This window comes from Ligilactobacillus sp. WC1T17 (assembly GCA_900110005.1).
Taxonomy (GTDB): domain Bacteria; phylum Bacillota; class Bacilli; order Lactobacillales; family Lactobacillaceae; genus Ligilactobacillus; species Ligilactobacillus ruminis_A.
On the sequence record FOCC01000008.1, the window covers coordinates 16,503 to 110,039 of the forward strand.

The following is a 93,537-nucleotide window of genomic DNA, read 5'->3' on the forward strand; positions in this document are numbered from 1 at the left end:
ATAGCTCAGTTTGGTAGAGCACCTGGTTTGGGACCAGGGGGTCGCAGGTTCGAATCCTGTTTTCCCGATTAAAAATAATTTTTAGTTATAAATTTTGGAAGTTTGCTGGTCAAACTTCTTTTTTTGTTTTATAATAGACTTGTTAGCAAAAGTGATTATGTAAAGTCAGTTTGTAACCTGCCGGGGTGGCGGAACTGGCAGACGCACAGGACTTAAAATCCTGCGGTAAGTGATTACCGTACCGGTTCGATTCCGGTCCTCGGCATTATAACTAAAAATTATATATATTATGCACCCATAGCGCAACTGGATAGAGTGTCTGACTACGAATCAGAAGGTTGTAGGTTCGACTCCTACTGGGTGCATTTTTTGTTGAGTTAAAACTTAACATTTCGGGAAATAGCTCAGTTTGGTAGAGCACTACGTTCGGGACGTAGGGGTCGCAAGTTCAAATCTTGTTTTCCCGATTCAGTAAAAAAAGGGCTGCTTTAAAGTAGCCCTTTTTTTGTTGCGATAATCATATTTTATTCAAGCTATTGTAGAAATATATTGGCAAAAGAAGCTTATAATATTTATGTAAAGGCTTTAATAAGTGCTGTTTAGGCTTTTTAATTGCGATAATGCAGGGACGCGTTTATAATATTAGTCAAAGAAAGTCAAAACGCAAGAAGGTGGTGGCTCGATGCAAGGTCGAAATATTTCCGATATTATTGAGCAATACCTCAAGAGTATTTTAGCTGAAGCTCCTTATGTGGAGATTAAGCGATCTGAGGTTGCGCAGCATTTTGATTGTGTTCCTTCACAGATTAATTATGTGATTAAAACGCGTTTTACACTTCAAAATGGATATGTTGTGGAAAGTAAGCGTGGCGGTGGCGGATATATTCGGATTGAAAAGGTCAACTTAGTCGATAATGCTGATTTTTTGACCGATTTGATTGAATATGTCGGTGATGCTATTACGTATGCTGATGCTTTTAAAATTATCCAAACACTATATGATAATGAACTTTTAACCCGCAAAGAAGCCAATTTAATTCTTAGTGCTATCAGCAAAGATACCTTGGCTTTTACTGATAGCCAGTTAGAAAATATGGTCAGAGCGCGCATTATGATTAGTGTCATTAATCGGCTTAGGTATGCTGACTAAAGCCAAAGAAAGAAGGTATTTATATGGACGAATCTTATACACCTAGTGCTAATCGTGTTTTAGTACTTGCTCAAGAACAGGCGAATTACTTTAAACACCAAGCTATTGGCACTGAGCATTTACTTTTGGCCTTGACTATGGAAGAAAATGGGATAGCGGGCCAGGTTTTGCGTCAATCATTAGTTAGACCCACTGACGTTCGAGAAGAAATTGAACGCTTAGCAGGTTATGGCAGTTTAATGCGGCAGTCGCCCAACAATTATTTACCATATTCGCCTAAAGCCAAGGAAATTTTAGATGAGGCAGCACGGCAGGCTTATTATACTGGCTCAAGTAAAATCGGGACAGAGCATCTTTTATTAGCTTTACTTGGCAATGATGAAATTATTTCATCGCGTATTTTGCTGAGTCTGCATGTTGATATCAAGAATTTACGCCAAGTCTTATTGCGCAAGCTTGGTATAAACCAAGCACAATTGCGTCGTGCTATCAAGAAATCCGAAGAGCAAAAGGGTAAGTCAAAGACACCAACGCTGGATGAATTAGGACGCGATATGACTGAAATGGCTGCTGAAAAGATGATTGATCCTGTCATCGGCCGTGAAAAAGAAGTTAAGCGTGTCATCCAAGTATTAAGCCGTCGTACGAAAAATAATCCGGTTTTGTTAGGCGAACCCGGGGTTGGTAAAACCGCCGTGGCGGAAGGCTTAGCCCAAGCTATTGTAGCTGGCAAAGTACCGGAAAATCTCATCAATAACCGCTTAATGATGCTTGATATGGGCTCTTTAGTTGCCGGAACGAAGTATCGTGGTGAATTTGAAGATCGCTTAAAGAAGATTTTGGAAGAAGTTTATCGTGATGGCCATGTTATTTTATTTATTGATGAAATGCATACTTTGATTGGTGCTGGTGGAGCTGAAGGCGCAATTGATGCTTCCAACATTTTGAAACCAGCTTTAGCACGTGGTGAAGTTCAAATTATCGGGGCGACAACACTGGACGAATATCAAAAGTATGTTGAGTCTGATCCGGCTTTGGAACGCCGTTTTGCGACGGTTGTGGTTGATGAACCAACCCCCGAAGCTACCGTTGAAATCTTAAAGGGCATCCGGCCACGGTATGAACAGCATCACAAGGTCAATATTTCAGATGAAGCTTTGGAAGCAGCCGTCAAGTTGAGTAGCCGTTACATTACTAAGCGCTTCTTGCCTGATAAGGCGATTGATTTGATGGATGAAGCTGCTGCTCGTTTGCGGATTGTGAAAGTAGAAAATGGCAATAGTCGTGAAGTTGAACTTAATAACCAATTAAACGACTTGTCTAAGCGGCAAGAAGAAGCTTTGTTGGATGAAAAATTCGAAGAAGCTGCTAAATTGCGCAATCAAGCGATTTCTTTGCGCGATGAATTAGCTAAATTACAAGAAGTTAAGCACCAAAAAGCTGTTAACCGCGATTATGATGCCACGGTGAGCGCTGAAGATGTGGCTGAAGTTGTCGCTGAATGGACAGGTGTACCAGTAACGCAATTAACTAAGACGGAAAGCGAACGCTTGGTTAACTTGGAGAAGATTTTGCACAGACGGGTTGTAGGCCAAGAAGAAGCCATTAGTGCTGTTGCTAAGGCCATTCGCCGTGCCCGCAGCGGATTATCTGATCCTACGCGTCCAATCGGCTCATTTATGTTCTTAGGTCCAACTGGTGTTGGTAAGACCGAATTGGCCAAAGCTTTAGCTGAGGCAATGTTTGGATCTGAAGATGCGATGATTCGTATTGATATGAGTGAGTACATGGAGAAATATTCAACCAGTCGGTTAATCGGAGCTCCTCCTGGATATGTCGGTTATGATGAAGGTGGTCAGTTGACTGAAAAAGTGCGCAATAAGCCTTATTCAGTGGTATTGCTGGACGAAGTTGAAAAAGCCCACCCTGATGTCTTTAACTTATTGCTGCAAGTGCTTGATGACGGTTATTTATCCGACTCTAAAGGGCGCAAGGTCAACTTCAGAAATACCATTATCATTATGACTTCCAACTTGGGCGCTACTGCTTTGCAGGATGAAAAATCAGTGGGCTTTGGTGCTACAAAGATTACCAATGATTATGCAGCTATGTCAGCTAAAATTCGTGAGATTTTAAAGAAACATTTCCGTCCCGAATTTTTGAACCGGATTGATGAAATTGTTATCTTCCACTCCCTTGAAAAAGAAGAATTGCATCAAATTGTGAAGTTGATGGCTCAAGGCGTAATTGCTCGAATTACTGAGCAAGGGATTAACCTCAAAATCACGCCAGCTGCGATTGATGTTGTCTCTAAAGCCGGCTTTGATCCCGAATATGGGGCCCGTCCAATTCGCAGAGCATTGCAAAATGAAGTGGAAGACCGCTTAAGTGAAGCTTTGCTGGAAGGCCAGATGAAGCAGGGAGATACGGTTACCATTGGTGCTAAAGGCGGCAAAATTACTTTAAACGTTAAAAAGAAGGTAAAAAAGGCAGCTACGCGCAAGAAACAGGCTGTTAAATAAAACACAAAAAACCGAAGAGTTTTTCTCTTCGGTTTTTTGTATAATTGAGTTATGGAATTTAAAAGGATGACGTCAATGAATGATAAATTAGATGCTAAAACAGGCATAACAGATACTTTGCCGACGGTATTCGGCTATATTGGAATTGGACTAGCTTTTGGGATTGTCAGTAAGACTGCTGGGTTAAAAGCCTGGGAAGTTTTACTAATGTCTTTGATTGCTTATGGCTGATCAGTACAGTTTATTGCCGTTAGTATGCTAAGGCAGGCAGTCTGATTCTATCCATTGTCTTTTCGGCTTTCTTGGTTAATGCCCGCATGTTTTTACTGGGGATGAATGTGGCACCTTATTTTGTCAAAGAAAATATCTTCAAAAACATCGCTATCGGGACTCTGCTGACGGATGAAATTTTTGCGTTGAGTATGAATTAAGAAGAATTTCACCAATAACCGCTTAACTTTTGAATGGTTTAACGCCAGCAATATTGTTGCGTATCTTGCTTGGAGTTTGTCAACTTATGTTGGTGCACTCTTGGGCAGTTTTATCTTCAATCCGAATAAGTTGGGCCCTGATTTTGCATTAGTTGCCATGTTTATCGGACTTTTATATCTGCAAATCATTTAGATAAAAAATTGCAGGTAATAATGTGTCTTTTGACCTTTGTGATGGTTTTTGTGGGAATGATTTTTATTCCTGTGAATATTTTAGTTCTCGTTGTAACTTTAATTGGATGCGGAATCTGGGTGGCTTTGAAACATGCTTTCAGTTAATTTTGTAGTTTTGACGATTTTTGGTTGTGGTCTGGTGATGTGGCTGACCAAAATTATTCCTTTTATTTTATTGAAATATTTGAAGTTAAGTAAGGTGTCATTGAATATTTAAACTTTGTGCCGGTAGTTATTATGTCGGCCTTATGGTTTGAAAATTTATTTGACCAGCATTTAGGCCACTTGCCGACCTTAAATGTAGAAAATTGCCTCGTAACATTGCCAACACTTTTGACGGCTATCATTACCAAAAGTTTGGTGTGGGTCGTTGTGGTCGGCATTGTTTCAATGGCTTTCATAAGGATGTTTATTTGACTTGACATAGTTAACATTTATTGCTAAAATTAATGAATACATAAAACTGTGAATTTAGATGCTTGATGTGATCTATTGTCCATATCAAGCAAAAGAAGAAGCAAAAATAGTGAGGTTTAGATGGTTAAACAGAACTGTTTTTGGTTTTTTTTTGCCAAAATTCGCTGAAAATGTCGTTGAAAATGCATTTGTAACAAAAATGTAATATTTCATGGGGTTTTTAAGTATGATGCTTTCACAGAAATTTTTGGAGAGGTGAACAACTTGGCAGGACATTTAGTAAAATACGGCAAACACCGTGTGCGCAGAAGTTATTCTCGAATTAAAGAAGTTCTTGATTTGCCAAATTTAATCGAGATTCAAACAGATTCTTACAAATGGTTCTTAGATGAAGGTTTGCGAGAAATATTTGAAGACATTATGCCAATTGACGATTTTGCCGGCAAATTGTCGCTTGAATTTGTAAACTATCAATTATTAGAACCTAAGTATACAGTTGATGAAGCACGTAATCACGATGCTAACTATTCAGCTCCTTTGCACGTCACATTGCGCTTGCTTAACAAGGAAACAGGCGAAATCAAGTCACAAGATGTCTTCTTTGGCGATTTCCCATTGATGACTAAGCAAGGGACTTTCATTATTAACGGGGCCGAACGTGTTATCGTTTCCCAACTTGTTCGTTCACCAGGTGTTTATTTCAACTCCGAAACTGACAAGAATGACCGCCGCACATATGGTACAACTGTTATCCCTAACCGTGGTGCTTGGCTTGAATATGAAACTGATGCTAAAAACATCGCTTATGTCCGCATTGATCGGACCCGTAAAATTCCTTTGACTGAATTAGTTCGGGCTTTGGGTTATGCTAGCGATGATGAAATTATCAACATTTTGGGTAAAAACGAATCTTTACTTAAGACCATCCAAAAAGATGTTCATAAGAATGAAGAAGATTCCCGCGTTGAAGAAGCCTTAAAAGACATCTATGAACGTTTACGCCCAGGTGAACCAAAGACAGCAGATTCATCTAGAAGTCTTTTGACAGCACGTTTCTTTGATCCAAAGCGTTATGATTTAGCACCGGTTGGTCGTTATAAGATTAATAAGAAACTTGACCTCAAGACCCGCCTTTTAGGGACCCGCTTAGCAGAAACGCTGGCTGACCCTGAAACAGGGGAAATCATTGCTGAAGCAGGTACAACCATTACTAAAGATGTAATGAAGAACTTGTCTGCATACTTGAAGCGCGATGATTTCAAGATGTATACTTTCACACCATCTGATGAAGGCGTTGTGCAAGAACCAATGACTTTACAAATCATCAAGGTTTACTCTGAAACAAATCCGGAAGAAGTTATCAATATGATTGGTAATGGTAATGTTCCTTTGGAATATAAGCACATTACCCCAGCCGATATCTTGGCTTCAATGAACTACTTCTTCAACTTGCAAGAAGGTTTAGGTTCAGTTGATGATATTGACCACTTGGGTAACCGTCGGATTCGTTCAGTTGGTGAACTTTTGCAAAACCAATTCCGTATCGGTTTGACACGGATGGAACGTGTTGTTCGTGAACGGATGTCAATTCAAGACACTGCCACGGTTACACCACAACAATTGATTAATATTCGTCCAGTTGTTGCGTCCATTAAAGAATTCTTTGGTTCATCCCAATTGTCCCAATTCATGGATCAAACGAACCCATTGGGCGAACTTACTCACAAACGTCGTCTTTCAGCTTTAGGGCCTGGTGGTTTGACGCGTGACCGTGCCGGCTATGAAGTTCGTGACGTTCACTATACGCACTATGGCCGGATGTGTCCTATTGAAACACCTGAAGGTCCTAACATCGGTTTGATCAACTCCTTGTCAACATATGCCCATGTTAACCGCTATGGTTTTATTGAAACACCATATCGTCGTGTATCTTGGGATACGCACAAAGTTACCGACAAGATTGACTATTTGACAGCTGATGAAGAAGATAATTACGTTGTTGCCCAAGCCAACACACCACTTAATGAAGATGGATCATTTGTTGATGATACTATCATGGCACGCAGCAAGGATGAAAATATTGAAACTACACCAGACAAAATTGACTACATGGACGTTTCACCTAAGCAAGTTGTTGCGGTTGCGACGGCATGTATTCCTTTCTTGGAAAACGATGACTCCAACCGTGCTTTGATGGGTGCCAACATGCAACGTCAGGCTGTGCCTTTGATTAAGCCACATGCTCCACTTGTTGGGACTGGTATTGAATATAAAGCTGCTCATGACTCTGGGGATGCTTTAATTGCTGACCATGCCGGTACAGTTGAATACGTTGATGCCCGTGAAGTTCGCGTTCGTCGCGAAGACAGCTCACTTGATACTTACAAGTTAATGAAGTTCCGTCGTTCCAACGGTGGTAAAAACTACAACCAAACACCAATTGTCCGCGTGGGAGACCATGTTGATGCTGATGATGTTTTGGCTGATGGTCCATCAATGGAACAAGGTGAACTTGCTTTGGGTCAAAACCCACTTATCGCCTTCATGACTTGGGATGGTTACAACTTCGAAGATGCCATTGCTATCAACGAACGTTTAGTTAAAGAAGATGTTTATACTTCAATCCACATCGAAGAACACGAATCAGAAGCACGTGATACGAAGCTTGGACCTGAAGAAATCACCCGTGAAATTCCTAACGTCGGCGACGATGCCTTGAAGAACCTTGATGAATTTGGGGTTGTTCGTGTTGGTGCTGAAGTTAAAGACGGTGATATCTTGGTTGGTAAAGTTACGCCAAAGGGTGTAACGGAACTTTCCGCTGAAGAACGTCTCTTGCATGCTATCTTCGGTGAAAAAGCTCGTGAAGTTCGTGATACTTCCTTGCGTGTACCTCACGGTGGTGGCGGTATTGTGCAAGACGTCAGGACCTTTACCCGTGAAAATGGCGATGAACTTGCACCAGGTGTTAACACAATGGTTCGTGTTTACATTGTGCAAAAACGTAAGCTTCAAGTTGGTGATAAGATGGCCGGCCGTCACGGTAACAAAGGTACGGTTTCCGTTGTTATCCCTGAAGAAGATATGCCATTTATGCCAGATGGTACACCAATCGATATCATGCTTTCACCAATGGGTGTGCCTTCCCGTATGAACATTGGACAGGTACTTGATCTTCACTTAGGTATGGCTGCTCGTGAACTTGGTATTCACGTAACTTCACCTGTTTTTGATGGTGCGCGTGATGAAGATATCTGGGATGCTTTGAAAGAAGCAGGTCTTCCAGCTGACGGTAAGACAGTTCTTTATGATGGCCGGACTGGTGAAGCCTTTGATAACCGGATTTCTGTTGGTGTCATGTACTACATGAAGTTAGCTCACATGGTTGACGATAAGATGCATGCTCGTTCCATCGGACCATACTCACTTGTTACGCAACAACCACTTGGTGGTAAAGCACAATTTGGTGGTCAGCGTTTCGGTGAAATGGAAGTTTGGGCCCTCGAAGCTTATGGTGCAGCTTACACCTTGCAAGAAATCTTGACTTATAAGTCTGATGACGTTGTGGGTCGTGTGAAGACTTACGAAGCTATCGTTAAGGGCGAACAAATTCCACAACCTGGTGTTCCTGAATCATTCCGTGTGTTGGTTAAAGAACTCCAAGCATTGGGCCTTGATATGAAAGTGCTTGATAGCGACAAAAATGAAATTGAATTGCGCGATATGGACGATGATGAAGACGGTGTTAAGAACATCGATGCCTTAGCTAAGTTCAAGCAACAAGAAGATGAAAAGCGCGCTTTAGAAGAACAAAAAACACAAGAAGCAGAAGAAACAAAAGCTGAATAATTAAGAAAAGGGAGGTCGGTCCTTTGATCGATGTCAATAAATTCGATAGTATGCAAATCGGTTTAGCTTCATCTGATAAGATCCGCAGCTGGTCTTATGGTGAAGTTAAGAAGCCTGAAACAATCAACTATCGTACGTTGAAGCCAGAAAAAGACGGTCTGTTCGATGAACGCATCTTCGGGCCAACAAAAGACTGGGAATGTGCTTGTGGTAAGTACAAGAAGGTCAGCTACAAAGGTACTGTTTGTGACCGTTGTGGTGTTGAAGTTACTCGTTCAAAAGTTCGTCGTGAACGTATGGGTCACATTGAACTTGCCGCACCTGTAACACATATTTGGTATTTCAAAGGTATTCCAAGTCGTATGGGACTTGTGCTTGATATGAGCCCACGTGCCCTTGAAGAAGTTATTTATTTTGCTTCTTATGTAGTTACTGATCCAGGTGATTCCCCACTTGAAAAGAAGCAACTTTTGACTGAAGGCGAATATCGTGAAAAACGCCAAGAATATGGGCAAAGCTTTAAGGCAGCTATGGGTGCTGAAGCTGTGCGGACTTTATTGCGTGACGTTGATTTAGAAGCTGAATGTGCTGAACTTAAAGAAGAATTAAAAGAAGCTACAGGCCAAAAGCGGACCCGTGCCGTACGTCGCTTGGACATTTTGGAAGCTTTCCTTAAGTCAGGCAACCGTCCTGAATGGATGGTTATGGATGCTATTCCAGTTATTCCACCTGATTTGCGTCCAATGGTTCAACTTGAAGGTGGCCGGTTTGCAACTTCTGATTTGAACGATTTATACCGTCGTGTTATCAACCGTAACAACCGTTTAAAGAAATTGCTTGAACTTCATGCTCCTGGCATCATCGTGCAAAACGAAAAGCGGATGTTGCAAGAAGCTGTTGATGCCTTGATTGACAACGGTCGTCGTGGACGTCCTGTTGCCGGTCCTGGTAACCGTCCATTGAAGTCACTTTCACACATGCTTAAAGGTAAGCAAGGACGTTTCCGCCAAAACTTGCTTGGTAAGCGTGTTGACTATTCTGGCCGTTCTGTTATCGATGTTGGTCCTAAGTTAAAACTTAACCAAATGGGTATTCCGCATGAAATGGCTTTGGAATTGTTCAAACCATTCATGATGCACGAATTGGTTAAGCGCGATATAGCTTCTAACATTAAGAATGCTAAGCGTAAGATTGATAACCGTGATGATGATATTTGGGACGTTTTGGAAGACGTTATCAAAGAACACCCTGTTTTGCTTAACCGCGCCCCTACCTTGCACCGTTTAGGTATTCAGGCCTTTGAACCAACTTTGGTTGATGGTAAAGCGATGCGCTTGCACCCACTTGCCTGTGAAGCCTACAATGCCGATTTTGACGGTGACCAAATGGCCATCCACGTACCATTATCTGATGAAGCACAAGCCGAAGCACGTTTGCTGATGCTCGCTGCTCACCACATTTTGGCTCCTAAAGATGGTAAGCCAATCATCTCACCATCTCAGGATATGACGATTGGTAACTACTACATCACCATCGAAGAAAAAGATCGTGAAGGCGAAGGCATGATCTTTAAAGATGTCAATGAAGTACGGACTGCATACCAAAACAACTATGTTCACTTGCATACACGGATTGGTTTGCAAACTTCATCTTTGGCTAAAGCTGGCAAGCCATTTACTGACTTCCAAAAGAGCCGTATTTTGGTAACAACTGCTGGTAAGGCCATTTTTAACGAAATCTTGCCAAAAGATTTCCCATATTTAAATGAACCAACTGAAGAAAACTTGACTGAAGGTACTCCTGATAAGTACTTCTTGGAACCAGGTGAAGATATTCATGCTTACCTTAAGGAACATGAATTAGTTGGACCATTCAAGTCAGGATTCTTGTCTGATATCATTGCCCAAGTCTACAAGGATTACAAGGTTACAGCTACAGCTGAACTTTTGGACCGGATGAAAGACCTTGGTTACTATGAATCAACTAAATCTGGTTTGACCGTGGGTATGATTGATGTTACTGAACTTAAAGAAAAGCCAGCTATCATTGAAAAAGCTCACAAGGATGTTGCTGTAGTTGCAAAGCAATTCCGTCGTGGTTTGATTACGGAAAAGGAACGCTATGATCGCGTTATTGCTATTTGGAACAAGGCTAAAGACGATATCCAAGCTAAATTGGTTGAAAACATGGATCCTTCCAACCCTATCCAAATGATGTCTGATTCTGGTGCGCGTGGTAACATTTCTAACTTTACTCAGCTTGCCGGTATGCGTGGTTTGATGGCCGCTCCTAACGGTAAGACTATGGAAATTCCTGTTATTGCGAACTTCCGTGAAGGTTTGTCTGTGCAAGAAATGTTCATGTCAACGCACGGTGCTCGTAAAGGTATGACTGATACAGCCTTGAAGACAGCCGATTCAGGTTACTTGACTCGTCGTTTGGTTGATGTGGCGCAAGATGTTATCATTCGTGAAACTGACTGTGGCACTGACCGTGGGCTTGATGTTTCAGCTATCACTGAAGGCAATGAAATGATTGAACCATTGTATGACCGTATTTTGGGCCGTTACACAATGAAGTCAGTCTTAGATCCTAAGACCGGTGAAGTAATCGTGCCTGCTAACGTCATGATGGATGAAGATTTAGCTCAAAAGGTTGTCGATGCCGGAGTTGAAACAGTAACCATTCGTTCAGCCTTCACATGCAACACCCGTCATGGTGTTTGTGAACACTGCTACGGCCGAAACATGGCTACTGGTGATGAAGTTGAAGTTGGTGAAGCTGTTGGTACTGTGGCTGCTCAATCTATCGGTGAACCAGGTACTCAGCTTACGATGCGTACTTTCCACACCGGTGGTGTTGCCGGAGACGATATCACTCAAGGGCTTCCTCGTGTTCAAGAAATCTTTGAAGCACGGAACCCTAAAGGTCGTGCTACCATCAGTGAAGTTACAGGTATTGTTGAATCTATCGAAGAAAATGCCGGGGAACACAAGAAGGTTGTCACTGTTAAAGGTGAAACTGATACACGTTCCTATGATTTGCCACTCAGTGCGGCTTTGAAGGTTGCTGAAGGTGACAGCATTCATCGTGGTGATCCATTGACGGTCGGTTCAATTGATCCTAAGGAATTAATCAAGGTTCGTGATGTCTTATCTACTGAAAACTACATTTTACGTGAAATTCAAAAAGTTTACCGTATGCAAGGTGTAGGTATTTCCGATAAGCACATCGAAGTTATGTCTCGCCAAATGTTACGCAAGGTTCGTATCATGGATCCAGGCGATACTGATATGCTTCCAGGTACTTTGCTTGATGTTAATGACTTCAAGGATAACAACGTTAAGACATTGATTAGCGGGGGTGTTCCTGCAACTGCCCGTCCAGTCTTGCTTGGTATCACTAAGGCTTCCTTGGAAACAAACAGTTTCTTATCTGCTGCTTCCTTCCAGGAAACAACGCGTGTCTTGACGGATGCTGCTATTCGCGGTAAGAACGATCCATTAGTTGGTTTGAAGGAAAATGTTATCATTGGTAAGATTATCCCTGCTGGTACTGGTATGAGAAAGTATCGTGATATCGTTCCTGAAGAAGAAGCACCTGAAGAAGGCGTTTATGAATCAATTGCTTCTGTTTCAGACCTTGCTAATACGACTGAAACTGCTAATAATTAAAAAATAAAAAAGCACCTTGAAAGGACTCACAGATAAAGTCCAACGAGTAGCTTTGGGAAGTCTTTGAAATTTCTAATAACTAAAAAAACTGAGACTTTAATCTCAGTTTTTTTTACATATTATTTTTGACCTCATTAAGAAGCCAATCATTAAAAGCTTCTTGATCTACACCTAAACAAACGGTAGCGTTGGTCTTATTATGGTAAGCATGCCTAATATCAGCAACTGTGGCTCCCTTAGCTGGACCTTCGCAGACAACATCTACCCAAAAAGCTTCCGTTGCTGACTTACAGCCGGTAGAAGAATAAAATGAAAAGGCCCGTTTCATTTGAAGCGGGCCTTTTCTTATGCACTTTTTTTCTTTTGGTAAAACAGGTATGCCGGAATACTCAGCCAAGAGATGAGAGCAGCGATAAGTCCCGTGTAATAGAGCAGATTGGGCCTGTAACTGACAGTAATTGTGCTATGTCCTTTTGGAACAGGCAAACTGACTGTTCCTCGAGCGCTGGATGAGACAACAGCGGACTTTCCATTGATGGTTGCCACAGTTCGTCTATAGCGGATAGTCGGCAGGTCTAATGTTTGCTTCTTTTTGCTTACCAGCTTATACGTAATGGAATTAGCAGCATAAGAAATTGTCGTAACACCGGTAAAAGGTTTGTTTTTGCTGTAAACAGTCTGCTTAACAATGCTTTGAGTGTTCTTGTTTGAAGAAATATCATTATGGTCAAAAGATTGTTTTGGATAGTAGTCTGTTTCTCCATACATGATCAAATAGGTAAAAATATTTTTATAATTTCCTTTATCTAAGAGTACGTCAGACGGGATTGTAACAGGAGATGCGGTATTTTTTGACAAACTGCTGTCTTTAGCAGCAATGATGCTTGCATGCTGCGGAGCTACAATGCTTGCATAACAGCATAATAAGGCAAGCGATGCAATAACTGTCAGAATATTAGCGGTATATTGCGATTTTCCCAACCGTACAATACTTTCAAAAATTAACGAAGCAGTAACCGCTAAGAAGAGGCAGGCATATGAATTAAAGCGGTACGGGAATTGAATAGTTCCTAAAAGCGGATAAAGCGGTGTCTTTTGAATTAAGTCCCAAGGAATAAGGCTGGTGGTTAGACAAAGCATAAAAACTCCCAACGCATAAATAGCAAGTTCGCGGGAGGACTTGTTGGCAATTATCCAACCTAAAAATGCTGTTAAGATTAGAATCAGTCCAATTGCATGATTTGTTGCGGCCGTATTTTCCAAAGAAAGCTGGAAAGTTGTAAATATTGTGCTGACCCATAAAAAGCAGCGTCTGGGGGTAGCAAGTCCGCCGCCAATCAAATCTGTAACAATAGGTACAAAAATAAAGGAGCTTAAGAAAAAAGTGAGGATACCTGCTTTGATGAGGGCTTTGATTCTTAAGAATTCAACTTTTTTATAAAAAATGAATTTGGCTAAAAAGAGGCCCACACAAATCATGGCAGACATATAAACACTGAGCAGGTGGCTGTATAAAAGCAGTGCCATACCGATAGCAAGGATGTACCAGTATTTGGTATCGTCCCATAAAATATTGTAAATTCCTAAGAAAATCAAAGGTAAAAATGTATAGGCAATAAATTCGCCCCAGACAGTATTGTACAACCCGAGATAAAGATGGTAGCTGGCAAAAGTATAAATTAAAGCAAAAAGAAAGCTGCGGGTTGTATTACCTTTTGTAAATCGGTACATACAGTAATAGGCAGTAGCCATAGTTAAAAAGTTGAAGAAACCGACCCAAAGATAAAATGCAGTAACCGGGTTAAAGATGAAGCGTAAAAATGCCATCGGGTATAAGAAAACGGTCGGATAAAAGAGAAAATTACCTACACCGCTGTGGCTGAAAGTGCGGCTGGCAATGAAGGTAAAGAAATGTCCGTCTCTTAGGTTTTGATAGATTTCTTCAACTCGTGAAAGGTGAAAGCTCCCGTCAGATCTTAAAATAATTTTTCCTTCGTGCATAAAAAGTGCAATCGAGATATAGCTCAGCAATAAAAAGATTCCAAAAACAGCAAGGTTGATGGAGATTTTTTTGTTAAGCCTAAAGTTCTTCCCAAACATAATAAGCTCCTTTGTGTGTTTAATTGTGACTTAAAAATACGAATAAATTTTACCCCCCAAAAAAACAGACTGTCAAGCGGCTCTAACTACTAAAATATATTTGCTAAAAGTCAAAATAAAATCATGCTGAGACAGGCTCCCAGAAACAGCGGAGGTAAAAAAGGCAGGGGGCGATTGGTCATTTTTAGAAAATAGTAAGCCAAAACAAAAATGACACAGGCAATGGCGACTGTTAATTAGGCGAGATGCATCCCAAAGGCGATAATAAAGAAGGTAAGAAAAACAGCATCTGCCAAGCAATGTCATTAATCTCAGTTTTTTTTTACATATTATTTTTGACCTCATTAAGAAGCCAATCATTAAAAGCTTCTTGATCTACACCTAAACAAACGGTAGCGTTGGTCTTATTATGGTAAGCATGCCTAATATCAGCAACCGTGGCTCCCTTAGCTGGACCTTCGCAGACAACATCTACCCAAAAAGCTTCCGTCTTGAAAGCTTCTGGATGCAAAAGGTAAAAAATAGTCTGCAGATCATGGATAGCTGTACCTTGTTCATTACGGTCAAAATCATTATTAATCAAAGCGGATAACATTTTACCGGCAGCATTAGTTTGTTGTAGCAACGATTGTGTTTTTTGAGTAATACGGCCGGTAAGGGTTGAATCAAGTCCAATCATGGTTAACTTGAGGCCTGATTCAAAGAGAATTTTAGCGGCATGTGGATCAGTGAAAACATTGAATTCAGCTGTGCTAGTCATATTGCCGCGACCAAGGCTTCCTCCCATAATAATAATTTCCTGGATTTTTTCTTTAACTTCAGGATAAAGCGTCAAAAGGACACCAAGGTTGGTAAAAGCACCGGTAGCGATAATCGTTAATTTAGCTTCACTATGAAGTAGTTGCTCTTTTAAGGCAGTCACAGCATCAATGGCTAAAACTTTTGTTTGGGGAGCTCCAAAATCGTACCCTTTAATACCTTTTTCACCGTGGACACGGCTAGCATCTTCTAAAGGCTGCATTAAAGGTTTTTTAGCCCCTTTTGCAACAGGTACATGACGGCCGAAAAATTCAACAATATTTAAAGCATTGTGGCTCGTTTTCTCAACGTCAACATTGCCGGCGACTGTGGTAATCAGCTGCAAGTCAATGTCAGGATCAGTTAATGCGCAGGCTAAAGCACAGGTATCATCAATACCAGGATCACAATCCATCATAATTTTGTGCATAATTTTTCTCCTTTAACAGTGAGTGATAGAAGTATTATACACCAAATAAAGGCGGAAAAACATAGGCAAGTCCAAGGTAAGTAAGGGTGAGAAAAGGAATAAATGGTAATTTTGCAACTTTAGCGAATATATTGAAAACTAGACAGCCTAAGGTAGCCAAAAATAAAATCAGGCAGGTACAATACCAGCCAAAGGCCAGCATTAATCCCAAAAGCACTAAAGTATCACCAGCTCCCAGCCAATGGCGCCAATTAAAAATGACTAAGATAAGGCACAGACAAAGCATGATGACCAAATCAAAAGGCGTTAGGGTTGGCTTTAAAAAACGAAGACTAAGACAGAAAATAAGGCCCAACAATAGCAAAATATTAGGGACACTTAAGGTTAGTAGATCAAACCAAGCTAAGGCAGCCAGCCATAATCCCAAACTAAAAAGGAGGCCGGCATAAAGATTAAGTGTTAAATAACGGCTGGCAAAAAAGCCGCCAAACAGTTCAAATAACGGCGGAGCTAAGGATAATTTATGCTGACAGAAATGACAGCGGCCTTTTTGAAGGGCAACGCCGATAATAGGAATCAGCTGCCAAAAAGCTAGTGAATGGTGGCAGGTATCACAAAAAGAGCGGGCAATAAATTGTGATACATGATTAACTTGGCGCCAAACCAAACATTGAATGAAGGAAGCTATAATTGTTCCCAAAATAAATTTGCCGGCTAAAAGCATCTCAAATCACCTCAGTTAATAAAGACGAAAAAAGAGGACAATTTTTTTGTTAAAAAAAAGAAAATTGTTTGACACTGCCCGGTGAAGCGTGGTAACCTATAAAAGGTGCTTTATGCGAACAGTTCTCTTGGAAAACCAAGATCGTGCTGGCTGTGAGCAAGTTAGCACAGAGGCGTACATCGGGACGTTCTTTTTTTAAAAACAAAAAAGAAACTCCTGGATGTGTGTACTTAGAAAATTAATCTGAAATCAGGAAGGAGGAAGCTTTAGATGCCTACAATTAACCAATTAGTTCGTAAAGGTCGTCAATCTAAAGGTTCAAAATCTAATTCCCCAGCTTTAAACTTTGGGTACAATAGTTACAAGAAAGTACAAACAAACAATCCTGCTCCACAAAAACGTGGGGTTGCTACTCGTGTCGGCACAATGACACCAAAGAAGCCTAACTCAGCTTTGCGTAAGTACGCTCGTGTTCGTTTGTCAAACTTGATTGAAGTTACAGCCTACATTCCAGGTATCGGCCACAACTTGCAAGAACACTCTGTTGTTTTGATTCGTGGCGGCCGTGTAAAGGATTTACCTGGGGTTCGTTACCACATCATCCGTGGTGCGCTTGATACTGCCGGTGTTGATGGTCGTATGCAATCACGCTCCAAGTATGGTGCTAAGAGACCAAAGCAAAAGAAGTAATCTGATACTTCAAAATTAAATTTAATTAACGAAAACACTTACGAGAATTTGAGGAGGTCATTGTAATGCCAAGAAAAGGTGGCGTTTCAAAACGCGAAGTGCTCCCAGATCCAATTTATAACTCAAAATTGGTTACACGCTTGATCAACCGTTTGATGTTAGACGGTAAGCGCGGGACAGCATCAAAGATTTTATACGAAGCATTTGATATTGTTAAGGATAAGACAGGTAACGAACCACTTGATGTCTTTGAAGAAGCAATGAAGAATATTATGCCTGTGATGGAAGTTAAAGCTCGTCGTGTCGGCGGTTCTAACTACCAAGTTCCTATTGAAGTTCGTCCAGATCGTCGTACAACATTAGGTCTTCGCTGGTTGGTAAACTACTCACGTTTACGTGGCGAACACACAATGTCAGAACGTTTGGCAAACGAAATCATGGATGCTGCAAACAACACAGGTGCATCAGTTAAGAAACGCGAAGATACACACAAGATGGCAGAAGCCAACCGCGCATTCGCACATTATCGTTGGTAATTTGAAATGGCTATTATATGATTTTCATAATCCTATGATAGTCATTTTTTTAAGAGTAATGTCACATTATTAACTATTGGAAGGAGAGAAATCTCAAATGGCAAACAAGCGTGAATTCCCATTGGAAAAAACACGTAACATCGGTATTGTTGCCCACATCGATGCTGGTAAGACAACAACTACTGAACGTATCTTGTACTACACAGGTAAGATTCACAAAATTGGTGAAACACACGATGGTGCTTCACAAATGGACTGGATGGAACAAGAACAAGAACGTGGTATCACAATCACATCAGCTGCTACAACAGCTCAATGGAAAGACCACCGTATCAACATCATCGACACCCCAGGGCACGTTGACTTCACTGTCGAAGTTGAACGTTCTCTCCGTGTTCTTGATGGTGCGGTTGTTGTTTTGGATGCTCAATCTGGTGTTGAACCACAAACTGAAAATGTTTGGCGTCAAGCTACAACATACGGCGTTCCACGTATCGTCTTTGTTAACAAGATGGATAAGATTGGTGCCGACTTCGATTACTCTGTAAGCACAATCAAGGATCGTTTGCAAGCAAACCCATTGCCTGTTCAAATGCCTATCGGTGCTGAAGATCAATTCGAAGGTGTTATCGACTTGATCGAAATGAAGGCTGACCTTTATGATGAAGATGAACTTGGTTCAAAATGGGATACAGTTGATGTTCCTGAAGAATATCGTGAAGAAGCTGAAAACCGTCGTGATGCTATGATTGAAGCTTTGGCTGATGTTGATGACGAAATCATGGAAAAATACCTTGGCGGTGAAGAAATTTCTAAAGAAGAAATCAAGGCTGCTATCCGTAAAGCAACTTTGAACTTGGAAGTATATCCTGTCTTTGCAGGTTCTGCCTTCAAGAACAAGGGTGTTCAAATGATGCTTGATGGTGTTAACGACTACTTGCCATCACCACTTGATGTTAAAGCATACAAGGCAACAAATCCTGATACTGATGAAGAAGAAGATTTGATTGCTGACGATGACAAGCCATTTGCAGGTTTGGCATTCAAGATTGCTACTGACCCATTCGTTGGTCGTTTGACATTCTTCCGTGTTTACACAGGTACTTTGGAAGCTGGTTCATATGTTTTGAACGCTACTAAAGGCAAGCGTGAACGTGTTGGTCGTTTGCTCCAAATGCACTCTAACCACCGTAAAGAAATCCCAGAAGTATTCTCTGGTGATATCGCTGCTGCTATCGGCCTTAAGGACACTACAACTGGTGACTCCTTGACAGATCCAAAGCATCCACTTATTTTGGAATCAATGGAATTCCCTGATCCAGTTATCCAAGTTTCTGTTGAACCAAAATCCAAGGCTGACCAAGACAAGATGGATATTGCTTTGCAAAAACTTGCTGAAGAAGATCCTACTTTCAAGGCTGAAACAAACCCTGAAACAGGTGAAACACTTATCGCCGGCATGGGTGAACTTCACTTGGATATCATCGTTGACCGTATGAAGCGTGAATTCCACGTTGAAGCTAAGGTCGGCGAACCACAAGTTGCTTACCGTGAAACATTTACTAAGCAAGTTTCCGCACAAGGTAAATTTGTTCGCCAATCTGGTGGTAAAGGTCAATACGGTGATGTTTGGGTTGAATTTACACCAAATGAAGAAGGTAAAGGTTTCGAATTCGAAAACGCCATTGTCGGTGGTGTTGTTCCTCGTGAATACATTCCTTCTGTTGAACAAGGCTTGCGTGAAGCTATGGCAAATGGTGTCTTGGCAGGCTACCCACTTATCGATGTTAAGGCAAAACTTTATGATGGTTCTTACCACGAAGTCGATTCTTCCGAAGCTGCTTTCAAGGTTGCTGCATCCTTGGCATTGCGTAACGCTGCTCCAAAGGCTGGCGCCGTAATCCTTGAACCAATCATGAAGGTTGAAATCGTTGCTCCAGAAGATAACTTGGGTGATGTTATGGGTCACGTTACAGCTCGTCGTGGCCGTGTTGAAGGTATGGAAGCTCGTGGTAACGCACAAGTTGTTAATGCCTTTGTTCCATTGGCAGAAATGTTCGGTTACGCAACAACATTGCGTTCTGCAACACAAGGTCGTGGTACATTTACTATGACAATGGATCACTATGAACCAGTTCCAAAGTCAATCCAAGAAGAAATCATCAAGAAAAATGGTGCTAAAGCCTAATTCTTAGTGAATTAAAAAAGCACGTTTCGCAGAAATGCGGGACGTGTTTTTTTGTGCGGAAAATTATAAATAGCACTTACCTATTATTTTTCCAAATTTATCTACCTTAGGAACCCAGAAACTATTTTTAGTGTCACAAATGGAAATTTGCAATGAAGTAAGTAAATTTTTAGCTAATATAGAAACAGCTGTTGCTGTGAAATGTCTTCCGTCAAGCTGTAATCCATCTTTGATCTTTCCGACTACGTACTGTGATAATTCATACTCTGGATAGTAACTATCGGGAAATGAGTTACTGATGGCTTTATATATAGCAACAGTACTTTTGAACGTAGTTATATTTAAATTTTCTCGTATAGCACTCGCTTTATGCTCTAAAAAAGGTATTGAAAACAATATATTAATTTCTGGATTAATCAATGTTAAATATCTTACAATACTATGCAATATATCTTCAATTTCTTGTGTGCTAAGAAATTGACTGGTAATATTCATATTTTTAATATTATGAAGAGGTATCTTATTGAAAACATGATCATCTATCTTACATATTTCTGCAGATCCTAAATTACAATACAAAATATTTGTTTCTGATATTATTTTTCTGAGCGCTGTATTGTATTTGTTATTAAGTGAAATGCATGTTTCAATGTCGTTAGATTTTATCCATGGTCGCAATTCATCGGTATAACTTTCACCATCGAAGTATAAGTACTCCTTATCAGAAGAGTTTAAACAAATCCTCTTCAACTCGTTTAATATTACAGGAGGATTGAAGAGATTTCCCATGGGTCTCTAGATAATATTTTGGACTTATCTGCATACATGGATATATATCTGTGCGTGTTGCGGGTTGTACATGCGCCTATGAAAGTGATATTAATTTTTCCTAATTTAGACAATTTATTGTTTGACCAAAAAGATTGTAAATCATTGTCTGTATAGAAAAATATCCCATTATCTCTATATGCATTTTTCAAATTTAACACCTACCTTGTTTAACATTGTTAAAACATTACCGTATCCTCTAAGGATTTGTTCAAAATTTTCAATGATAATTTCTTTATAACTGCTATTTAACATAAATGATAAAATTATAGCCATACCTGCACGTATGTCAGGAGCTTGTATTTTATTTCAATACAATTCTTATTATTAGTATGGCCCACTATACCTTTATTTAGTATATCAAGACTTATACCCATACTATTTAAAGGTGGAATATGAGAATACCTTTCGTTATAGGTATAATCAACTATCAAGCTTTCAATATTTTTCGTAGCTAAGAAACTAGTGATTATAGGGTTTAAATCGGTTATCATATCTGGATATTGATCAAAGCGGACAACTAGTGGATGTTCAATTATATCAATATCTTTTTTGATTAATTTAACGCTTCTTTGGTCATCAATCAATTTGATACCAATTTTTTTCAGAAATTCAATTTGAGAATTAATAAAGCAATTTGTAGTTATCCCTTTGAGAGATAGAGTGTCTAATATATTGTAGTTTAACAAAATATAGGACATCGCCATTGTTGTATCGGGACACAAGGAATATTCGCAGTTCTTGAAAATTATCTTATCAACCTTCCTAATAATAAGGTGATTATGCTTAACATAGTATGTCCTATTTGTTGATAAGGAAAGAAAAGATAGCATTTCTTTAACAGAACTTTCTTTTGGAAATCCATAGATACTAATTTCACCAGGATATGAGTATGCCATTAGTAAGGAATTAAAGAATACACCTATACTTGATGTGCAACCTGTATAACAATTACAATTAATTTTTGGTGGCAACGTTGACAGTCTATTGGCTATATAGTAGTTATTGCTTGCAGAATATTCCAAAGTGGCTATTTCTTTCAACAAATTAAGGTGTGCGTCAATCGGTCTTTCGGAAAAGGTGCATCCTCCTGGCTTGCAAAATTCAAGGAAACCATTTCTGAGTACTAAACTAGAGATCATACCAATACTTGCTCTACTTACTTTATTTAATGGCGAAAGATCTTTTATTGATTTTAGAGATATAATTTCTAGAGACCTATCTTCTTTGTCAATATGAATTTTACCTATGTTATTTTTTTCTATAAAGTTTACAATACGAAAAAAGTCTAGGCAAAAAGGGATGTTCTTTATACGAATTCTTCTATTTGTTACGAAAAGAGATTGCAATAGAATATGTACGGAAGATATTTTATCTCCCTCTATTCGTATCTTTTTCTCACGTCCATCTGCTATAGAATTATTTTTAATTAATTTTATTTTCATAATAAGCCTCTTTTTAACTTGAATAATAAGATGAAAATGATATAATTATGAGCGCTTGATTAATACAAATGATATTTTAACACTGCCAAAGATAAAGTCAACACAATTATTTCACATTAACGAAATAATCGTGACTTTCCGAGAATAATTTCTATTTATTGAAGGTGATATGGTGGAAAAAGCATTACTGTCGTCGAAAACAATTTCGACGGCCGGGACATTATTTTTTAATGCAGTGATTGATTTGTGGGTCGTCCAGATATTTGGTTCAGCCAAAATATTGGGGAATACAATGGCATTCACGACGCTTGCAGCAGCGATTTGTTCATTTATTGGCGGATACTTAGCGGACAGCTCATTTAGGCTGCGGGTTTTGATCATGATAAATGCAGTATCTTCTTTGGTATGCGGCATTGCATTTTTAGAGCATAAACAGCTGATTGGCAACCCACTGACGGTCTATTTGCTGGTATTTCTTTTGAACATCGGCAGCTATCTCAGTTCGCCGCTTTTTAAGACCATCACGTCAATCAGCGTTGAGAAGACACGAATAGTTGCATTCAATCGAAGCATAACTTTTGCATCTCAGCTTTGTACGGTTTTGATTCCGCCAGCAGCAACGTGGCTTTTTGCAAAAAAGCTTATCGGCTTGGAAGGTGCGTTGCTTTTAAACGGATTATCGTTTGTTTTATGTGCCTTGTTGATGGTTGGTTTGCGGAAAGCTGATGGTGTAAAAACGGCCGGAAATTCGAACGGGTATCTCGGAACCATAAAATTGATTAAAAACAGCGGACCGATGCTGTTTATGGCCTTGTCAGGCTTCATTCTTAATTTTTTCCTGTCGGGAATCAATGTTTGGCTGCCTTATTTTACGACCAAAATCTTGCATAATGCTTCCGCTTACGGTGTTGCAATTTCATGTCAGGCTGTTGGAGGCATAATCGGTGCTTTGTCGATCAAGAAAATCAAGCTGGATACTTCGCTAAGGGTTGAACGACTCGGCTTGGTCATTTCGTGCGGGTTGCTTATGGCGATGTTGTTTGCCATTTCAGCTCCAGCGCTCATTTTGGCAATGTTCTTTTTGGCCGCAATCATAACAAGGTATAATATTGCACTTCAAAGTTTGATCCAAACGCACGTTGAACAAAAATATATCGGTAAAACGTTTTCGACGACGTATTTGATTGCCAATCTGGCTTTGCCAATCGCATCATTTTTGTTTGGGCATCTGCTTGATTTTTCATGGAAGTGGTTATTGGTAGTTGTCGCGCTTGGACTATCAAGTATGAATCTTCTTTGGATCATAATGAAAAAAAGAATCATCATAAGAAATATAGAGTAGGGGGATATACAATGCATGTTTTAATAATTTCACCGCTAAGAGAAGGATATATGAATCTTTGTGGCTGGTTGGACGGACTCAAAAGCGAGCGGGTTACGATCCTGACTCAAACAAAATATGAAAACAACATGAATAAGATGCTGAAATTGAATAATCAGGATGAATTTTGCCAAGTGAAGTCAATTGAAGCATTTACTGATGACAACGTTATTTGGAACGGGCTTAAAATCAATCGCGAAAATAAGATTGACATTGTTTTCGCATACACGGAAGAGATGATTCTGCCTGCAGCTCGGTTGCGTGAAGAATTGGGAATCAATGGTCAGAGCGTTAAAAGCGCAAAAGCTTTTCGAGATAAATGGACAATGTATGAAACGCTTTGTTCGAGCGAATTGTCGCTAAACGTTCCGCAGACGTTTAAAGTTGAAGGAATCGAGGACGTTTTGAAACTGGAAGATAAATTTCCAGTGGTTTTAAAACCGCGTTTTGGAGCCGGATCGGTAGATACGTTCGTAATCAAAAAAACTGATGAATTGGGTGATTTGACCAGTAAGGCCGACCTTTCGAATTATATCGCGCAAACCTTTGTCGAAGGCGATGTCTACCACATTGACGCGTTGGTTTTGGATAACGAAATCAAATATTCGGTCGTTTCAAAGTACTTCAATACTCCGCTCTGTTATCAGGATCAAAAATCGATTGCAAGCATTCAGATTGAGCAGACATCAAAAATCGCCTTGGATTTGAAAAAACTGACTGAAGACGTTTTGCGTGCGATGCCAACGCCCCAAAGCACAATCGTCCATTTGGAAGCATTTCATGATGGGAAAAAAGCAACTTTTCTTGAAGTCGGATCAAGAATCGGCGGTGGAAGGATCAATCAAGAGTTCGTGTACAATTTAGGAATCGATCCTGACAAAATTTTGTTGGAACACATGACGGGTCATGATTCTTCAAATGAATTCTTGAAAGAAATTGATGGAAAACTTTCGAAAAGACGCTGCGGTTTTGTTTTAACGGCACCGGGAAAAGGGGTGCTGACAAAGCTTCCGCCGCAATCGTTGTTTGACGTGCCTTCAAAAAATGCATATGATTACTATATTTATGGACGTACGGGCAGAAAATACGATTACGGACATTCAAGCGTTGACGCGATTGCTGCCGTCTCCGTATTTGGTAAAACGACTGATGGAATTTTGCGCGAATTAAGGAAAATCAACGAATGGGTTGATTTTAGCAGTGCTTATGAAGAGGAAGAGAAAAAGTGAAAATATTTGTTTATACATATTCACCGACTACAATCGGGTTTAATCCTGATTTTGACGGATATGTCATCACGACGGCCAATGCTTTTGAGAGGTACTTGAAACTAGGCTTTTTGAAAGAAAAGATCGAAATTGCAGAAAGCATAGATTTCAAACACGTTTTCAGGATTGTCCAAGATCTGGTTGAAAAGTTTTCGGATTTTGATGAAGTTTTTACGCTCAAGGAAAATGATATTGAATGGATCGATGTAATCAATGATTATTTTTTTGGCGAAAAAAACAAGCCGACTTTGGCATTGTTTAAGGACAAATACTATATGCGTTCCGTGCTTCAAGGAAAAATCGAGCAACCTGATTTTGTTGCGATGACACCGGAAATTTCAGCTGAAAAAGTTCCGGAAAAGGGCGTAATCAAGCCGAGAAGAGCAGAGGCGTCGCTTGGGGTCGATTTTTATACGAATCAGTTTGAGTTTGAACGGACAAGGGCAAATCTTGCGGCGGATGACGAGCTTATTTTGGAAGAAGCGGTTGATTATGATGTAATGTTTACTTGTGACGGCGTTTTTTATCAGAACGAATTGATTCAATTCTTCTCCAATCAATATTCGAACAAGGTTTCAAATTGCGATATTGAAAAATACACGATAATCCACACGAATGAGAATTATTGGAAAAATCCTTCATTAATATCAAGGTTGAAAGAAGATACCGCAGAAGTTTTAAAAATATTGACCAACGGTAAGGGAACGATTGCGTTTCATATGGAATGGTTCTATAATTCCGTCACGGATGTGCTGACGTTTTGTGAAGTCGGAGCGCGCTTTGGGGGATGGCATATTCCGGAAATAGTGGAACTAGCTTTTGGCCAGGACTATCGCAAAAACTACTGGGAGTTGAAAAACGGAAAACAATCTTTGAAAATGAAGCAAATCCCGCAGCCAAAGCAAGCCGCAGCAGTTGTCGGAATATATGCCAACCATACGGCAATTCCCGAAAACATGGGAAAACTGCTTGGAGCAAGATTCAAGTGCATCCAGTACGGAAGTTCATCAAAGAAAGGCGCAACGGGAAATTCTGACCTGTTGTGTTTGATCATGTTTGCAGAAGCCGACATTGAAAGCATCTATCGAACATCAGAAAAAATTGGCAAAATGATTGAGGAGGCATAGATTTGTTTAACGAATTGTTTGAAAAGTGGTGCATCAATCAAGGGTACGTTGAATTGGCCCCCAGTCCTTTGATAAGAAATGATAATCACTTGTTTACATTTTCTCCATTTGAAGATTTGGAAGATAACTATCTTGAAGAAAAGCGCTTTAAAGGCTTTAAGGTTCAGGATTGTTTTCGCAACGTTTTTCCGCAAAATTTGGTCAATCCCTTGTCGACGCCTTTGCAGAAGCTGGTCAGCATCCATGATTTTTCGTTCTCCGCCAGCTTGGGTGAATTGAAAAATTGCGTAAATGGTTTTTTGATTGACGAATTAGGACTTAATGAAACTGACGTCTACTATATTATTCCGGATGACGCAAGCGTGGTCGCATTATTTGGCGACAATCAGATTCCTGAAGAAAAAACGATCGTCATTGATAAAAACAGACTTGTCTGCAAGCTTCCTTTTGACGGGATTCATTACTATATCAAGGTGATTTATGCTTATAAGGGCGGCGTGGTTACCGTTGCGAACTTCGTTTTGGTCAATTATCAAAAGAAAAACTTTCAGCTTGACAGCGTGATTTATCCTGAAAGAATCAAAATGATCATGGATGATGGTGATTTTCTTTATGATTTGAAGATTTATGAAAACTGCAGAGATGAATTTCTCATAAAGATTATTGATGACAAAAGGACGTTTAACTTTGTCTTAGGCAATCTGAATGCGATTGATCATTTACGAAGGCTTGTTTTTGAGAGCAACAATAAGCAGGGGTACACGCTCAAACGACTTGAAAAAGAACTCTTCCAAGAATGTCTGACAAAGGAAATCGACTTTGAACAGATGATGACCGTTTTTTGTCAAAACGGAGTCGTTGACGGAAACTGCCGGGATTATCTCAGCGAACGTGAGAAAAAATTCGTTAAAAACAAAAGACAGTGCCTGCGAACGCTTAAGAAGAGATTGAGATCGGTCAAAATCGTTGATGAGACTTTATTCAACAGCCTTCACGGTGAACTTGGATGTACCAAAGAAGACGTAATTTCAACTTGTGAAACGTTGGGCATTAAAAACGAAATAAAAAAGGAAACGATTCAACAACGTTTTGCCTTTTACTATGAAAAATCAAAAAATACGATGACCGACCCTAAAAATCAGTATTGCTAAAAAGAGGTTGGGAAAAAAGTCCCGTTTCTTACTTGAATTAAATGAAATACCGAATGAAAGCGGTCGATTTTCGGCTAACTTCGTTCGGATTTCTTAAATACAGTGCTGCTCAACCAATCTTATTTAAATTTACCGCCAAACTATTTTTAGTCATTTCCATCATGAAAGGCGATCGTCATGTATACACAAAAAACCGGATCAGACTTGCGATTGATTGCAAGTCATCCGGTTTTTCAATTTGAGATATAGTTTTGTTTCGCATGATCTTTTCTACATATGTAGAAAGAGGGCTGAGCACTGTATTTGACAGGTCAGACAATCGTTGCGCCGAGGCAGTTCTTAAAATGATTCAGGGCCCATTCATGACCGGCCTGATCAAAGCTTGCAACGGCATCTTTTGGAATCGTCAAAGAATAATTTAGGTTGTAAGCAGCAATTGCCGTGTGGAGTACGCAGATGTCGGTGCAAACACCGCTGAGCCATAAATCGGTAATTCCGCGAGAACGCAAGTAGTTATCGAGATTCGTATTTTGAAAACTGGAGTAGCGGTTTTTAGCGAATTGGTAAACTGAAGGTGAGTCTTGGTAGGCTTTAAACCACGTATTTAAGTTACCGTATAATTCGTGCCCCCAGGTGTCTGCAATATTGTGGGGTGGGAACAACTTAGTTTCAGGGTGATAAGGATCATTGAGATGGTGAGTGTCAGTGGGGAAAATGACACAGTCGCCATTGGTATGAAATTCATTGGCTAAGTCAACCAATGTTGATTCAATAGCTTGACCGGCTTTTCCACAAGTCAGGGCGCCTTTATCGTCGACAAAATCATTAGTGTAATCAATAATGAGCAGTGCTTTCATAAAATTCCTCCTTATATACTGAATAAATTATAAAACATGACGAATCAAAAATAAAAGGTGAAATAAATTCGCTTTCAAAAAAAGTTTTTGCTTGCTTTGCTGGAATGTTTGTAATATCATAGAAAGGTACCTGTGCAAGGGACGGGTATAGATTTAGTTGTTAAACTTTTTTAAATGAGCTATGATGTGAAAGGTTGCGACACACCCGGCCGCTTTGCCACAGGTGTGGCGGTAATTTTCACGGAGCTAGTCTTGTTTTTAAAATAGACGAGGGAGGTAACATAATGGCAAAACAAAAGATTCGTATTCGTTTGAAGGCATACGAACACCGCATTTTAGATCAATCTGCTGACAAGATTGTTGAAACAGCAAAGAGAACAGGTGCTCAAATTTCTGGTCCTATTCCATTACCAACAGAACGCACACTTTACACAGTGCTCCGTTCACCACACAAGCACAAAGATTCTCGTGAACAATTCGAAATGCGCACACATAAGCGTTTGATCGATATCGTAAATCCAACACCAAAGACAGTTGACTCACTTATGAAGCTCGACTTGCCATCAGGCGTTGATATCGAAATCAAATTATAATTTAAAATCATAAAATAATTGGAGGTGTACTCATGACCACTAAAGGAATCTTAGGAAAAAAGGTAGGTATGACGCAAGTCTTTACTGAAAACGGCGAATTAGTTCCTGTAACTGTCGTTGAAGTTGGTACAAACGTTGTCTTGCAAGTTAAGACTGTTGAATCAGACGGTTACAACGCAATCCAACTTGGTTTTGATGACCAACGTAAAGTTAACGTTACAAAACCTGCCCAAGGTCATGCAGATAAAGCAAATACTAATCCTAAGCGCTTCGTTCGTGAAATCCGCGATGTGCTTGGCGATTACAAAGTCGGTGACGAAATCAAGGCAGACTTGTTTGAAGCAGGCGATGTCGTAGATGTAACAGGTACGTCCAAAGGACATGGTTTCCAAGGCTCAATCAAGAAGAACGGTCAACATCGTGGCCCTATGGCTCACGGTTCTCGTTACCACCGTCGTCCTGGTTCAATGGGTGTTATCATTAACCGTGTTATGAAAGGCAAGTTATTGCCAGGTCGTATGGGTGGCAACCGAGTAACAATCCAAAACTTGGATATTGTTAAAGCTGATACAGAAAATGGTGTACTTTTGATCAAGGGTAACGTTCCAGGCGCTAACAAGTCATACGTTACAATCAAGAGTACAGTTAAATAATTAGAGGAAGGGAGGAAAAATAAACATGCCTACAGTAGCATTATTTAAACAAGATGGTACTCAAAACGGCGACGTTACATTGAACGACGCAGTTTTCGGTATCGAACCAAATAACAATGTTGTTTTTGATGCAGTGCTTATGCAACGTGCATCATTACGTCAAGGTACACACGCTGTTAAGAACCGTTCCGCAGTTCGCGGCGGTGGTAAGAAGCCATGGCGGCAAAAGGGTACTGGTCGTGCTCGTCAAGGTTCTATCCGTTCACCACAATGGGTAGGCGGTGGCACAGTCTTTGGCCCTACACCACGCTCATATGCATACAAGCTTCCACGCAAAGTTCGTCGTCTTGCTATCAAGTCCGTCCTTTCTCAAAAGGTCTTGGACGAAAGCTTAGTTGTTGTTGAAGAACTTAGCTTTGACGCACCAAAGACAAAGGCTTTTGCTGAAGTTTTGAATAACTTAGACGTTAAGACAAAAGTTTTAGTAGTTCTTGAAGATGACAACAAGACAGCAGCACTTGCTGCTCGCAACTTGGCAAACGTTACAGTAATCCCAGCTAAGGGCTTGAACGTTTTGGATGTTGTTAACAACAACAAGATGGTCATCACAAAGGGAGCTCTTTCTCAAGTAGAGGAGGTTCTTGCATAATGGAATCACGCGATGTAATTTTACGTCCAGTTATCACAGAAGCTTCTATGGCTGAATTGGACAACAAACGTTACACATTTGACGTTGATACACGCGCAACTAAGTCTCAAATCAAGGCTGCTGTTGAAGATATCTTCGAAGTTAAAGTTGCTAAGCTCAACGTTATGAATGTTAAAGGCAAGAAGAAGCGCATGGGTCGTTACGAAGGCTACACAAAGAAGCGTCGTAAGGCTATTGTTACTTTGACTGCTGATTCAAAAGAAATTAAATTATTCGACGAAGAATAAAATAAATTAACCAGGAGGGAAACACAGTGGGGATTAAGAAATTCAAACCAACCTCTAACGGTCGTCGTAACATGACTGGTTCAGATTTCGCTGAAATCACAAAGACTACACCAGAAAAGTCATTGCTTGCTAAGAGCAACAAGACTGCAGGTCGTAACTCTTACGGTCATATCACAGTACGTCACCGTGGCGGTGGTCACAAGCGTCAATACCGTTTGATCGATTTCAAGCGTATTAAAGATGACGTTCCTGCAACAGTTAAGGCAATCGAATATGATCCAAACCGTTCCGCAAACATCGCATTAGTTGTTTACGCTGATGGTGTTAAATCATATATCCTTGCACCAAAGGGCCTCAAAGTTGGCCAACAAATTCAATCAGGTAAGGATGCAGATATCAAGGTAGGTAATGCTTTGCCATTGGCAAACATCCCAGTTGGTACTGTTATTCACAACATCGAACTTAAGCCTGGCAAGGGCGGCCAATTGGTTCGTTCAGCTGGTACATCAGCTCAATTGCTTGGTAAGGAAGGCAAATACGCAATCGTTCGTTTGACTTCTGGCGAAGTTCGCATGATCCTTGTTACTTGCCGTGCTACAATCGGTGCTGTTGGTAATGAACAACACGAATTGATTAACATCGGTAAAGCTGGTCGTTCACGCTGGATGGGCAAGCGTCCACAATCTCGTGGTTCCGTAATGAACCCTAACGATCACCCACACGGTGGTGGTGAAGGTAAAGCACCTGTTGGTCGTCCATCACCTATGTCACCATGGGGCAAGAAGACAGCCGGCAATAAGACTCGTTCTAAGAAAGCTCGTTCTAACAAGTTGATCGTTCGCGGTCGTAATAAGAAATAATTCGTAGCCGCAAAAGGCGGTTAATGTTCCGAAAGGAGGACATACTTTGAGTCGTAGTTTGAAAAAAGGACCTTTCGTCGATGAACATTTGATGAAAAAGGTTGAAGCACAAGCTGATCAAGAAAAGAAGTCAGTTATCAAGACATGGTCACGTCGTTCCACGATCTTCCCTAGCTTCATTGGCTACACAATCGCTGTGTACGATGGACGTAAGCATGTTCCAGTTTACATCCAAGAAGATATGGTAGGTCACAAGTTGGGTGAATTCGTGCCAACTCGTACATTCCATGGCCATGCAGCAGACGATAAGAAGACAGGCAAGAAGTAATACAAGGGAGGATAAAACATGGCTGAACAAGTAACATCAGCAAAAGCAACTGCCAAGACAGTTCGAATCCCTGCACGTAAAGCACGTCTTGTGATCGATCTTATCCGCGGTAAAAGTGTTGCTGAAGCATTGGGTATCTTGAAGTTCACACCAAGATCCGGTGCTTACTTAGTTGAAAAAGTATTGAAATCTGCAATTGCAAATGCAGAAAACAACTTTGACTTGGATGTCGAAGATTTGTATGTAAGCGAAGCATATGCTAACGAAGGACCAACTTTGAAACGGTTCCGTCCTCGTGCAAAGGGTTCCGCTTCTCCAATCAACAAGCGCACAAGTCACATCACAGTTGTTGTATCTGTTAAATAAGGAGGGATAACGCGTGGGTCAAAAAATCAATCCTACAGGGTTACGTGTTGGTATCATTCGTGACTGGGATGCAAAATGGTACGCTGAAAAAGACTTTGCATCAAACCTTCACGAAGATTTACACATTCGTAAATACATCGAAAAGAAGTTAGCCGACGCTTCTGTCTCTACCGTTGAAATTGAACGTGCAGCAAAGCGTGTTAACGTTTCAATCCATACTGCAAAGCCTGGTATGGTTATCGGTAAAGGCGGTTCTGAAGTTGAAAAGCTTCGTAAAGAATTAAATAACTTGACAGGCAAGCGAGTACACATTAACATTGTGGAAATCAAGAAGCCTGATTTGGATGCTAAGCTTGTTGGCGAAAGCATTGCACAACAATTGGAAAACCGTGTTGCTTTCCGTCGTGCTATGAAGCAAGCTATCCAACGTACAATGCGTGCTGGCGCACAAGGTATCAAGGTTCAAGTTGCTGGTCGTTTGAACGGTGCAGATATGTCCCGTGTTGAACGTTTCTCAGAAGGTACTGTTCCTTTGCACACATTGCGTGCAGATATCGATTACGCTTGGGTTGAAGCTCGTACAACATACGGCCAACTTGGTGTTAAGGTATGGATCTACCGTGGCGAAGTTTTGCCAGAAAAGAAAGATAACAGCAAAGGAGGGAAATAATCTATGTTAGTACCAAAACGTGTAAAGCACCGTCGTGAATTTCGCGGTAAGATGCGTGGTGAAGCAAAAGGCGGTAAAGAAGTAGCATTCGGCGAATACGGTTTGCAAGCAGTTGAATCCCACTGGATTACCAACCGTCAAATCGAAGCAGCTCGTATTGCGATGACTCGTTACATGAAGCGTGGTGGGAAAGTTTGGATTAAGATTTTCCCTCACAAGTCTTACACAGCTAAGGCTATCGGTGTTCGTATGGGTTCTGGGAAAGGTGCTCCAGAAGGCTGGGTATCACCAGTTAAGCGCGGCAAGGTTATGTTTGAAATTGCCGGTGTTTCTGAAGAAGTTGCTCGTGAAGCATTCCGTTTGGCATCACACAAACTCCCAGTTAAGACAAAGTTTGTAAAACGTGAGGTAGGTGGCGAATCAAATGAAGATTAATGAACTTAATGAATTAACCACTGATGAAATGCTTGAAAAAGAAAAGCAATTCAAAGAAGAATTATTCAACTTGCGTTTCCAATTAGCTACCGGTCAATTAGAAAATACTGCTCGCTTAAAGGAAGTTCGCAAGTCAATTGCACGCATTAAGACAGTATTGCGTCAAAAAGAATTAAACAAATAAGAATACGAAAAGGAGGCTAACCACGAATGAGTGAAGGTCGTAACCAACGCAAAGTCTACCAAGGACGTGTCGTTTCTGACAAGATGGATAAAACTATCACAGTTTCTGTTGAAACTTATGTTAACCACAAAGTTTATGGCAAACGTGTTAAGTATTCCAAGAAGTACAAAGCACATGACGAAAACAACGAAGCAAAAGTTGGCGATATCGTCAAAATTATGGAAACACGCCCATTGTCAGCTACAAAACGTTTCCGTTTATTAGAAATCGTTGAAAAAGCAGTTATTATCTAATTTTGATAATCAACTAACATTCGTATTCTGATCTATCTAATAGCGAAAGGAGGTCACATACTGTGATCCAACAAGAAAGTCGTTTGAAAGTCGCTGATAATTCAGGTGCTCGTGAAATCTTGGTTATCAAGATCTTGGGCGGTTCTCGTGTGAAGACTGCAAATATCGGTGACATTATTGTTGCTACTGTTAAACAAGCAACACCAGGTGGCGTTGTCAAAAAAGGCGATGTTGTCAAGGCTGTTGTTGTTCGTACTAAGTCTGGTGCACACCGTGCAGATGGTTCTTACATCAAGTTTGATGAAAACGCCGCTGTAATTATCGGTGATGACAAGTCACCTAAGGGTACACGTATTTTCGGGCCAGTTGCTCGTGAATTGCGTGACGGAAACTTCATGAAGATTGTTTCCTTAGCACCTGAAGTATTGTAAAACCATTATCGGGCAAGGAGGTGCACAAGCAGAATGTTCATCAAAACTAATGACAAAGTAAAAGTTATTGCCGGTAAAGACAAGGGTAAAGAAGGCGTAGTTGTTCGCGTATTCCCTGGTAAAGACCGTGTAGTTGTTAAAGGCGTAAACCTTGTTAAGAAGCATCAAAAGCCAAGCAACGCTAACCCAAATGGTGGTATCGTTGAAGAAGAAGCACCAATTCATGTTTCTAACGTTATGCTTATCGACCCATCTACAAACGAAGCAACTCGTGTAAGCTTCAAGGTTGTTGACGGCAAAAAAGTCCGTGTTTCAAAGAAATCCGGCAACACAATCGAATTTAAAGACTAATTAGTTAGGAAAGGAGGAAATATTCTTCATGGTCAACCGTTTAAAAGAAAAATATGATAAAGAAATCGTTCCATCAATGATGGAAAAATTTAGTTATAAGTCAATCATGCAAGCTCCAAAGATTGATAAGATCGTTATCAACATGGGTGTTGGTGATGCTGTAACAAATGCTAAGAATTTGGATGAAGCTGTCGAAGAATTGACACTTATCTCAGGTCAAAAGCCTGTTATTACACGTGCCAAAAAGTCTATCGCTGGTTTCCGTTTACGTGAAGGTATGGCAATCGGTGCCAAGGTAACTCTTCGCGGTCAACGTATGTATGAATTCTTGGACAAATTAGTTTCAGTTTCATTGCCTCGTGTGCGTGATTTCCACGGTGTAAGCAAGCGTGCCTTTGACGGCCGTGGTAACTACACTTTGGGTGTACGTGAACAATTGATCTTCCCTGAAATTGATTTTGATAATGTTAACAAAGTTCGTGGTTTGGACATCGTTATCGTTACAACTGCTAAAACAGATGAAGAATCACGCGAACTTTTGACACAACTCGGAATGCCATTCGCAAAATAAGGGGGTATAACATTGGCTAAAAAGTCACAAATCGTAAGAAACCATCGACCAGCCAAGTTCTCGACACAAGCATACACACGTTGCGAACGTTGCGGTCGTCCACACTCTGTATATCGCAAATTCAAGTTATGCCGTGTTTGCCTGCGCGACCTTGCCCACAAGGGTCAAATCCCTGGCATGAAAAAGGCTAGCTGGTAATCCAAATATTTTATAAAGGAGGCAAACAACATGGCAATGACTGATCCAATTGCAGACTTCTTGACACGTATTCGTAATGCTAACATGGCAAAGCACGAATCAGTTGAAGTCCCAGCTTCAAAGATGAAGCATGACATCGCTGAAATCCTTAAGAACGAAGGATTTATCCGCGACGTTGAATACATTGATGATGACAAGCAAGGTATCATCCGCGTATTCTTGAAATATGGTAAAAACAACGAACGTGTAATCTCTGGTCTTCGTCGTATTTCCAAGCCAGGCTTGCGTTCATACGTTAAAGCAGACGCTGTTCCTAAGGTTCTTAACGGCTTAGGTATCGCTATCTTGTCAACATCTGAAGGTGTTATGACTGATAAAGATGCTCGCGCTAAGAAAATTGGCGGCGAAGTAATTGCTTACATTTGGTAATAAATATAAATAGCAAGGAGGTGTCTATCTCGTGAGTCGTATTGGTTTTAAAGCAGTTGAATTGCCTGAAGGCGTTGAAGTCAAGCAAGACGGTAACGTTGTGACTGTCAAAGGTCCTAAGGGTGAATTAACGCGTGAATTTTCAGATTTAATCAAGATTAACGTTGAAGGTAACGTCGTAACTTTCAGCCGTGAATCTGATGATAACAAAACTAAATCATTGCATGGTACAACCCGTGCCAACTTCCATAACATGGTTGTCGGTGTTTCTGAAGGCTTCAAGAAGGAACTTGAACTTCGCGGTGTTGGTTACCGTGCTCAAATGCAAGGTAAGAAGCTCGTTTTGAACGTTGGCTATTCTCACCCTGTAGAATTTGAAGAAGAAGATGGTATCAAGTTCGAAACACCATCTGCAACTTCAATCATCGTTTCAGGTATCAACAAGGAAGAAGTTGGCGATTGTGCAGCTCGCATTCGTGCAACTCGTGCACCAGAACCTTACAAGGGCAAAGGTATTCGTTACGTTGGCGAATATGTACGTCGTAAGGAAGGTAAGACTGGTAAATAATCTTGCAGCATGATGCTGTTTTAAATTAATCTAAGAGGTGAAAATTGTGATTTCAAAACCAGATAAGAATAAGACACGTCAAAAACGTCATACACGTGTCCGTGGTAAAATCTCTGGTACTGCTGAGTGCCCACGCTTAAATGTTTATCGTTCAAACAAAAACATCTACGCTCAAGTTATTGATGACGTAGCGGGTGTGACGCTAGTTAGTGCCTCTACTTTAGACAGTGAAGTTAGCGGCTCAAGCAAGACTGAACAAGCTGCTTCAGTTGGTGCTGTAGTTGCTAAACGTGCTGCAGACAAGGGTATCAAAGAAGTTGTATTTGACCGTGGCGGATACCTTTATCATGGTCGTGTGCAAGCTTTAGCTGAAGCTGCACGCGAAAACGGCTTAGACTTTTAGGAAAAGGAGGAAATAACGTTTATGACTTTTATTGATCCAGCTCAATTAGATTTAGAAGATCGCGTTGTAGCGATTAACCGCATCACTAAAGTTGTTAAAGGTGGACGTCGTCTTCGTTTCGCTGCTTTAGTTATTGTCGGTGACCATAATGGCCACGTTGGCTTCGGTACAGGTAAAGCTCAAGAAGTTCCTGAAGCTATCCGTAAGGCTGTTGATGCTGCTCGTAAGAACTTAATCAAAGTTCCAATGGTCGGAACAACACTTCCTCACGAAGTTATCGGTCAATACAGCGGTAGCCGCATCTTGCTTAAGCCAGCTGAAGCAGGTTCTGGGGTTGCAGCCGGTGGTGCTGTTCGTGCCGTTATGGAACTTGCCGGAGTTGCTGATGTTACAAGTAAATCATTGGGCTCCAACACACCAATCAACGTTGTTCGCGCAACAGTCGATGGTTTGACAAAGATGAAAGATGCTGAAGAAGTCGCTGCAATGCGCGGCGTTTCTGTTCAACATTTAGCAGAATAATAAGGAGGACAAATTCATGGCTAACTTGAAAGTTACTTTAGTACGTTCTGTCATTGGACGTCCTCAAAATCAACGCGATATTGTTAAAGGTTTAGGCCTTGGTCGTGTGAACAGCTCTGTTGTTGTTCCTGACAATGCTGCAATGCGCGGTGTGATTCGCAAAATCAATCATTTAGTGGACGTTGAATTGGCTAAATAATTATTATTTAGAAGAATGGAGGTGCCAACCCTAATGAAATTACATGAATTAAAGCCAGCAGAAGGCTCACGTCAAGTTCGCAACCGCGTCGGTCGTGGTACTTCATCCGGCAATGGTAAAACTGCAGGTCGTGGCCAAAAAGGTCAAAAGGCTCGTAGCAAGGTACGTGTGGGCTTTGAAGGTGGACAAATGCCATTGTTCCGTCGTATGCCTAAACGCGGTTTCAAGAACATCAATCGCAAGGACTATGCAATTGTTAACTTGGAAACATTAAACAAATTTGAAGATGGCACAGAAGTTACACCAGCATTGTTGGTGGAAACACGTGTCGTTAAAGATGAAAAAGATGGTATCAAGGTCTTGGGCAATGGTGAATTGACTAAGAAGTTGACTGTTAAGGCCAACAAATTCTCAGCATCTGCTAAGGCAGCCATCGAAGCAGCAGGCGGTACAGCTGAGGTGATGTAATCAATGCTTAAGACAATGAAGAACGCCTTAGCTGTGAAAGAGATTCGTCAAAAAATCTTATTTACACTGGGTGTCTTGATTGTATTTCGCTTAGGCACTTATATCACTGTCCCTGGGATCAACGCTAAAGCTTTGCAAAGCGTTGCATCTTCAGGGTTAATTAGTATCTTGAATACTTTTAGCGGTGGCGGTTTGACTAATTACTCCATCTTGGCGATGGGTGTATCCCCATATATCACTGCTCAAATTGTTATTCAATTGTTACAAATGGATATTGTTCCGCGCTTTGTGGAATTGGGTAAGCAAGGGGAAGTTGGTCGTCGTAAACTCAACCAATATACGAGATATTTAACGATTGTGCTGGCGTTTATACAATCAATCGGTATTACTGCTGGGTTTAACTATATGAGTAGCTTGAACTTAGTGCAGAACCCAGGCGTACAGACTTACATCAGTATTGGGGTTATCTTAACTGGTGGTACTATGTTTACTACTTGGTTAGGTGATATGATTACGGAACGCGGTTTAGGCAATGGTATTTCGATGATTATCATGGCTGGTATTATTGCCCGTGTTCCTGTCGGAATTCAAAAAATCTACACTGAACAATTTAAGAGCGCCTCTAATTTATGGCAACCAATCTTATATGCGGTTGTTTTGTTAGTAGTTGTTCTGTTGATCGTTACTTTTGTAACTTATGTTCAACAAGCTAATTACAAGATTCCAATCCAATATACAAGACGGTTGGCAGGTGCTTCAGAAAGTTCATATCTTCCTTTGAAGATTAATGTGGCTGGTGTAATCCCTGTTATCTTCGCAAGTTCGTTCATTGCGACACCTCAGACTATTTTGATGCTTTTCACACAAAATCACTCTGAGGATACTTGGTATCAAGTTTTGAGCAATTTGTTCAACATGCAGACAACATCTGGGATGGTCTTGTACACTGTTTTGATTATTGTCTTTACATTCTTCTATGCTTTTGTTCAGGTTAACCCTGAAAAACTGGCTGAAAACTTGCAAAAGCAAGGTAGTTATATTCCATCTGTTTGGCCAGGTAAGGAAACAGAGAAGTATGTATCAGGTCTTTTGATGCGCTTAAGTTCAGTGGGTTCACTGTTCTTAGGTGTTGTCTCCTTAATCCCATTGGTTGCTTCAAGTATTTGGGGCTTAGATGAATCAATTGGTTTAGGCGGGACAAGTTTACTGATTGTTGTCGGGGTAACCCTCGAGACAATGCGTCAACTTGAAGGCATGATGATGAAACAGGAATACGTTGGTTTCATTCGTGATGAAGACTAACCTGCGAAAAAGAAGCTGGATTTCCAGCTTCTTTTTTATTTGCTTCTACTATTAGAAGGCAATTTAAGGTATAATAAACAGGTAAAATATTTCGTTTTTTAAAGGAGATTATCTAAAATGGCATTGAACCTTATGTTGATGGGCCTTCCCGGTGCAGGTAAAGGCACCCAAGCTGAAAGAATCGTAGATGAATATAAGATTCCTCACGTTTCAACCGGTGATATTTTCCGTGCAGCAATGAAGAACGGTACTCCAATGGGCCTTGAAGCTAAGAAGTACATTGATAAAGGAGAACTTGTTCCTGATGAAGTTACTAACGGTATCGTTAAGGAACGTTTAGCTAAAGATGATATGAATGATGGCTACATGCTTGACGGCTTCCCACGCAACATGGCACAAGCTCAAGCTTTGGACGCTTTTGGCAAGGAATTAAATAAGCCTTTAAACTGTGTTATCAACATTCATGTTGATCCGGAATCATTGATGGAACGTTTAACTGGCCGTTACATCTGCCGCAACTGCGGTGCTACTTACCACAAAGTCTTCAACCCAACCAAGGTTGAAGGTACTTGCGACCGCTGTGGTGAACATGAATTCTTCCAACGTGAAGACGACAAACCTGAAACAGTTAAGAACCGTCTTGATGTCAACATCAAGATGAATACGCCATTACTTGCCTTTTACAAAGAAAAAGGCCTCTTGCACGAAGTTAATGGCAACCAAGACATCGACAAGGTCTTTAGTGATATCAAAGAAATCTTGGACAAGATTTAAGCAGTTAAAGCACATGACTTTTAAGTTATGTGCTTTTTTTATTAAATTCAAAATAAATTCTTGCAAAGATTCCACGGCTATGATATGATAATTCAGGTTTATCTTTTCAATAGGAGTACTTTGCCTTTTTGGCGGGTCTCCTGCGGAAAAAGGTGGGACTCCGCAAAGCTTCTCACATTTTGACGTGTAAAGTTTTAAAACCAAATTTTAAGGAGGTACTTTTACGTGGCGAAAGATGATGTGATTGAAATTGAGGGTACGATTAAAGAAACGCTGCCCAATGCGATGTTCAAGGTTGAACTCGAAAATGGACATGAAATTTTAGCGCATGTTTCTGGAAAGATTCGTATGCATTACATTCGTATTTTACCAGGCGACAAGGTTACTGTTGAAATGTCCCCTTACGATTTGACTAAGGGTCGCATTACCTATCGCTTTAAATAGATTGTACTTCGAAACTATTTAGGAGGTATGATTAATGAAAGTAAGACCATCAGTTAAACCGATGTGCGAACATTGCAAAGTAATCAAGCGCAAAGGTCGCGTTATGGTTATTTGTGAAAACCCTAAGCACAAACAACGTCAAGGATAATATTTTAGGAGGTGAAAAATAAATGGCTCGTATTGCAGGTGTCGATTTACCACGTGACAAGCGTATCGTAATCGGCTTAACATATATCTACGGTATCGGTAACACTACTGCTAAGAAGATTTTAGCAGAAGCAGGTGTTTCCGAAGATGTTCGTGTTCGTGATTTGTCAGCAGACGAAGAAGACAAGATTCGTGCAGCTGTTGACAACGTTAAGGTTGAAGGTGACCTTCGTCGTGAAGTTTCCTTGAACATTAAGCGTCTTTCAGAAATCGGTTCTTACCGTGGTCTCCGCCATCGTCGTCATTTGCCTTCTCGTGGTCAAAACACGAAGAACAATGCACGTACATGCAAAGGCCCTAAGGTAACTATTGCCGGTAAAAAGAAATAATTAAAGTAAGGAGGTTAGCTATTTCATGGCAGTAAAGAAAGCTCGTAAGCGCCGCGTAAAGAAGAATATCGAAAGCGGTGTTGCACATATTCATTCTACATTTAATAACACACTTGTTATGATTACAGACGTTCATGGTAACGCTGTTGCATGGTCATCAGCAGGTGCTTTAGGCTTCAAAGGTTCTCGTAAGTCTACTCCATTCGCAGCTCAAATGGCAGCTGAAGCAGCAGCTAAGGCAGCAATGGATCATGGTATGAAGAACGTTGAAGTTGCAGTTAAAGGCCCAGGTTCTGGTCGTGAAGCCGCAATCCGTGCTCTTCAAGCAACAGGTCTTGAAGTTACATCTATCAAGGATGTTACACCAGTGCCTCACAATGGATGCCGTCCTCCAAAACGCCGTCGTGTTTAATGTGGATTAGTATTCATTTTGAGGGAACACTTCATAATGTTTTCACCAGATTACACGTTACGTTTTGAAAGGGGTAAAGATAAGAATGATTGAATTTGAAAAACCAAAAATTCACAAAATTGAAGAAACAGCAGATTACGGCAAGTTTGTTGTCGAACCATTAGAACGTGGTTACGGTACAACTTTAGGCAATTCTTTGCGTCGCATTCTTCTGTCTTCATTACCAGGTGCTGCGATTACTGATGTTCAAATTGATGGCGTATTGCATGAATTCTCCACTGTAAAAGGTGTACTTGAAGATGTAACTGAAATCATTTTAAACCTCAAGAAAGTAGCATTGAAGATTGATTCCGAAGAACCACAAAGACTCGAATTTGATATTGTTGGTCCTAAGGAAGTTAAAGCTGGCGATCTTGCAACTAATAGCGATGTTGAAGTCATTAATCCAGACCTTTACATTTGCACAGTCGCTGAAGGTGCTTCATTCCATGCAACAATGAATGCTAATAAGGGCCGTGGTTATGTTTCTGCAAATGATAATAAATCAATGGTAGAAGATATGCCAGGTGTATTAGCAATCGACTCGATTTATACCCCAATCGAACGTGTCAACTACCAAGTAGAAAAAACACGTGTTGGTCAAAAAAATGATTATGACAAGTTGACCTTAGATGTATGGACTAACGGCTCAATCACACCAAGTGAAGCAATTAGTTTATCCGCTAAGATCTTAACAGAACACTTATCCTTATTTGTTGATTTGACAGATGAAGCTAAGAATGCTGAAATCATGGTCGAAAAAGAAGAAACACATAAGGAAAAGATGCTTGAAATGACGATTGAAGAACTCGATTTGTCCGTTCGTTCATACAACTGCTTGAAGCGTGCAAGCATTAACACTGTTCAAGCTTTGACAAACAAGTCTGAATCCGATATGATGAAGGTCCGTAACTTGGGCAAGAAGTCACTTGAAGAAGTTAAGGCTAAATTGGCAGATCTTGGTTTATCATTACGTCACGATGATTAATATTTTTTATTTAAGGGAGGGAATCCGTTCATGGCTTACCGCAAATTAGGACGCACAAGCGCACACCGTAAATCAATGTTGCGCAACTTGACAACTGATTTGATTGTTAACGGTCGCATTGTTACTACTGAAACACGTGCTAAAGAAGTACGCAAATTTGCTGACAAGATGATTACTTTAGGCAAGAAGGGTGATCTTGCATCTCGTCGTCGTGCTGCTGCATTCTTGATGAATGTTGTTGCTGACGTCAAAGAAGATGGCGACAAGGTTGTTGCTCAAACTGCTGTACAAAAACTTTTTGATGATGTTGCACCTCGTTTTGAAAGTCGCAATGGTGGTTACACACGTATCATCAAGATGGACGCACGTCGCGGCGATGCAGCTAAGATGGCTGTACTTGAATTAGTTGACTAATTCAAACGCAATTAAATAAAAATTGTCACTTTTACGATGATAACTGGGCGTTACGATGTTGGGGTAAAATCCGAGTCTAGTCCTAAGTAACCAGCTTTTGCTGGCGAAACCTTCACCGTAAAAAGTGATTTTTTTTTACATAAAATTATGCTTTAAAAGGGATGCAAGCATTTTCGCCTGAAATTAGGTATAATAAGGATAGTTAATTTTGTGAAAGGGCGGGCTTTGGCCCAGATAATTATGAAAGTTAAGATTAGTCGCGGACTGGCAATTGTTTTAGCGAGTCTTTGGAGTGTCTTTTTATTTATTGCAGCTTATATTTATCAGACAAAGGTATTTGAGCTCGATTACGCTCATACCTTTATGCTGGCGGGTGGGTTATCGCTTCTTTTTTATATTTGGCAATTAATTGAATTGGCATTGCCTAAAAAAGATTTAAGCACCCTGACAGCTTTGAGCAAACGGCTGCTGCAAAGAAATTTAGGTGAGAGTTTATCCTGGACCTTTTTAGCAGCGAGTGCCGTTTGCGTGTCATTTTTAAAGAAGGATATTTTTATGCTGATAGCTGCAATGATTGCGCTGCTAACTTTTTGGGGTGTTTTTGCTTTATTTAATTTGATTTTGTTAAAGCCATTTGAAAGTGACTTCAATGTTAAAAAAAGCTTTTTGCATTTGGCTGGCCATTTAAATGAAGGCACGCAGATTGTGTATGATGACGCGGTTAAGAAAGCTTGCAGCCGTGAAATTAAAATGCGGTTTAATTCCTATTTGCGCCGTTTTTTTGTGGGTTTGAGTCTTTTGGCCGCAGCTTTAGCGGTCTTGGCTATTAAACCTATTTTTGGCGTTTTTGCCTTTGTTTTTGCCGCTGTCTTCTTTCTAGGCTATACTTTTTTGGGAATTATGAGTTTTTGGGATAATATCAATAAGGTGCGTCGGCGCAACCTTTACCTATTATCAGCGCCGCAAATTTTGGGCTTTTACCAGCAGATATATTTGTTGGAATGGAATCATTTGCTTAAAATTTCTAAAGAAGATCAATTAAATATGGCATATGGCTTTTTAAGAGTCGAAGCTTTCAATGAATGCTTATTATTTTTAAAGCATACCAAATTAAAACGTTACCGCTTGAAGGCGACTTATTATACCTTGGCAGCGTTGACGGCCTTAGGTCGCAGAGAAGATGCTTTGAAAGCTTATGATGATTTAGACAAATTATCCCAACGCTTAAAAGGCAAAAAGAGTGAACAGGAAAAATTAATTTTAAACTTTTTTTCAGCTATTTTGTGGAAACGCTATGATCAAGCCCAATTTGAATTGGATAATATCCATAAATTTTTGAGTGAAGAAGAAGATACTTTATACCAGGCTTTTATCACTGAGAAAGTTATTTAAAACGATACCGCAAATTAAATCAGCAATTTGCGGTATCGTTTTTTTTTCTGTACAATGTTCAATATAAAAGTTAATACGTTTAAACGTAGGTGGGGGATATGATGGATTCAATCATTAAAATTAAAGATTTGAATTTTGCTTATACCAATGAAGATCAAGCTTTAACTTTAAAAGATATTAATTTAGAAATCAAACCAGGACAATGGGTCGCTCTAATTGGCCACAATGGGAGTGGCAAGTCCACATTGGCGCGGTTAATTGACGGCCTTTTAGCTGCGAAGTCCGGTCAAATTCAAGTCGGATCTTTCATTTTAAATGATGAAACGGTTTGGGATGTCAGAGAACAAATTGGGATGGTCTTTCAAAATCCTGACAACCAATTTGTCGGGGCCGACGTGGAAAGCGATATTGCCTTTGGAATGGAAAACCGCGGTATTGACCGCACCGAAATGGGTCGCAGAATTAAGAAAGTTTTAAAAGCAGTGAATATGGAAAAATTTGCCAAGCATGAACCAGTCAAACTCTCAGGCGGTCAAAAGCAAAGGGTGGCAATTGCGGGCGTTTTAGCTGTCCAGCCAAAAGTGATTATTTTTGACGAATCAACGAGTATGCTTGATCCTGAAGGACGCCAAGATATTGTTAACCTGATGCAAGAATTGAACCGTAAAGGGCATTTTACCATTATTTCCATCACCCATGATATCGATGAAGCTAGTTTAGCGGACCGGATTGTTGTGTTAAATGATGGCGAAATTGTCGGCGATGGGACACCCGAGGATATTTTTACGCAAACAGAATTGTTAAGCAAATTAGGCCTTGAATTGCCTTATCCGGAAGCTTTGAAGCAAAAATTACAGCAATTGGGCCTAGAAGTTCCCCAAGAATATCTTGATGAAGAAGGGATGGTTGACTTGTTATGTCAATTGAAATCAAACATTTAAGCTATATCTATCAGCCGGACACGCCATTAGCTCACCAAGCTTTGCAAGATATTTCCCTGGAAATAAAAGATGGCAGCTATACTGCTTTTATTGGCCATACAGGGAGCGGCAAATCAACTTTGATGCAGCATTTAAATGGGCTGTTGAAGCCAACAGAAGGTCAATTAACGGTTAATGGGCTGACCATTAACCCCAGCACTCAAAATAAAGATTTAAGCCAACTTCGTGGTAAGGTCGGCTTTGTTTTTCAATTTCCTGAAGCCCAGCTGTTTGAAGAAACCGTGCGCAAAGATATTGCCTTTGCACCGCAAAATTTTGGTAAAAGTGAAAGTGAAGCGTTGGAGATTGCTGAAAAAATGGCGCAAGTGGTTGGACTAGCGCCTGAGGTTTTGGACAAATCTCCTTTTGAACTCTCCGGCGGCCAGATGCGTCGGGTCGCCATTGCCGGTATTTTAGCGATGGAACCGGAAATTTTAGTGTTAGATGAGCCGACCGCTGGCTTGGATCCTACGGGGCGAAAGCAGATGATGGATCTTTTTGCCAAATTAAACCAGCAGGGGTTGACGATTATCTTGGTGACACACCAAATGGATGATGTGGCTAATTATGCTTCACATGTAATTGCTTTAGAAAATGGGCAAAAAATTGCCGATACGACACCCAGGGAACTTTTTTCCAAACCTGCTTGGCTAAGAGAGCATCATTTAGATTTGCCCAAGACCACAAAATTTGCCGAAAAACTGCAGCAAAAAGGCTTTGAACTGCCATATTTACCGTTGACGCAGGCTGAATTGGCCCAGATGCTGCAGCAACAATTGGGGGAGAAACATGAATAAATTACTTTTAGGCCGGTATTTAAACGGCGACTCGTTCATTCATAACTTAGATCCTCGCGGGAAGCTTTTGTTGTGTTTTTATTACGTCATCATTATTTTTTTATGCAACAATTGGCAAACCTATACCCTACTTTTTGGTTTTACCCTGGTTTGTCTGGCTTTGTCAAAAATTAAATTAGATTTTTTCTGGCGGGGAATTCGGCCCATTTTGGGTCTGATTTTATTTACTGTTTTATTGCAAGTCTTCTTTACTTCTGGCGGGCATGTCTACTTCAAATACGGCCCATTGATGCTGACGCATTTTGGTCTGGTCAATGGCTGCTATGTTTTTGTGCGTTTTGTTTTGATTATTGTCTTTTCAACTCTTTTGACGTTAACAACAGCCCCACTTGAGATTGCCGATGCCATTGAATCTTTGCTTAAGCCTTTGAAAAGGTTTCATGTGCCTGTTTATGAAATCTCCTTGATGCTGTCAATTGCTTTGCGATTTGTTCCGACTTTGATGGATGAAACGGAAAAAATTATGAATGCCCAACGGTCACGTGGGGTTGATTTTTCACAAGGTTCGCTCATGCAGAGAATTAAGGCGGTTATACCGCTGCTAATTCCTTTATTTGTCAGCTCATTTAACCGGGCAGAAGATTTGGCTACGGCCATGGAAGCACGGGGATATCGCGGCGGTGAAGGTCGCAGCAAATACCGCGTCCACATGTGGGCTAAAAAGGATACGTTATCGGTGGTTGTATTTGCTCTTTTAACGGTGGCGTTGCTTTTTTTGCGTAATTAGAAAGGATTCTTATGACACAAAGATATAAAATTACCTTGGCTTATGATGGAACTAACTTTGCCGGTTTCCAAGAACAGCCTAACCAGCGGACGGTGCAGTCGGTCCTGGAAAAAGCAGTTAATAAGATGAGCAAGGAAGACAAATATATAAAAATTTACGGCTCGGGCCGAACGGATGCCGGCGTCCATGCCTTAGGCCAAGTAGTGCATTTTGATTTTCCGCATCCGATTCCAGCTTCGGGGATGTTAAAAGGACTTAACTCCATTTTGCCCTTAGATTGTGAAGTAGTAGACTGTAAAATCGTCCCCAATACCTTCCATGCCCGTTATACAACCCATGCCAAGCGCTACATGTACCGGGTAAGTTTAGGCAAATTCACCAATCCTTTTAAACGATTTTATACCGCGCATTACAAATATCCCTTAGATGTTGAAAAGATGCAGCTGGCCATCCAAGATTTAATCGGGACGCATGATTTTTCCAGTTTTGTGGCTTCTGGTAGCCAAGTTAAAAACCATGTCCGCACCATCTATGAGGCAAGTGTTAAAGAAGATAAGGCTAATCAGGAAATCGTCTTTGAATTTTTAGGTAACGGCTTTTTGTATAACCAGGTCCGCATTATGGTGGCGGCGTTACTGGAAATCGGCAGCAATAAGCGGCCGGTGCATGATTTTTTGCGGCTTTATGAAGTTAAGGATCGCAATGAATGTCGTGGAACCGCACCTGCTAGTGGCCTTTACCTCAAAGAAGTTTATTATGATTAAAAAAATGCGAAAATTTTGAAAAATTAAACGTTACTAATTGACTAAGTTCAAGAAAAATCGTAATATAGTATTTGGTATTGTTTGCCCCACAGTAAGCCCCGTTAATCTTATTGTATGTCAAACATGTATACATCAAATGGAGGAAATTAACCGTGCGTACAACATATATTGCAAAACCAGGCGAAGTAGAACGTAAGTGGTATGTCGTAGACGCAACAAATGTGCCTTTGGGTCGTTTGTCCGCTGTTGTGGCATCCGTATTGCGTGGTAAGAATAAGCCAACTTTCACACCAAACGTCGATACAGGTGACTATGTCATCGTTGTTAATGCTGACAAGGTAGCTTTGACAGGTCGTAAAGCTACTAAGAAGGTATACTACCATCACTCAAACCATCCAGGTGGCTTGAAGGCTCGTACAGCTGGTGACTACCGTGAAAAGGATCCTGAAAAATTGATCGCAATGTCCGTTAAGGGTATGCTTCCAAAGGGTTCTCTTGGCCGTGAACAAGCTAAGAAGCTTCATGTTTACCGTGGTGCTGACCACAAGCATGCTGCACAACAACCAGCAGTTTTGGATATCACAAACTTAATCTAGGAGGATAACGAATTTGGCACAAGTACAATATCGCGGCACAGGCCGTCGTAAAAACTCTGTCGCTCGTGTAATCTTGGTTCCTGGTACAGGCAAGATTACTATGAATGGCAAATCTGCAGAAGAATACGTTCCATTCGCAAACTTACGCGAAGTTATGGTACAACCATTTGCTGTTACAGAAACTAAAGGTCAATATGACGTTTTAGTTAATGTTAACGGTGGTGGCTTCTCTGGCCAAGCAGGCGCTACTCGTCATGGTATCGCTCGTGCTTTGCTCGAAGTTGATCCAGATTTCCGTGGCGTTTTGAAGCGTGCAGGTCTCTTGACTCGTGATGCACGTATGAAAGAACGTAAGAAGCCAGGTCTTAAGAAGGCTCGTAAAGCTTCACAATTCTCAAAACGTTAATATACAGATTATCGAATTTGAGAGCACCCTATGGCTTAGTCATAGGGTGTTTTTGTTTTAATTTACAAGCAAAAGCGTAATTAAAGAGAAAATTTTAATCTGGGAGGGGAACTTTTTGTCAGCCAATTTGATTAGCAAGGTATCAAAGAAAACAGTTTGGGTGATAGGCGTATTCTTTTTTCTTGCCATTAACGTAAATAATTTAATTTATTATAACGACGCACGTTTTCCTATAAACATGAACCTTGGAATTAAGGTGATGTTGACAGTATGTTTTGTTGTGGCAGCTATTATAGTTGGAATTATCCTGTGGGTATTAATCCATAAATTGGATGAGCGTCGGAGCCTGCCCTGGATTTTGGCGGCAGCCTTCCTTGTAAGGCTGCTTTGGATTTTAGCAGTTAGAACTCCGCCGGTTCAAGACTACCAGGATATTTATCAGGCTTCTTTGGCTTTCGCGTCAGGTCAGAAAGATTTTTCTGTGACTAGCCATTATCTCTATCTTTATCCTTACATGATAGGTTTTGTTCTTTATCAGGGGATGATTATCAAAGTGGTTGGAGCTAAGATAATGTTCTTGAAATTTCTTAACGTTGTCTTTAGTACCTTGACGGTGTGGCTGACAGCCAGAATTGCTAAGCGGATTTTTTCACCGCGAGCGGGGCTTGCCGCAGCTTTAATGATGACTATTTATGTACCCAATATTGTCATCAATTCTATTTTAACCAATGATATCCTCTCCACCCTGCTTTTCTTGTGGGCGTTGGATATTTTTATAGATGAAAGGTTTAATTATAAGCGGGGAATAGCAGTCGGCGTTTTGCTGTTTTGCGGAAGCTTTTTGCGACCGTTGGCATCGATCCTTATTCTAGCCATTCTTCTTTATGGATTATTCATTAAACTTTGGCAACAGCCTTTAAAGCCAGTCTATTTGATAGCGTTATTTCTTATTCCGGTTTCTTATAGTTTGGTTAGCGTTGGTACCGATCAGACTTTATTACGAAGCAATATCAGCAGTCAAAGCTTTCGAACGGTCAACCAATATTGGAAATTTGCGGAAGGACTAAATGCTAAGACAAATGGTTATTGGAGTTCCGACGATTACGCTTATGTTTCTAGTGGAAAGACTGCGGCTGAACGTGATCGGAGGTCCAAAAAATTGCTGAATCAACGACTTAGTCATCCTCAAACGGTGACCCGCTTGTTTGTCAGCAAGTTTGCCGCTATGTGGTCTGACCTTGATAGCAATCTATCATGGGCAACAAAGGAAACAAAAGGATTTGGCTCGTCAAAATTGCTGCTGATAGTGCTCTGTATCCTGCAAAAGTCTGTATATATGTGTTTTTGTGGAATGATACTGTGGCTACTACTGTCAGGTAAGATTCCTGAAGCAGGTTATTTGATGGTTATTATAGCTTTGGGATATATTCTCATTCATGAGGGAATTGAAATTCAAACTCGTTACCGTTACTTTATCATGCCAGCCTTTATGATTTTAGCAGCTGGAGGATTTGACAATGACAGCATGTCAGAAATTATGCAGAAATTTACGGGAAGTTTTTTTGCTTAAACAAGCGATAGCTTTTTGCAGTCCCGATTGGCTGATTTTTGGGCCAAGCCTGTAAAGCTTCACAATTCTTAAAGCGTTAGCTACAATTATAGCAACATTTTGGAGCACTCTCTGGCTTTACCAGGGGGTGTTTTTTTGCTTCTGCAAATCAAGATAAAAAAAGCAAAGAAACATTAAAAATATGGCTCCATAAATTATATTATGATATGTTTATATTGCTCTTTTGATTAAAAAGGATTGAGGGAGGAAGACAAAATGGCTTTAAAATTTGCTAATAAGACTAAATTGGCTCTTTATGTATTCTTGTCGTTATTTTGTGCTTGTGGGGTAACATTGTCATTGCATATGTAACCAAAGAAGTTTTAAATCGGGCCCAAGCAAGACAGGGAAAAATTGAAGATTTATACCTTATTGCCATTATCGGGGCGGCAGCTTTAATATTTTTGATGCTGCTGGATTTTTTATATCGTTATTTGAGACAAGACCTTATTTTTGATTTTTTAGCCAATTAAATGAAATCCGTTCGACTAAGCCTATGTGGGATAAAGTTGAAAAAGCTTTAGCTTACCAAGAGCAGGATACAGCTAAAGCAGAGAATAAGACTTTTGAGAAGTTAACGGTCACTAATTTAGCTTACCAAACATCAGATCAGGTTATTTTTAAAGGTGTTAATTTTGAACTTAATCCGGGTGAAAAAGTATTACTTATGGCTCCAAGCGGTTGGGGCAAAACAACTTTGCTGCGCAATTTAATTGGGCAGCTGGCGCCTAATCAAGGCACGGTACAAATTGATAATCAAAGCGTGAATGGTTATTGGTCTAAAGCGCACCAGTACTTTGGCTATGTTAACCAAAAGCCTTTTATTTTTAATCGTGATTTAGAATTTAACCTTACTTTGGGACAAAAATTTTCACCAAGCGAATTGCAAGATGCGATTGAAAAATCCGGCTTAGATGAGTTAGTTGCGCAAAAAGGGTTATCCTACCAAGTAGGGCAAGCAGGCAGCAACCTATCAGGAGGACAAATTCAAAGAGTTGAGATTGCACGGTCGTTGTTAGCTAAGCGTCCAATCTTGCTGGCTGATGAAGCAACCAGTGCCTTAGATGGCCCTTTATCGTTAAAGATTCACCAAACTTTGCTTAAAAACCCAGAAATAGCGGTGATTGAAGTAGCTCACAAAATTTCAGAAGAAGAAAAGAAATTGTTTGACCGTGTGCTTATTTTGGGTGCAGACTAATAAATTTTCCCCCTCGCTGGTTTTAACCGCGGGGGCTTTTTGTGTTACAATTGTTCAGAAGTTAAGAAAATGAGGGATTAGATGAAACAGCTTATTTTAGCAGAAAAGCCTAGTGTTGCCCGTGATTTAAGCCAAATTTTAGGAGCTAAAGAAAAGCACCAGGGCTATTATGAAGGCTCAAATGTCGTGGTAACCTGGGCCTTGGGCCATTTACTAGGATTAAAAATGCCGGAAGACCTAAAGCCGGAGTGGCAAAAGTGGCAAATGGAGACCTTACCGATGCTGCCCAATAAAATTGGCATTAAACCGTTGCCTAAGACCGGCCGCCAGTTAAAAGTTATCAGTAATTTGGCCAAAAGAAAAGACATCAAAGAAGCCGTGATTGCAACTGATGCTGGACGTGAAGGCGAATTGGTAGCACGTTTTATTTTGCAATATATCCACTTTAACAAGCCGGTTAAGCGTTTGTGGATATCTTCGCAGACCGTCAAGGCTGTTAAGGAGGGCTTTAAAAAACTCAAGCCAGCCCAAGCTTATGATAATTTATACAAGTCAGCCTTGGCTAGAGCAACGGCCGATTGGCTCGTGGGATTAAATGTCACCCGAGCTTTGACGGTTAAATATCAAGATAATCTGGCAGCCGGACGGGTTCAAACACCAACGTTGGCTTTGGTTAATCAACGCGAACAAGAAATTGCCAAATTTATTCCGCAAAAGTATTATTCAGTCAGTTTAAAAATGGGCTCTAAGACAGCCAAATTGGTGCAAAAAAATCCTTATCAATTTAAAGAAAAAAACCAGGCTCAAGCACTTGTCGATAAAATTTCCAAGAGTGCCGGCATTGTGGATAAAATCAGTCGCAAGCAGACAAAAAAGCCTGCTCCCTTGCCTTATGATTTGACTGAATTACAACGGCAGGCAAATGAAAAATACGGCTATTCGGCTAAAAAAACCTTGTCCTTGGTGCAAAGTCTGTATGAAATCCATAAGGTTGTCTCCTATCCACGGACTGATAGCAAGTATTTATCTGATGATTTGCTGCCTTCGATGAAAGAAAGATTACAAGCCATCAGTTCTTTAGTAGAAGAAGCTAAAATTTATGCTAAAGCTGGTGGTAAAATAGTCCAAAAACAAGCTATTAATAACGCTAAAGTCACCGATCACCATGCTTTAATTCCAACAGAACAAAGACCGCAGTACAGCAAAATGTCAGCTGATGAACACCGCATCTATGCAATGATTGCCAAGAGATTTGCCGGTTTATTTGCACAGCCTTTTACCGAAGAAAAGGTCAAATATGATTTGGATTTTGCAGGGCAGCATTTTACGTTGAACCAAGCTAAAGTTTTAGAAGCTGGTTGGAACAGCCAAGCCAAAAATGATACGGAACTTTTGGAATTAAAGGAAGGACAAAAGGTTAAGGGGACTTTTGTAATTGCTGAAAAATTAACCACACCACCTACACCTTTAACTGAAGGGTCACTTTTAGCCTTGATGGAAAAATACGGTTTAGGTACGCCAGCGACACGGGCAGAAACCATCGAAAAATTGGTTTCCAGCGAGTTAATGGAACGCCAAGGCAAGAATTTACATGTTACCAAAAAAGGCCAGCAATTATTGCATTTGGTCAACCCGGCTTTGGTAACACCTGAATTAACTGCTAAGTGGGAAAAAGAATTAGAAGGCATTGCTCAAGGTAAAGTCGATGAGCAGAAGTTTATCTTTGAAATTAAAAATGACACGAAAAAATTAGTCAAAGAGATTAAAGATTCCAAGGAAAGTTATAAAGATTATGCTTTGACACAAAAGAAGTGCCCTGAATGCGGCTCTTTATTGCGCGAAAAGAAAGTACGTGATGGCAAGCTTTTAGTCTGCAGCAGTGATACCTGCAGCTACCGGCGCCGTGCTGAAGCTAAGGTAACTAACCACCGCTGTCCGCAGTGTCATAAGAAGATGCTGCTTATTTCTGGACCAAATGGAGATTATTTCAGATGCAAATTTGATGGTACCACGGAAAAACCAGGTGCTAAAAAAGGCAAAAAGAAGATGACTAAGCACGAAGAACGCAAATTGATGCAAAAAATCAACCGGGATGATGAACCACAGGAAAGTGCTTTGGCTTTAGCTTTAAAAGCTGCAATGGATAAATAAAAAAGGACAGTTTGCTTAGCAAACTGTCTTTTTTTATGATTTGCTTTTGCTCATGAAGGGCATTTTCAGCCACAAAGTTTTGTACCAAACTTCTTTTTGTTTAGCAGCAACCTTTTGTTTTTCAGTACGCAAAAAATGGTTTATCCATTGGTGAAAGCGCGTTTTAAGGAGCCATTGATGGAAGCGGGGTGAAAATTTCGACATACTATACAAGAAAGCGAGGATGAAGGGAACTTGGGGGATAACGGGCAACATCAAACCGATAATAGACAAAACAAACATAACGATGGCTAGCATGAGCCATAAGAAGCGTGTAATCAAAAAATCCCTCCTTGAATCTTTTATTTAGAACAGTGTATCATAGTAATCTAGGACAAAGGTTACAAGAATAGTAAAAATTTGTTAAGTTTGTGTAAACGAAAACAATGCTGATATATCAAAACTTTTGAATGAGGATGAAGATGGAAAAAGAAGTTGTTGCTAAATATCAAGAAGGACAATTGTTACTAAAAAATAAAAAATATCAGCCGGCTTTAGCGTCTTTTAAAGATGTATACAAAAATCAGCCGGCCTTTTTGTCAGTGTGCTATTTTTTAGGAAAATGCTACTATTATTTAGATCAGATGCAACCGGCGGAGACGTATTTAAAAAAGCATTTAGCCAGTTCTTATCCTAAAAATCAAGCTCAGGCAGCTAAATTGCTGTGTCAAGTCTACCTCAAAGGCAATAATTATCCAGCAGCCAAAACCATGTTTGAGCAGGCAAGGCAACTGGGAGCTAAAAATTTAACGAAGCTAAAGCAGGCTTTAACGCCGACTTTGCAATTCAAATTTATCCAGTTAGCTAAAAATAATACTCCGATTGCTAAATGCAATGCTTCTGAATATCAAGGAATAAAATTTTTTATTAATAAGATGGATGATGATAAAAAACGCGCCTTTATGGATGGTAAGTGGCATAAGCTGGCGGTTACGCGGCCTAAACCTGCTAAATTTAAGGGTTTTATGTCAGTAGCTGTTTTAGATGAACGGAATTATTATCAAAAATACTTAAAAAAGCTTCCCAGCCTTTATTATCAGTCGGCCTTTAATGATTATTTGGAAAATGACCGTTTCTTTAAGGATAAATGGGAAAAATCACGCGTCTTTTCACTACTGGCAACGCGCATTTTTAAGCGGGAGCAGATTTTTGAACTATTAAAGCTCAATGACTTGCTCGATGCAGATGCTCAAAAGCAGCTGAAAAGTTGCGATGACTTGGTTTACCTCAAGCAGCAGGGGGAAGTTTTGCCTTTAAGGGCTGAAAAAATATTTGAAAATCCACAACAGTTACGAAAATTCGGCTTTTTATGCGCTAAAAATTGCCATCAAACCTTACATTTAAAGGATAAGTGCCAAGGTGAAAGGTTAATCAAAAAGATTTTGCAAACATCTAGCAAACAAGAACTTCCCTTTAAGCACACCCAAAGAAGCTATCAGCCAACACCAGAACAACAAGCCTTTATCAAATGGCTTAAACAAAACAATCGGCGTGTTATTAACCTTTTAGGTGTCGGTGGCAGTGGTAAAACCTATACTTTGGGACAAATTTTAAATCAAAAGCGGGTATTAGCTTTAGCGCCAACCCACAAAGCCCGGCTGAATTTAGCGGCTAACGGCTTTAGCCACAATGAAACCCTGCAAAAAGTTTTATATGAATTAGCCAATAGCCAATCTGAGCTCTTAGATGGCGATAAATATGACTTGATTATCATTGATGAAATTTCTATGGCCACACAGGCAATGATTGTTGAATTATTTAAGTATATTGGCTTTGATTACCGCTTTTTATTCTTGGGCGATGATAGGCAATTGCCGCCTGTCAGTCAAGATGAAGACGCCCTAGAAGTATGCGGAAATGTAATGGAATTGCTGCATCTATATGGTTCCTGCTACTGTTTTACTGATAATTTGCGGTGTAAGGATGCAGCTACTAGCGCTTTGATTGCCCAATGTCGTAAGCAAAATGCTGCTTATGTTAAAACAACGCCTACTTTTGTAACACAAAGTGGGCAACAGATGCTTGAAGATAAGTTAAACCACCCTGATTTAGAAGATTGTATGATTTTGGCCTACCGGAATTTAACGGTGGGAAAAATTAATGAGTTGTTCTTTAAAAAATTGTCGAAAAACAAACGAAAGGTTATCCCATTTGAATTAACCAACATTTATGGCCGGGGCGGTTTTTTTATTGGAGCGCAAGTTGTTTTTTACCGCAATGATGATCAATATCAAAATTACGGCTATACCAATAGTGAATTTGGAGTCATTACAGCTATTGAAATGCCTAGTGAAAAAAAGCCTGATGGTAAAATTTTTGTCAAAACCGACGTCAAAGAATATGCGCTTCCTGTGTGGCGGGCCAAAGAAGATTTGTTTTTAGCCTATGCTTTGACCATCCACAAGTCACAAGGCAGTGGATCTAAAAGAGTATATGTGGTCGAAGCTAATGATTATTGCCAAGCTTATACGGCGTTGTCGCGGTCCAAAGAAAAGGTATATTTTGTTTCGATGACGCGAAATGAGTTGATAAAGGCTATTTTGACGCCGACTAAATTTAAATATAATGTGCTGAGTTACAAATAAATAATCTTAATTATGATAATAATAAAAAATTAATATGACGTCGCTTACATTGAATTGAAGGGTTTTGACGGCAGATATTATGTGCTAGAATAATCCTGTTATTTATAATTTGGAGGCCTTGAGATGAGTAATAGAAGACGCAAGCATCATCAACATCATATGTCAATTCCTTGGCATGAATTTGTACCGGAAGATGATCAAATTTTGGCCCAAAAAGCTGATTTAGAAGCTAAATCAGCGGTTGTAGGGCGGGTAGGTTTGATGATGTTAGCTTGCGGTACCGGAGCATGGCGGGTACGCGATTCGATGAATATTATGGCACGGAAGCTTAATTTAGTCTGTTCAGCTGATATTGGACTGATTTCGCTTGAATTTACCTGTGTTGATCAAAATGGCCACAGCCACACACAGGCATTGTCCTTGCCGACAACCGGTGTTAATACCGATAAATTGACTTTAATGGAACGTTTTATCAAAAAGGTCAATAAATCAGAAACTAACTTGACGTTAGAAGAAATTCATAATGAACTGGATAAGATTCAAAATACTAAGGGTAATTACCAGCCTTATCAAGTCGGTTTAGCTGCCGCTTTAGCGTGCTGTGCCTTCGTTTTTTTGCTGGGAGGAGGCCCAATTGAAATGCTGGGGTCCTTTATCGGAGCTGGTTTAGGTAATTATACGCGCCGTAAAATGCTTGATCGGCATATTACACTGCTAGCTTGTGTAGCGGTCAGTGTGATGGTGGCCTGTTTAGCTTACAGTGCTTCATTTAACTTGATGGAGTTATTGTTCAATATTTCTTCACGTCACGAGGCAGGTTATATCGGGGCTATGCTCTTTGTGATTCCTGGTTTTCCCTTTATCACCAGTGGGTTGGACATTGCAAAGATGGATATGCGCTCAGGTCTTGAAAGATTAGCTCATGCTTTGGTGATTATTGGTGTGGCAACCTTAGTAGGCTGGGCTATGGCTTTAATGGTTCACTTGCAGCCGGAAGATTTTGTGCCTTTAAAATTAACGGCTTTACAGTATTTTTTGCTGCGGATTCCAGCCAGTTTTTGCGGGGTCTTTGGTTTCTCAATTATGTTTAACTCGCCCAAAAAGATGGCAGCAATCGCCGGCTTGATCGGTGCAGTTGCTAATCCTTTGCGGTTGGAATTGGTTGATATAGTTCATATGGAACCAGGATTAGCAGCCTTTTTCGGCGCTTTAACGGCAGGTTTGTTAGCGTCATATGTGTATAAAAAGATGCATTATCCACGCATTTCTTTAACAGTTCCGTCCATTGTGATTATGGTGCCGGGTTTGTACATGTATCGAGCCGTTTACAACTTAGGTTTAGCCTCGATTTCCGTTGGCGCTTTGTGGGTGACCAAAGCAGCTCTAATTGTTATTTTCTTGCCACTAGGCTTAATTGTGGCCCGCATTCTAACGGACGACAAGTGGCGTCATTGCAACTAAACTAGGGTGCTTTTGGGAGCGGTTATAAGTCGTACTGCAAGTGGCAGATGCCGCCGTGGGTCTGACAATACCCCAAGGCAGCTGTGGTTGCAGCTAGCCTTATGCGATCAAAAGCCCAACTAAACTAGGGTGCAATCACGAACGATTATGAGCCGTAAAATAAGCTTGCCCTGGCTTGCAGTGTAAAAAATGGTGTTATATCTAAGCTTAACAAAAGCTTGATATAACACCATTTTTTTAGATTTATTTGATTACTAAGAAATACAGCAAAACTAAAATGCCGAGGGCAATCCGATACCAGCCGAAGATTTTGAAATCATGCTTTTTAATATATTGCATCAAGAATTTGATGACAACAATTGAAGAAACAAAGGCAGTAATTAAGCCGACCAACATAATCCAAATTTCAGTTGTAGAAAAGACTAAACCAAATTTCAATAACTTAAATAAAGCTGCCCCAAACATGACTGGAATAGCCAAGAAGAAGGTAAATTCAGCGGCTACTGTTCTAGAAACGCCTAAAATTAAAGCACCGACAATGGTAGCGCCTGAACGGGATGTTCCCGGGAAAATAGCTGCAATTAATTGGAAGAAGCCAATCATAACCACTGTATAATAGGATAAATCGGCAATTGAATTAATTTTAGGCCGACGGTGCTGGTTGACGGTTTCAATCCAGATAAAGGCAACCCCAAAGACGATTAAGGCAATAGCAACACTGACAGGATTATAGAAGAGCTTTTCAAAAGTATCATTGAATAATACCCCGATAATGCCGGCAGGAAGACAGGCAATAAAAATTTTAATCCACATGATAAAAATATCGCGGTCTAAATATTTCCAAATGCCCTGTGGCGCAAGGAAGCCTTGTTGTTTACTCTTATGGAATGGCCAAATTTTAGACCAATAGATAACCACAACAGCCATGATGGCTCCTAATTGAATGACAACTTCAAACATACTGTAAAAAGACTTGGAAACATCTAATTTAACAAATTGATCCAGTAAAATCATATGACCAGTGGAACTAATTGGCAGCCACTCGGTAATACCTTCGACAATCCCAAATAAGAAGGATTTGATTAATTCGATAAGCATATAAAAATTCCTTTCTTGTTATTAACTAACTTTTTTATTATATGCAAAGTTATTAACGATGACAAGCGATATTCTGTGCTTGGGTATGGTAAAATTAATTCAAAGTAATAAGGGGTGTAGTGGATGACACAGCAACAGAAAAAAAGAAAAGAATTGTTAGCGCAAAGTCTGTTTGAATTATTAAAGCATGAAGCCATTGAAAAGATTACGGTTGATCAAATCTGCCATGTGGCTGAGGTGCACCGCAGTACTTTTTATCGATATTTCCGTGATAAGTATGATTTGATGCATTTTGCTTTTGAAAAATTAATGCTGGCCCGAATTGAAGGCGAGCATTTTGTGGATGCTATGATTGAAATGATTTTAAAGAATAAAGAAGTCTTCCGCAATATTTCAATCAACAATAACAATAACACCCTTTACTGGATTATGGTCGATATGTTAAGTCAGCAACTATTAGATGCTCAAAAAGAAGGACGCTTGCATGAATTAGAGTGGATTGGCAACGATATTAAATTATCGATTGCTCCACTTTTGGCGGCTAAAATGTACGCAGGCGCCTTTTTGACGATTATTTTTGAATGGATTAATAGTAATTATCAGATGGATCCGCAAGAACTCAGTCTTTTCATTAAAAATTTGCATAAATAAAAAGGAGAATTAGTCAGGAGGGATAAGCATGAAGGATAAAAAAGCAGATATTATTGTTGTTGGTGCTGGGTGTGCGGGTTTAGTAGCCGCTATCCAAGCACGTGAATTACATCAAAAAGTTATCGTTTTAGAAAAGATGGCTCAAGCGGGCGGTAATTCCATGCGGGCTTCTTCAGGAATGAATGCCGCTGAAACTATCCCGCAATTGAAAGCGGGCGTTATTGATGATTGGCATGCTTTTTACGCTGAAACGCTCAAGGGCGGCGGCTATTTAAATGATCCAAGTTTGTTGGAATATTTTGCTTCCCATAGTGCTTTAGCCATTGACTGGCTGGCAGCTCATGGGATTATTTTGGATGATTTAACCATTACTGGTGGAATGAGCGTGAAAAGAACGCACCGGCCGCATAGTATGGCGCCAGTAGGGGCTTTTTTGATTAAGCACTTGCTTAAGCGGGCGCAAGAGTTGGACATTCCGGTTATTTGCCAAACCAAAGTGCAAAAATTGCTGCAAAAAGATGATCGAATCGTTGGGGTTGCAACCAACCAAGGTGAATTCAAAGCAAAGGCTGTAATTTTAGCAACAGGTGGTTTTGGTGCTTCACCAGCGTTAATTCAGAAGTATCGGCCTGACCTTGCTTCATTTAAAACAACCAACCATCAAGGTGCTACAGGTGATGGCCTTAAATTAGGCCTTGAAATCGGAGCGCAATTGACACAGATGGAATTAATCCAGGTCCACCCTACCGTTAACCAGGATACAGACCATGCCTACTTGATTGGTGAAGCTGTTCGCGGTGAAGGGGCTATTTTAGTGAACCAGCAGGGAATGCGGTTTGTGAATGAACTGGCAACTAGAAAAGTCGTATCAGCGGCGATTACAGCTTTACCTGAAAAAAGTGCCTACTTGCTTTTTGATGATCAGGTTAAAAATAGGGTAAAAGCCATTGATTTTTATCAGCAAAAAGGCTTAGTAAAGCAAGCTGAAAGCATAGATTCTTTAGCCGAAATGCTTAAAATGGATACTGCTGAATTAGCAAGTACGGTGAAAAGATGGAATCAAATGGCGACCGCTAAAAAAGACAGGGCTTTTCAGCGGACGACGGGCTTAAAGGTGTTGAGTAAGAAACCGTACTATGCGATTCATGTCGCACCAGCAATCCACTATACGATGGGTGGATTGCATATCAATGATAAAGCCGAAGTTTTCGATCAAAACGGGGAAATTATAGGTGGCTTATATGCCTGCGGTGAAGTTTGCGGTGGATTACACGGCAATAACCGCATTGGCGGCAATTCCATCGCCGAAACAGTCATTTTTGGCCGCCAAGCCGGACTACAAGCAGTGTGCAATCGTGAGCGGTCATAAGGCGTAAGCTAAGCTTAAAATGGCGCAAAAGGTGCATGGCATAGGAAGGATGAAGATGCGAAAACTTAATTTTAAAGCTTTAATGGTAGGTATAGGTCTTTTTTTAATGGCACTTTTATTTGGCGGAATTATTATTTTTCGCTTAACTCATCGGGGTCATTTAGGTTTAGGACCTGTAAGAACAGGGAAACTGGCCTTTTTAACAATGGCTGCCTTAGCTGGTGCCTGTTATTATTTCAAACAAGTATGATAGGGTGCAAAACTGAGCGCTTATGAGCCGTACGCTAAGCTTGGCCTGATGGCGACGCGAGGGGCTTGTCCACTCCTAGCCTTCAGGTCCTTAGCGCTAGGCTCATGCGAAGTTTTGCCGTACTACACCAGGGTGCTTTTCTTGGCGGTTAAGCTTCGTAAGCTAAGTGCCCTGAACCCGCCGCGGGCTGTCAAGCCCCAAGGGGTAAGGGTCTTAGCTTTAGGAGCTTGCCAAGAAAAGCCCGACTACATAGGGTGCAATCACGAACGGTTATGAGCCGTAAAATAAGCTGCGACCACCGCAGCGGGGCTGTTAAGAACCCAAGGTGGTTGTGCTTATTTATAGGCTCATGCGAGTGATTGCCCAACTACATAGGGTGCAAAACAGAGTACTCAGCTATACAAAAAGAGGCTTGAATTTTCAAGCCTCTTTTTTGCTGTATTAATTTTTCTGCCAAAATTGGTGTAATTCATGATTGATTTGTGCAAGGTTTTGCGTGCGTTTAACCTGCCAATGGCGTGGGAAAAATTGCTGGTAAGTGGGATTAGCAAAGCGTTTGTCGACTAAGCAGACAACGCCACGGTCTGTTTCAGTACGAATAACGCGACCAGCGGCTTGAAAGACATTATTTAAACCGGGAAGTTGGTAGGCAATTTGAAATCCATCTTCATTTTGAGCTTCAAAATAGTTTTTTAAGGCATCATTTTCTAAGCTTAAAGCTGGCAAGCCGACGGTGACAATCAAACAGCCGCTCAGTTTATCGCCAACCAAATCAATTCCTTCGGCAAAACTTCCGCCCAATACAGCAAAACCGACAAAGCTCTGCTCATGCTGGTGGTCAAAATTAGCTAAAAAAGCCTCTTTAGCTTTGGTGTCCATTTGTTCATCCTGTAATTTAGCGGCGCTTTGCGGATACTTAGCGCAAAAATTATGATATAGCTGTTTAAGATAGCTGTAAGAAGGGGCAAACAGCAGGTAATTACCTTTTTTATGTGCCAGCATGCTATTTAGGAGTTCTGATATGTCATTTAGGCTTTGGCTGCGCTTTTTATAAGTTACATCAATATAATCAGCCAGCAAAATTTTTAGATTATGCGGATCAAAAGGAGATGGCAGCTGGTAGCATAAAGCTTTTTGACAGCCAAACATTTCTTTGAAATAATCCATGGGACTTAAGGTAGCCGAAAAAAAGACACATGCCGAGCCCAATTCAAGGCTTTCGGCCAGCATTTTGGCTGGATTCAGCGAAAAAAGCTTGAGCGTTAGATTAGCATCTTGATAGGTTAATTTTGTACGGAAGCTATCGTCAAAGAAGCTGTCGATTTTTAAAAAGGTATAGCTTTGCAGGAAACATTCTTTTAAGGATGGATATTTTTTTAAATCAGGCAGGCTTGGCAGCAGATCTAAGATGAAATTTACCAGCCGCTCCAAAGGGTTTGTAATGCTGGTCAAATGATCGCTTAAAAGTAATTCTTCTTGGCTAAATTCAACCATAGGTGCACTGAGGTTTGTAAAGGCTGACGCAACTTCTTTTAAACGGCGGTTTAGAGTTTGATTTTTTAAAGGAGCAACTTCAGCCATGGCATTTTCAAACAAAGCTGTCGTTAAAGAAGCCGTATACATTTCACGGCTGCGACTGACTAGATTATGGGCTTCATCAATTAAAAAGCAGTAGTTGTTGTTGGTGTTTTCGGCAAAAAAACGTTGCAAATAAACCATAGGATCAAAGAGGTAGTTATAGTCGCAAATGATAAAATCACAAAATAAACTAAGGTCCAAGGAAAACTCAAAGGGGTCGACGCAATGTTTTTTGGCATAAGCTTCAATGACAGGACGAGTAATCTGTGTTTCATGCTGCAAAATATCCTTTAAAGCAGGGCGTAACCGGTCATAGTAGCCTAAATAGTAAGGATTTTGGTTATCATCTAGGTCTAATTCTTCGGCGAAGGTGATTTTATCGCGAGCTGTTAGGGTAATGGAATGAACCCTGGTTTTCAGTAAAGCTAAGGTATCTTCACATGTCTTGCGCGTACTTTCTTTGGCTGTCAGGTAAAAAATTTTTTCCGTTTGGTCCTCTCCCATGGCTTTTAAAGCGGGAAAGACAGTGGAAATCGTCTTTCCGGTTCCTGTGGGGGCTTCAACGAGCAGCTGCTTTTTTAAAGCAATCGTTTTATAAACGCTGGCTGCCAATTCATATTGGTTTTTACGATAGTTTGGGAAGGGAAAAGTTAATGTTTTAAGACTTTGCTGGCGGTCTTGCTTAAGTTTATCTAAAAGCAGCAGCCACTCTTCATATTCCGTGATGGCTTGCATAAAACGTTTTTTAGCTGCATCTTTGGTCAGGTGTTTGCTTTTTTTAGTTAATTCTTCAGTTGTTGTTTGAAAATACAGCAAGGTGACCTTTAATGCAGGCAGCTGATATTTTTTCATTAAAAGATAAGCATAAATTTCGCATTGTGCCCAGTAAAGTGTTAAAATATTCTTAGATAATTCATTAAAATTTGGAGAAGATGTTTTAATTTCAATAACCTCTTGCGGAATATTATGGTGATATTTGATACCGTCAGCCCTTCCATGCAGCAAAATTTGAAAACGTTCATTAAAATCAAAGCTGTATTTGAGGTCGACTTCTTTTTTAGTATTTTCGTCAAAAGAAGCTTGCAGGAATTGGTGGATGCGGGTACCGTTTAAAGCCGTATTTTGGCTTTTAGACCTGCTAGTTGTTAGATCACCGGTTTTGAGTGTGAATTCAACAAGTTGGCGAATGCCGATTGATTTGGTTTGCATGTAATCAGTCCTTTAGGTTGATTCTAGCAAAAAAAGCGGTTGTTGGTATAGTATCATTAAAATAATTACGCCAAAAGATGTTTTTTTATGATAATATGGAACTTGGATTTTTTTAGAAGATTATAAATAATACGGATTAATTAAAAGGTGAATGGAATGGATACGACGATTAATAAAGCATTGGGACATAAAACACTGAATCTTTTTCAAGTAGAGATGTTTTTGGTTAAACAAGATTCAGAGCTTTTTATCGATATTCCTAATGAAACACCAAATCTTGGGGAAGGTACACCTGATATTTTTATAAAGGATGAAAATTTATTGTATCGCATTCAGCAGTTCAATGAGCAGGCTAAAATTGGGGTGATGAATTTTGCTGATCCTTATACACCAGGGGGACATTTTATGGATGGTGTTGCAGGTCAAGAACAGATGCTGTGCCGTGATAGTTATCTTTATCCCGAATTACGCAAATTTATTCAAACATATTATTTTGAGAATGCGCAGGATCCGCAAGGGTATTTGATTCAGCCAGCGGTTATTAATTCACATCATATTAAGGTGTTAAGGGATGAAAAAGAAGATCGTATTTTAAGCAAATTCCGCTATATTGATGTGGTTTCAACGGCAGCACCGGATATCAGGGAAATGAAAGCTAAGGGCATTGTACCTGACCAGGCTAAAATCTATGCTAATTTGAGCGAAAAGATTTTGCGGACACTAAGAGTCTTTAAGTTAAATGGCGATCGAGAGCTTATTTTAGGCGCTTTTGGCTGTGGTTATTTGCAAAATGATCCGCAGATGGTGGCAACAATCTTCAAAGAATGCCTGGACCGTACGGAATTTTTAGGCTGTTTTGACCATATTTATTTTGATATTTGGCATAACCCAAGTGTTTTACAGACGTTTGCCAAGATTCTTTTATAAGTATAAGGCAATAATTATCTTGAAAAAGGTGATTATTGCCTTTTTGGATAACTTTGAGAATTTATTGGTAGTTTTTTGCTCATTTGTGTCAAAAAAATTGACAACAAAAAAAGTGAAGAGTAGTATATGTTAAAGATAAATAAGGTCTCTTGTGGACTGAAGAAAGGAAATCAGGGATGTATAAATTATTAAAAAAACGGCTTTCGTGGCCAACTGTGATAGGTTCCGTAGCCTTTTTGATGGTACAGGTAATATGTGATATGTACCTTCCTTCTTTGACTTCAGATATGATTAATAATGGGGTTGCCAAGGGTGATACCGGTTATATTTGGCTAGTCGGCTGGAAGATGTTGGGTGTGGCGGCGATTGGTATGATTGGTTCCATCGGCAATGTTTATTTAGCAGCCCATGTTTCGCAAAAGGCCGGTTCAACTTTGCGTAAAGATATTTTCCGCAAGGTCTTAGGATTTGGCAACCAAGAAATTGACGGGTTTAGTACTTCATCATTGATTACGCGGACGACTAATGACGTTTTGCAGATTCAAAATGTGGTTTTGATGATGCTAAGAATGATGCTGATGTCGCCTTTGATGGTGATAGGAGCCAGCATTATGGCTTATCAAAGTGAAAAGCGGTTGACAATGGTTTTCTTGGTTTCAGTGCCTTTGCTTGTAGTAGCTATGGGAATTGTGATGTATTTTGCTGTACCGCTTTTTAAGAGCCTACAAGGTAAGATTGATCAAATTAATTTGACTTTCCGTGAAGGTTTAACAGGGGTCAGGGTTATCCGTGCTTTTAGGCAAGATGCCTTTGAACAAACTCGTTTTGATCAAGCTAACCGTGATTATACTGACACCGGGATTCGCGTCTTCAGTATTGCGTCCATGATGTTTCCAATTTTAACGGTGATTTTAAATGGAACAAATATGATGATTATTTGGTTTGGGGCCAAACTCATTGCCAATCAAACCATGGAAGTCGGGAATTTAGTGTCCTTTATGACTTATGCCAGCATGATTTTATTTAGCTTTATGATGTTGTCCATGGTCTTTGTTTTCATTCCTAGAGCGCAAGCAGCTGCTGGACGTTTAAATGAAGTTTTGGATACTAAAGATACGGTTTTAGATCCAAGTGAACCGCAAAAATTTGCGCAAGCTCCAGTTGAATTGGAATATGATGGAGTTGAATTTTATTATGGCAAGGCTGAAAAACCGGCCTTGACGGGGGTTGACTTTAAAGCGCATGCCGGTCAAACAGTTGCCGTGATCGGCGGGACCGGTAGTGGCAAGTCAACCTTGATTAACTTGATTCCGCGTTTGTATGATACCAGTCATGGTCAAGTAAAAATTAATGGTTTGGACGTTAGAAAGGCCAGCCAAAAAGATGTGCATGACCATGTTTCTTTTGTTCAGCAAAAGGCTGTCTTATTTAAAGGAACCATTCGGAGCAATATGCTGTTTGGCAATCCTAATGCTAGTGACGAAGAAATTTGGCATGCTTTGGAAATTGCTCAAGCCAAGGACTTTGTGGCCGAACTTCCTAAACAATTGGACGCGGTAGTGGAACAAGGCGGTAATAATTTCTCTGGTGGTCAAAAGCAGCGTTTAGCAATTGCCAGAGCTTTGATGAAAAAAGCTGCCATTTATGTTTTTGATGATTCATTCTCAGCACTGGATTTCAAGACGGATGCTAAATTGCGCCAAGCTTTGAAGCAAGATCCTGAAATTCAAAAGAGTATTGTGGTCATTGTGGCTCAGCGTGTCTCGACAGTGCTGGCAGCTGACCTTATTTTGGTGCTGGATGAGGGCCAAGTGGTTGGTCAAGGTACTCACCAAGAATTAGTACAAAATAATGAGACCTATCAAGAAATTGTCAATTCACAAATCCGAAAGGGGGACATGTAGATGCCAAGAAGAGTAAATGTTAAACCGCAAAAAGCCAAAAATTTTTGGGGGACTACCAAGCGCTTATTGTCATACATGGACCCTTGGAAATACGGCTTGTTGGCCGTGGTTATTTTTGCTATTGGTTCGGTTATCTTTCAAATTGTTACGCCTAAGATTTTAGGGAAAGCTACTACTGAAATTTATAAAGGCGTGATGAGTGGTTATGCCCAAATGAAATTGGGACAGCATATCACCAAGTTTCCAATTGATTTTGATAAAATTACCCAAATTTTAATCACCGTAGCGATTTGCTATGGGATTTCGTTACTGTTGTCAGTGGCCCAACAATTGATTATGGCTAATATTTCGCAAAAAGTTGTCTATAATTTGCGGCGTGATATGAAAGCTAAAATGCAACGTCTGCCAATCAACTATTATGATACCCATTCTAATGGGGATATTATGTCAAGAGCTGTCAATGATATGGATAATATCGGCGGGACTTTGCAACAGTCGTTATCCCAATTAGTGACCAGTTCGGTTACTTTTGTCGGCGTCTTCATCATGATGTTGACTATCAGCTGGAAGATGACTTTAATTGCCTGCATTACGATTCCTTTGGGGCTTTTTGTGGTCGCCGTTATTGCTCCGAAGTCGCAAAAGTACTTTGCCAGCCAGCAAAAGAGTTTGGGTTTAATCAATAACTATGTTGAAGAAGATTATGCTGGGCATACAGTCTTAAAGACTTTCAACAAAGAAGAAGATATGATTGCTGAGTTTGAAGCTGAAAATGAACGCTATTATGAAGCTTCTTGGAAGGCCCAATTTATTTCTGGCTTGATTATGCCGGCAATGAACTTAATCAAAAATATCGGCTATGTCTTTGTTGCGATTGCCGGTGGAGTAGCGGTTGCTAAACGGACGATGGCCTTAGGCGATGTGCAGGCTTTCTTGCAATACGTGAACCAATTTACCCAACCGATTACACAATTAGCTAACTTGGCTAATACCATTCAATCAACGATTGTTTCGGCGGAACGTATTTTCGAAGTGTTTGATGAACCCGACATGAGCGAAACTACTGAAGTTTTGCCAGATGAAAAGACGGATGCCAAGATTTTGTTCGAACATGTCAAATTCGGTTATTCTGATGACGAAATTTTGATGAAAGATTTTACTTTTGAAGCTGCTTCCGGTAAAATGGTTGCCATTGTCGGCCCTACAGGTGCCGGTAAGACAACTTTGATTAATCTGCTGGAGCGTTTTTATGATATTAAAGGCGGTGCGATTCGCCTAGACGGTGTGGATACGCGTAAGATGTCACGTGAAGACTTGCGGTCGCACTTTGCGATGGTCTTGCAAGACACTTGGATATTTACCGGTACGATTTATGAAAATATTAAGTATGGGCGTGAGGATGCGACTGAAGAAGAAATTATCAGGGCTGCTAAAGCAGCACATGCTGATAGTTTTATCCGACAGTTACCTGACGGTTATCAAACCGTTTTGAACGAAGAAGCTTCCAATATTTCCCAGGGGCAGCGGCAGCTTTTAACCATTGCCAGAGCCTTCTTGGCTGATCCTGAAATTTTGATTTTGGATGAAGCTACCAGTTCAGTTGATACGAGAACCGAAATTTTAATTCAAAAGGCAATGAATAAATTGCTGGCTAATCGGACGAGTTTTGTGGTGGCCCACCGCTTATCAACCATTCGTGATGCTGACAAGATTATTGTAATGAACCATGGGTCGATTGTTGAAACCGGCAACCATGACAGCTTAATGGCTAAAAGTGGTTTTTATGCTGACCTTTATAACAGTCAGTTTGCTGATCAAATTGAAGCATAAAAAAAGAGGCTTGAAAATTCAAGCCTCTTTTTTTGCGGTATCTTTGATAAGCGCTCAGTTTTGCACTCTGGTTTTAGTCGGGCTTTGGCTCGCATACGCCTACGTCTAAGCTGTGTCCGCTTGGAATCGTACCGATTCCCGCGCTACCACGAGCTTAGTCTACCGGCGTATGACCGCTCGCCAAAGCACCCTGGTTTAGTTGGGCTTTGACTCGCATACGCCTACGTCTAAGCTGTGTCCGCTTGGAATCGTACCGATTCCCGCGCTACCACGAGCTTAGTCTACCGGCGTATGACCGCTCGCCAAAGCACCCTCAAAGATAGATTGGCGCACTCCACAATGCGTATCAATCAGACACCCTGCAATCCGGCAGTAATGGTGTCCCGCTATTCGAAATAAACCACTAGTTGCAACAGCAAAACAGCTAAAGCTGCCTGGTTTTCCTCGACTCATCGCATAGGTCTAAGATAGCAGATAGCAGCCGAATTTGCAAGCTAGATTTTTTTATCCATGCGGTGATGGTTAATACCGGCATCTAAAAAGCCTGCGCCAACGACGTGGTAGCCAAGGCTTAAATAAAAGCCTTGGGCCTGGTCTTGGGCACCCAAAGTCAAGTATGCAAGCTTATTTTCTTTAGCCTTTTGTTCGATATATTGCAATAATTTTTTGGCTAAACCCTGTCTGCGAAATTCTTTTAAGCAGGCGACCCGTTGGATGTGCCACGTGTTTTCATTTTCAAGCAAAGCGCGCGCACAGACGGCTGGTTTAGCGTCAAGATAGCCGACAAAATAAATCGGGCCAGCTTCATGTTCGATTTCCCGGCTTTGCGGAACTTTTTGTTCATCAATAAAGACAGCTTTGCGAATGGCTAAAGCATCTTGATAAATTGGGGACGTTAAAGTTGTGGTTTGTTTAATTTGCATCAAAAGCCTCCTTTATTTGTTGTATTTAGCGTAAAACAAACGACTTTAATTGACAATTAAAATAATTTGTAACAGCGCTTGCATTTTATTTGAAATATTTTTGAAGAAGACTATAATAGAAGTGTGATGTAATTCACATTTGTGGAAGTATATGAAAAGAGGCGAAGGATATTGGCTAAGAAGTTGAGTAAAGAAGAACGCAAGGCATTAGCTCGTAAAGCTATGGAAGACCGTGCTAAACAACCAAAGAAGTCTGCAGGCTCAGGTTTTGCTAAACTTGATTCTGACGCTAAGACCTTACGCGGCTACTAGTAATGTAAATCCACTGCTCAGCAGAGCATATCGAAAAAAGAGGCTTTAGGCCTCTTTTTTTATTGCTTGATTTTTGTTTAAGATACAGACCTCTTAGTATCATTTCACAGGATAATTTGCTATAGTATTCTTAAGATAAAGGAGGAATCTAGATGTTATTAATTATTATTTTAGTAATTATTGCTATTTTGGTTTTGGGTTATGTTTCGATTTACAACGGATTGCAAAAAGCCAAAGTTTATACAGATGAATCTTGGAGTCAAATTGATGTTCAATTAAAACGGCGCAATGATTTAATCCCTAACTTAGTGGAAGTAACCAAGGGGTATGCTAAGCATGAAAAAGAGACGCTGGCCCAAGTTATTAACCTACGTAACCAGCTGGCAGCTGTGCCAAGTGATGCACATGCTGACAAGATGGAACTTTCCAATGAATTATCGTCATCATTGAAGTCGATTTTTGCCTTGAGTGAAGCTTATCCTGATTTGAAAGCTAATCAAGAATTTACCAAATTGATGGAAGAATTGACGAATACGGAAAATAAAATTGCCTACTCACGGCAATTATTTAACAGTTCGGCAGCTGCTTATAATCAAAAACTGGTGACTTTCCCTTCAAATATGGTAGCTAAAGTTCATCGCTTGGAAAAGGTGGATTACTTGGAAACACCAGTTGAGGAAACAAAAGCACCCAAGGTTTCTTTTTAAAGATAGGTGATTTGATTGTTATATGAGCAAATTAATGCAAATAAAAGAAAAACAATCTTTGTTATGCTGGGTTTCATGCTGCTTTTAGCAGTAATAGGGGCGGCTTTGGGCTATTATTTGGCCAGAAGTCTTAGTATGGGCGTTATTTTGGCAGTAGTCGTTGGTGCAGTTTACATGTTTTTGACTTTGTCGCAATCAACTGAATTAGTGATGAATATGAACAATGCTGTTGAGATTACCAGCCCTAATCAAGCCCCTGAATTGTGGCATATTGTAGAAGATATGGCGTTGGTCGGCAAAATCCCCATGCCAAGGGTCTTTATTATTGATGATGAAAGTCCCAATGCTTTTGCTACAGGGCCTGACCCTGAGCATTCGGCAGTCGCGGCTACCCGTGGTTTAATGGAAAGACTTGACCGGGCTGAACTAGAAGGCGTAATGGCGCATGAAGTTTCGCATATCAGAAATTATGATATTCGGCTGCAAACCACAGCCTTGGCTTTGGCTTCAGCCGTTGTTTTTTTGGCTAATATCGGCTCAAATGCAATGTGGTTTGGCCCACGCCAAAGAGATGATGATGAGGAAGGTCAAGGCCTAGATGTTATCATGCTGGTGTTGTCGCTTTTAGCACTTATTTTTGCCCCTTTGGCAGCTACAATGGCACAGATGGCTTTATCACGCAATCGTGAATATTTGGCCGATGCTTCAGCAGTCGAATTGACCCGTAATCCGCAGGGATTAATTTCAGCTTTGGAGAAAATTTCTAATAGTGAGCCGATGAGTCAAGCAGACCCTAGCAGTGCTTCTTTATATATTGAAAATCCTTTTAAGGAAAGTTCGTGGACTCATCTTTTTGATACGCATCCGCCTACAGCAAAACGAATTGCGCGCTTAAGACAGATGTAAGAGCAAAACCCCATTTATTTTAAATGGGGTTTTTAGTCGTTTTGCTTTCAAATGTAAAAGTAATTATGGTACAATATAAACGGACTGTATTTGTAAACGGCGCTAAGCGTTGCGCATAGCCAGCTTGGCTAGAAAGGAAGAAATTACGCATGAAGATGCAATTATCTGAGGTTGCACGTGCTTTAGGGGTGGAACCTGAAGCTAGTTTTGAGCAAGTGATGGTGACGGGTGTCAGCTTTGATAGCCGCACTTTAACCAAGGGAGCTCTTTTTATCCCTTTAATAGCAGAACATGATGGTCATAATTATGTTGAAGCTGCTAAAAACAATGGTGCTTGTGCTACCTTATGGCAAAAAGGGCATGCCAATATGCCGCAAGATTTGCCCGTCTTGGAAGTAGAAGATACCTTAAAGGCGATGCAACAGCTGGGCAAGTATTATCTGCAAAAAATCAACCCTAAAGTAGTAGCTGTCACAGGAAGTAACGGCAAAACGACAACCAAGGATATGATTGCAGCCGTTTTAGCCACTGAATTTAACGTGGCTAAAACACAAGATAATTTCAACAATGAAATCGGTGTACCTTTGACAGCTCTTTCCATGGAACCCAATACTGAAGTTCTTGTGGTGGAAATGGGGATGGATCATTTCGGCGAATTAGATGCTTTAAGCAAAATTGCCGAGCCTGATGTGGCCGTTATTACCATGATTGGTGAGGCTCACATTGAGTTTTTCAAGACTAGAGATAAGATTGCTGATGCCAAGATGGAAATTACCCATGGCTTAAAAGAAGACGGCGTTTTAATTTATAATGGTGATGAACCTTTATTGGTTGAAAGAGCCAGCCAAGTTGATTTTGAAACGAGAACTTTTGGGACTGGCAGCAATGTTTCCCTGCAAGCGCAAAATATTGTTAGCAACGCTGAAAAAACCAGCTTTAGAGTTAAACAATGGCCTGAGATGAATTTTACAATTCCAATGATTGGAGCCTACAATGTTAAAAATGCTTTGGCAGCTTTAAGTGTGGGTGATTTATTTCATATTAATCCCAAGCAGATGGCGCAAGCCTTAGAACATTTTGATTTAACGAAGAACCGGACGGAATGGCTGACAGCAGCTAATGGAGCAGCGGTTTTAAGTGATGTTTATAATTCTAATCCAACAGCTTGTGGTGAAGTTTTAACGGCTTTTTCCCAAGCACCGGTGAAGGGCAAGCGTTATGCAGTTTTAGGCGATATGCTTGAACTGGGTGAACAAGGTCCGCAGATGCATGCGGGCTTAGCTACTAAGCTTGATCCCCAAAAGATTAGCGAAGTTTTCTTGTGCGGACCTTTGATGGAGAATTTAGCGCAAGCACTTTTGATGAAATATGAAAAGGCTTCAATCCATCATTATCAACCCAACCAAAAAGAGTTATTATTGCAAGATTTAAAGGCTAAATTGACTGCCGATGATATGGTTATGCTCAAGGGCAGCCACGGTATTCATTTAGAACAAGTTTTGCAAGGTTTAATGTCATAAAGTAACGATAAGAAGGGGCTGACTTTTCTGGTCCCTTCTTTTAGTTATTAAGAGAGGCAGTAGAATTTTAGGAGGAAAAATTTATTGAAATTTGATGAACTTGGCTTAGAAGAAAACCTGTTAAAAGCGATTAAACGCAGCGGTTTTGAAGAAGCAACCCCGATTCAAGCCCAAACCATTCCCTTGGTTTTAGCAGGTATTGATGTTATTGGCCAGGCACAGACAGGGACAGGGAAGACCGCTGCTTTTGGCTTGCCGATTTTGCAGCATGTCGATGTTAAAGATCCCCATATCCAAGCAATTGTTATTTCACCAACCCGTGAACTGGCAATTCAAACACAAGAAGAATTGTTCCGTTTGGGCAAGGATAAGCGCGCCAAGGTGCAGGTAGTTTATGGCGGGGCTGATATTAGACGCCAAATCAACTTGTTGAAGCATGTGCCGCAAATTTTAGTGGGGACACCAGGACGGTTGCTCGATCATATTAAGCGTAAAACCGTTGATTTGTCACATGTTAAAATGCTGGTGTTGGATGAAGCTGATGAAATGCTTGATATGGGCTTCTTAGAAGATATTGAAGCCATTATTAAACAAACACCGGACAAACGGCAAACGCTTTTGTTTTCAGCAACCATGCCTAAAGCCATCTTAAACATTGGCGAAAAGTTTATGCATGAACCACAGGTTGTTAAGATTAAAGCTAAGCAATTGACGACAGACTTGGTTGATCAATATTTTGTCAGGGCTAAAGATTACGAAAAATTCGATATTATGACGCGGATTTTAGATGTTCAAGCGCCTGAACTGACAATTGTTTTTGGTCGAACAAAGCGGCGGGTGGATGAATTATCCAAAGGCTTGGAAGCTAGAGGTTACAATGCGGCCGGTATTCACGGGGATTTGACCCAGCAACGGCGGATGAGTATTTTGAAGCGGTTCAAGGAAGGTAAGCTGGACATTTTGGTGGCAACGGATGTGGCTGCCAGAGGGCTTGATATTTCTGGGGTAACGCATGTTTATAACTATGATATTCCGCAAGATCCTGAAAGTTATGTGCACCGGATTGGCCGGACAGGGCGTGCCGGACACCATGGGGTTTCAGTTACTTTTGTGACACCAAATGAAATGGAATACTTGCGGGTCATTGAGGCTTTGACGAAGAAACGGATGGAACCTTTACGTCCACCTACAGCTAAGGAAGCCTTCATCGGGCAATTATCCAGTGCTTTAACTGATATTAAAACGCTGGTTGAAAAGACGGATGTTGAAAAATACGCTGATCAAGCCAACGAATTATTGGAACAATATGATGCTGTTGAAATTGCGGCTGCTTTGCTCAATGAAATGACCAAAGATGATGCTAGTCAAGTCCCAGTTAAAATTACGCCGGAACGTCCTTTGCCACGCCGCAAAGGTTCAAAAAAGAAATTCTACGGCAAGTCCAAAGGTTCAGGTAAATTCAGACACAATGACCGTCATGGACGTGATAAATATGACCGTGACCGGAAGCATCAAGCTAAGAAGCGTTCATACACGATGCGTAGTAAAAAAGATTAAAGCCTAAAAAGAGGTTGAGCTTGACTCAGCCTCTTTTTTGAAATTATTTGTGAATAATCGTTAAGAATTATTGCTTTTAGGGCTTTTTCTTTTGTAAAATATGATAGTGTAGTTTAGAAGAGGTAATGAAATGATTTTTGGACATGGCATTGACTTAACTGAGATTGAGCGTATCAAAAAAGCTGATATGAAAAATCCTCATTTTGCACGCAAGGTCTTAACAGAAAATGAATGGACCTATTTTAATGAACTTAAGGGAAAAAGACGTTTTGAATATTTAGCGGGACGTTTTTCAGCTAAAGAAGCATATAGCAAAGCTTTAGGGACGGGAATTGGCAAGTTTGTGTCTTTACAAGCCGTTGAGATTTTAAATGACGCTAGCGGTAAGCCGTATATCAATAAACATCCGCGCTTAGGGCTTTTAAAGACGCATTTATCGATTTCACATACCGATAGTTTAGTGATGACGTCCGTTATTTTGGAAGAAATTAATTCTTGAGAGAAGATGAAAACATGGTGGCAGGTATACACCGTAATGCCCAAGCAATAGTTGATCTTGGGGCAATCAAACAAAATGTTGAATTGGAAATGAACCGTTTGGCAAAAGGACAGGAACTTTTTGCAGTAGTAAAGGCTGATGCCTATGGACATGGAATGCTCGAAGTAGCCAAGACAGCCAAAGAAGCTGGGGCTACGGGCTTTTGCGTAGCAATTATTGATGAAGGGTTGGCTTTAAGAGAAGCGGGATTTGATGATTTGGTGCTTATTTTAGGCGTCAATCCAGCTGATCAGGCATGTCTCATGGCCCAAAATGATTTGTCTGTGGCTGTAGGTGACTTGGAATTTTTGCAAACAGCGGCGCCTTTATTGGCTCAAAAAAGTTTAAAGCTTAAGGTTCACTTAGCCTTTGATACGGGCATGGGTCGAATTGGTTTTACCAATGAAGCAGATGTCAAAGCCGCTGAACAATTTATAGCTGAGCATCAAGAGCAGTTTGTATTTGAAGGAATTTTTACTCACTTTGCCTGTGCCGATACGCAAGATATGAGTTATTATCAAGTTCAAATTACCAAATTTAACCAGTTGAAAAAGGCGTTAACCAGATTGCCTAAGTATGTTCATGTGGCTAATTCAGCAGCAGCCATGTGGCATCAGGATTGTGGAGGCAACGCTATTAGATATGGGATTACTATGTATGGACTTAATCCATCAGGCCGTGAGTTGACCTTGCCGGTGGCTATCAAACCAGCCTTCAGCTTGGAAAGCGAACTGGTTTTGGTACGCAAATTAGCCAAGGGGTCAGGAATTGGCTATGGTAAAACCTATACTTTAGATGAAGATGCTTATATTGGAACGGTTCCGTTGGGGTATGCGGATGGCTGGCTGAGACGGATGCAGGGCTTTAAAGTTTTAATTGAAGGCCAATATTGTCCAATTGTGGGCCGCATCTGCATGGATCAATTTATGGTTAAATTACCAAAAGCATTTAAGAAGGGTACTAAAGTAACGTTAATCGGCCAAAATGGTGATAAAACGATCACGGCCCAAGATGCTGCTGATTACGCCCGGACCATCCATTACGAAATTTTATGCAACATTTCACAGCGGGTGCCACGTATTTATCATAAGTAGCTCAACTATAAGAGAGTGTGAAGGAATGCAAAAAGATAAGATTAGACGGGGAGATATTTTTTACGCGAAATTGTCGCCGGTGGTCGGATCTGAACAAGGAGGATTAAGACCGGTTGTTGTCGTGCAAAATGATGTGGGTAACCAATACAGTCCCACCTTAGTTGTTGCGGCAATTACCTCTAAAATTTCAAAGCCGCAATTGCCAACGCATGTAGCAATCGAAAAAAAATCAGCTAAAGTGTCAACAGGGCTGGTTAAAGATTCGGTTGCTTTGTTAGAACAATTGCGGACGATTGATAAACAAAGATTACAAAAGAAAATCGGTTATTTAACGCCAAAAGAAATTAGTGCCTTGAATCAGGCTTTGGCAATTAGTGTTGGTTTAGCAGAAAAGAGGTAAAAAATGGCTTACAAGACACAGCTTAATGCAAATGTACCTATTCAAAACGGTTCAGGTCAAGTGATTGTTGAATTGCCTACCGTTTTGCATGCCGGTGATTATTTAATGGTGGGTGATACGAAGACTAGATGGCTGGTTAAAAACAGCACTTATATCATTCATGATGAATTTCATCCTAAAAAAGAATATGTTGATTTAGTTTTGGATATTGAAAAAGCATAAAAAAAGAGGCTGCAAACAGCCTCTTTTTTTATGCTTGCAAATCTTCAATTTCAGGAACTTTGAAATTTTTCTTTTCCAAAGCTTTGACAATTGTTTCTAATTTTTCGTGAGAAACATCGGCAGGCAAAGTAAACATGGTCCGTCTTACTAATTCGCCTTGTTGAACATCCAAAGTCATGCAGCTGGCAATTGAAGTATACTTAGTAATGATTTTTGCCATATCAACGAGGTCACCACGGTCACCAGCCGAAACAACGGTTAAAACATAGCTGCCGACATTGACATTCCATGATTGTGAAAGCATGTTCAACAAGCGATTATGGGTTAAAATGCCATAAAAGTTGTTGTTTTCATCAAGCACGGTGATGTAAGGCAAGTCTTTGATAGTGAAGAAAACGTTGAAGAAGGCAGAATTGATGGAGACGAATTTAGTGGCATTCTTCAACAGATGTGTTACAGGCAAGCTCATATCGCCACCACGAGACTTGTGACGGTAAATATGCATTTTATAGATATTACCACGATATAATTTACCTGTTTCATCTAAGATTGGGACACAGCGGTAACCAGAATCTTCGAGGATTTTCAAGGCTTCTTCCAAAGTGGCATCTTCACGCACAGTTGTCAAATCTTTTTTAGGTTTGATCAATGTTTTAAGTAACATAGTAATAACCCCTTTGCTAATATTTTAATTTTTCTTTCATAGTATCCTAATATACTCTAGTTTAGCATAAAAGCAGCTGTAAGTGTATATCCAAGTTTTGAAAAATAAAAAAGGCCCTGAAATTCAGGGCCCCAAAAATCCAGCTAGTTAAAGCGGACGTTTATTTTTGGCTTTCTTCAAGGTTCTTCAAACCATCGTTGAGAACTTGCTTCAAAGTCTTAGCAGATGCAGTCATCTTAGCAGATTCTTCTTCGTTCAAAGGAACTTCGATAACTTGATTGATACCGTCTGCGTTAACAACAGCTGGTGTACCAATGTAAACATCGTTGATGCCGTATTGGCCTTCCATGTATGCAGAAACAGGAAGAACCGTATCTTCATCACGTAAGATAGCCTTAGAAATACGAGTCAAGGCAGCAGCAACACCGTAGAATGTTGCACCCTTCTTGTTGATGATTTCGTAAGCTTTGTTACGAACATCGTCTTCAATCTTGTCAAGTTGATCCTTAGATACGTTGTTCTTTTCAGCCCAGTCTAAGAATGGCATTGAACCGATGGAAGCTGATGAGTATGCAGCAAATTCGGAGTCGCCGTGTTCACCCATGATGTATGCGTGCATTGAACGAGGATCCTTGATGCCTGTAAGGTCAGCCAAAGCAACACGAAGACGTGCTGTATCCAAAGATGTACCTGAACCTAAAACGCGTTCCTTAGGGAAGCCAGAGAACTTCCATGTTGCGTATGTCAAGATATCAACAGGGTTAGCAGCAACTAAGAAGATACCTTGGAAACCAGAATCAACAACTGGCTTAACGATTGTGGACAAGATACGAAGGTTCTTGTTTACAAGGTCAAGACGAGTTTCACCTGGCTTTTGTGGTGCGCCGGCTGTGATAACAACCAAGTCAGCATCCTTGCAGTCAGAGTATTCTGCTGAGTAGATCTTCTTTGGATATGTGTAACCTGTAGCATCAAGCAAATCTAAAGCATCGCCTTCAGTACGTTCCTTGACAACGTCAATGATACCGAATTCTTCAGCGATACCTTGCAATGCCATAGCATATGCATAACTAGAACCAACGGCGCCATCGCCGACTAACATAACTTTTTGATGATTTTGTGTTTTTGACACAGTAATACATCCTTTCTTAAAAAAAGTAACTAATTGATACGGTTATATTATAACATGGATTACAGAAATTGGGGAAATGTTTTCAATGATAAAGATGTTTTTTCAATTTTATTTACTAATTTATGTTATACTTGGGGAAAAATAAAACCTGTTTTTGAATTTTACGGGTAAAAATATTAATGGGAAAACCGCGTTAGAAAGCTGATTTATCTTAATTGATAATAATTGAGCCTTAATAGCGCGGCATATTTTCGTTGATGCAAACAAATTTAAAAAAGATAACGCTTACAAAAAATTCCATATTTTTTTGTAAATAATGAAAGGATATAGTGATGAAATTAATTGTTGGTTTAGGAAATATCGGTAAAGAATATGAAGGCACAAGACACAATGCCGGTTTTATGACAGTAGATGCTTTTGCCAAGGAACACGGCTTAATGTTCAATAAGCAAAAGTTTGATGCGATGCTAGCTGAAGGAATGGTGGCTGGCCAAAAAGTGCTATTGGCCAAGCCGACGACTTATATGAATGAATCCGGTCAAGCAGTGAAGCAAATTGTCGCTTTTTATAAACTTGATGTTGAAGATTTAATCATCGTTCATGACGACATGGACTTGGAAGTGGGCAAATTACGGTTGCGGCAAAAAGGATCTGCCGGCGGACATAATGGTATTAAAAGTATCATCAAGCATCTTGGCACCGAAAAATTCAAACGAGCTCGATTAGGCATAGGTCATCCGGAAAAGATGACTGTGGTTGATTGGGTTTTAGGACGCTTTTCTCAAAGTGAAAAGGTGGCGTTTGAAGCTGGATTAGGGCACGTGGTTTCAGCGCTTGATGATTGGTTGGAAAATGATAATTTTATGCAGACAATGAACAAGTTTAACTAATACAGGTGATTAAATGGAGTTAAGCGAATTATTTAATGGTGCGTCAAACGTCAAAACTTTCTATCAAAATCTTAAAGAACCCGGACGCCATTTGGTGACGGGGGTTTTCGGCTCTTTAAAGACTGTTTTAATAGCCGAACTGTTTAAAAAAACGCAAAAACCTCTGTTGGTATGCTGTGATGACTTGTATCATGCACAAAGTTTGGCGGATGATTTGACAAACCTTATCGCTGAAGAGCAAGTTGATTTATTTCCGGTTGAAGAAGAAATGGCAGTCGAATTAGCAACCAGTTCGCCGGAATTTAAAGCGCAACGGGTTAAAAGTTTAGCTGATTTATCCTCGAAAAAGCCCTGCATTGTCGTCAGCTCTGTGTCGGGCTTTAAAAAGATTTTGCCACCCAAAACTTTTTTTGAGCATAACTTATTAGCTTTTGAAGTGGGAAAGACATATGTTTTAGCTGAAATCAAATTAAAGCTCATGCAGATGGGATATACCCAGACTAAGCTGGTCGAACGCCCCGGTGACTTTGCAATCCGCGGCTCGATTGTTGATATTTATGCGTTAAATACCGAAAATCCTGTGCGGCTGGATTTTTTTGATGATGAATTAGATTCGCTGCGGCTATTTGACGCAGCTGACCAGCGCAGTTTGGAAAACAAGCAGCAGCAGGTTGTCTTACCAGCAACGGAATTAGTTGCGTCTAGTGAACTTTTAGAGCAGGGAGCCAAAAGACTGCAAGAAAAATTAGCGCAAAGCCTTGAAGATAAAAACCTCACTAAGGAGGCGCAAAGTCAGCTTAAAAATAGTGTGGGATTGGTTATTTCCGACTGGAAAGCGGGCTTAAAAGGTGAAAAAAGTCTGCTATTTGCGCAAGAATTATATGCTGACCAGGCGCAAAGTCTCAGTGATTATTTGGCTAAAGACGGGATGGTCATTTTCGATGACTATGTCAGATTAAAAGAACAGGAAAAAAAGCTTGATTTGGCTGATTTAACATGGCTGACGGAAAAAATCGCTGAACACAAAATTTTTGCCAAAGATAGCCTCAATTTTGATTTGCGAACCCTAGAAAAGCAGGTTAAGCAAAATAAAATCTTCTTTTCACTGTTAAAAAAGGGCATGGGACGCTTGAAATTAGCTTCAATTGATGATTTAAGAGGCCGAAATGCGCAGCAATTTTTCGGGCAAATGCCACTCTTAAAAACAGAAGCGCTAAGGTGGCAAAAAGCCCAGGATACGGTTGTCGTTTTGCTCAATTCGAAGGAGCACATGGCAAAAGTTCAGCAGACATTTAACGATTTTAAAGTAAGCTATGTTTTGGCCCAAACAAAAGAAGTCTTTAAAGCTAAATTACAGCTTGTTTTGGGCAATTTGCAGCAGGGATTTGAATTGCCTAATGCGCATTTGCTGGTGTTAACGGAAGCGGAATTATTTGAAAATCGTAAAAAGCGCCAGCCTAAACGTCAAACGATGGCTAACACCGAACGACTGAAAAGCTATACCGACCTGAAAAAAGGCGACTATGTGGTGCATGTTAACCACGGGATTGGTCGTTTTATGGGGATGGAAACTTTAGAAGTCGGGGGGAAACACCAGGATTACATGACTATTTTGTACCGGGATGATGCCAAATTATTCATTCCCGTCAGCCAGCTTGACCGGGTGCAAAAATATGTTTCAGCTGAAGGCAAGACACCGCGGGTTAATAAATTAGGCGGCAGTGAATGGCAGAAAACGAAAAACCGAGTAGCTGCCAAAATTGAAGACATTGCTGATGAATTGGTTGAACTGTATGCACAAAGGTCGCTAGCTAAAGGGCATGCCTTTCCTAAAGACGACAGCCTCCAAAGAGAATTTGAAGCGGCCTTTCCTTACACTGAAACGCAAGATCAACTGCGCAGTGCAAAGGAAATAAAGCTTGATATGGAAAAAAAGCGGCCGATGGACCGGCTTTTGATTGGCGATGTTGGTTATGGCAAGACGGAAGTAGCTTTGCGGGCGGCTTTCAAAGCTGTGGATGATGGCAAACAGGTTGCCTTTTTAGCACCGACGACTGTTTTAGTGCAGCAGCATTACGATACGATGCTTAAGCGGTTTGAAAATTTTCCGGTTGAGATTGGGATGCTTTCGCGGTTTAATAGCCCAAAGCAGACTAAAGAGACCTTAGCTAAGTTGAAAGATGGCCGGTTAGATATTATTGTCGGCACACACCGGCTTTTATCAAAAGACGTTAAATTTGCCGATTTGGGCTTGTTGATTATTGATGAAGAACAGCGTTTCGGGGTTAAGCATAAGGAACGTTTAAAAGAATTAAAAGCGTCTGTTGATGTCTTAACTTTGACAGCGACCCCGATTCCTCGAACCCTTAATATGTCGATGCTGGGCGTGCGCGATTTGTCAGTGATTGAAACAGCGCCGATGAACCGCTATCCCATCCAAACCTATGTGATGGAACAAAATTATACCGTAATTGCAGATGGTATTAAACGCGAATTGGCGCGCAAGGGGCAGGTCTTTTATTTGCATAACCGCGTGCATGATATTGAACAAGTGGCTGAAACCTTGAGTACGTTGGTGCCGGAAGCAAAAATCGGTTTTGTGCATGGACAAATGACAGAAAATCAATTGGAGGGCATTTTGTTTGATTTTATTGCCGGCGAATATGATGTGCTGGTGACAACGACGATTATTGAAACAGGTGTTGATATGCCAAATGTTAATACCTTATTTGTCGAAAATGCCGACCAGATGGGACTAGCTCAGCTGTATCAATTGCGGGGGCGTGTAGGACGGTCAAACCGGGTGGCATATGCTTATTTCATGTATCAGCCGGATAAAGTGTTAACTGAAGTCAGCGAAAAACGGTTAGAAGCTATCAAAGATTTCACCGAACTGGGGTCAGGTTTTAAAATTGCTATGCGCGACTTATCCATTCGCGGGGCAGGCAACTTGTTAGGTAAACAGCAGCATGGTTTCATTGATTCAGTCGGCTATGACTTATATACGCAGATGCTTTCTGATGCAGTGGCGAAAAAGCGCGGGGTCAAAAAGCAGGCTAAGACTAATTGTGAAGTTAATTTGCAAGTTGAAGCCTACCTGCCGGAAACTTATATTGAAGATTCACGCCAAAAAATTGAAATCTATAAGCGGATTCATCAGCTGCATAATGAAGCTGAATATGAAGAAATTAAAAGCGACTTGGAAGACCGCTTTGGTGCTTATCCCGATGAAGTAGCCAACCTGCTTGAAATCGGTCTTTTAAAATTGTATGCCGATTACGCTTTACTTGAAAAAATCAGCCAGGTAAATAACAAAATTGAAGTGTTGTTTTCAAAAGAAGCCACAACAAAACAGGATATTTCCCAGGTAATCGAGGCCTTTGGTGATTTGAAGGTTACTTTTGGCAGCCAAAATCAAAAGACACTGGTAACAATTAAATTACCGTCTCAGGTTAATTATGCGGCCTTGCTTTACACCGTAGAACAAACGGTGCACCAATTAGCCCGTAATTTGGACAATGAACCTAAAAAAGTTGAGGAAAAAACATGAAAAGTGAACAGGTTGAAAAAGCGATGAAAGCAGCGGTAATCTTAGCCTTAGCCGGGATAATCGCGAAGATTTTAAGCGCCTTTTACCGGATTCCGTTTCAAAATATTGTCGGTAATGCCGGCTTTTATGTTTATCAACAGGTATATCCCATTTATGGCATTGGCATGACGTTTGCTTTAAGCGGTTTTCCCGTTTATCTGTCTAAATTGGTCGCGAAAAAAGATAATCCCTTGGCTCAAATAGCAATGTTAAAAAAGATTTTTAACATTTTATTAGTCTTGGGGTTATTAATCTTTGCTTTTTTGCAGCTAAAAGCACATACTTTAGCGTTACTGATGGGCGATCCGGGATTAGCTTTACTGATTAAAAGCGTGGCGTGGATGTTTTTATTTATGCCGTTTTTAGCGGTGCCAAGAGGATATTATCAAGGAACATTAAGGATGATTCCGGTGGCCTTGTCGCAGGTGGCAGAACAAGTCATCAGAGTGGCGGTGATTTTAGTTTGTGCTTTGTGTTTTGCCAAATACCATTGGTCGCTGTATCAAATGGGCGCCTATGCAATGTTAGGGTCAACCTTTGGTGCAATGGGTGCTTTAAGCGTGATGCTTGGCTTTTACCGGCTTTTTACCCCAAAGGCAAAAGTTAAGGTGGAATCTTACCGCTTTTTGGCCTGGCATTTAGCTACAGATGGGATTGTCATCTGTCTTTTTGCTTCCTTGATGGTTTTGTTGCAGCTGGTGGATTCTTTTACGGTCATGAAAAATCTGTCTTACAGTGGATTGAAAATTTTTGAAGCCCAAAATATCAAAGGTGCTTATGACAGGGCTCAGCCGCTCGTTCAGCTGGGGATGGCTTTAGCGTTAGGTTTTTCATCTTCGCTGCTGCCGGCTTTAGAAAGGGCTAAAGTAAAAAAACAGGCTGATCTTTTTTTAGCCACGGCTAAAACGCTGCTTAAAATCAGCCTGACTTTGGCTATGGCAGCCACAGTGGGGATGATTAGTATTATGCCCCAGTTAAACACTTTGCTTTTCGGTGATTGCTTTTTGAGCCAAAGCCTGGATGTGTATGTGGTTAGTATTGTGCTGATGACCCTCATCGGTACCTTTAATGCGATTTTGCAAAGCTTAAATTACATCAAGGAAACCGTGACAGCTTTATTAGCGGGGATTGGGGTCAAAATATTGTTAAATGGTCCTTTAATCAAAATGTTAGGTATTAGTGGCGCCAGCTTAGCGACAGTGCTTGCTTTACTGGCAGCGCTGGGGTTGATTATCAAAGCTTGCCCTAAAGAAATTCGCGGTTTACTGGATTTAACTTTCAGTTTAAAATTAAGTTTAGCTTGTGCAATGATGTGGCTAGCAGTCTTTTTAGCTGATTTAGTGCTTAACCTTGGCGCTGGACGGCTGATGTTTGGTGGTGAAGGTCTGCTTTTGGCACTTATTGGTGCGGTAGTCTTTTTTGTTGCAGTAGCATATCTAAAGCTTTTTACAAAAGCGGAGTGGCTGGTATTGCCTAAGGGCGAGTATCTATGGCAGCTGGTTGTTAAGATTAGAAATGAGGAATAGAAATGAGATTAGACAAATATTTAAAGGTCTCACGCGTGATTAAAAGACGTAGTGTAGCTAAAGATATCGCTGATCAAGGACGGATTACGATTAATGATAAAAAGGCCAAATCATCTTCTGAAGTGAATGTTGGTGATATTTTGGTGATTAATTTTGGTAATAAAACGTTGAAAATTAAAGTCAATGAGCTTAAAGAGACGACCAAAAAAGATGAAGCGCAAGGTATGTATGAAGTTGTCAGCGAAGAATATAAGGAAGATTTTCGTTTGTAAACTTTTTGAAATAATAGTCTAGATGTTTATTTGCTATAATGTTGGTATAAAATGAAAAAGTGAGGCGAGCAAGGTGAAAGACAGCAAAATTTCGGTCATTGATAATCCTTATTATCAAAAACAGATGGCACAACGTAAAGCTCATGATAATTATCTTAAAGAATATCGGAGCTATCTTTTGTTCCGCAACGTTTTAGGATTAATTGTACTGTTTGTTGTGTTGGGGGCAGTTTTTGCTACGGCAACTAACTCTTTAAAAACCAACAGTTATCGGGAACGCCAAACGCAAGCCTCAGCTAAGCTTAAAAAAGTTACTGCAGAAAATAAGCAGCTTAATTTACAGGTAGCCCAATTAAATGACAACGATTATGTGCAAAAATTAATTCGTAAAAAGTATCTTTATTCAAAAAATAATGAAATTATTTTTAGTCTTAAGGATATTACGAAAAAAACATCTGAATAAATCAGCATAAATTTTCTTTTTAGAATTTGTATAAATATAAGGTAATTATGTTATACTGAAGTCACAAGAATTTCTAGGAGGAAAATTTTTTTTATGTCAATTGAAGTTGGTGCAAAAATCAAGGGCAAAGTTTCAGGTATCACAAATTTTGGGGCTTTTGTTGATTTAGGGGATAATAAGACCGGTTTAGTTCACATCAGCGAAGTATCCGATAACTTTGTTAAGGATATTCATGATGTTTTATCTATCGGTGATGAAGTAGAAGTTAAAGTGCTTTCCGTGGGGGATGATGGTAAGGTGAGTCTTTCCATCAGAAAGGCGCAGGATAAGCCAGCCCAAAAGCGTGAAGGCTACCATAAAAAATTTGATGGTTCAAAGAAATTTGAAGGCCGTGCCAATAATAACCATGCCCATGAAGGACATACCAGAGGCCCTGTAAATAAAAAATTTGCATCACAACCACATCACCAAGAAGGCAAGCGTAAAGATTTTGATTCTTTGTTGGCCGGTTTCTTGAAAGAAAGTGACGAACGGTTAACCTCTTTGAAACGTAATACGGAAGGTAAACGCGGGGGCCGTGGCGGTCGTCGTTCATAATTATTAGAGGCTGGGTAACCGGCCTCTTTTTTTAGGTAAAATGGATGAAAGATAACTTATTATTAAAATTTAGTCATGACTGGGAAGGTTTAATTAAAAGCCCGGCCAATGTTTTAGTTGCCGTTTCAACGGGGGTAGATTCGATGGTTTTGTGCGATCTATTGCTGCACTTGCCCTTAAAAATACGGCCTGAAGTCAGTGTCGCTTACGTAGACCATCAATTACGGAAGCAATCAGTTGAAGAGACAGCTTTTATTAAAGATTATTGCCAAAAAAAGCATTTACCCTTATATCACTATACGTGGCCTAAAAAAGATCATCCGCAAACAGGCATGGAAGAACAAGCCCGCCGAATGCGGTATGCCTTTTTTGAAAAAGTGATGCTGCAAAATAAGCTGCCTTATTTATTGACAGCGCATCATGCCAACGATCAGGCCGAAACAATCTTAATGAAGGAAATCAGGGGTGGCGATTTAAAACAGCTGCAGGGCATTTTGCCAAAAAGACCGTTTGCGCAAGGATTTTTACTGCGGCCTTTGCTTAATTTTTCCAAGGCGGAAATTTTGGCTTATGCTAAACAGCATCAAATTCAGTATTTTGAAGATGAGACTAACCAACAAGATGATATTTTGCGCAACCGTATCAGACACCATATTATCCCGCAATTTGAGCAGGAAAACCCGCTTTTTTTGCAGCATATGCAGGATTTTAGCGAGCAGCTGCAAGATTTATTTGCCGTGGCAGCTGTAAGTGTTGCTAAAGTGAAAAATGACTTAAAAAACGGTACGGGGTATGATTTAGCAGGCTGGCTAAACATTGAGCCTTATATGCAGAGAATACTGTTAAAAGATTTGTTAGCTAAAAACGGAACATTTTCAAAAAAACAGGCTGATCAATGTCTGAAACTTTTGCTTAACCCCAAAAAGCCGCAAGCACAGATAGCTTTGGGTTCAGATTATTTTTTTGTAAAAAGCTACCGTTCTTTTAAAATTGAACAAAAAAAGCCGCAAGCAGAAAATATTTCGGATAAACCCCTTAAATTAGCGGTGGGTAAATGGTATAGTTTAGATAACGGCGCACGGTTAGGCGTCTTTTTAAAAGACAAAGTCGAACTTTTAAGTTCAGATGATGTTTTGGAAAGTGCAAATCCTCATTTTTGGCTGCGCCACCGGCAAAATGGTGATATGATGCGATTTGCTGCCTACCATCAAAAAGTCAAAAAAATTTTAATTGATCAAAAAATTGCCACTGAAAGGCGTAAGCAATTATGGCTGCTGGTAAATGATCAAGGCGAAGTTGTGTGGATTATCGGAGTCAAAAAATCTGATTTGTCACAGGCTAGTCTAAATGATAAAATGCAATACATAGTAGTTTTTCGCAATAATGGCAGGAAAGAGGTTTAATTTTCATGGGAATGAATGACGATATTAAGGCTGTTTTATACAGCAAGGAGCAAATTGAAATGGCTGCTAGCAAAATGGGTAAAGAAATTACCAAAGACTTCGAGGGTAAAAACCCATTAGTAATCTGTGTTTTAAAGGGCGCTATCTTGTTTATGGCAGATATCGTGCGTCATATTGACACTTATTGCGAACTTGACTTTATGGATGTTTCCAGCTACGGCGATGCGACTGTTTCATCCGGCGAAGTTAAAATCATCAAAGATTTGGATACATCTGTTAAAGGCCGCGATGTTTTGATTGTCGAAGATATCATTGACACCGGTAAGACCTTGGAAAGTTTGGTTGCTTTGCTCAAGGGCCGCAATGCCAACTCTGTTAAGATTTGTACTTTGCTTGATAAACCTGAACGCCGGGTTGAATCAGTTAAGCCTGATTACGTCGGTTTTGAAGTTCCAAACGAATTTGTTGTCGGCTACGGGCTTGATTACATGGGCCGTTACCGCAACTTGCCATACGTTGGTGTATTGAAGCCTGAAGTTTACGAAAATAATTAAGCCAAAAGAAGCTTTTTTATTTGGTTAGCAAAGGTCAAATATGCTATCATGAAAATGTCGAAGCGCTAGGCTAAATAGCGCATAGAGGTGAGGAGGAATTCGTTTGAATAATAACAATAATAAAAACGGACTCTTGCGGAACAGTCTCTTCTATATCGTTGTTTTCTTAGGGATTATGGGGGCTTTATATTACATGTTTGGCAGCCACTCCAATACACAATCCCAACAGATTCAGTCAAGCCAATTTATTACTGAATTGAAGAAAAATAATGTTAAAAGCTTTACTTTGCAGCCTTCAGGCAGCACTTATAAAGTTACTGGGACTTATCGCAAAGCACGTAAGGTAAGCCAGGCAAGTGGCATAACAGGTTTTGCTAATATTTCTTCCAAGGCAACCAATTTTTCAACCAACGTTTTAACCAACGATACATCTGTAGCGCAGATTAGAAAATATGCTGAAAAATACAATGTTAAGTACGGTGCTAAGGAAGAAGAATCCAGCAGTGTTTGGATTCAATTGCTGATTTATGTAGTGCCATTGCTGTTCTTCATCATCTTCTTTTACATGATGATGGGTCAAGCAGGGCAAGGCGGCAATGGCCGGGTGATGAACTTTGGCAAGTCCAAGGCTAAGCCGATTGACAAAAAGAACAACCGTGTCCGCTTCTCTGATGTAGCGGGTGCGGAAGAAGAAAAGCAAGAATTAGTCGAAGTTGTTGAATTTTTGCGTGATCCGCATAAATTCTTGGCTTTAGGTGCTAAGATTCCATCCGGGGTTTTGCTTGAAGGACCTCCAGGTACTGGTAAAACTTTGTTAGCCAAGGCCGTTGCCGGTGAAGCCGGCGTACCATTCTTCTCAATTTCAGGTTCTGACTTTGTGGAAATGTTCGTCGGTGTCGGTGCTAGCCGTGTTCGTGACTTATTTGAAAATGCCAAAAAGAACGCGCCATCAATCATCTTTATCGATGAAATTGATGCCGTGGGTCGTCGCCGTGGTAATGGCATGGGCGGCGGTCATGATGAACGCGAACAAACGTTGAACCAATTGCTCGTTGAAATGGACGGGTTCGAAGGTGACGAAGGCGTTATTGTTATGGCCGCTACCAACCGGTCTGATGTTTTGGATCCGGCTTTGCTGCGTCCAGGCCGTTTTGACCGTAAAATTTTGGTTGGTCGCCCTGATGTCAAAGGTCGTGAAGCTATTTTGAAGGTTCACGCTAAGAATAAGCCATTGGCTAACGATGTTGATTTGAAGATGATTGCTAAGCAAACCCCAGGATTTGTCGGGGCTGACTTGGCTAACTTGTTAAACGAAGCTGCCTTGTTGGCTGCCCGTCGCAATAAAAAACAAATTGATGCTTCTGATGTTGACGAAGCTGAAGATCGTGTGATTGCTGGTCCAGCTAAGCGCGACCGGGTCATCAGCAAGAAGGAACGGGAAACGGTGGCCTTCCACGAAGCAGGGCATACCATTGTTGGTTTGGTATTAAACGATGCCCGCGTTGTGCACAAGGTAACTATTGTGCCGCGTGGTCGTGCTGGCGGTTATGCAATCATGCTGCCAAAAGAAGATCAAATGCTTTTGTCTAAGAAGGACTTGAAGGAACAAATTGCTGGCTTGATGGGTGGCCGTGCGGCTGAAGAATTAATCTTCAACCAGCAGTCATCGGGGGCTTCCAATGACTTCCAACAAGCAACACAATTGGCACGGGCAATGGTAACTGAATATGGGATGAGTGAAAAACTCGGACCTGTTCAATATGAAGGGCAAAGCGGTATGTATGCCGGTGATTATGTGCCAGGCCAACATGCCTTCTCTGTTGATACTTCAAATGCCATTGATGCCGAAGTTAAGGACCTTTGTGAAGAAGGTATGGAAACAGCCAAGCGTATTTTGGAAGAACATAAAGAACAGCATGAAACAATTGCTAAGGCCTTGCTTGAATACGAGACTCTTGATGAAAAGCAAATCTTGAGTTTGTATAATACTGGCAAGATGCCAGCTCAAAATGAAGACGAATTTCCATCTGAAAAGGCAGCTACTTTTGAAGAAGCTAAGGAAGCTTTGAACCGTAAAGAAGCTGTTAAACAAGCTGAAACAGCATCTAAAGATTTAGCAAGCAATACAGCTTACGAAACAGCAAAAGAAGCTGATGAGACTGAGTTTGAGAAGAAAGAAGAGGCTAAAGCCGAATTTCCATCTGAAAAGGACGTTGAAGTCAAGAATGATAAAACGGCCGAAAAGTCAGATGATGATACGGATACTTCTTCTGAAGATAAGCCTGAAGCTTCTGGCGATGCACAAACTAAATCTGACGATGAAAGTAAATAAAGAAAAGCCGGAATCATCCGGCTTTTTTTGTTTAGTCTGATTTGTTCGACAGTTGTCACATCCTATGTTAAAATAGCTGATTGGATACATTTGAAAGGAAGAAATAAAATGTCTGATTATTTGGTAAAAAGTTTGGTCTGCGATGGCCATCTGCGCGCTTATGCGATTGATGCAACCCAAACCGTAAGGGAAGCACAAACAAGACAAGACACATGGAGTGCTTCATCAGCGGCTTTAGGCCGTAGTTTGGTCGGCACCCTTCTTTTGGCCACTGCCTCTCTTAAGGGTGATGAAAAATTGACTGTTAAGATTAATGGTAATGGCCCAGCCGGCGGCATTGTCGTTGATGGTAATTCCAAAGGGACAGTTAAAGGTTATATTCAAAATCCTCATGTACACCTGCCTTTAAATGACAAAGGCAAGATTGATGTTAAAGGTGCCGTGGGGACGGAGGGCTTTTTTGCTGTTACCAAAGATTATGGCTTAAAGGAACCTTTTACGGGGCAAGTTCCGCTAGTTTCCGGTGAAATTGCCGAAGACTTTACTTATTATGTGGCTAAATCAGAACAGATTCCGTCTGCTTTTGGTTTATCTGTGTTCGTTAACAATGATAATACGATTGGGACAGCCGGCGGTTTTATGATTCAAGTTTTGCCTAATTGTCCAAGTGAAATTTTGGATAAATTAGAAGCAACCTTGAAAAATTTGACTCCGATTTCAACAATGATGCAAAATGGATTAACACCAGAGGATATGTTAAATAAGCTTTTTGGCGTTGAAAATGTTGAAATCTTGGAAAAAATGCCGGTCAAATTTGAATGCGACTGTTCTAAAGAGCGTTTTGCCAAAGCATTGGCCAGTTTGCCGCAAAAAGATGTTAATGAAATGATTGCCGAAGATCATGGCGCTACGGCGGTTTGCCATTTTTGCGGTAATGAATATCACTTTGATGAAGCTGAGTTAGCCGAAATTGCAGCTCAAGCACGCATGAAATAGAGGTAAAGGCATGGAGTGGAAAATCGGAGATATTGTCATCCCTAACCAAGTTGTTGTCGCACCGATGGCGGGAGTGACAAATGTTGCTTTTCGGATGATTTGTAAAGAATTTGGCGCAGGATTAGTCGTTTGCGAAATGATTTCAGATAAAGGCATTCATTTTCGCAACAAAAAAACCTTGGGCATGCTCTTTGTTGACCCTAGTGAACATCCTGTCAGTGTACAAATTTTCGGTGGCAGTAAGGAATCTTTAGTTGAAGCTGCGCAATTTGTAGCTCAAAATACCAGCGCTGATATTATTGATATCAATATGGGCTGTCCTGTACCAAAAGTTACCAAGACTGATGCTGGCGCAAGGTGGCTACTTGACCCTGATAAGGTATATGAGATGGTTAAAGCGGTGACAAGTTCTGTTGATAAGCCGGTGACGGTAAAAATGCGGACTGGCTGGGATGAAGACCATATTTTGGCGGTTGAAAATGCTTTAGCTGCTCAAGAGGGCGGCGCTTACGCCTTGGCAATGCACGGACGGACACGCAAGCAGCTTTATTCAGGGCAAGCCGATTGGGGTATTTTGCATGATGTTTCTCAAAAACTCACGATTCCCTTTATGGGAAATGGTGATGTTAGAACACCTGAAGATGCTAAAAAGATGCTTGATGAAGTAGGTTGTGATGCCGTAATGATTGGTCGGGCTGCTTTAGGCAATCCGTGGATTGTGAAGCAGACAGTGGAATATTTGGAAACAGGTAAGCTTTTAGCTGAACCGGCACCGGAAGAAAAAATTAAAGTTGCTAAAGAACACCTGCATCGCTTGGTTTTAGCCAAGGGTGAAAAGATGGGGCCAAAGGAATTCAGATCGCAAGCTGCTTACTATTTAAAGGGTATTCCACGCTCAGCTAGGGCTAAAGCTGCTTTAAACAGTGCGGATACGGAAGAACAAATGCATGAAATTTTTGATAACTTCATTGCTGATTTAAAAGATTATCAGGCTAAAAAAAGTAATTAGCTAAAGATTGTTGTATGATATAATTAAAATATGTATGTAAAAAGAAAGTGAGGATTTCTAATGGCTAATGAAAAGACCATGAATGATCAATTACGTGTACGTCGTGAAAAGATGCAAGAATTGCGCGACAATGGTATTGATCCTTTCGGCCATCGTTTTGAACGTGATTCCATGAACCAAGATTTACATGAAAAATATGGTAACATGGATAAGGAAGAATTAAATAATATGAATGTTGAAGCAACTATTGCAGGTCGAATGGTTGCTAAACGCGGTAAAGGCAAAGTTGGTTTTGCTGATTTGCAAGATAAGACAGGCAGAATGCAGCTTTACATCCGCAAAGATGAAGTCGGAGAAGATATGTATCATATCTTTAAGCGGGCTGATTTAGGTGATTTCTTGGGGATTACCGGCCATGTTATCAAGACTGATATGGGTGAATTGACTTTGAAGGTAACTAAACTTACTTTCTTGTCCAAGGCTTTGCGTCCTTTGCCAGACAAGTATCATGGCTTGCAAGACGTCGAACAAATTTATCGCCAGCGTTACCTTGATTTGATTACTAACCACGAAAGTTATGAACGTTTTGTTAACCGTAGCAGAATTGTGACAGCTATTCGCCGTTATCTTGATCAAAATGGCTTTTTGGAAGTTGAGACACCTGTTTTGCACACACAAGCAGGTGGTGCAGCTGCACGTCCATTTATTACACACCATAATGCTTTGGACATTCAGCTTTATCTGCGGATTGCTTTGGAACTTCATTTGAAGCGGCTGATTGTCGGCGGTATGGAACGCGTTTATGAAATTGGCCGTGTCTTCCGTAATGAAGGGATTGATACACACCATAACCCAGAATTTACCATGTTGGAAACTTATGCAGCCTACTTTGATTTTAAAGATGTCATGGATGAAACAGAAGGTATCTTTAAAGCTGCTGCTGAAGTTGTTTCTGACAACGGCATTATTTCTTACCAAGGGACAGACGTTGACTTTGGTAAGCCTTTTAAGCGTGCTCATATGGTTGATTTGATCAAGGAATATACTGGTGTTGATTTCTGGAAAGAAATGACTATTGAAGAAGCACGCAAGTTAGCTGATGACCATGGAGTTCATTATGAATCATATTGGAAAGTCGGCCACATTATCAATGAATTCTTCGAACAATTCTGCGAAGACAAGATTGTTGACCCAACTTTCGTTTATGGTCATCCAGTCGAAATTTCACCATTAGCTAAGAAGAATGCTGATGATCCTCGTTTTACAGACCGGTTTGAGTTATATATTCTGGGCGGAGAATATGCTAATGCCTTTACTGAATTAAATGATCCAATCGACCAGCGCCAACGTTTTGAAGCACAAGTGGAAGAACGTAAGGCGGGTAATGATGAAGCCGAAGGTATTGATGAAGATTATATTGAAGCCATGGAATATGGTATGCCTCCAACAGGTGGCTTAGGAATTGGGATTGACCGGTTGGTAATGCTGTTGACCGATGCAGCTTCTATCCGTGATGTTTTGCTTTTCCCAACCATGCGTCCAATCGAAAATAATTAAATCAAAAGAGAAGTCAGTTATGGCTTCTCTTTTTTTTGCATTTTTTACGAAAAAGGCTTGCTATTTTGGCTCAGTATGGTATACTAATAAAGTTGCTGATGCGCAAAAGATAGCTTAAAAAGATTATAGAAAAGATGTTGACACATATTTGTCTATATGTTAAACTAATTAAGTTGTCGCGTTAAAGCAACAATGATTTAAAAAAAGTTATTGACATTTCACTTCGAAATTGAGATAATATAAAAGCTGGCAGTTAGCTTGCTGAAATGAATTCAAAAAATTTATTTCTTGACAAAGATAATTGTTAGTGATAAAATGAAGAAGTCGCAATGAGCGGCTTTGAAACAGATCTTTGAAAACTGAACAAAGTTTCGATAAGCAAATGTGCAGGGCTTCTTGTTTTAAACAAGAGCAACAATATTTGCGAAGTCAATTCGCTAGTAAATTTAAATTTTGAGTCACAAACTTATAAATTGAGAGTTTGATCCTGGCTCAGGACGAACGCTGGCGGCGTGCCTAATACATGCAAGTCGAACGAAGCTTTTGATTAATAAATGCTTGCATTTAGCGATTAAAAGACTGAGTGGCGAACGGGTGAGTAACACGTAGGCAACCTGCCCAAAAGA

The 93,537-nt window shown here is 40.4% G+C and carries 92 protein-coding genes, 3 tRNA genes, 1 rRNA gene and 3 pseudogenes; 86 read left to right on the forward strand and 13 right to left on the reverse strand.

All coding sequences use genetic code 11. The features are described 5' to 3' along the window. Window positions 1–179: 179 nt before the first annotated feature. The 9 genes and pseudogenes from BMX26_RS06090 (at window position 180) to rpoC (ending at window position 12,277) form a co-directional block, all read left to right on the forward strand. Window positions 180–265, forward strand: a tRNA-Leu gene (locus BMX26_RS06090). Window positions 266–291: 26 nt separating this feature from the next. Further along, window positions 292–365 (forward strand) — tRNA-Arg (locus BMX26_RS06095). 28 nt (window positions 366–393) lie between these two features. Then, window positions 394–467 (forward strand) — tRNA-Pro (locus tag BMX26_RS06100). 215 nt (window positions 468–682) lie between these two features. Further along, entirely contained in the window at window positions 683–1,150 is a 468-nt protein-coding gene (locus BMX26_RS06105) for a CtsR family transcriptional regulator (RefSeq protein ID WP_075530562.1), read from the forward strand. 23 nt (window positions 1,151–1,173) lie between these two features. Then, window positions 1,174–3,672: an ATP-dependent Clp protease ATP-binding subunit gene (locus tag BMX26_RS06110; protein ID WP_075530563.1), complete on the forward strand. Its 2,499-nt coding sequence runs from the start codon at window positions 1,174–1,176 to the stop codon at window positions 3,670–3,672. 75 nt (window positions 3,673–3,747) lie between these two features. Further along, window positions 3,748–4,442, forward strand: a pseudogene (locus BMX26_RS06115) (AzlC family ABC transporter permease). After that, window positions 4,429–4,754, forward strand: a pseudogene (locus BMX26_RS06120) (AzlD domain-containing protein). The pseudogenes BMX26_RS06115 and BMX26_RS06120 overlap by 14 nt, the downstream one beginning before the upstream one ends. Window positions 4,755–5,009: 255 nt before the next feature. Continuing rightward, on the forward strand, window positions 5,010–8,603 hold the full coding sequence (locus BMX26_RS06125; RefSeq protein WP_143454872.1) for a DNA-directed RNA polymerase subunit beta: 3,594 nt from the start codon (window positions 5,010–5,012) through the stop codon (window positions 8,601–8,603). A 23-nt stretch (window positions 8,604–8,626) separates the two neighbouring features. After that, window positions 8,627–12,277 (forward strand): DNA-directed RNA polymerase subunit beta', encoded by a 3,651-nt coding sequence (gene rpoC / locus BMX26_RS06130; RefSeq protein WP_075530565.1) that lies wholly within the window; start codon window positions 8,627–8,629, stop codon window positions 12,275–12,277. Window positions 12,278–12,389: 112 nt separating this feature from the next. Here the strand turns inward: rpoC and BMX26_RS06135 are convergent. The 4 genes and pseudogenes from BMX26_RS06135 to BMX26_RS06150 all read right to left on the reverse strand — a co-directional run. Then, window positions 12,390–12,557, reverse strand: a pseudogene (locus BMX26_RS06135) (ribonucleoside hydrolase RihC); the annotation flags it as partial. 65 nt (window positions 12,558–12,622) lie between these two features. Next, complete coding sequence (locus BMX26_RS06140; protein ID WP_075530567.1) at window positions 12,623–14,377, reverse strand: hypothetical protein; 1,755 nt, start codon at window positions 14,375–14,377, stop codon at window positions 12,623–12,625. 322 nt (window positions 14,378–14,699) lie between these two features. Then, window positions 14,700–15,608 carry a ribonucleoside hydrolase RihC gene (rihC, locus tag BMX26_RS06145; protein ID WP_082272499.1) on the reverse strand — a complete coding sequence of 303 codons (909 nt, stop codon included), beginning with the start codon at window positions 15,606–15,608 and terminating at the stop codon, window positions 14,700–14,702. A 31-nt stretch (window positions 15,609–15,639) separates the two neighbouring features. Beyond that, window positions 15,640–16,305, reverse strand: a complete 666-nt coding sequence (locus BMX26_RS06150; protein ID WP_173648169.1) for an A24 family peptidase — start codon at window positions 16,303–16,305, stop codon at window positions 15,640–15,642. 294 nt (window positions 16,306–16,599) lie between these two features. Between BMX26_RS06150 and rpsL the strand changes: the two genes are divergently transcribed. The 3 genes from rpsL (at window position 16,600) to fusA (ending at window position 19,743) form a co-directional block, all read left to right on the forward strand. Next, window positions 16,600–17,019 (forward strand): 30S ribosomal protein S12, encoded by a 420-nt coding sequence (rpsL, locus tag BMX26_RS06155; RefSeq protein WP_075530570.1) that lies wholly within the window; start codon window positions 16,600–16,602, stop codon window positions 17,017–17,019. Between the two features lie 65 nt (window positions 17,020–17,084). Next, entirely contained in the window at window positions 17,085–17,555 is a 471-nt protein-coding gene (gene rpsG, locus BMX26_RS06160; protein WP_075530571.1) for a 30S ribosomal protein S7, read from the forward strand. Window positions 17,556–17,652: 97 nt separating this feature from the next. Beyond that, window positions 17,653–19,743: an elongation factor G gene (fusA, locus tag BMX26_RS06165; RefSeq protein WP_075530572.1), complete on the forward strand. Its 2,091-nt coding sequence runs from the start codon at window positions 17,653–17,655 to the stop codon at window positions 19,741–19,743. Window positions 19,744–19,806: 63 nt separating this feature from the next. Here fusA and BMX26_RS06170 read toward each other — a convergent pair whose 3' ends face one another. Then, window positions 19,807–20,532 (reverse strand): GSCFA domain-containing protein, encoded by a 726-nt coding sequence (locus tag BMX26_RS06170; protein WP_075530573.1) that lies wholly within the window; start codon window positions 20,530–20,532, stop codon window positions 19,807–19,809. Window positions 20,533–20,837: 305 nt separating this feature from the next. After that, a complete protein-coding gene (locus BMX26_RS06175; RefSeq protein WP_075530574.1) occupies window positions 20,838–22,016 on the reverse strand; it encodes a hypothetical protein in 1,179 nt (392 codons plus the stop codon). 169 nt (window positions 22,017–22,185) lie between these two features. Between BMX26_RS06175 and BMX26_RS06180 the strand changes: the two genes are divergently transcribed. Genes BMX26_RS06180 through BMX26_RS06195 form a run of 4 tightly spaced genes read left to right on the forward strand, consistent with a single transcriptional unit; the run spans window position 22,186 to window position 26,943 of the window. After that, complete coding sequence (locus tag BMX26_RS06180; protein ID WP_075530575.1) at window positions 22,186–23,358, forward strand: MFS transporter; 1,173 nt, start codon at window positions 22,186–22,188, stop codon at window positions 23,356–23,358. A gap of 11 nt (window positions 23,359–23,369) precedes the next feature. After that, complete coding sequence (locus BMX26_RS06185) at window positions 23,370–24,626, forward strand: ATP-grasp domain-containing protein (protein ID WP_225355217.1); 1,257 nt, start codon at window positions 23,370–23,372, stop codon at window positions 24,624–24,626. Beyond that, window positions 24,623–25,792: an ATP-grasp domain-containing protein gene (locus BMX26_RS06190; RefSeq protein ID WP_075530576.1), complete on the forward strand. Its 1,170-nt coding sequence runs from the start codon at window positions 24,623–24,625 to the stop codon at window positions 25,790–25,792. Before BMX26_RS06185 ends, BMX26_RS06190 begins: the two co-directional genes overlap by 4 nt. Window positions 25,793–25,794: 2 nt before the next feature. Continuing rightward, a complete protein-coding gene (locus BMX26_RS06195) occupies window positions 25,795–26,943 on the forward strand; it encodes a hypothetical protein (protein ID WP_075530577.1) in 1,149 nt (382 codons plus the stop codon). 311 nt (window positions 26,944–27,254) lie between these two features. On the opposite strand, the gene BMX26_RS06205 is transcribed toward BMX26_RS06195, so the two are convergent. After that, entirely contained in the window at window positions 27,255–27,800 is a 546-nt protein-coding gene (locus tag BMX26_RS06205; protein WP_075530579.1) for a cysteine hydrolase family protein, read from the reverse strand. 284 nt (window positions 27,801–28,084) lie between these two features. Here BMX26_RS06205 and rpsJ point away from each other — a divergent pair, with 284 nt between their 5' ends. The 40 genes from rpsJ to BMX26_RS06405 all read left to right on the forward strand — a co-directional run bounded on the left by rpsJ (window position 28,085) and on the right by BMX26_RS06405 (window position 52,847). Next, the gene (rpsJ, locus tag BMX26_RS06210) at window positions 28,085–28,393 is read left to right on the forward strand and encodes a 30S ribosomal protein S10 (protein ID WP_143454873.1); all 309 of its coding nucleotides are present in this window, start codon (window positions 28,085–28,087) and stop codon (window positions 28,391–28,393) included. Between the two features lie 32 nt (window positions 28,394–28,425). After that, window positions 28,426–29,046, forward strand: coding sequence for a 50S ribosomal protein L3 (gene rplC / locus BMX26_RS06215; RefSeq protein ID WP_075530581.1), 621 nt, complete (start codon window positions 28,426–28,428; stop codon window positions 29,044–29,046). 25 nt (window positions 29,047–29,071) lie between these two features. Beyond that, window positions 29,072–29,695: a 50S ribosomal protein L4 gene (gene rplD / locus BMX26_RS06220; protein WP_075530582.1), complete on the forward strand. Its 624-nt coding sequence runs from the start codon at window positions 29,072–29,074 to the stop codon at window positions 29,693–29,695. After that, the gene (rplW, locus tag BMX26_RS06225; protein WP_075530583.1) at window positions 29,695–29,982 is read left to right on the forward strand and encodes a 50S ribosomal protein L23; all 288 of its coding nucleotides are present in this window, start codon (window positions 29,695–29,697) and stop codon (window positions 29,980–29,982) included. Before rplD ends, rplW begins: the two co-directional genes overlap by 1 nt. A gap of 26 nt (window positions 29,983–30,008) precedes the next feature. After that, window positions 30,009–30,842 carry a 50S ribosomal protein L2 gene (gene rplB, locus BMX26_RS06230; RefSeq protein WP_075530584.1) on the forward strand — a complete coding sequence of 278 codons (834 nt, stop codon included), beginning with the start codon at window positions 30,009–30,011 and terminating at the stop codon, window positions 30,840–30,842. Window positions 30,843–30,888: 46 nt separating this feature from the next. Then, on the forward strand, window positions 30,889–31,170 hold the full coding sequence (gene rpsS / locus BMX26_RS06235) for a 30S ribosomal protein S19 (protein ID WP_004050313.1): 282 nt from the start codon (window positions 30,889–30,891) through the stop codon (window positions 31,168–31,170). Between the two features lie 18 nt (window positions 31,171–31,188). After that, entirely contained in the window at window positions 31,189–31,536 is a 348-nt protein-coding gene (gene rplV, locus BMX26_RS06240; RefSeq protein ID WP_075530585.1) for a 50S ribosomal protein L22, read from the forward strand. 13 nt (window positions 31,537–31,549) lie between these two features. Next, on the forward strand, window positions 31,550–32,206 hold the full coding sequence (rpsC, locus tag BMX26_RS06245; RefSeq protein ID WP_003692949.1) for a 30S ribosomal protein S3: 657 nt from the start codon (window positions 31,550–31,552) through the stop codon (window positions 32,204–32,206). 3 nt (window positions 32,207–32,209) lie between these two features. Continuing rightward, complete coding sequence (gene rplP / locus BMX26_RS06250) at window positions 32,210–32,641, forward strand: 50S ribosomal protein L16 (protein WP_075530586.1); 432 nt, start codon at window positions 32,210–32,212, stop codon at window positions 32,639–32,641. Continuing rightward, window positions 32,631–32,825 (forward strand): 50S ribosomal protein L29, encoded by a 195-nt coding sequence (gene rpmC, locus BMX26_RS06255; RefSeq protein WP_075530587.1) that lies wholly within the window; start codon window positions 32,631–32,633, stop codon window positions 32,823–32,825. The genes rplP and rpmC overlap by 11 nt, the downstream gene beginning before the upstream one ends. Before the next feature lie 26 nt (window positions 32,826–32,851). Further along, window positions 32,852–33,118: a 30S ribosomal protein S17 gene (rpsQ, locus tag BMX26_RS06260; protein WP_075530588.1), complete on the forward strand. Its 267-nt coding sequence runs from the start codon at window positions 32,852–32,854 to the stop codon at window positions 33,116–33,118. Between the two features lie 62 nt (window positions 33,119–33,180). Beyond that, on the forward strand, window positions 33,181–33,549 hold the full coding sequence (gene rplN, locus BMX26_RS06265) for a 50S ribosomal protein L14 (RefSeq protein ID WP_004050293.1): 369 nt from the start codon (window positions 33,181–33,183) through the stop codon (window positions 33,547–33,549). A gap of 33 nt (window positions 33,550–33,582) precedes the next feature. Next, window positions 33,583–33,900: a 50S ribosomal protein L24 gene (rplX, locus tag BMX26_RS06270; RefSeq protein ID WP_075530589.1), complete on the forward strand. Its 318-nt coding sequence runs from the start codon at window positions 33,583–33,585 to the stop codon at window positions 33,898–33,900. Window positions 33,901–33,928: 28 nt separating this feature from the next. Further along, window positions 33,929–34,471: a 50S ribosomal protein L5 gene (gene rplE, locus BMX26_RS06275; RefSeq protein ID WP_075530590.1), complete on the forward strand. Its 543-nt coding sequence runs from the start codon at window positions 33,929–33,931 to the stop codon at window positions 34,469–34,471. A 12-nt stretch (window positions 34,472–34,483) separates the two neighbouring features. Continuing rightward, a complete protein-coding gene (locus tag BMX26_RS06280) occupies window positions 34,484–34,669 on the forward strand; it encodes a type Z 30S ribosomal protein S14 (protein WP_075530591.1) in 186 nt (61 codons plus the stop codon). A 30-nt stretch (window positions 34,670–34,699) separates the two neighbouring features. After that, complete coding sequence (gene rpsH / locus BMX26_RS06285; protein ID WP_075530592.1) at window positions 34,700–35,098, forward strand: 30S ribosomal protein S8; 399 nt, start codon at window positions 34,700–34,702, stop codon at window positions 35,096–35,098. Between the two features lie 31 nt (window positions 35,099–35,129). Then, window positions 35,130–35,666: a 50S ribosomal protein L6 gene (rplF, locus tag BMX26_RS06290; protein ID WP_075530593.1), complete on the forward strand. Its 537-nt coding sequence runs from the start codon at window positions 35,130–35,132 to the stop codon at window positions 35,664–35,666. 46 nt (window positions 35,667–35,712) lie between these two features. Then, complete coding sequence (rplR, locus tag BMX26_RS06295) at window positions 35,713–36,069, forward strand: 50S ribosomal protein L18 (protein WP_075530594.1); 357 nt, start codon at window positions 35,713–35,715, stop codon at window positions 36,067–36,069. 21 nt (window positions 36,070–36,090) lie between these two features. After that, window positions 36,091–36,591, forward strand: coding sequence for a 30S ribosomal protein S5 (gene rpsE / locus BMX26_RS06300; protein WP_075530595.1), 501 nt, complete (start codon window positions 36,091–36,093; stop codon window positions 36,589–36,591). A 16-nt stretch (window positions 36,592–36,607) separates the two neighbouring features. After that, window positions 36,608–36,790: a 50S ribosomal protein L30 gene (gene rpmD, locus BMX26_RS06305; RefSeq protein WP_003696799.1), complete on the forward strand. Its 183-nt coding sequence runs from the start codon at window positions 36,608–36,610 to the stop codon at window positions 36,788–36,790. Window positions 36,791–36,823: 33 nt separating this feature from the next. Then, window positions 36,824–37,258, forward strand: a complete 435-nt coding sequence (rplO, locus tag BMX26_RS06310; RefSeq protein WP_075530596.1) for a 50S ribosomal protein L15 — start codon at window positions 36,824–36,826, stop codon at window positions 37,256–37,258. 3 nt (window positions 37,259–37,261) lie between these two features. Beyond that, window positions 37,262–38,560 carry a preprotein translocase subunit SecY gene (gene secY / locus BMX26_RS06315; RefSeq protein ID WP_075530597.1) on the forward strand — a complete coding sequence of 433 codons (1,299 nt, stop codon included), beginning with the start codon at window positions 37,262–37,264 and terminating at the stop codon, window positions 38,558–38,560. 117 nt (window positions 38,561–38,677) lie between these two features. Continuing rightward, on the forward strand, window positions 38,678–39,334 hold the full coding sequence (locus BMX26_RS06320) for an adenylate kinase (protein WP_075530598.1): 657 nt from the start codon (window positions 38,678–38,680) through the stop codon (window positions 39,332–39,334). 225 nt (window positions 39,335–39,559) lie between these two features. After that, window positions 39,560–39,778, forward strand: a complete 219-nt coding sequence (gene infA / locus BMX26_RS06325) for a translation initiation factor IF-1 (protein WP_003689399.1) — start codon at window positions 39,560–39,562, stop codon at window positions 39,776–39,778. A gap of 34 nt (window positions 39,779–39,812) precedes the next feature. Beyond that, complete coding sequence (gene rpmJ / locus BMX26_RS06330; RefSeq protein ID WP_075530599.1) at window positions 39,813–39,926, forward strand: 50S ribosomal protein L36; 114 nt, start codon at window positions 39,813–39,815, stop codon at window positions 39,924–39,926. Window positions 39,927–39,948: 22 nt separating this feature from the next. After that, the gene (rpsM, locus tag BMX26_RS06335; protein ID WP_075530600.1) at window positions 39,949–40,314 is read left to right on the forward strand and encodes a 30S ribosomal protein S13; all 366 of its coding nucleotides are present in this window, start codon (window positions 39,949–39,951) and stop codon (window positions 40,312–40,314) included. 25 nt (window positions 40,315–40,339) lie between these two features. Next, the gene (gene rpsK / locus BMX26_RS06340; protein ID WP_075530601.1) at window positions 40,340–40,726 is read left to right on the forward strand and encodes a 30S ribosomal protein S11; all 387 of its coding nucleotides are present in this window, start codon (window positions 40,340–40,342) and stop codon (window positions 40,724–40,726) included. Between the two features lie 85 nt (window positions 40,727–40,811). After that, window positions 40,812–41,753 (forward strand): DNA-directed RNA polymerase subunit alpha, encoded by a 942-nt coding sequence (locus tag BMX26_RS06345; protein WP_075530602.1) that lies wholly within the window; start codon window positions 40,812–40,814, stop codon window positions 41,751–41,753. 30 nt (window positions 41,754–41,783) lie between these two features. After that, window positions 41,784–42,167 (forward strand): 50S ribosomal protein L17, encoded by a 384-nt coding sequence (gene rplQ, locus BMX26_RS06350; RefSeq protein ID WP_075530603.1) that lies wholly within the window; start codon window positions 41,784–41,786, stop codon window positions 42,165–42,167. A 225-nt stretch (window positions 42,168–42,392) separates the two neighbouring features. Further along, window positions 42,393–43,559 (forward strand): hypothetical protein, encoded by a 1,167-nt coding sequence (locus BMX26_RS06355; RefSeq protein WP_143454874.1) that lies wholly within the window; start codon window positions 42,393–42,395, stop codon window positions 43,557–43,559. Window positions 43,560–43,660: 101 nt separating this feature from the next. Further along, window positions 43,661–44,500 carry an energy-coupling factor ABC transporter ATP-binding protein gene (locus tag BMX26_RS06360; protein WP_075530605.1) on the forward strand — a complete coding sequence of 280 codons (840 nt, stop codon included), beginning with the start codon at window positions 43,661–43,663 and terminating at the stop codon, window positions 44,498–44,500. Beyond that, complete coding sequence (locus tag BMX26_RS06365; protein ID WP_075530606.1) at window positions 44,476–45,336, forward strand: energy-coupling factor ABC transporter ATP-binding protein; 861 nt, start codon at window positions 44,476–44,478, stop codon at window positions 45,334–45,336. Before BMX26_RS06360 ends, BMX26_RS06365 begins: the two co-directional genes overlap by 25 nt. After that, complete coding sequence (locus tag BMX26_RS06370; RefSeq protein ID WP_075530607.1) at window positions 45,329–46,123, forward strand: energy-coupling factor transporter transmembrane component T family protein; 795 nt, start codon at window positions 45,329–45,331, stop codon at window positions 46,121–46,123. The genes BMX26_RS06365 and BMX26_RS06370 overlap by 8 nt, the downstream gene beginning before the upstream one ends. Before the next feature lie 11 nt (window positions 46,124–46,134). Beyond that, complete coding sequence (truA, locus tag BMX26_RS06375; RefSeq protein ID WP_075530608.1) at window positions 46,135–46,887, forward strand: tRNA pseudouridine(38-40) synthase TruA; 753 nt, start codon at window positions 46,135–46,137, stop codon at window positions 46,885–46,887. 152 nt (window positions 46,888–47,039) lie between these two features. Next, entirely contained in the window at window positions 47,040–47,483 is a 444-nt protein-coding gene (rplM, locus tag BMX26_RS06380; RefSeq protein ID WP_075530609.1) for a 50S ribosomal protein L13, read from the forward strand. A 13-nt stretch (window positions 47,484–47,496) separates the two neighbouring features. Next, complete coding sequence (rpsI, locus tag BMX26_RS06385) at window positions 47,497–47,889, forward strand: 30S ribosomal protein S9 (RefSeq protein ID WP_075530610.1); 393 nt, start codon at window positions 47,497–47,499, stop codon at window positions 47,887–47,889. A 115-nt stretch (window positions 47,890–48,004) separates the two neighbouring features. Then, on the forward strand, window positions 48,005–49,459 hold the full coding sequence (locus BMX26_RS06390; protein WP_075530611.1) for an ArnT family glycosyltransferase: 1,455 nt from the start codon (window positions 48,005–48,007) through the stop codon (window positions 49,457–49,459). A 320-nt stretch (window positions 49,460–49,779) separates the two neighbouring features. Then, entirely contained in the window at window positions 49,780–49,971 is a 192-nt protein-coding gene (locus BMX26_RS09765) for a hypothetical protein (protein WP_225355218.1), read from the forward strand. A 23-nt stretch (window positions 49,972–49,994) separates the two neighbouring features. Next, a complete protein-coding gene (locus tag BMX26_RS06400) occupies window positions 49,995–50,696 on the forward strand; it encodes an ABC transporter ATP-binding protein (protein ID WP_075530613.1) in 702 nt (233 codons plus the stop codon). Window positions 50,697–50,777: 81 nt separating this feature from the next. Next, on the forward strand, window positions 50,778–52,847 hold the full coding sequence (locus BMX26_RS06405) for a DNA topoisomerase 3 (protein WP_075530614.1): 2,070 nt from the start codon (window positions 50,778–50,780) through the stop codon (window positions 52,845–52,847). 33 nt (window positions 52,848–52,880) lie between these two features. Here the strand turns inward: BMX26_RS06405 and BMX26_RS06410 are convergent, their stop codons facing one another. After that, the gene (locus tag BMX26_RS06410) at window positions 52,881–53,168 is read right to left on the reverse strand and encodes a DUF454 family protein (protein WP_225355219.1); all 288 of its coding nucleotides are present in this window, start codon (window positions 53,166–53,168) and stop codon (window positions 52,881–52,883) included. A gap of 140 nt (window positions 53,169–53,308) precedes the next feature. On the opposite strand from BMX26_RS06410, the gene BMX26_RS06415 reads away from it, so the two are divergent. Both BMX26_RS06415 and BMX26_RS06420 read left to right on the forward strand, forming a co-directional pair. After that, window positions 53,309–55,471, forward strand: coding sequence for an AAA family ATPase (locus tag BMX26_RS06415; protein ID WP_075530615.1), 2,163 nt, complete (start codon window positions 53,309–53,311; stop codon window positions 55,469–55,471). Between the two features lie 123 nt (window positions 55,472–55,594). Beyond that, entirely contained in the window at window positions 55,595–56,932 is a 1,338-nt protein-coding gene (locus BMX26_RS06420) for a threonine/serine ThrE exporter family protein (protein ID WP_075530616.1), read from the forward strand. 243 nt (window positions 56,933–57,175) lie between these two features. Here the strand turns inward: BMX26_RS06420 and BMX26_RS06425 are convergent, their stop codons facing one another. Next, window positions 57,176–58,030 carry an undecaprenyl-diphosphate phosphatase gene (locus BMX26_RS06425; protein WP_075530617.1) on the reverse strand — a complete coding sequence of 285 codons (855 nt, stop codon included), beginning with the start codon at window positions 58,028–58,030 and terminating at the stop codon, window positions 57,176–57,178. Window positions 58,031–58,153: 123 nt separating this feature from the next. Between BMX26_RS06425 and BMX26_RS06430 the strand changes: the two genes are divergently transcribed. From BMX26_RS06430 to BMX26_RS06440, 3 genes are read left to right on the forward strand one after another with little or no spacing between them, the layout of a single operon-like run. Then, window positions 58,154–58,681 carry a TetR/AcrR family transcriptional regulator C-terminal domain-containing protein gene (locus tag BMX26_RS06430; RefSeq protein WP_075530618.1) on the forward strand — a complete coding sequence of 176 codons (528 nt, stop codon included), beginning with the start codon at window positions 58,154–58,156 and terminating at the stop codon, window positions 58,679–58,681. A gap of 28 nt (window positions 58,682–58,709) precedes the next feature. Next, window positions 58,710–60,050: a flavocytochrome c gene (locus BMX26_RS06435; RefSeq protein ID WP_075530619.1), complete on the forward strand. Its 1,341-nt coding sequence runs from the start codon at window positions 58,710–58,712 to the stop codon at window positions 60,048–60,050. A gap of 55 nt (window positions 60,051–60,105) precedes the next feature. Next, the gene (locus BMX26_RS06440) at window positions 60,106–60,300 is read left to right on the forward strand and encodes a hypothetical protein (RefSeq protein ID WP_075530620.1); all 195 of its coding nucleotides are present in this window, start codon (window positions 60,106–60,108) and stop codon (window positions 60,298–60,300) included. Window positions 60,301–60,741: 441 nt separating this feature from the next. Here BMX26_RS06440 and BMX26_RS06445 read toward each other — a convergent pair whose 3' ends face one another. Next, window positions 60,742–63,087: a helicase C-terminal domain-containing protein gene (locus BMX26_RS06445; RefSeq protein ID WP_075530621.1), complete on the reverse strand. Its 2,346-nt coding sequence runs from the start codon at window positions 63,085–63,087 to the stop codon at window positions 60,742–60,744. A gap of 156 nt (window positions 63,088–63,243) precedes the next feature. Here BMX26_RS06445 and BMX26_RS06450 point away from each other — a divergent pair, with 156 nt between their 5' ends. From BMX26_RS06450 to BMX26_RS06460, 3 genes are all read left to right on the forward strand, one after another. Beyond that, window positions 63,244–64,014 carry a TIGR02452 family protein gene (locus BMX26_RS06450; RefSeq protein ID WP_075530622.1) on the forward strand — a complete coding sequence of 257 codons (771 nt, stop codon included), beginning with the start codon at window positions 63,244–63,246 and terminating at the stop codon, window positions 64,012–64,014. Window positions 64,015–64,190: 176 nt separating this feature from the next. Continuing rightward, entirely contained in the window at window positions 64,191–65,918 is a 1,728-nt protein-coding gene (locus tag BMX26_RS06455) for an ABC transporter ATP-binding protein (protein WP_075530623.1), read from the forward strand. Beyond that, window positions 65,919–67,748, forward strand: coding sequence for an ABC transporter ATP-binding protein (locus tag BMX26_RS06460; RefSeq protein ID WP_075530624.1), 1,830 nt, complete (start codon window positions 65,919–65,921; stop codon window positions 67,746–67,748). Between the two features lie 494 nt (window positions 67,749–68,242). Here BMX26_RS06460 and BMX26_RS06465 read toward each other — a convergent pair whose 3' ends face one another. Then, window positions 68,243–68,671 carry a GNAT family N-acetyltransferase gene (locus BMX26_RS06465; protein WP_075530625.1) on the reverse strand — a complete coding sequence of 143 codons (429 nt, stop codon included), beginning with the start codon at window positions 68,669–68,671 and terminating at the stop codon, window positions 68,243–68,245. A 171-nt stretch (window positions 68,672–68,842) separates the two neighbouring features. Here BMX26_RS06465 and BMX26_RS09615 point away from each other — a divergent pair, with 171 nt between their 5' ends. From BMX26_RS09615 to BMX26_RS06505, 9 genes are all read left to right on the forward strand, one after another. Then, complete coding sequence (locus BMX26_RS09615; protein ID WP_173647549.1) at window positions 68,843–68,983, forward strand: hypothetical protein; 141 nt, start codon at window positions 68,843–68,845, stop codon at window positions 68,981–68,983. Window positions 68,984–69,135: 152 nt separating this feature from the next. Beyond that, window positions 69,136–69,690, forward strand: coding sequence for a LemA family protein (locus BMX26_RS06470; RefSeq protein ID WP_075530626.1), 555 nt, complete (start codon window positions 69,136–69,138; stop codon window positions 69,688–69,690). Between the two features lie 15 nt (window positions 69,691–69,705). Further along, complete coding sequence (gene htpX / locus BMX26_RS06475) at window positions 69,706–70,596, forward strand: zinc metalloprotease HtpX (protein WP_075530627.1); 891 nt, start codon at window positions 69,706–69,708, stop codon at window positions 70,594–70,596. A gap of 149 nt (window positions 70,597–70,745) precedes the next feature. After that, window positions 70,746–72,116 (forward strand): UDP-N-acetylmuramoyl-tripeptide--D-alanyl-D-alanine ligase, encoded by a 1,371-nt coding sequence (locus BMX26_RS06480; RefSeq protein ID WP_075530628.1) that lies wholly within the window; start codon window positions 70,746–70,748, stop codon window positions 72,114–72,116. Between the two features lie 84 nt (window positions 72,117–72,200). Continuing rightward, window positions 72,201–73,673, forward strand: coding sequence for a DEAD/DEAH box helicase (locus tag BMX26_RS06485; RefSeq protein ID WP_075530629.1), 1,473 nt, complete (start codon window positions 72,201–72,203; stop codon window positions 73,671–73,673). A gap of 130 nt (window positions 73,674–73,803) precedes the next feature. Next, window positions 73,804–74,172: a holo-ACP synthase gene (gene acpS, locus BMX26_RS06490; RefSeq protein ID WP_075530630.1), complete on the forward strand. Its 369-nt coding sequence runs from the start codon at window positions 73,804–73,806 to the stop codon at window positions 74,170–74,172. A 14-nt stretch (window positions 74,173–74,186) separates the two neighbouring features. Beyond that, window positions 74,187–75,305, forward strand: a complete 1,119-nt coding sequence (gene alr, locus BMX26_RS06495) for an alanine racemase (protein WP_075530648.1) — start codon at window positions 74,187–74,189, stop codon at window positions 75,303–75,305. Window positions 75,306–75,330: 25 nt separating this feature from the next. Then, window positions 75,331–75,705, forward strand: coding sequence for a type II toxin-antitoxin system PemK/MazF family toxin (locus tag BMX26_RS06500; protein WP_075530631.1), 375 nt, complete (start codon window positions 75,331–75,333; stop codon window positions 75,703–75,705). 3 nt (window positions 75,706–75,708) lie between these two features. After that, window positions 75,709–75,927 (forward strand): hypothetical protein, encoded by a 219-nt coding sequence (locus BMX26_RS06505; RefSeq protein ID WP_075530632.1) that lies wholly within the window; start codon window positions 75,709–75,711, stop codon window positions 75,925–75,927. Between the two features lie 28 nt (window positions 75,928–75,955). Here the strand turns inward: BMX26_RS06505 and cbpA are convergent, their stop codons facing one another. Further along, window positions 75,956–76,591, reverse strand: a complete 636-nt coding sequence (gene cbpA, locus BMX26_RS06510; RefSeq protein WP_075530633.1) for a cyclic di-AMP binding protein CbpA — start codon at window positions 76,589–76,591, stop codon at window positions 75,956–75,958. Window positions 76,592–76,751: 160 nt separating this feature from the next. Continuing rightward, window positions 76,752–77,723, reverse strand: a complete 972-nt coding sequence (locus BMX26_RS06515; protein WP_075530634.1) for an L-lactate dehydrogenase — start codon at window positions 77,721–77,723, stop codon at window positions 76,752–76,754. Window positions 77,724–78,055: 332 nt separating this feature from the next. Here BMX26_RS06515 and pth point away from each other — a divergent pair, with 332 nt between their 5' ends. From pth to BMX26_RS06580, 13 genes are all read left to right on the forward strand, one after another. Further along, on the forward strand, window positions 78,056–78,613 hold the full coding sequence (gene pth / locus BMX26_RS06520; protein ID WP_075530635.1) for an aminoacyl-tRNA hydrolase: 558 nt from the start codon (window positions 78,056–78,058) through the stop codon (window positions 78,611–78,613). Window positions 78,614–78,626: 13 nt separating this feature from the next. Further along, window positions 78,627–82,163, forward strand: a complete 3,537-nt coding sequence (gene mfd / locus BMX26_RS06525) for a transcription-repair coupling factor (protein WP_075530636.1) — start codon at window positions 78,627–78,629, stop codon at window positions 82,161–82,163. Further along, on the forward strand, window positions 82,160–83,728 hold the full coding sequence (locus BMX26_RS06530; RefSeq protein WP_075530637.1) for a putative polysaccharide biosynthesis protein: 1,569 nt from the start codon (window positions 82,160–82,162) through the stop codon (window positions 83,726–83,728). The genes mfd and BMX26_RS06530 overlap by 4 nt, the downstream gene beginning before the upstream one ends. A 2-nt stretch (window positions 83,729–83,730) precedes the next feature. Continuing rightward, window positions 83,731–84,000 (forward strand): RNA-binding S4 domain-containing protein, encoded by a 270-nt coding sequence (locus tag BMX26_RS06535; RefSeq protein WP_075530638.1) that lies wholly within the window; start codon window positions 83,731–83,733, stop codon window positions 83,998–84,000. Between the two features lie 73 nt (window positions 84,001–84,073). Next, complete coding sequence (locus BMX26_RS06540; RefSeq protein ID WP_082272500.1) at window positions 84,074–84,463, forward strand: FtsB family cell division protein; 390 nt, start codon at window positions 84,074–84,076, stop codon at window positions 84,461–84,463. Between the two features lie 93 nt (window positions 84,464–84,556). Beyond that, window positions 84,557–85,060 (forward strand): S1 domain-containing RNA-binding protein, encoded by a 504-nt coding sequence (locus BMX26_RS06545; RefSeq protein ID WP_075530639.1) that lies wholly within the window; start codon window positions 84,557–84,559, stop codon window positions 85,058–85,060. Between the two features lie 44 nt (window positions 85,061–85,104). Beyond that, complete coding sequence (gene tilS / locus BMX26_RS06550; protein ID WP_075530640.1) at window positions 85,105–86,463, forward strand: tRNA lysidine(34) synthetase TilS; 1,359 nt, start codon at window positions 85,105–85,107, stop codon at window positions 86,461–86,463. Window positions 86,464–86,474: 11 nt separating this feature from the next. Further along, window positions 86,475–87,017 carry a hypoxanthine phosphoribosyltransferase gene (gene hpt / locus BMX26_RS06555; RefSeq protein ID WP_075530650.1) on the forward strand — a complete coding sequence of 181 codons (543 nt, stop codon included), beginning with the start codon at window positions 86,475–86,477 and terminating at the stop codon, window positions 87,015–87,017. Window positions 87,018–87,120: 103 nt separating this feature from the next. Next, the gene (gene ftsH, locus BMX26_RS06560) at window positions 87,121–89,349 is read left to right on the forward strand and encodes an ATP-dependent zinc metalloprotease FtsH (RefSeq protein WP_082272501.1); all 2,229 of its coding nucleotides are present in this window, start codon (window positions 87,121–87,123) and stop codon (window positions 89,347–89,349) included. 108 nt (window positions 89,350–89,457) lie between these two features. Then, window positions 89,458–90,345, forward strand: coding sequence for an Hsp33 family molecular chaperone HslO (gene hslO, locus BMX26_RS06565; RefSeq protein ID WP_075530641.1), 888 nt, complete (start codon window positions 89,458–89,460; stop codon window positions 90,343–90,345). A 10-nt stretch (window positions 90,346–90,355) separates the two neighbouring features. Further along, on the forward strand, window positions 90,356–91,354 hold the full coding sequence (gene dusB, locus BMX26_RS06570) for a tRNA dihydrouridine synthase DusB (protein WP_075530642.1): 999 nt from the start codon (window positions 90,356–90,358) through the stop codon (window positions 91,352–91,354). 60 nt (window positions 91,355–91,414) lie between these two features. Then, window positions 91,415–92,911 carry a lysine--tRNA ligase gene (gene lysS, locus BMX26_RS06575; RefSeq protein WP_075530643.1) on the forward strand — a complete coding sequence of 499 codons (1,497 nt, stop codon included), beginning with the start codon at window positions 91,415–91,417 and terminating at the stop codon, window positions 92,909–92,911. 469 nt (window positions 92,912–93,380) lie between these two features. Further along, a 16S ribosomal RNA gene (locus tag BMX26_RS06580) occupies window positions 93,381–93,537 on the forward strand; the annotation flags it as partial.

Excerpts from the sequence above, each read along its gene's own strand:
- rpsH (WP_075530592.1), top strand. The coding sequence starts at position 34,700 with ATGGCAATGACTGATCCAATTGCAGACTTCTTGACACGTATTCGTAAT.
- BMX26_RS06480 (WP_075530628.1), top strand. The coding sequence starts at position 70,746 with ATGAAGATGCAATTATCTGAGGTTGCACGTGCTTTAGGGGTGGAACCT.
- acpS (WP_075530630.1), top strand. The coding sequence starts at position 73,804 with ATGATTTTTGGACATGGCATTGACTTAACTGAGATTGAGCGTATCAAA.
- BMX26_RS06425 (WP_075530617.1), bottom strand. The coding sequence starts at position 58,030 with ATGCTTATCGAATTAATCAAATCCTTCTTATTTGGGATTGTCGAAGGT.
- secY (WP_075530597.1), top strand. The coding sequence starts at position 37,262 with ATGCTTAAGACAATGAAGAACGCCTTAGCTGTGAAAGAGATTCGTCAA.
- rpsG (WP_075530571.1), top strand. The coding sequence starts at position 17,085 with ATGCCAAGAAAAGGTGGCGTTTCAAAACGCGAAGTGCTCCCAGATCCA.
- rpsK (WP_075530601.1), top strand. The coding sequence starts at position 40,340 with ATGGCAGTAAAGAAAGCTCGTAAGCGCCGCGTAAAGAAGAATATCGAA.
- BMX26_RS06415 (WP_075530615.1), top strand. The coding sequence starts at position 53,309 with ATGGAAAAAGAAGTTGTTGCTAAATATCAAGAAGGACAATTGTTACTA.
- BMX26_RS06430 (WP_075530618.1), top strand. The coding sequence starts at position 58,154 with ATGACACAGCAACAGAAAAAAAGAAAAGAATTGTTAGCGCAAAGTCTG.
- hpt (WP_075530650.1), top strand. The coding sequence starts at position 86,475 with ATGAATGACGATATTAAGGCTGTTTTATACAGCAAGGAGCAAATTGAA.
- BMX26_RS06505 (WP_075530632.1), top strand. The coding sequence starts at position 75,709 with ATGGCTTACAAGACACAGCTTAATGCAAATGTACCTATTCAAAACGGT.
- BMX26_RS06500 (WP_075530631.1), top strand. The coding sequence starts at position 75,331 with ATGCAAAAAGATAAGATTAGACGGGGAGATATTTTTTACGCGAAATTG.
- rpsE (WP_075530595.1), top strand. The coding sequence starts at position 36,091 with ATGACTTTTATTGATCCAGCTCAATTAGATTTAGAAGATCGCGTTGTA.
- BMX26_RS06365 (WP_075530606.1), top strand. The coding sequence starts at position 44,476 with ATGTCAATTGAAATCAAACATTTAAGCTATATCTATCAGCCGGACACG.
- BMX26_RS06320 (WP_075530598.1), top strand. The coding sequence starts at position 38,678 with ATGGCATTGAACCTTATGTTGATGGGCCTTCCCGGTGCAGGTAAAGGC.
- rplW (WP_075530583.1), top strand. The coding sequence starts at position 29,695 with ATGGAATCACGCGATGTAATTTTACGTCCAGTTATCACAGAAGCTTCT.
- fusA (WP_075530572.1), top strand. The coding sequence starts at position 17,653 with ATGGCAAACAAGCGTGAATTCCCATTGGAAAAAACACGTAACATCGGT.
- BMX26_RS06440 (WP_075530620.1), top strand. The coding sequence starts at position 60,106 with ATGCGAAAACTTAATTTTAAAGCTTTAATGGTAGGTATAGGTCTTTTT.
- dusB (WP_075530642.1), top strand. The coding sequence starts at position 90,356 with ATGGAGTGGAAAATCGGAGATATTGTCATCCCTAACCAAGTTGTTGTC.
- rplD (WP_075530582.1), top strand. The coding sequence starts at position 29,072 with ATGCCTACAGTAGCATTATTTAAACAAGATGGTACTCAAAACGGCGAC.
- BMX26_RS06140 (WP_075530567.1), bottom strand. The coding sequence starts at position 14,377 with ATGTTTGGGAAGAACTTTAGGCTTAACAAAAAAATCTCCATCAACCTT.
- rplQ (WP_075530603.1), top strand. The coding sequence starts at position 41,784 with ATGGCTTACCGCAAATTAGGACGCACAAGCGCACACCGTAAATCAATG.
- BMX26_RS06435 (WP_075530619.1), top strand. The coding sequence starts at position 58,710 with ATGAAGGATAAAAAAGCAGATATTATTGTTGTTGGTGCTGGGTGTGCG.
- mfd (WP_075530636.1), top strand. The coding sequence starts at position 78,627 with ATGGAGTTAAGCGAATTATTTAATGGTGCGTCAAACGTCAAAACTTTC.
- truA (WP_075530608.1), top strand. The coding sequence starts at position 46,135 with ATGACACAAAGATATAAAATTACCTTGGCTTATGATGGAACTAACTTT.
- BMX26_RS06450 (WP_075530622.1), top strand. The coding sequence starts at position 63,244 with ATGGATACGACGATTAATAAAGCATTGGGACATAAAACACTGAATCTT.
- BMX26_RS06370 (WP_075530607.1), top strand. The coding sequence starts at position 45,329 with ATGAATAAATTACTTTTAGGCCGGTATTTAAACGGCGACTCGTTCATT.
- BMX26_RS06545 (WP_075530639.1), top strand. The coding sequence starts at position 84,557 with ATGTCAATTGAAGTTGGTGCAAAAATCAAGGGCAAAGTTTCAGGTATC.
- rpmC (WP_075530587.1), top strand. The coding sequence starts at position 32,631 with ATGAAGATTAATGAACTTAATGAATTAACCACTGATGAAATGCTTGAA.
- BMX26_RS06465 (WP_075530625.1), bottom strand. The coding sequence starts at position 68,671 with ATGCAAATTAAACAAACCACAACTTTAACGTCCCCAATTTATCAAGAT.
- BMX26_RS06400 (WP_075530613.1), top strand. The coding sequence starts at position 49,995 with ATGTGGGATAAAGTTGAAAAAGCTTTAGCTTACCAAGAGCAGGATACA.
- BMX26_RS06455 (WP_075530623.1), top strand. The coding sequence starts at position 64,191 with ATGTATAAATTATTAAAAAAACGGCTTTCGTGGCCAACTGTGATAGGT.
- rplX (WP_075530589.1), top strand. The coding sequence starts at position 33,583 with ATGTTCATCAAAACTAATGACAAAGTAAAAGTTATTGCCGGTAAAGAC.
- BMX26_RS06180 (WP_075530575.1), top strand. The coding sequence starts at position 22,186 with ATGGTGGAAAAAGCATTACTGTCGTCGAAAACAATTTCGACGGCCGGG.
- BMX26_RS06110 (WP_075530563.1), top strand. The coding sequence starts at position 1,174 with ATGGACGAATCTTATACACCTAGTGCTAATCGTGTTTTAGTACTTGCT.
- lysS (WP_075530643.1), top strand. The coding sequence starts at position 91,415 with ATGGCTAATGAAAAGACCATGAATGATCAATTACGTGTACGTCGTGAA.
- rplV (WP_075530585.1), top strand. The coding sequence starts at position 31,189 with ATGGCTGAACAAGTAACATCAGCAAAAGCAACTGCCAAGACAGTTCGA.
- pth (WP_075530635.1), top strand. The coding sequence starts at position 78,056 with ATGAAATTAATTGTTGGTTTAGGAAATATCGGTAAAGAATATGAAGGC.
- rplC (WP_075530581.1), top strand. The coding sequence starts at position 28,426 with ATGACCACTAAAGGAATCTTAGGAAAAAAGGTAGGTATGACGCAAGTC.
- BMX26_RS06105 (WP_075530562.1), top strand. The coding sequence starts at position 683 with ATGCAAGGTCGAAATATTTCCGATATTATTGAGCAATACCTCAAGAGT.
- BMX26_RS06175 (WP_075530574.1), bottom strand. The coding sequence starts at position 22,016 with ATGAAAATAAAATTAATTAAAAATAATTCTATAGCAGATGGACGTGAG.
- BMX26_RS06460 (WP_075530624.1), top strand. The coding sequence starts at position 65,919 with ATGCCAAGAAGAGTAAATGTTAAACCGCAAAAAGCCAAAAATTTTTGG.
- BMX26_RS06170 (WP_075530573.1), bottom strand. The coding sequence starts at position 20,532 with ATGGGAAATCTCTTCAATCCTCCTGTAATATTAAACGAGTTGAAGAGG.
- BMX26_RS06405 (WP_075530614.1), top strand. The coding sequence starts at position 50,778 with ATGAAACAGCTTATTTTAGCAGAAAAGCCTAGTGTTGCCCGTGATTTA.
- rpsJ (WP_143454873.1), top strand. The coding sequence starts at position 28,085 with ATGGCAAAACAAAAGATTCGTATTCGTTTGAAGGCATACGAACACCGC.
- BMX26_RS06205 (WP_075530579.1), bottom strand. The coding sequence starts at position 27,800 with ATGAAAGCACTGCTCATTATTGATTACACTAATGATTTTGTCGACGAT.
- rpmD (WP_003696799.1), top strand. The coding sequence starts at position 36,608 with ATGGCTAACTTGAAAGTTACTTTAGTACGTTCTGTCATTGGACGTCCT.
- alr (WP_075530648.1), top strand. The coding sequence starts at position 74,187 with ATGGTGGCAGGTATACACCGTAATGCCCAAGCAATAGTTGATCTTGGG.
- rpsQ (WP_075530588.1), top strand. The coding sequence starts at position 32,852 with ATGAGTGAAGGTCGTAACCAACGCAAAGTCTACCAAGGACGTGTCGTT.
- rpsL (WP_075530570.1), top strand. The coding sequence starts at position 16,600 with ATGCCTACAATTAACCAATTAGTTCGTAAAGGTCGTCAATCTAAAGGT.
- hslO (WP_075530641.1), top strand. The coding sequence starts at position 89,458 with ATGTCTGATTATTTGGTAAAAAGTTTGGTCTGCGATGGCCATCTGCGC.
- tilS (WP_075530640.1), top strand. The coding sequence starts at position 85,105 with ATGAAAGATAACTTATTATTAAAATTTAGTCATGACTGGGAAGGTTTA.
- rplO (WP_075530596.1), top strand. The coding sequence starts at position 36,824 with ATGAAATTACATGAATTAAAGCCAGCAGAAGGCTCACGTCAAGTTCGC.
- BMX26_RS06470 (WP_075530626.1), top strand. The coding sequence starts at position 69,136 with ATGTTATTAATTATTATTTTAGTAATTATTGCTATTTTGGTTTTGGGT.
- BMX26_RS06535 (WP_075530638.1), top strand. The coding sequence starts at position 83,731 with ATGAGATTAGACAAATATTTAAAGGTCTCACGCGTGATTAAAAGACGT.
- BMX26_RS06345 (WP_075530602.1), top strand. The coding sequence starts at position 40,812 with ATGATTGAATTTGAAAAACCAAAAATTCACAAAATTGAAGAAACAGCA.
- rplP (WP_075530586.1), top strand. The coding sequence starts at position 32,210 with ATGTTAGTACCAAAACGTGTAAAGCACCGTCGTGAATTTCGCGGTAAG.
- cbpA (WP_075530633.1), bottom strand. The coding sequence starts at position 76,591 with ATGTTACTTAAAACATTGATCAAACCTAAAAAAGATTTGACAACTGTG.
- BMX26_RS06360 (WP_075530605.1), top strand. The coding sequence starts at position 43,661 with ATGGATTCAATCATTAAAATTAAAGATTTGAATTTTGCTTATACCAAT.
- BMX26_RS06530 (WP_075530637.1), top strand. The coding sequence starts at position 82,160 with ATGAAAAGTGAACAGGTTGAAAAAGCGATGAAAGCAGCGGTAATCTTA.
- BMX26_RS06445 (WP_075530621.1), bottom strand. The coding sequence starts at position 63,087 with ATGCAAACCAAATCAATCGGCATTCGCCAACTTGTTGAATTCACACTC.
- BMX26_RS06420 (WP_075530616.1), top strand. The coding sequence starts at position 55,595 with ATGAGTAATAGAAGACGCAAGCATCATCAACATCATATGTCAATTCCT.
- BMX26_RS06185 (WP_225355217.1), top strand. The coding sequence starts at position 23,370 with ATGCATGTTTTAATAATTTCACCGCTAAGAGAAGGATATATGAATCTT.
- rpsM (WP_075530600.1), top strand. The coding sequence starts at position 39,949 with ATGGCTCGTATTGCAGGTGTCGATTTACCACGTGACAAGCGTATCGTA.
- rplE (WP_075530590.1), top strand. The coding sequence starts at position 33,929 with ATGGTCAACCGTTTAAAAGAAAAATATGATAAAGAAATCGTTCCATCA.
- rpmJ (WP_075530599.1), top strand. The coding sequence starts at position 39,813 with ATGAAAGTAAGACCATCAGTTAAACCGATGTGCGAACATTGCAAAGTA.